Here is an 83,576-nt window from a genome sequence, read left to right as displayed (position 1 = left end):
ATCAGTTAAAAAAATAGAGAATAATAACTACCTATTAACCGATAATAATTATATTCTATGCCATATATAAACTTTATTGGAAAATAATATATATATATATATATATATATATATCATGAACAAATAAATAAAAAACAATGAAAAGAACTTAAAATTAGTAAAACCTGAAAAAAATCCAAAATAAAAATAATAATGATAAATTTTTGAAGTAATTGAAAAAATACAAAATCACATTTAAAAATCTTTTTAAAATACAAATAAATCGCTAAAAACTTTTAATAACGCACCATAATTAAAAATACATAATCATATAAAGTTTTATAAGTGATAAAGCTATGTAAAAAATAAATTATATGAAAATTAATAAAAAGTAAAAAAATAAAAAGATTTTTAAAGATAAAAAATTGTATTTCTAATTATACGAGATTATTAAAAATGCAAATGATGGATAGATTAATTGATATGATGAAAATTAGTTAGCTATTCAATTCCTTTTAATCTCAATGCATCGTGGAGGAGAGAGTTTCCATCACATTTATAGCAGTGGTTTTCTACACCCCATGGAACCTTGTTTTCATAGACTATGTCTGCTGAAAATATTGAATTACATTAATGGACATTTGATTTTCAAAATGATAAAAAAAAGATTATGGGACTGTCTCTTATTTTAAATTTTTTCATAATATTTAAATCCTTTTAATAATATTTATATATCATTTTATAGATATTTATTATATAATAACTGTTAAATACCATCTAATTTTTATTTATATGAATTAAATTAATAAAAATTAATAAATTAGAAATATAATAAGAAATAATATTTATTCTAGTAAATTTTGGCTAATGATGTTAATTACAATTATCATGTAAGTATTTTTAATATTTCACAATATTAAAAAAGTTCACAATATTAAAAACTCTAATAATTGATACTTGCATTAAAGTATTAAAAAAAAATCAGCAACAAGGTTTAATTAATGATATTAATATTCAAGAAAGATTTTATTAATTAACAATAAAAGAAAAAGAAGTTGTTGAGTTATATAGCTAAATTATAAGTAGGATAAAAGAAATACTAAAATAATGATTATTAATTTTGCATAATAAGGAAAGGTAAAAATGAAAGAAAACACCTACAATGACGATGATATTAAAGTATTAAAAGGATTAGAAGCTGTTAGAAAGCGTCCTGGAATGTATATAGGATCAACAAGTAGTCGAGGCCTTCATCATTTAGTATGGGAAATTGTAGATAATTCTATTGATGAAGCATTAGCTGGTTTTTCTGATATTATAAGAGTATTTATAAATAAAAACAACTCAATCACAGTTGTTGATAATGGACGAGGAATACCTACAGGAATACATCCAAAAACTGGAGTTTCAACCATTGAAACTGTCTTCACAGTTCTACATGCAGGAGGTAAATTCGGTGGTGGAGGATATAAAGTTTCTGGTGGATTACATGGTGTTGGGGCTAGTGTTGTCAATGCATTAAGTAGTTTTTTAGAGGTTAAAGTTTGCCAAAATGGCTTCATTTATTCAGTGACTTTTAAAAATGGTGGAAAAGATATTGAAAAATTAAATGTTGTTGGAGAATGTGATGTGGAACAAACTGGTACTTCTGTAACTTTTAAGCCTGATCCAGAAATCTTTACAGAGACCACTGAATTTGATTATGATATTTTAAAAACACGTCTTCGAGAATTGGCATTTTTAAACAAGAACCTCAAAATAATTTTAACTGATGATAGAAAAGAGGAAAAAGTTCAAGAAGAATTTCTATATGAGGGAGGAATAAAAGAATATGTTAAACTGCTAAACAAGAATAAAAAATCCCTTAACAAAGATATTATCCATGTAGAAGGTACTATAGACGATATTATCATTGAAGTAGCATTACAATATAACAAAAGTTATTCAGAATTAATATATTCTTTTGTCAATAATATTAATACACATGAAGGTGGAACTCATGAAGATGGTGTTAAACAAGCATTGACAAAAGAAATAAAAAGATATGCCAAGGATAAAAAAATCCTAAAAGAAAAAGATGAACCTTTTATTGGAGAGGATGTTAGAGAAGGATTGGTCATGATCATATCTTGTAAACATCCTAATCCACAATTTGAGGGTCAAACAAAAACAAAGCTAGGAAATTCTGAAGTGAAAAAAATTGCATCAAATATTTTTTCAGAGGAAATGCAAAAGTTTTTAATAGAAAATCCAAATGATGCTAAAATAATTGTTGATAAGGCAATAGCTACTTCTAAAGCAAGAATAGCTGCTAAAAAAGCTCGTGAATTAACTCGGCGTAAAGGTGGCTTAGAACTCACGACTCAATGGGGAAAATTAACAGATTGTTCATCTAAAGATGTGAAAAAAACTGAACTTTTCATTGTTGAAGGAAATTCTGCTGCAGGACCAGCTAAACAAGGTAGAGATTCTAGAATACAGGCTGTTTTACCGATTCGTGGAAAAATACTCAATGTTGAAAAAGCCCGTCTTGACAAGATTTTAGGTAATGAGGAAATTCGAAGTTTAATAACTGCTTTTGGTACAGGTATTGGGGGAGAATTTGATATTGAAAAACTTAGATATGACAAGATTGTAATCATGACAGATGCAGATGTTGATGGAGCCCACATTAGAACTTTGCTTTTAACATTTTTTTATAGGTATTTTAAACCATTAGTAGAAAATGGTCATATTTACGCTGCTCAACCACCTTTATTTAAAATCAGCCATGGAAAAACCAATAAATATGTTTTAAATCAAGGAGAACTTGATGAATACATTAGTAACTTAGGTGAAAAAACTAAGTATGAAATAAGTAGGATGAAAGGATTAGGTGAAATGGATCCAATTGAGCTTAAAGAAACTACTATGGATCTAAAATCTAGAAATCTTCTTAAAATTGAACTCGATGATACGATTTTAGCTGATGAAACTTTTCAAATATTGATGGGAGAAGAAGTTGCTCCAAGAAGAAAATTCATCGAAGACAATGCATTGAATGTTAGAAATTTAGATGTTTGATATTTTATTAATATATTTTATAAATAAAAATTAGATTCTACTATAATAACTAGTAATATATCATAAATATTTGATATTTTTATTAATATATTTTATAAATAAAAATTAGATTCTACTATAATAACTAGTTAATATATCATGAATGTTTGATATTTTTATTAATATATTTTATAAATAAAAATTAGATTCTACTATAATAACTACTAATATATCATAAATATTTTTTATAAATAAAATTTATAAATAAAAATTAGATTCTACTATAATAACTACTAATATATCATGAATACTTTTTATAAATAAAATTTATAAATATAATTCTATACTTCATCATGATATTATTAATATTTGATAAAATAGTTTTTATTATATATAATCTATACTTCATCATGATATTATTAATATTTGATAAATATGGATTATATTTCACATAATCAGAAGATTATTAATTTATTAGAAGAAATTGAGGAATAAAATGGAGAATGAAAAAGATAAAATAACAAGGGTAAATATCTCTTCTGAAGTAAAAGATTCCTTCTTAGATTATTCTATGAGTGTTATTATTTCACGTGCTATACCTGATGTTAGGGATGGTTTAAAACCTGTTCATAGGCGTATATTATACACTATGTTTGAAGAAGGTATGCTTCCCAACAAAAAACATCAAAAATCTGCTAATGCTGTTGGTGCTATTATGGGTCACTACCATCCTCATGGTGATTCAGCTATTTATGAAGCTATGGTTAGAATGGCTCAAGATTTTACATATAGTAACACTCTAATCGACGGTCATGGAAATTTTGGTTCAATTGATGGGGATGGAGCAGGAGCATACAGATATACTGAAGCTCGTCTTTCAAAAATCTCAATGAAACTATTGAAAGACATTAATAAAAACACAGTTGATTTTACAGATAACTATGATGGTCAAAGGACAGAGCCAACTGTTTTACCTTCAAGATTTCCAAATATTTTAGTCAATGGAAGTATGGGAATAGCTGTGGGTATGGCAACAAACATTCCACCCCATAATTTAGGGGAAGTAATAGATGGATGTGTTGCATTTATTGATAATCCAAATATAAGTACTTTAGAATTGATAGAATACATTAAAGGACCTGATTTTCCAACAGCAGCTTCAATTTTAGGAGACAAAGGGATTAAAAAAGCATATGAAACTGGTAAAGGATCAATTACAATACAATCTAAAATAGACATAGAGGAAAAAAATGGTAAACAAAGATTAATCATAAAAGAAATCCCTTATCAATTAAATAAAACCAGTTTAATTGTTAAAATAGCTGAATTAGTTCGTGATAAGCAAATTCAAGGCATAATTAACTTAAATGATGAATCTACATTAGAAGGAATAAGAATTGCTATTGATGTAAAAAAAGGATACAATATAAATGTTTTATTAAATAATTTATACAAAAAAACGCAACTACAATCAAATTATAGTATTAATCTTTTGATGTTGGTAAATAATAGACCAAAAAGATTGAATCTTCTTGAGATCATAAATCATTATGTTCAATATCAAAAATCAATTGTTATAAGAAGAACCAAATTTGATTTAAACAAATCAGAAAAAAGAGCTCATATTTTAGAGGGTTTAAATACTGCTCTAGATAATATTGATGCTATAATAAAAATTATTAAAGAGACAGAATCTGTAGATGAGATAAAAAAAATCTTTAAAGAGAATTTTAGTTTAAGTGAAAGACAAAGTGTAGCTATTTTAGATATGCAACTTAAACGACTTTCAGGTTTAGAAAGGAAAAAAATTACTGATGAGTTAACTGAAATTTTAAAGTTGATTGAAGAACTTAAAGGAATTTTAGGGTCTGAAGATAAAGTTTTGAATATTATTAAAGAAGAGCTATTGGAAATAAAAGATCAGTTTGCTAGTCCTCGTAAAACCATCATTGATAAATCTACTATTGAATCCATCGAAGATGAATCTTTAATTCCCGTTGAAAACATTATTATAACTTTAACCAACAAAGGTTATACAAAAAGTATTAAACAAGACACTTATAGATCACAGAATCGTGCAGGGGTTGGTGTTAAAGGCATGACAACAAATGAAGGCGATTTTGTTGAAAATATGATCAATATGACCACTCACGATTATTTAATGTTCTTTACAAATAAAGGAAAAGTCTATCGTTTAAAAGGTTATGAAGTTCCTACCTATTCAAGACAATCAAAAGGTTTACCTATTGTGAATTTATTACCTTTGGAAAAGGAAGAAATAGTGACCAGTGTATTAAAAATTGAAAGTGAAGAAAAATCTAAATATTGCTTTTTCACCACAGAAAAAGGTTTGGTTAAAAAAACAAAATTAGAAGAATTTTCTAATATTAGAAAAACAGGTAAAATAGCTATTAAATTAAGAGAAGGTGATTCTTTAATAAGTGTTAAAAAGACTAATGGAAATGATGAAATATTCATAGCATCTTCAAATGGTAAAGCAATTCACTTTGATGAAAAAGAAGTCTCATCTTCTGGAAGAAATGCTTCTGGTTCAATAGGAATAAGAATGGATGATGGAGTTGTTGTTGGCTGTGAAATTACCAGACCTGAACAACAAATCTTAACAGTAACTGAAAATGGGTATGGTAAGAAAACAAACATTGAGGGGTACCGGTTGACTCACAGAGGAGGTAAAGGAGTTAAAACATTGAAAATAACTCCAAAAACGGGGAATCTTGTATCAATTCAAGCAATTGATAGTGATAAAGATTTGATCATAGTGACTGATAATGGTATTGTGATAAGATTACCATTAGAACAAACAGCAACTAGTGATCGTGTTACACAAGGCTCAAGATTAATAAGATTAAAAGATGATCAGAAAGTGAGTGCTGTTACAACAATAGATAAAGAAAAATAGTCCTAAAAACAATAGTAGTTAGAATTACAAGCTTTTTAGTTCTTCTACCAGTATTTTTACCCCTTAATATTTTGTATCAACATTCATATTCTTTCTTTCAAATTATAATATTTATGCAATCATATATAATTTCTATAAAATTTAATATTTTAAATTATAGCTTATATAATTTATTAAATTATAGATTATATAACTTATTAAATTATAGATTATATAACTTATTAAATTATAGATTATATAACTTATTAAATTATAGATTATATAACTTATTAAATTATAGATTATATATAACTTATTAAATTAGATTATATAACTTATTTTAAAATTTAAAAAGAAAATAAGAGATTTAAATGAATTTAAATCATTGATCTTAAAAGTAAAGAAATGACGGTTTTAATTAACCAACCCACTTGTTATTTTCTCAATAATTCATCGGCTAAATCTAAAGCATCCTGAATTTTGTCTGCTTTTGGACCTGCTCCTTGAGCAAGTGTAGGTCTTCCACCTCCACCACCACCTAGAACAATAGCTAATTCGTTAATAATCTCATTAATTCTAATTTTTGAATCAATAGCTAATTGTGAAGCAGCACCAACAATTTTTCCATCTGTGTTTCCAATAATAATAACATCAACTTTGTTTGTATCAGTGAAATCAGTGGCTATTTTCTGTAACTCTTTAATATCACCATTTAAAAGTTGAATTAAAACTTTAAGCCCTTTGATTTCAATTGCATCAGTTTCTAAGCTATTGACTTTAAGATTAGCTATTTCAGATTTTAACTTTGTAATTTCATTTTTATATAATTTCCACTCACTAAAGAATCTATCACAAGTTTTAGGCAGCTGTTCATTGGTAACTTTGAATATTGCACTACTTTTTCTTAAAAAAGAATCATTTGACTGCATTGACTCAAGTGCTGATTCCCCTACAGAAAAATCAATTCTTTCGACTCCATCTTGGATTCGCTCTGTTTTATTTATTTTAATTAATCCAATAGCTCCGGTATTTATAACATGTGTCCCTGCACAAGCTTGTACATCAATATAACTGTTATAATTCACATCTGAATCTACATCTGAATCTATATCTGATTTTGAGTCACATATTTTTATAACACGGATAATTGAACCTGGAACAACTCCACCTTGATAAAGACTGAATCCATAAGCTTTTTCAGCTTCGTTTCGGCTCATAAATTGTGTATCAACTGATAAATTCTCCATTACAAATCCATTAGCTATTTTTTCAATTGAATTTATTTCGTCCTGAGATATAGGTTTATAATGAGAAATATCTAAACGAGAGTGTTTTAATCCTTTTTGAGCACCAGCTTGCCAAATATGATCTCCTAAAACCTCTTTTGCAGCTGCAATAATCAAATGAGTAGCTGTGTGATTTCTTGCTAAAGCTATTCTTCTTCCCCAATCAAGTTCACAATTAACTAACTCACCAACATGGTTTGATAACTCATCTAAATTAATTTTATTTTCTAATTCACTCTTAGAAATAGCTATTTTATGTAAAACGACACCATCAATTTTTTCACAATGAGAAATCTCCAAATCATCTTCTGAATTTTTAAAATTCTCAATTTTGAAATTTTTAATAGTAATTTTACCTACATCTGAAGGCTGACCTCCTCCTTCAGGATAGAAGGCAGTTCTATCTAAAATTAGGTATATATCATTGTTAATCTCTTCAATACCGATTAATTCAGCTTCAAAGCTCTTTAACTTAAAATCATCATAGAAAATAAGCTTAGTTTCACTGTAATTTAAATTTAATACTTCTTTCTCATCAATTTGTTCTACAGTATGAGAATCAGCTATTAAAGTGAAAAAATTATCTGGGATGTTGACTTTGAAGTCGTTTCCAATAGCTATTTCCTTCACATTTTCAGGAGGCATACCATGAGCGTCATAAAGATCCATTAAAACCTCTAAAGGCATTTCATCTTTATTTTCTTTTTTAAGAGATTTAATTGTTCTTTTAACAATTCTATCACCTTTTTCAATGGTTTTAAAGTATCTTTTTTCTTCAAGATTAATGATATTCATTATATGGTCAGTAGATTCATCAATTTCAGGATAAAACTTAGATAAGAATTCTAATTGTATTTTCATGATATCAGATAGATATTCTTTCATTTTAAGCTCTTTCATAAATCTAATTGTTCTTCTAAGAACCAATCTTGCAAGATAACCTTCTTTAACATTAGATGGTATGATTCCATCAGCCAACATAAAAGTTAAACATCTAGTATGATCAGCTATTATATAAATAGCTTCCATTGGTTCAGCAGAAGCCAACAGATCATCAATGGATATATTTAATTTATTAGCTACTTTTTCCCGAAGTGTTCTAATATCTGCAAAAGTTTCAATATCCATCATTCCAGCTATTTGAGCATTTTCAGCCAATATTTCCTCGTTTACTTCTATATTTGTCAAACTTTTGAGTTTAGCTATTACTGGAGCAAAACAAGCATCATATGCTGTTGGAGTTCCTTGAGATATCCAAGCAAATCTTTCAAGACCATATCCTGTATCCACTGTTTTAAGAGGAATTTCCTCCTTTTCCCCATTTGGAAGAATTTTATATTCCATGAAAACAAGTGTTGCTAACTCTACACCCCTAACACAAACTTCATAACATGGCCCAGCGTTTCCTCCACCTTCCCACCATGACTCGATAAAAGTGATTTCTTCTGGATCTATGCCAATACTAGCTATGAAATCATGGCACAACTTTACTGTATTATCCTTCCAGTAAATTTCTTTTTCAGGTTTATTGAAAGCATGGTGCGCTCCCATTGTAAAACAAGTCATGTGCCTTCCAGTTCTTCCCACATTATCAACGTCATTTAAACGTATGGAAGGTTGAGCTATTGTAAGAGGATTGGCTGGAGGCTCAACCATACCTGAAGTTATCCATGGTTGAAAATCATATATTGATGCTCCAACTAAAAATACATCATCACGCCATCTTTTTGCAAGTACCGGATAACGAGGAATTGGTATATGGCCATGATTCTCAAAAAAATCGATGAAAGTTTTTTGAATTTCATAAAGATCATATTTCTTCTCAGTTGCAGGATTTCCAATGAATTCATATTCATCACAAGGTGCATCTCCACAAGTAGATCTTCCATTGATAGACCAAAAGTCATTTCCACATTTTCCACATTTTTTCTTTGTGTATCCTAATTTTTTTAGCATTTCAGACATGTTATCAATTGTAAACTTTTATTTAATTTTTATTTAATAATTAAACACGATAATTAGATTTTTAATTTATTATAATTATGATTTATTACCATATATTAAACATATCTATTTTAGAATAACCATTATAAAGATATATTAATTTTTAAGTTAGATCAGATAATGATTATAATAATCAATATACATAATAATCAATAATAAAATATTTTGTTTATTCATCTTAATAATATTACTTATTACTAATCTTAATTAATATTAGTATATTAATCTTAATAATATTAGTTATTAGTAATCTTAATTAATATTAGTATATTAATCTTAATAATATTAGTTATTAATAATTAAAAAACTAGTAAAAAAGTAAAGTATGAGTATTCTCACTAAATTTGAGGATGTTGTAGTATGAAATCAAAAGTAATATTACTCATTTCTCATAGTTTAAAATTTCTTTTGAATTTAAATTACTATTCTTTTTAAAAAATTAATAATCTTTTTGAATTTAAATTACTATTCTTTCTTACCAATGCTCACACCCCATAATCTAGAACAAAATTCCAGTATCATTTGTACCGTGTTTAGGTTCAAATGAACTATCAGCCGATAATCCATTTTAACTGCATTTTAAACTAATGAATATCCATCATATTTATGGAATAAAATTGATCCAATATTATTAAACCCTGAAATAGCTACACCACTAAAATATTAAACAAAATTTTTAAAAATTATATCTTAGTTAAAATTATAGTTTAGTTGAAATTATATCTTAGTTAAAATTATATTTTAGTTGAAATTATATCTTAGTTAAAAGAAGAATATTAAAATTAATTTTATTATATATTATCTAAAAATAATTTCTTTATGTGCAAATAATTACTTTTGAATAAATTTAATTCCCTTAACTAATATCATCATATATATTCTATAATTTGATAAATAAAATTAACTTCAATGATATGAGACAGCCTAAGAATTCGGAAATTTAAAAAGATTAATGCCTTATTTCCAATTTCTTTCTATTAATATGTCCTTTTTTATTATATTTATTATTCATTCTTTATTTATTCTTTAGTTATCTAGATGGTGAGGGAATATAAATGCTGTTGTTTATTTTTATTTGTTTTCTAAGATTTTATTTTTTAGAGTTACTTTTATATACTATAATTAAGTTAATAATTAATTAGTATCTTATGAGTTTACCAGTGATTGTTTTGTCTGATTAGTTATCTATGAACGATATAAAATCCATAGAATTATTGATTAGAATATGTTTTATATTGCATTTTAATCTTTTTATTACATTACATAAATGTGGTATTTAAAAGGTCATGCATAGATCCCTGTTGCTAGAAAAAGAACTTAAATGTCTTATCTATAAAATTAATCAATCAATAACTTTTAAAAAATATATTCTAATCATATATTGATTTAATGAAATTTAATCAATAATATCTTGATTTAATAAAATTTAATCAATCATATCTTGATTTAATGAAATTTAATCAATAATATCTTGATTTAATAAAATTTAATCAATCATATCTTGATTTAATGAAATTTAATCAATAATATCTTGATTTAATAAAATTTAATCAATAATATCTTGATTTAATTAATAAGAATATTTTAATAGATTATCTATCAAAATATAAGATATAGTTAAGTAGCTCAACTAATTAGATTTAACACATTTCAAACTAATATAATACTTTAAATGTTTAATTACATTAATGATTTATAATAATAGTTATTGTGAATAAGTTAAATAAATGTAATATAACAAATATATCAGAAAATAGAAGGTGAATAAATGGAATATGAAATTAAAGGAGGTAATTTTCCAATTGTTTTATGTAAGTTAAACAAAGGGGAAGTTATGAAAAATGAAAGTGGTTCAATGGCTACTATGACTTCTGAAATTACTATGTCATCTAATACTGGAGGAGGAATTATTAAAGGTCTTGGCAGAGCATTAGCAGGAGATTCATTGTTTTTAAATTTCTTCACAGCTGATGATGATAATCAGGAAATAGGTTTTGCTTCAAGTTTTCCAGGTGAAATAATTCCTTTCGAATTAAGTGATGGAAAAACTATTGTTGCTCAAAAAAGTGCTTTTTTAGCATCTGAAGAAAATGTAGAAATCGATATTTTCTTTAATAAAAAATTAGGTGCAGGTTTATTTGGTGGAGAAGGGTTTATTTTACAAAAATTATCTGGAGAAGGAACAGCTTTCCTTGAAGTAGATGGTGGAGTAATTGAAAAAACTTTAGCTGAAGGAGAAAAATTAGTTATTGATCAAGGCCACCTTGCTGCTATGGATGAAACTGTGGATTTCGATATCCAAAGAGTCAAAGGTTTAAAAAATATTGTTTTTGGTGGAGAAGGGTTGTTTTTAACTACTCTCACTGGTCCAGGTAAAGTTTACTTACAAACAATGCCTTTATCAAACTTTATAAATTTATTAGCCGCTAAAATACCTTCATCAAATTAGTAATTAAATTTCTATAGTTCAACTTTTAAACCTTTATTTTTTTTTATTTTGAGTTTGTCTAATAATTAATTTTTGAATTTTTTTAAACGCTATTTTTCGTGCTATTTTTTACTTAAATTAAAATTTATAGATAAATGGACCATAAACTTTCTATACTACAATTTATAAATATTTATTTGTAAAATTGTGAGTGTTTATAGTAATATTTTTGGTTAATATAGCTATTAGAAAATATTAACCATATCAAGCAAAAATCATTGTATAGAATCCTATTTCAAAGATTTTTAAGCAAGATATTCGCTTGTTAGTCAATGATTTTGGAAAATTTGGATTTATTGAGATACATTAAAATACGGCGTAAACACTGGTAGTCCAACTTATAATCGTGAAATATTACTTAAAATTGATTTAATGGATGTTTTAAATGGATTTTTTCATTCAGGAAGGTTGAAGAACAAAATTGTGTTAATAATATTTACAAATTTTATATTTAAAATTAGATATTTTAAGAAAATAAATGTTTATTCAATTAAGAAAATAAATGTTTATTCAAAAATAAAAAAAAGTTTTCAATAATGACTATAAAATTTAATCAATTAAAAAAAAATAAAGAAAAAAAGAAAAGAAAAGATATCTATCCAAAGAGAGCGCCTAATCCAGCTGCAGCTTCCTCTTCAGAAGCTTCCTCTTCTTCTTCCTCTTCTGGTTCTTCTTCTTCGACTACTGCTTCGGCAGCTGCAGGAGCAGCTGCAGGAGCTGCTGCTATAGCACTAGTTGCAATAGCTTCTTCTATATCAACATCTTCTAAAGCTGCAATCAATGCTTTAATCCTTGAATCATCTGCATCGAGTCCTGCTGCTTCAATTATACTTTTAACATTTGCTTCATTAATATCTTTATCTGCGCTGTGCAAAATCATTGCTGCATATATATATTCCATGTTTTCACCTTAGTTGATTAATTATATTTAAAGTTAAATTCATTTTTTATTATTATAATGAATTTATTTAATTTATTTAAGTTCTTTAAGTTTTGTTGAACTTTATTAAATATCTTTGAATTAAGTAAAAATTTTAAATTTTAATTATTGATTGAATTATCCAAAGAGAGCACCTAATCCAGCTGCAGCTTCCTCTTCAGAAGCTTCCTCTTCTTCTTCCTCTTCATCATCATCTTCTTTTTCTTCAACAACCACTACAGTTTCAGCAGGTACTGGGACATTAGATAATTTTTCAATTAGTTCTTCATCTAAAGCACCTTCACTATCAGATACTGCACTAGCCAATGCTAACATTTCAGATTGTGCTAGAGCTAGTAATGGTTCAGTTGTTTCTGAAGTAAGTATAGATGCATTCATAGCTAAGTTGAATGATTTTGAATTAGCATTTTGGATAATAGCAACTATAGTTTCCTTAGTAGGGACTCCAGCATTAACAGATAAGTTGAATGCGCTGGAAAAAGCATTTTGGATACTAATAAGGGTTTCTTCATCATCAATAGTTAATACATCAGAAGTATAAACAGCTTCATCTTCATAGGCTGCTTTTAAATCAATTCCCACTTCCATAGGATGAATATCTAATCTTGTTAACATTCCAGCAACTTGTTTAGAAACTTCTTCACCAGCTTTAACAACTACATGATCTTTAGAAACTACAATTTTTCCTTTATCAATTTTAGCAGGTATTCCTACTTGCTGTAATTCACCAAGTAATGGACCTGGCTCAAAACCAGTATCTCCTGCAGGAACAACAATATCATCAGTAGCAATATTCCCTGCTTTAGCTGGAGCAGCGGTTTTACTATCTTCTAATATCTTGAACAATCTGAAAGGATTCATATCAGTGAATACCATTGCAGGTTGACCTTCCATAAACTTTGAAAGACCCACAATATTTTCTTTTTTAACATTAGAATCTTCAAATGCCAAATCAATGAGGTTCTTTTTAGACATTCTAATTGTAGCTTTGTCTTTTAAAGTTTGTCTCATTTTTTGAAGTTGTTTTGCAGGTATGTTTAATAAATCAACAATACCAACTACTTCGTGAGAATCTATCAAAGATTTAATGGTTTTAACTTCTTCTTTCTTCCATTCAGCAACGTGAGCCATTTTAAATCACCCTCACTACTGAACCCATTGTTGTTTTAACAAACATGGATTTTATTTGGTTTCTTCCTTTCTCTAAGTTGCGGTCTAGGATTTCGAGAACTGCCTCAATATTTTCAGCTATTTGTTCATCACCCATATCTTGAGTTCCAACTAAAGTTTGAATAGTAGCTTGGTCTTTTACACCTATTTTTACAGTATTTTGCAATCTTGTAATTATTGGCTCTGCTTTTGCACTAGCAGGCACTGGTTTAGGCATCTTTTTCCTAGGTCCGAGAACAGGTCCTAAGAATCTACCAACAAGTGGCATCATATCTGCTTGGGCTACAAAGAAATCAATAGAATTAGCTAATTTTTTAGCTTTTTTCCTATCTTTACCAAGTTCTTCCAAATCTTCTTTAGTTACAACAAGATTTATACCGGCATTTTTAGCTTGAACTGCTAATTCCCCGTCTGCAATGAAGCCTATTTTTACTTCTTTACCACGACCATTAGGGAGAGCAACTTCCTCATCAAACCGGTTTTCTGGTTTTTTGACATCCAAATCCTTGATATTCATAATAATATCAATGGATTGTGTGAAGTTTCTCGGCTTAGACTGTTCTTTTGCCTCCTTCACCGCTTCCATAATCTCTTGTGTCATACAAATCCTCCATGAACTATTTAAAGTCCATTAATGGATATTTATTTGGTTTCATGAGTAATTGATAAACTAATATATGATTAATAAATCAATTGATTAATAAATTAACTATTGAATTTTAATTTTTAACTTCAAATATTAATTAGTCAATTACATGAATGTGAAAAAATATATCAATCAGCCTCTATTTTTAGAGTGATATCATCTATATTATTAATTATCTATGATTATTTGTAATTAGATAGTAAATTATTATTTATTTGAGTAATTATAGATAATAACATTTAATAAATAATAATTATTATATAAATAATAGCTATTTAACTAATAGCTATTTAACTAATAGCTATTTGATTATTCTACTAAAATACTATCATATTCTCCAGCATCAACATCTTTTTGTGCTTCTCTCGGGTCTTTACCATCTACAGTAATTCCCATACTAACACAAGTACCCATTACTTCTTTGGCACCATGTTTATAATCATTAGCTAATATTGAATCAAATTTCATTCTAGCTATTTTTAAAGCTTGTTCAACTGATAAATCAGCTATTTTATCCAAACCAGGATCTTGAGAAGCTTTTTCCAACTTTAGCTCATCCATAATAAGAGCTGTGGTTGGAGGAGTACCTATTTTAATTTCAAAATTTTTAGTATTACTATCAATAATTATTTTAACAGGAACTTTCATTCCTTTAAAGTCTGCACTTTTTTCATTGATTTGTTCAACTACTTGCATCATATTAATTCCGAAAGGGCCTATTGCTGGACCAAGAGGTGGTCCTGGAGTAGCACTTCCGCCTTCAATAAGAATTTCAACTGTATCTTTAGCCATTAGTCAGCCTCCTTTTGTATTATTCTAATTTGGTCACCTTTAACAGTGACAGGGATCGGAACTGCAGCTTCGATCAATTCCAAAACTACTTCTTCACGAGATTCATCTATTCGAACCACTTTAGCTCTTTCTCCTTTGAAAGGACCGGAAATAAGCTCTACAATACTTCCTTTTTGTATAGAAGATATAATAGGCTCAGGGTTTAGGAATTTTTTAACTTCTTCAAAAGTCACAGTATTTTCTTCTTTATCTTCTTTGCCTTTAGTTTTACTTTCAACAATTCCTCTTAAATGAGGTATTTTGAATGCAGGATTTTGCATATCAATTTTAGTTGAAGATTCTACTAAAATATAGCCTTTCAAAGATTCAGGTACAAGAACTGCGCTTACACCAACACCACTATCTTTTGATTTTCTTGCTAACATCCTAGCCACATTTCTCTCTTGACCTGCGGATATCTTAAGAGCATATATGGAATTTTCACTACCTTCCATTTTAAAATACACCTATTCAAATTAAAATTTAATTTTTTATAAAATAATTTTTCTTAAATTAAATCTAACAATATATTTTATATTCCCATTTTTTTATATTCCTATATTGTTTATTTAAGTCTATGTTCTCTGTAATTAAGTTAAAAACTTAATTAGAGTTTAAGATTTGTTTAAATATTTAATATAAGATAAAATAGAAAATTTAAATATATTATAAAATTAGATTTATATATAAATTTATATTATCATAATATTTTTATTTTACAAGTATTTAAACTTTTCAAAAATATTTATATGATAACAATTTAATATGAGTAAATTTATTGAAATTGTTCATATATATTCAGTTAATAACTCACTTTTCAACTATTGAAGATTTAACTAGATTTTGATTACATATTCTAAGCATTTTAATCTAAATACTTCAATATTATTAAACTTTAAGCATTGTTAATTAATGTAATTAATATTAATGATAAAAATTAATAAAAAATTAAATAGCTAAATTAAAAATTTATTACAATTTTAATATATAAACATGTTATAAACTTGTCAACACATATTTAAATTAATCACTTATTCATAATCCAGATAATTGAGCGATTAAAACTATTGCAAAGCCAATGACACCAATAATCACTATTCCTAAAGCAGTTACTTTAGAAAAATTAAAATATTCCTCTCTATCTGGTTTTTTAGCTACTTTTAGTACTCTGTTACATTCTTTAAAAAAACGATTCGTAGATTCTTTAAAACTCATTGAAAATCCCTACTTATACTGTAAAAAATAATATTAAGATTATTAGCTAAATTTTTATTTTAATAGATTATCAATATTTTAATAATCATCAATATAATTATAAGTGAATACACTATTGATAATAATTTAGATTTTCTTTAATCTTAGTTAATTTTATAATCATTTTAATTTATAGTTATTATTATATTATTTGTAATATTCTTTATTTATATTCATTATATTATTTGTAATATTCTTTATTTATATTCTTCTTAATTTATTAAATTTATCATTTTTAATAAATTCTTGCTAGTTAATTATTTATTATAATATTATAATTATAATTTTATATTTATAAACTTTTGCTTAAAATCAATTCTGTCAATTTAAGAAATTTCTTCTACTTTTTATTATAGTATTATGTTTGTTTTTGTATTAAACAATATTTTTTATAATATTTAATAATTATTTTAAAAAAACTCAATTATTTAAGAAATAGTTAATATTATATACTACATAATACAGAGTATATAATACAGATTATTTTAAAAAAATTATAGAGGTGTAAGTAAATGAAAGTTAAAACCAGTATAAATTTAGATACAAAGCTGATTAACACAGTTAAAAGAATAGCTAACAATAGAAATATTACACAAACAGAAGTGATAACAGAATACATAAAGCAAGGAATAGAAAAAGAACCCAAAGAGAATAAAACCAAATTAAAAATACTTGTAGAACAAGACCCCGACGCATCTATTGATGACATAATAGGAGTTATAAAAGCCCCAAAAGGATTTAATTCAGTAAAAGCAGTAGATGAAATAAGAAAAGGGGAATATTAAAATGATATTTTTAGATGTTAATTTTGTAATTGATTTATTTGTTGATACTGAAGATAACCATGAAAAAGCAGTGAAAATATATAATAAAATTAAAGATAAACAATTAATAATATCTAATTCAGTAATTTTAGAAGTAATGACTGTTTTAAATATAAAATTAAAGGTTTCAAAAGAAATATTAGAGAAATCATATATCAGGTTAAATGGTGGAAAATTCAAAATATTTGAAGATGTTCCCCTATATAATGAAACTATGGAAAGAATGTTAGAATATCTACCTCAAAGACTACCTTTTTGGGATTGTTTATATATAGAGCTAATGGAACAATTAGGAATAGAAAAAATAGCTACATCCAACAAACATTTCAAAAATAAAGGAATTGAAGTAATAGGGCAGAAAAACTAAGTAAAAGATTTTTTTTCTCCACACTTTTATAATATTAAAGCCACATATAATAGTACAAATAAACAAATAATTCCAATTAAAATAGTTCCTATACCAGCACCAGCTAATAATCCAGCACCTTTTGCTACATCTGTTGCAGTTGTCTTTTTTACCCAATTTTCTCGTTTATTCTCAAATTTTTTATTTTGAGGAATAATATTTTTACAATTATGGCAAATAACGCCACCAGCAGTAAAATATTCTATTTTATTCAAAACTTCACTTTCAATCCCATATTAGGGCATGACACAATCAGTTGATTATTTTTCTTTTTGAAAGGTTTTTCACAAATATAATCAAGCACGAAATTTTTGGTAATAATTATATTTTTTATTTAGCTACTATGTCTTTATTTTCAACAAAAAAATTCCAACTAACAAATTGACAATCTCAAGACTTTATAATTTATGAAATTAAATAATAAATTTTGTAGAGTTGTTAATATAAGTCAATTTAAGAATACATGTTACCAACATTATAAACCATATTACCACTACTACCAGCAGTGTTACCATTCATAATGTTATTAAAAACAGTCATATTTCCTTGGTTGTAAATTCCACCAACATTAGCACCAGCTTTATTGTTAGTGAACTTAGAATTGGTTATACTTGCATTTTAACTATCTGCAAGTATAGCACCACCAAAAACAGTTGCATTAATGCTAGAAGTTGACAAATTCCTAAAATATTCTTTTTATATTTTTGTTTAAGTCAAAATCCTCATCAAATGATGCTATTTCTTTTATTCCTAGTTCTTCCATTAATGCCATATAAACACAGTCAAAAAATGCTATTCTTTTAGGATAATATAGTTTTAACTGCTTCATACCCTCAATATAATAATCAATATTATATATTATAATTATATTATTAATCATTATTAATCATTTCTAGTGATTAATAGCTATTTAAAATTAAATTAAATAAAAATATTTATTTAATTAAAGATATTAATAAGTATTCAGGTGTTATTTAATATTTGAATCATTTATAGGAAAGTTAAATTTATCAAAATCTTTGAAATAGTGAATTTTGGGACACTCCCAGATTTTTTTAGTTATTTGAGTCGTGGCCAAAAGTCTAAATCATTAAACAAAAACAGTTCTAAATTCATTTGTTTAGGAAATAAAGAAAATTTTTTTCTTGAAAAATGACTTTTGAACCACGACCCTATTTTCAATAACTTAAAGAATCTTCGATTCTCTTTATTTGTGTTTGTAGTTGTTTTCCTGCAAATGCTACAGCAATAGCTATTATTTTCTTATCAGGATATTTTTCATAGTATTTTCTTGTCTTTATTTGTTTTATTGCGTCGATTAACATTTTTTCATAGCTTGTGACTGGTAAATCTGTTTTTGGGTTTATTTTTGAGAATTTAAATTCAGCAAGTACTGTGAAATCTTCTTCTTTTAATATCATATCTGTAAAACCTATGTTTGTTGGCATTTCTCCTTCTGTTTCAAATCCTAAAGCATATAACCAAGCTAAAAATATAGATTGATAATAATGTTCTCTTTCTATATGTATTCTATTTGGTATTCTTGCTAAAAAAGCCCTCATTTCCTTTTGGAAATTTTCATTATCACACTGTTCTATATAAGAGATTATTTTTTCTTTTCTTTCAATGGTTCTCTCTTCAGATATGTTTAAATCTATTAGATGGTCTAATAATGAGCTTTCTACTTCAAAATTAGGAAATTCAAGTTTATAATGAATAATTTCATTGATAATCATTTTCTCAGTGATCGTTAAGTATCCTGTTTGGAAGAATATACTTATAGGGTCTATGTTATCACAGTCAAATGTTTTAAACCTCGATTGTTTCACTGTTATTGGATTTAATACTTCTTTATAGTCATTTGAAGTTTTTAAAACATTTATTAAGAGTTCTGGAGTAGCAGTTTCAAACCAATAATTAGAAAATTCATTTTCTTTAAATAACTTCAATGTTGAAAATGGATTATAAACTTTGTTTTCTCCATCCCAACTATAGCCATCATACCAATGATTGATTTTATCAATTGTTTCTTCCTCAGTTAACGATTCTTCTCCCTTAAGAATACTTAAATAATCTTTAAAATTGTTTCTTAGGTCTTGATGAGTGTATCCACAAATGCAAGCAAAGTTTCTATTTAATGTAATATCATCAAGACTATTTAACGAAGAAAACAGTGACATATTAGCAAATTTAGAAAATCGAAGATTTTCTAACTCAGCAAAATCTCCGATTTTGCCAAGTTTAGAGATACCAGTAATAAAGATAAATTTAATATACTGATCAGCACCTTTTAAAACATTGTAAAAGCTTCTTAAAATTTTTTGATTTCCATTTAAAATTTCCTTTTCAGATATATTATCTATGATAGGTTTGTCATACTCATCTATTAAAACCACAACTCTTTTGTTTGTTTTTTTATATAACTCCTCTATTATTTCTGCAAATCTGAATGAATATAATTCATTATTTGTAAGATTTATTCCATTATCTTTTGCTAACTTAGTAAGAAAAGTGTTAAGTGATTTTTCTAGGTTTTTTGGAGTGTTGAAGTTAAGTTTAGTGAAGTCCAGATGTATTATGGGGTATGTTTCTTCCCAGTCCCATTTATCATAAATATACAACCCTTCAAACAGTTTCTCATTTCCATTAAATAGTTCTTCTATGGTACTGAGAAGTAATGATTTTCCAAACCTACGAGGTCTTGATAAGAAATAGGATTTCCCTTCTGTGGCTAACTTATGTATATATTTAGTTTTATCTATATAAACATAGTTTTCTTCTTGTATTTCCCTAAATGTTTGTATCCCTATTGGCAACTTCTTCATTATAATTACCTTCTTTCCATTTCACATTATCTTTTAATTAATTTATCTTTAATATTGATTATAATTTTAATCTTAATCACTATTTATTTTTAACCTTATAAAATATATAATTTTCTCTTCAAAACTTTTATTGAAAGTGAAAAAATTATATATTCTATCAAATATTGATTATATATAAATTATTCCAATAAATAGGAGCAATATTGTCTTAAAAATGAAAAATAAAAATAAAAATAAAAAATAATAAAAAAATAAATAAAGGAGAAAATAAATAAATCCTCCTAAAAATGTTTAATCTTGTTTTTTTCTAATATTTATTCCAAATATGGTTAACAACACTAATATAATAGCTATTATCGGCATTCCTGTATTTTTCATAGTAGCACTAGTTACTGGATTGTTATTTGTTTTATTAGTATTATTAGTATCATTTTTGTCATTATCGTTGTTTTGGGTTTCAAACTCAACTGAAACTGGATTAACATTGAAATTTTCATCATCAGATGTAACTGTAATCACATGACGACCATCACTGAATTCACTACTTGGTATATGGATTCTTCCAACACCATCGACATCAGTAACGATATCTCCGATGTGTTTACCATCCAATTCAACATTAACTTTATAGTCTGGTATTGGATCGCCGTCTTCATCGGTTACTGTGATAATCACATCAACAGATCCGTCAGAATTTTTAACTACATCAATATCAACGATAGCTTCGCCTTTTACAATATTAAAAGTTGTGGTATTGGTATAGCTAAAGTATTTGTCGTTTCCTGCATAATCCAAAACAGCATTAACATTTCCTATGTGTGTTGGTTTATAAGTAAGACTCCATCGACCATTAGAATCAGTAGTCAAAGTGTAAACTTTACCATCAACAGTAACAGTAATTAGAGCATTAGCTATTACATCACCATTCTCATCAACAAGCACTCCATCAATTGTTATGGTTTTACCCACTTTAACATTAGATGGAATGTTTATAGTTGAATTAACAGCTAATTTAGTAACATTGAAAGTAGTAGAATTAGTAAAAGCATCGTAATTACTATCACCCGCAAAGCTAACAATAACCTCTAAATCAGTACCAGTACGATTAGTAGTGTAATTTAACTCCCAATAACCAGCATTAACAGTAACATTAGTAAATAATGTGCCATCAACAGTAACATTAACAAAAACAACACCTGTATGATTAGCTAAAAAACCACCAACAGTGATATTTTCACCAATATTCACAGGATTAGGATTAACTGTTATAGTAGAATTAGTATTATTCTTAACTGTGAAAGTTGTAATATTATATGCAGCATCTAAACTAGCATCTAAAATATTATTACCTAATTTTAGAACTGTAAATTCATAAACAAAACCATCAGCACGACTAACATTATAAGCTACACCATTTAAAGTACCATTAATAACAAAATCAGGCAAATTCTTAACACCAGTATTATCACGAGTAGTATTCAAGACCAACAGATAAAAACTAACATTATCACCAAAATGAACATTATCCAAACTAGAAGTATTAGTAATATTCAAAATATAATGATTATTGGTATCAATACCAAAAATCTTATTAGCTATATCGTCAACTCCCCACCAATTATAATCAAAACTACTATCAGTAGTATCATAACCAGTGATATTAACACCAACCATTGATATAATACGATTATACTCAACAGTAACATTAACAAGGGAACCAGCAACTAATCCAGTAAAATTCAAACCAGCACCATTCTCAGCATAAATAGTATTACCACGAACAATAAAATCACTAATATCAGTAGGTATACTACTCCCTTGTGAGTCAAAATAGAATCCATCACCATTTGTAGCATTAATAGTATTATTCAAAAACCTAATACCACTAACATTACCATCATAAGAATAAACATACACAGCATAATTACCACCAGTAATATTATTCTCATTAAAGGTTATATTGGTATTGTTGCTACTGTATACCTCCAGATAAACACCATCGGATGTTCCTGTGATGTTGTTGTTAGTAAAGGTAAATTGTAAGTTGTTGTTGTCTTGTGCATCCAGAGAAACACCATAGTCTTGTCCTGTGATGTTGTTGTAGGTGAAGGTAAATTGTAAGTTGTTGCTGCTGGATGCAGACAGATCAACACCATATATTCCTGTGATGTTGTTGTAGGTGAAGGTTATATTGGTATTTTTGGTGCTGTCTCCATACAGCTCAACACCATAGCCTTGTCCTGTGATGTTGTTGTTATTGAAGGTAAATTGCAAGTTGTTGCTGCTGGATGCAGACAGATAAACACAATCGCCTCCTGTGATGTTGTTGTTGGTGAAGGTAAATTGCGAGTTATTGTTGCCGTATGCATTCAGTTCAACACCATAGCCTTGTCCTGTGATGTTGTTGTTATTGAAGGTAAATTGCAAGTTGTTGCTGCTGGATGCAGACAGATAAACACAATCGCCTCCTGTGATGTTGTTGTTGGTGAAGGTAAATTGCGAGTTATTGTTGCCGTATGCATTCAGTTCAACACCATAGCCTTGTCCTGTGATGTTGTTGTTATTGAAGGTAAATTGTAAGTTGTTGCTGTCGGGTGCATCCAGAGAAACACCATGACCATAGTCTGTTCCTGTGATGTTGTTGTTGGTGAAGGTAAATTGCAAGTTTTTGCTGTCGTATGCATTCAGCTTAACACCATAGTATGTTCCTGTGATGTTGTTGTTGGTGAAGGTAAATTGTGAGTTATTGTTGCCGTGTGCACTCAGATAAACACCATAAGTCATCAGAAAAACATCATATGCTATGATGTTGTTGTTGGTGAAGGTAAATTGCGAGTTTTTGCCGTCTTCTGCATACAGCTCAACACCATAGCCTTGTCCTGTGATGTTGTTGTTATTGAAGGTAAATTGTAAGTTGTTGCTGTCGGGTGCAACCAGCAGAACACCCATGCCGGATATTCCTGTGATGTTGTTGTTTTCAAAAATTAAATCAATAGAACAACCAGCAGTATTAAAAATAACACCAGAAGAACTGCTCCCACCATTACCAGTTATATTGTTATTAATAAAAGAAACATCAATAACAGCACCACTATAATCTGTAGAAACATAAACAGCACTATAACCCATCGAAACACTTACTTCAGAAACAATAACATTGTCCTCAATAGTTATACCAGTTAAGTCACCACCAGAACTAGCTAAATTAATACTAATATCTTTAGTTGTAATATTATTACCCATAATTGTTAAATTACTAGAATTTGAACGTATAGCTGTATCATAACCAATAATCGTTAAATTAATAATACGAACATTAGGTGCAGTGATATTAAACAAAAGACCAGACCCAGAACCTGTTATTACAGGATTACTTTTACCCTGAATAGTAACATTACGAGTCACATTAATCTGACCTAAACCAGTGTATGAACCACTAGTAAGATTAATTTCTAACTCATCACCAATATCAGTATCAATAATATTCTGAAAATCCTGAATATTATTAGAATTAGTAAAATCATAAGAACCAGCACTAACACTAGATATACTAAATAAAAGCATTATAGCTAAAACCATTAAACTAAAGGACATAAACCGTTTATTTTTTATAAACATTTTCATTTTCACCTCCTGTTCTAATCAATTATATACAAATATAAAATCTATAAAATTATTTAAAAACATTTATAGAAAGTTAGAAAATATAGGGAGTAATCACTATTATCTAACGAGGATAGTTATATCCTATACCATATATAAACTTTATTGAAAAATAATTGATATATATATATATATATATATATATCATGAATAAGTAAATAAAAAACAATGAAATAAAAGAAAAAACAGATACAAGCAACGATCTTAAAAATACACTGGAACAAAACCAAAGTAATATAAAAGAAATTATAACAGCTCATGAAAAAAAGGATAGAAAATATAAATAAAGAATATTCAGAAAATATAAAAGAAATAAACTTATCAAATAATCAAAACATCAAACAATTAAATAACAGTTATAATAAAGAAACTTGAAAAATTAACAACATTAAACACAGTATTAATAGAAGGGCTTAAACCAGTACAAAAACTATCATTTATAGATTATTAATAGCTATAGATTATAAGCAACAAAAATAAACAAATAGCTACTAAGTTAATAAATGATAATAGTTAAAAAACTACCAGCTAAAGAATTTGAATTAAAAGAAAAAAAGTAAATATTCAAATAATAAATTACATTGAAAAGAATAAAAGTAGGATTATGATAGCAATACCACTATACAAGGTAACAGTAAAAACGCAAAGATAACTGGAACATGATTAAAATAGTGTGGCTATTAAGTGTTTATTATAGATATGAATATTAGAATAATAGGGAGGAGGTGAATCCAAAACCTATATTCTATCATATTCCTCTATTGTAATCTTATAAAAATAGTGATTAATCACTACTTATAAAACTACAATTATTAACTTGTAATTCAACATATAAAAAGTTAACTACAAATCAATATATTATAAAACAAATGAATAAAAAAAGTATAAATAAAATCGTGAATGTGATATTATTTTTCTTTATTTTGAAAGGTATGTAAAGGTTTAAAGCTAAAAATTAGCATATTATAAAACCTCATATTATTCGTTTTTCACTGTTTCCAGCTCATATCTAATCTAATTAAGATGATATTTTTGGATACTGTAAAGGTATAGAAAATTAATTTTGTAAAGGTTGTGAAGGTATGTTTTCTTTTAACTTTTTATTACTTCATTAATTGGCTTTTTTTATGCCCTATATTATATTTTTCTTTTAAATAATGTTTTTCAGGTTTTGGATGTACATGCCAGTATGATACATGATGATTATCTATTATAATGTTATCTGGCATTATAATAACACTCTATTTATTAGGTACTAAATACACTAAATAAACATCTTTATTATATAAAGTAACATTTGTTTGATCTTTTCTATTCATTAACACACCATTTAATATTTCATTAGTGTATTCTTACTATTCCGTTTACTCTATCAAAATCATCGTCAAAACTAGCTATTTCAATTATATTATCTTTTTTCATTAAGTTTACTATTATACTGTCTGTTAATGATAATTTATGATATTTAATTAAGGTGTCCATAGAATCATTATACAATTCCATATCTTCAGTTATAACAGTGAAATTATCTAATATTGCTTTATAAACTCGTTTACTTGCATCAACTCCTGCTTTTTTATTTATTAATGCAATTGTTTCGTTTATAACAGATTGACACATTATTTTTTCTTTTTTATCTATCATTGGAAGTACTTTTTTAGCTTGTTCATGATATTGGTCTTTAGGAACAAATAAAGCAACTATATAAGATGTGTCAATGAAAATTTTACTAGTCATTTATATTATTCCTTGTTTCTTAATTTTCTGACTTCTTCAACACTATTAAACGGCTCATCAACTTCAATCATCCCTATTAAATCTTTTAATGATTTATTTTTTGTGTTAATTTCTGGCTCATTTTTTAATCCTTGTTTTAAGTATTCGTTTATTATTTCTGTCTGTGTTGTATCTTTATTTAAAGCTACTACTTTAATAGCTTTGAGAATATCAGTATCTAAATTTAAAGTTGTTTTAACTTTGCTTTGCATTTTCATTATCTCCTATTTTTTGTAAGTATATATTACTATATGGTTTATAATATATAAATATTACCTTACATAAGATATAAAAATAAATTATTAAATCTTAACTATTTTCTTGAATATTTAACACACATGTAAAGGTTTATCCTATTCTTCCTATATCTTCAAATATATCAAAATCCTTATCAAAACTAATTATTTCTTTTATATCATTGTTTAACATAACTATATAGATTAAGTTATCAAAAAAACCAATAGGATTAACTAAAGTACCATCTAATGCTTGTCTATAGTGAAAAATAGCTAAAATCCATAATATCAAATTTTAATCCTTAAAATTAAGAATGAATAAGAAAGAATTAAAACTAGAAAACTTTCAATATCAATGAAAATTAAATTACTATATATTATTATAAAATAAGAAAAGAAGGAAGTAAATATAATATTATAAAATAAGAAAAGAAGGAATTAAACATACTATTATAAAATAAGAAAAGAAGGAAGTAAATATAATATTATAAAATAAGAAAAGAAGGAAGTAAATATAATATTATAAAATAAGAAAAGATGGAATTAAATATATTATTAGAAAGTTCCATCAATAAAGTCTTCTAAAGGATCAGATTCTACTTCAGAAGGAGCATTAGTTATTTGATTTACATCTACTCTTTCAATACCTCTTTCAGGATACATGTATTGAGATTTAACTCCAGAAACAACAATTGTAGTTCTTACAACGTTTTGTAAATTTTCATCGATTTGAGCTCCCCAAATAATATTAGCTTCTGGATCCAATCTATCTGCAACAATCTGAACGATTTTTTCAGATTCATGTAATGTTAAGTCAGAACTACCAGATATATTAATTAACGCACCTTTAGCATCCGAAATATCTAAGTCAAGTAATGGGCTGTTAAGAGCTTCATGAACTGATTCTAATGCCCTATCTCCAGATTCAGATTCTCCCATACCAATCATAGCCATTCCAGAGCCTTGCATGATGCTTCTAATATCTGCAAAATCAAGAGCAATTAAACCTTGTTTAGTAATTAATTCTGTTATTCCTTTTACTGCCCTTCCTAATATTTCATCTGAAACCATGAAAGCTTTATTTAAAGGAAGATTAGGTGCTACTTCTAGTAATTTATCATTAGGTATTACTATAACAGTATCAGCTGTTTCTTGTAGTTTTTCTAAACCTTTTTCCGCATTTTCTCTTCTTTTGATACCTTCAGCAGAGAATGGCATTGTAGCTACAGCAACAGTTAATGCTCCTGCTTTTTTAGCCAATTTAGAAATAATTGGGGCTGATCCGGTTCCAGTTCCTCCCCCAAGACCACAGGTTACAAATACCATGTCTGCACCATCAAGTTCATCCCTTATTTCATCTTCACTTTCTTCAGCACATTCTTCCCCAACATCAGGATTTCCACCTGCGCCGAGACCACCACATGTCTTTTCACCAAGGAGAAGCTTTTTAGAAGATTGACTGTAGAATAAGTCTTGAGCATCTGTATTGACAGTTACAGTATCTGCCCCTTCAATCCCAATTGCATTTAATCTAGAAACTGTATTATTTCCAGCTCCACCAGCTCCAACTACAAAAATTTTAGCACGACTTTGCTCCATCCAACCTCTTAGATCATCATCAATGTCTGCTGATATCCTTGTTGGATGTTCTTTTTCCATCCTTTTTTCAGATTCTTTTATTGCATCATCTATAAATTTCACTTCATAACCCCACATTATAATATGTTAATTGATTTGTAATAAGTTATATTTAAATGCACTGGTTTAAATCATATAAATTCAGATATTAGATAAAAATTTTATCTGAAATTCTTAAATTCAAATATTCAAATCATGGATATGAACTATATTTTTTAATTATAATCTAATCTTAAAATCTAATAAAAAATTCCAATTAAATTATTATTGTTGCTAAATATGAGTGAAGTTAAGAATATCCATTATTGATAAGAATTTATTTTATAAACTATATAATATTGAATATAAATATTGAATTATAAAATCTAAAACTTATTTAAATATACATTTTAGCATGATTATTGATAATTGTTTAAAAATTACTCCCTAGGCATAGCTATTATTTCATGAATTCTCATATCAAATACATTAGTCATGTTAGCCGGAGTTATAATAGCTGCAGAATCAGATCCAGTAGCTCTACCACCAATAGCTAGTATTTCTTCATCAACTGGAATTAAGCCTGCATCTGCTAACATGATACTAATTTCTGCACATACTTTAATTCCATGAGAAAAGATTCTGAATGTTTCAGCAATAATTTCAACAGGAGTTACACCACCAAATTTATTTGAAATCCCTCTTCCAACCCCACTTAGTGCATGAGATCCTACAAAAGTGATAATTCCTCTTTTTTCAAGTTTTTCTATAGCTTCACTTGAAATTTCTATTTTATTTTTTTCTCTAAATCCTGCGTGATGAGTAACATTCAAAATAACAATATCATCAAACTCACCCTTTAAAGCATCATCTAATTTCAACGCAGTTTCTCCTGAAACAGATGCAATAGCTATATATTTAATATTAGATCCTAATAACCGTTTTTTAACTAATTTAATTAATTCATCCGTATTTTCCTTACCAGGATTCTCAAAATAGTTTATTGATTTTTCCATAAAACCTCTCCTTATAATTCCTAGATGTATAAACCTGCCCCACCATAATTATTAATAGACAAGAATTTTAATAATACTAAAACTGGATTATAGGATGTTATTAGTTTTATTTTCCCCATAAATTCTTTTATAGCTATTAGTGAGTCATATTAGGTTTTTAAAGTTAATTATTTATTAAGGATTTCTAGTAATTATATATACTAAATTATATGTTTATATTTGTTTTGATTTTTTCATTATCTTGAAAAAAATGATTCATTAATTTAAAATTTATGAACAATAAGAAAATTAAAAATAAAATATGAAAATTAAATAAAAATAAAATTAAAATTAAAAATAAAATATAAAAATAAAATAAAATATAAAAATAAAATTAAAAATAAAATTAAAAATAAAATATAAAAATATAATTAAAATCATAATAGCAAGTTAATAGTAAATTATAGCTAATAGTAAGCTATTATTATCTATTATTAACTTAATATTAAGCTATCGTTAAGTTATTATTAATTTATATAATCTAAATAAATATGATTGAATTAAAATGAAAGCAATTACTATTGAATGAATAATCATGAAATAAATGAAGTATATGATCGTAATAAACGAGATATTAATAAATTATAATAAAATTATTAAATACTAAAAAGAATATAAATATAACAATGATGATTTTAAAGGTGATAACTTGAAGTGTTTTGATTTTCTTCTTCCAGAAAGGGGAGATAAACCACGGAAAACTGGAATTACAATGGTATTGGACAAGGGTCTTGGCTATGAAACAGCAAAAAGTTTGATGGAAATTTCTGGAGAATACGTGGATCTGTTGAAATTTGGATGGGGAACCATAATGGTTCAAGATAGAGATGTAGTGAAAAAAAAAATAGAAATGTATAAATCATTTGATATAATTCCTTACACAGGTGGAACATTATTTGAAATAGCTTATATGAAAAATAAAACACAAGAATTTTTCAAAGAAACTAAAGATATGGGCTTTGAAGCTATTGAGATTTCTGATGGTTCAATAGATATACCTCACGAAGAAAAATTAGGATTCATAACTCAAGCAAAGAATGAAGGATTTTATGTTCTATCTGAAGTAGGAAAGAAAGATATTCAAAAAGATGCAGACATTGATCTAGATGAGAGAATTGAGTTAATAAAGGCCGAAATTAGTTCAGGATCAGATAAAGTCATAATTGAAGCTCGAGAAGGTGGAAAAAGCATAGGAATATTTGATGATAAAGGAATAGCTAAGGATAAAGAAGTTGATTCCATTTTAAATAATTTACCCTCTGATAAAATAATATGGGAAGCTCCGAACAAAGATCAGCAAGTTTATTTTGTGCTTAAAGTTGGAAATGATGTTAATCTTGGCAACATATCCTCAGAAGAAATAATATCTCTTGAAACAATTCGCCGTGGACTTAGAGGAGATACTATCGAACTTTTAGAATAAAATTCCTAAACTAATGATATACATGGTTAAAAATTTAAATAAAGAAATAAAAAATCATTTAGATGAATCATCAGATATTAAAGGATGTGATCTAAAGTCTAGATATTTTACTGAAACTGAATCTAAATTTAAATCTAACCCTGAAGGAAAATACAAGTATAAATATATAGAAAAAATGGATTATATTATTATTCCTATTGAAACAGATTATATTGAACCAAATGAAAATTTAGATAAAATACTTCATCCTGTTTTAGATATAGCTGAAGATAATGATTATTTAGTAATATCTGAAACTCCTATAGCTATTTCTCAAGGAAGGGTAGTGGATGAAATGGATTATGAACCTGGATTAAAGGCTAAATTTTTAGCAATAATATGGAGTAAGTATATTTGGGGTTATTTTTTTGGACCCCTTCTTGGAATTAAAAAAAGGACTATTGAAAATTTAAGAAAGCTTCCTGAAGAGTCAAAAAGGCATAAAGAAGTTGTTTTACAATTATATGGATTGAAACATGCATTAAAACCCGCTTCAGAAGCAGGCATAGATTTAAGCAATGCGCCTGGAACTCTTGTTTCATTACTTCCAGAAAATCCTATGAAAGTAGCTAAAAAAATAGCTAAATTTATTCAAGACTCATCCTCTAAAAATGTTAATGTTTTAATAATTGATACTGATGCAACATATAAAAGAGGAGATACATATTTTACTGGACTTCCTACAGCTATTTACCCAATAAAATCTAACAAAGGAGTAATCGCTTATATTTTAGGCCAATTTTTTGAAAATGTAGGATCTACGCCTCTTGGAAGTTCAATGGAAATAAGTATTGAAAAAGCTTTAAAAATAGCTAATATAGTTGAAGACTACCAAAAACAGCTATCAACTAATATGGATACCATACATAGTGTTAGTAAAGTTTTAGGAAGTGATAAAGATAATGTTACAATAGAAGATTTAAACTCTATTAATCATACGCCTGCAGTCATTATAAGAGAAAAAAAAATAAAGCAAAAATCTGAAATAGGAAAAATTAAAAGATCAGAACCATAATAAGATTTAAAAAATTATAATATTCACAATACAAAATTATTTATGTATTATAAGGACCAAACTATAGTACAAAAACAAAAAGTATAAAATTATTTCATATTATAGGTATGAAACTATAATGGTAGAAATACAAAACTATAAATATTATGAGTTACATAATATATGTATTGATAATATAAAAATATTAGTTATCTTATTTAAATTTATTAATTTTTTAGATAGTTATTCTTAAAGTATAGTTTTTGAGATATTTATTTTTAAAGTATGCTTTTAATATTGAATTTATTAAAAATATAGTGAATATGCTATTTTTATTAACGGAACTGAGAACATTGAATTTCTTTAATCATTTTATAACAATGATTAGTTAATATTGAATTACCATTAAACATTATAATAACAAAAATAGTATTACTATAATTAATTTTATATTGTATGAAGAACACACTATTACCATCAAAAAATAATATGGTAGTATCATTAAATATTATTTTATATTGTGATAAATATATCCACAGATGATTCTAGAAGTTTTTTGTGGAATTTATCACCTACTAATATAATATTATAATGACTTTTTAAAGAGAAGAGGATTGAATAAATGTTAAGAAATCCATTAGTCCAAGAATTATTATATGGAATTATCCAAGAAGAAGAAAATATGTGCATAGTTGAGTGTTTGATAAATGGCATTACAACTGATGAAGAAATAGCTGAAAAAACTGAAATAAAGCTAAACATCGTTAGAAAAGTCCTATATAAACTTTATGACTCAGGATTAGCTAGTTACAAACGAAGTAAAGATCCTGAAACTCAATGGTACACATATGCATGGGAATTTGATTCTAGTAATGTAATGAATCAATTAGAAGAAAAAGCAACCAATAGAATTGGTAAATTAAAACAACTTTTAGATGTTGAAGAAGGAAATATGTATTTTGTATGTCCTAGTGGTCATTCAAGGTTTACTTTTGATGAAGCATCCGAAAAAGGATTCGTATGTCCAGATTGTGGGGAAGAAACTAAATTTGAAGAAAACGACAATATAATTAGAAGGATAAAAGAAGAAATTAAAGCATATGAAGAATCTTATTCGTTCATTAAGACAGGAAATGCTAAATAATTCTTCAAACATTATTTTTATAATTCTTTAAAAATTAGTCCATGAATAGATTATTCATCCCAGTGAGTATAATATTCAATCTAGTGACAATGCATATTATTTTTACTATTCTTTCAAATATTTAATTAATTGACTATTCTAACTATATTAAGATTTATTTTAATCTATTGATGCACTTAATCTAAGTCATTTGAATATGCTTAATCTAAGTTGTTTTGAAATATTATAACTGCTTTTAATCAATAATACCTAATTACTAATAAATTATATCCTTAACTAATTTTAATGAATTATTTAAATTTACATAATAGGCAAAGATTATGATAAATAATAACTTTCCCAAAAATTTATTAATAATAGAAGTGTTTTTATGCCAGTTAAAGTTTTAAAAAAAGAAGGGTGTCCAGATTGGGTTATAAATCACTCCATAGCCGTATATAAAAAAGCTATGGAAATATCTAAAAATTTTGAAGATGCTGATATAGATTTAATAAAAGAAGCATCCCTACTACATGACATTGGCCGCAGCAAGACTAATACTATTTGTCATGGCATTATAGGAGCAAAATTAGCTATTGAAAATGGATTTTCAAAAGACGTAGGGAGAATAATCGAAAGACATGTTGGAGCTGGAATAACAGAAGAAGAAGCTGTTGAATTAGGACTTCCAAAAAAAAGCTATTTGCCTGCCACAATTGAAGAAAAAATTGTTTCCCATAGTGATAATCTAATTAATGGCTCAGAAGAAGTAGATATTGACTTCGTGATAAATAAATGGGAAAAAAGAATTCCTAATTCTGATGAAGCAATAGCTCGACTAAAAAAAACACATAAAGAACTTCTGCACTGAGATAATCTAATTAACAAACATCAAAAATAAACAACACCTTCATACTAATACTTCTTATAAATACTATAAATAATTGAAAATTAGCTACATTGATCTATTTATTTATTACTAGGAAAATATCTATAATCATTCTACCACATTTATCTTATTTTATCATATTTATCTTATCATATTTATCCTATTTATCCTATTTTATAATATTTATCTTATTTTATCCTATTTATCCTATAAGTAATTGATATTGTAATTATTATTTTTATTTTATTAGAGTTTAATATTTTCTTAAAGTTTAATAATTAGATTATTTTTAATAGAATATCTTAACTAAACCATTGTTAAAACATATATGTTAATTAAATTTATTATTAAGATTGAAAAGGTCTGATGAAATCATATAAATAACATTACTAGTAATATCAAAAACTTTCTCTTTAGATGTCAAAAATAAAATCTGAAAACTAATAAGAAACTAACAATAGAAAAAGAACTTAAAAAGATTTTAAGTATGAAATAACAATTTTTATCATAATTTTAAATAATAAATAAAGTTTAAATGCTTTACAAGAAATTTAAATAAAATGAAATACATATATTTTATTAGTAGAATTGAATTATTACTTATTATTTAGTAATAGCTCATTAAATTGTTAAAGAACTAATAACAAGGGGATTTGATGTTTAAGTATAGATGTAAAGTATGTAATTATATTTACGATGAAACAGAAGAAAAAGTGGTTTTCGAAGACATTCAAAAGGATTGGAAATGTCCCATCTGTAATGCTTCAAAAAAGCTATTTATAGAAATAGAAGAACTAAAAAGAGAAAAATCAAAGGAGTCTTATAAAACAGTTTCTGATATTATTATAGAACAAATTAGTGCATGGGGAGTTAAATACGTTTTTGGAATTCCTGGAACATCTTCACTAGGAATAGTTGAGGCATTACGAAAAAATAAAGATATTCAATATTTTCAAGTGAGACATGAGCAAACAGCTGCGTTAATGGCATCAGCCTATGGAAAATTAACTGGGAATATAGCTGCATGCTTAACCATTACTGGTCCTGGTGCAACAAATTTAGCTACTGGTCTATATGATGCAAAACAAGACAGATCTCCTGTTTTAGCTATTACTGGTTATGTAACAAGAGAATTAATTGGAACAAAATCATTCCAAGAAATAAATCAGCAAGAATTCTTTGAACCTATATCTGTTTATAATAAAATAATAACCCATCCAGATGAAACCACCAAATTAATCACTTTTGCTATGAGACATGCTTTAATTAAAAAAGGAGTCGCACACATTGCAGTATCTGAAAACATTCAAAAGGAACGATGTGACGATGAAATAATAGATATTGAAGGGAGAATAGCTACATTATCAGGTACAGCCCCTAAAAATGAAATCACAAAAGCAGCTGCTCTTATAAATTCTGCAAAACGCCCGGTTATAATTGCAGGTTTTGGAGCATTAGAAAATAAAAAGGATATTGAAAAATTGGCTAAAAAAATATCTGCACCAATAGCCACAACTTTTAAAGGAAAACCTGTGATTGATGATGCCCATCCCTGTTATGTTGGTTCTCATGGGAAAATTGGATCAAGTTCTGCAATGTATCTAACTGACCATTCTGATTTGCTTATAGTAATAGGGGCATCTTTTTCAGACAATACAGGTATTCCAGAAAAACCAACCATACAAATAGATGTTGATCCTATGGTGATTGGGAAAAGACATCCCATAAAAGTGGGAATAGTTGGAACCAGTGGAGAAGTTGTGCCAGAAATAATAAATGAAGTAGAGGATTCAAATAAAGAAAGTTATCTAGAAGAAATAGCTAATTTAAAAGAAGAATGGAATAAAACCCTATCCAATGAAGCAGACCCAAATAAAACTCCTTTAAAATTCCCATATATAATGAGAGAACTTGCTAACTACATTGATGATGATGCAATCATATCCCTAGATGTTGGTGAAAATGGATGGAGAGTTGGAAGAAATTATCCTATGAAAATTGAACAAAAATTAGTTATGTCAGGTTATTTAGGCACTATGGGCTTTGGACTTCCAGGAGCTTTAATAGCTCAGATCGTCGACCCAAAAAAACAAGTCATCTGTATAACTGGAGATGGAGGATTTGGAATGGTTATGGGAGATTTTTTAACTGCTGTGAAGTATAAATTACCTATAAAAGTCCTTGTTTTCAACAATCATGAACTTGGAATGATAATGCAAGAGCAAAAAGCTGAAAAATATAATAATTGGCAAACTCATCTTCAAGATTGTGACTTTGCAGAATTTGCTAATATCTGTGGAGGGACAGGTTTAACTGCAAATGATTCCAATGGGCTTAAAAAGGCTTTTAAAGAAGCATTTGAACTTGAAGGTCCTGTTATAATTAATATTGAAACAGACCCTAATAGTTATGATTAGAAATACAAGATTAGAATTAGTTAGCCAAGACAATTGATAAATAAAGGTAATTGTTCAATAATTCAATTTAAAGGATATTCAAAGGTCTTTATAAGAAATAATTATTTATTCTCATCAATAATATCATTTAAAGAATTTTGTGAAACTATCTCTTTTCATTACTGATGTACTTTAAAGATTCTTTGAGTTCTTTAATTTCTTCATTAGACTTATTTAAAGAATTTTGTGAAACTATCTCTTTTCATTACTGATGTACTTTAAAGATTCTTTGAGTTCTTTAATTTCTTCATTAGACTTATTTAAAGAATTTTGTGAAACTATCTCTTTTCATTACTGATGTACTTTAAAGATTCTTTGAGTTCTTTAATTTCTTCATTAGACTTATTTAAAGAATTTTTGATGTTTATTAATCCCTCTTCTACTGTATCTTCATAATCACCAGTAACTGTCATACTGCGAATCATATCAAGATTAATTCTATAATTTTTTTTATGTTTTGCCTTATAAATGTCAGTAAATTCAATTGTTACTTCATATGTGGATATATCTGAGTCAAGTTCTTTATTTTCTGTTTTTCCAGAATCTAAAAGTGTAACTATTCGTAATTGCGCAGGCATTATCTGAATTTCCCTATTTAATAAAGATTTAAGTGGTTTATTATTAGTTATTCGATCTGCTTGTTTTGAGTATATTTTCACATTATAAGCTTCACTTGATCCAATATTTTTCACTACTAGATAGATAGCATGCTTATGGTTCATGTAATGAGCTATTACATTAGCACTATTAAGTTTTTGTGAATCCTTTCGAGCGAGATAAAGAGTTGCAAATACAGCTAAAGCTGTCATAAAAGCTGCCGCACTTTCTAAATCTGCAAATGTTACCCCATAATTTGTTAAAAGATGATTTATTATTAAATAGAAATCATATAAAATGTAATACATATTAAAACACCAAGTTGTTATTCATAAATAATATTTAATATCAATCGTCTTCCATCCAACTTGAATCATAAACCTACAACAATCCCAGTGAACAGTTATAACACTATTTTAGATTAAATAAGCTAGATTAAAATAAGAATTTCCAAAAGAATTTCCAAACCTTGGCAACAAATACAATATTCTAAAAATATCCAAAGTCTTAATTTTCAAAACTTAGATCATAGCTATTGATATCTAATAATCGAAAGTTAACCACTTCTCCCATATGTTCTCCTTTGTTTTGTTTCATTTGTTCAAATATCCCTATTCCTTTAAATTTAGTTATATTAGTAAAATAATAATTTGAATCTCAGTCTATTATTTCATCTAATAATTTGTTAATTCCTTTATTATATATTGTAATGCATTTTATTTAAATTTTAGTATTTATTTATTAGCTAATTTAAGTTTTTGAGTTGTTAGGTATTTGATTATGATTACAGGTTCGAATAAAATATAGGAACTTATATTTATAATGTATATGAAAGATACAAATATTGCTTAAAAATTAAAAATAGATTAAAAATAAAGAAAAATTTGTGTGATCCCCTATGAAAGTTATATGTTCGAGTGAAGAATCATTATACCGACCAGAGGTTGTTAGATGGAGAAAAAGAATGGAATTAATGAAACCTCTAGGAGAAGTTGTTATTGTTCTTCCTTGTAGTATGAAAAAACCTTATTCCAATTCAAAAAGCCATCAAAAATTCAAAAGAGGTACGAAAGGATATCAGGAGCTAATTTTAACCTCTCCTTTTGGAATATGTCCTAGAGAAATGGAAAATACTTATCCTATTCAATCATATGATGTTGCAGTATCTGGAGATTGGAGTTATGAAGAGAAAAAAATAGCTGGTGAACTTCTTAAAAATTATGTTGGAGATAAAAAAGTAATAGCTAATGTTTCTGGAGGATATGAAGATGTGTGTAGAGAATACCTTGATGAATGTACTTACGTAGCTGAAGAAGGAAAACCTACATCGGCTGATTCAATTTATAACCTAAGAACAGAACTAAAAAAATATAAGAAAATTAAAAGACGTGAAAAAGTATTAAATGAACTTAGATCAATAGCTATTTACCAATTTGGTCAAGGAGCCGAAGATTTAATTCCCGATGATGTTGTAGCTAAAGGAAAATATCATCGGAAAATATTTTCAGATAGTAAACAATTAGCTCTTTTAAACAGAGATATTGGATTATATTCCCTTAACCTTGAAGGTGGGAAAAAATTAGCTGAAATTGGATTGAAAGTAGTTGAAATAGATTTTGATCTGAAAACAAACACTTTATTTGCCCCAGGAGTTTCAAAAGCAGATCATGATATAATTCCAAAAGATGAAGTTGTAATAACTAGAAATGGGGAAGTGGTTGGAGTTGGAAAAGCTATTTTAAATGGAAAAGAAATGGAAGAACTTAAAAATGGAATAGCTGTTCGAATAAGGCACAGAAAAAAATAATAAGAAAAAATGATGATCATTATAACTAATAATTACCAGTTATTCTTCTAAAAACCCTTTCATAGTTATTATATAATATTAAAAATAAAAAGAAATAGAAGATAATGGAAATAGAAAATAAATATATAATGGAATATAAATAGAAAATAGATAAAAATAGAAAATAAATAGATAATGGAATATAAATAGAAAATAAATTTTCATCTATTTTTAAAAAATAAAATTTTTTATTGAAAATATTTATTTCATAATACAATTTTTAAAAAGTCTAAATGAGTTTTAAATATAATAAATTCCAATTAAATCACTTATTTTTTAAAATAAAATGGTTTAAAATGGTTATTGAAAATTTAAATAATATAAATCTTGAAAATACCTAGTTTATCCTTAAAATATCTAAATGATAAAATAGCTATATATAAATATAATTAAAACAAAATGTGATATGATTATTTTTATATGATATTTAAAAATTTTATCATATATCTTTAATGATAAATAAAATTAGAAAATAAGTTACAAAAACCATACCAATTTAATAAAAATAATACAAATTGACAAAAATAATATAAATGGAATAAACCATATAATTACTATTAAGTTGTGTAAATAATTAAAAAAAATAAATTTAAATATCATTAGTACTTATTTTATAGTAATTATTTAAGCAAATTGTAAAAATAATTAAAAAATAAATTTAAAAAGATCCAAAATTATTATCTTAAAGTGAATATAAAATCAAAAGAAATAAAGTGAGGAATAAAATGTCAGATGATTTAACAAATAAAGTAAAAGAGGCTGTTTCTAAAGTTAAAGATCCACATATGGGAGTAAGCATAGTGGAAATGGGAATTGTGCAAAATATTGATGTTGATGGTAGTACTGCAAAAATTATCATAAAACCTACAAATCCAGGTTGTATGAGTGTGACTCGTATGGCTGCAGATGCTAAAGCCCAAGCTCTATCTGTTGATGGAATTGAAAAAGTGGAAATTATTGTTGAAGGACATACTATGGCAGATTCAATTAATGAAATGATTAATAAATCTTAATTTCCGACTAATAAAAAAAATAATCAATCTATATCAATTTAATTTTAATACACAATATTCTCATAGTCTTAATTAAATAACAAGACTATGAAACTAATTTTTAATATTATATAATAATTATGTCTTAATCATATCAATTATATCAATCGAAAGCATTATATATGATGAAATCCAAATGTTGAATTTAGCTTTAATTTTATCTTATTTTATAATAATTAAATAAAAATTTAATATTAATTACCTGAATAAAGTATGAATAATCTTGTAAAAATAGAGGCCAGTGGCTCAGCTTGGTTAGCGCGCACGGCTGATAACCGTGAGGTCCTGGGTTCGAATCCCAGCTGGCCTATCTCTATTATAGACATTTAATATTTAAATCCTGCTAATTTTTAAATTATAAAAAGTTGATATTTAAATCATCTTATTTTTACATTTTAATCAGTCAACATTTTAGTAATTTTATCTCAAGTAAATTTTATCTTAAGTATTTTTTATTTCTTCAAAAAATCCTGATAGATATTGAACTTAGTCTGTATGACTATTTTTAAATGTTATCAAATTTAAATTCAAGATTATAGTAATATATTAAACACTTTAGAATAAGAATATTAAAAAAAATATATCTTAAACAATTCATTAATACAGCCATTAATTAAAAAAATATATCTTAAACAATTCATTAATACAGCCATTAATTAAAAAAATATATCTTAAACAATTCATTAATATAGCTATTAATCATTTATATTTTAGATATCTCTAAAATTATTATTTTCAAATAAATGTATAGTACTATAATTAGAATAAGAAAGGGCTATGTGATGAAAATAACGAATGAGACAAATATGAATGCTATTTAAATAACGATATTCATCTAATTATTCCACCAAACCCTTTTAAAAAAGTTTCAACATTTTCAAATGCAGAAACATCAAAAGCATCGATTTCAAAGGTTATGCTAATTTTATCATTGGCTACTTGAGGACCATGATATATGTCTGTAATTTTAACATCTGTGATCTCATCTAATTTTGAAATTGCCTGTGCGATAATAGCTTCATTGCAGCTATTTGGAAAAACACAACTTATGGATTGAGTTTTAATTTCTTTATTAATCAACTTCCATTCTTTTAAGTTTTCTTCATCTAAAATTTTGATATTAGCTATTTTTAAGTTTTTTTCACCTTTTTTAGTGTTAAGAGTCACAAATTCAGGATCTAAATCAGTCAATATTCCTATATGAACTTCTTCAGAATAAATATGCTTTAATGCTATTTCTTTTCCCACTGCATTTTTAAGTGAGCTTATTTCATGGTTTAGTGATTCAATAGCTTTATCGCTGCGTCCAAGAGCTGCTTGGATATCATCAAGATTTTTAGTGGCTTCAATAGCTATTTTTACAAATTTTTCTTCATCTTGATTTGTCAAAACATCCTTCAACTCAAGTACTGATTCAGTAAATGTTTCTCTAACATTTTCTCCATTTTCATTTTCAAGTTGTATAGAATAGGTTAGGATTGGATTTTGAGAAACTATTCTTGAAATCATATCTACCATAAGACCATAAATAGGACTAGCAAATTTTCTAGTGTCTTTTATACTAATTCCAAGTTTTTTAATAGCTGATGCTGTTGAAATGTAAGAGAAATGTGTTAAAATTTGGACAATTGACATCATTTTATCATGTTCTGAAGGACTGGCTTCAATTATTCTCATTTTATGCTTTTTTAAGAAATCAATAACTTTAGGATACCACTTTCCTTTTTTGATTGGGGTTAAAACAATCACTTGTCCGTTTAAATTAGTAGTTCTAGGACCAAAAACGGGATGAGTAGGTATAAATTCTACATCATCATCCAGTAATTCATTCATTAAATTACTTGGGCCTTCTTTAACAGACGTAACATCAAGAAGAAGTGAACCTTTTTTCATAGAGTTAGCTATTTCTTTAATAACAGCAGAAGTAGTAGCTATTGGAACAGATACTATTACAATATCGTTGACATTAGCTGTTTTTTTATTGTCATTAGAATAGCTAACTCCCAATTTTTCACTTACAGTTAAGCCAACAGAAGTATCTCGCCCGGTTATGGTTACATCATAACCTTCTTTTTTCAAAAGGATAGCTAAAGTCTTTCCAAGACCCTTTGTTCCCCCAATTATTCCAACTTTCATACTATCTTTATTTTTTAGTATTAAATAATGTGTTTAGTTAATATTTAAGATTTTAATAGTATTTTCTATTTATGTTTCAATATTTTTAAATAATAGTATTTTCTATTTATGTTTCAATATTTTTAAATAATAGTATTTTCTATTTATGTTTCAATATTTTTAAATAATAGTATTTTCTATTTATGTTTCAATATTTTTAAATTCATCAGGATAAATTCGTTTATATGCCTTCTCAGCAACAAATCCCCCGAAAAATCCTAATATTATAGCTATTACACAAGAAACTATAAATCCAATTAAAAAATTTTGAAAATCAAATCCAAGATTTGAAGCTATGTATTCAGGGATTCTAGGAGACATAATCATCCCTATCATGAAATTTAGTATTTCAAAAATTAATGCTGCCATTATTCCAATTAAATAAGTTTTATTCTCTTTTTCAACCATGTATGTAGCTATAAAACCTACAATGGTTATTATGAAAATATTATCAAAAAAAAGTGTTAATATGGCTCCAATAACCAAACTAACAATTATTGAAGTACTTATTCCATATGCCATCTTACAACAGCTCCTTCTCTTTTTAAACAATTTTTATGTATAATTATCATTAAATAGTAATTCATTTCTTAATTATATTTCTATTATTATAAATTTAAATAATAATCATTTTTTTAATTATTATTAAAAATTTAAAAATTGATTCTAGCTATTAATTATATTAATTATACTAATTAAATTATTATTATATTTTAAAAATTCACTCTAATTATTATACTAATTAAATTATTATTATATTTTAAAAATTCACTCTAATTATTATACTAGTTAAATTATTATTATATTTTAAAAATTCACTCTAATTATTAATTATCTTTAATTATATTTTAATCAATTATTTTAATTATTGTATTAAAAATACTTATAGTTTTAAATTAGTTATATTATTATAATCATTATAAAATAGCATTATAAGTTGGATTATGATTATTAAAATTAATCAATAGAAAAATATTCAGATTATTATCATGAATATCCTAATAAATAAGTATATTCTAATATTGAATTAGGATTATTTTAAATATTCAGATATTCTAAACACTGATATTGTTAGTATAATGAATTATTAGGGTGAAGCAATGAAAATAGTTTATCAAGACAGGAAACATGGCATAATGAGGATAATTCCAGAGACATTAGATGATCTTTGGCATTTATCCCATATTATAGAAACTGGAGACATTTTATCCTCTAAAACAACTCGGAGAATTCAAGACACAACAGGGGATAAACTAAGAAGTGATAGAGGTATTAAAAAAACTTTTTTCTTAGGAATTAAAGTAGAAAGTATAAATTTTCATATCTTTACAGGTAAACTAAGAGCTACAGGATCTATTATATCAGGACCTGAAGAATTAATCCCATTAGGATCACACCATACATTAGAAGTAAAACTTAACACACCTCTAAAAATAAAAAAAGAACGTTGGTCAAGATGGATTATTAAAAGAATTGAACAAGCTGTAGCTGCTTCTAAAAAACTTTCGGCCATGATTATAGTATTAGAAGATGATACTGCTGATTTAGGTTTGGTTCGACAATTTGGAATAGAATACTATGGCCCTATTATTGGAAATGTTTCTGGAAAAAGAGTAATTGACAAGAATCGGCAAAAGCATTTAGATGAATTCTACCAAAAGGTAATAAAATCCATATTAAAATTTGAGGATATTGAAAGTATTGTAATAGCTGGACCTGGGTTTACAAAAAATAATTTTTACTCTTTCCTTGAAAACAAGCATCCAGAAATAGCTAAAAAATCTATTATTGAAAGTGCTGGTGCTGGTGGTAGAGCAGGTATTCATGAAATCTTAAAGAAAGGAACAGTAGAAAAACTCACTACAGAAAATAGAATAGCTAAAGAAATTGCATCTATGAATGAAATTCTGGAAACTATGGCTAAATCCCCGTCTAAAGTAGCTTATGGAAAAAAAGAAACAATAAATGCAGCTAATGCAGGCGCTATTGAAAAATTGTTAGTATTAGATACCATTGTCCGAAGCGAAAACCTAGAAAAAACTATGAATCTAGTTGAAAATATGAATGGTGAAGTAATGGTTGTCAGCAGCCAACACGATGGAGGAAAACAGTTAGAATCATTGGGAGGATTAGCTGCTCTTTTAAGATACTCAATTGGTTAATTATTTATTAAACTAGCTATTATTTTTATAATATTCTTAAAAAATCTTGAATTATTAACTTTATATTATCAAACACATGATTGTTAGTTTTTCATTGGAAAATACTTTAATTTATATATTAGAAAAAACTAATTAAAGTTAGGTTATAAGTTATAATCATAAATTTCTAGGAATTAATCAAATGAATTTTCAGTATGTTTTAATAGCATTTCTAATATCATTAGTTGCAACTTTAGCTTTAACAATTATTTTTAGATTTTTTGGAAAGAGAGGATTTTTAGGTAATCTTTATACTTCAGTTAGAGGTGGAACTCCTCGTGCATTAGGATTAATTCCATTCATAATTCTTAGTTTATTCTTTTTACCTGGTTATAATGATCTAATTCTTATAATTGGAAGTTTCGCATTTGTTGATGATTTAATAGGTAGGAAGAAAATTGGGATTCTCCCTATTGAATGGGGACAATTATCTCGAGGAATTGGGATGATAGCTATTATGATAGTAGGTTTCCCCCTTATGGGGTATTCAGCTATTCTTATATCTCTTCTCATCCAACCAATTAATATTTCAGATATGCAACCAGGTTCCACTAGTATGGTTGTGATTATAATGAGCATATTTACTATTTTAGCCATACTACTTATGAATATAGGGCTAGTTCAAGAAATACCTGCTTATTACACTCCTTTAATATTATTAGTTGTTTGTTTAGGTTATTGTCCTTTAGATTTCTCTGGAAATATCATGTTAGGAGAAGTTGGGAATCATTCCTTTGCAGTAGCTTTAGGAATTTGTTTTTACATATTAGGAGGATTTTGGTGGACATTGATCCTATTTATTGCTACCACAATATTAATATCACTCATTAGAAAAAATAATCTAACTATTTTCTTTGCAAGAAAACTTAAAATAACCAATCCTGCCCCAGGTGATTATTTTATGGATGTTTTAACTGGAGGAGGATTAGGAGATGCTTTAAGAAGAGTACTTTTAGGAAAAAGACAAATCATAATTAAAAATCCTTTTTTAATACTTTTAGGATTCAGACGTCTATTATATAATCCTTTTGCCCCAAATAATCGCCAATATATTCCTAATAAGTACCAAGCTACTAGTTTTCTTGATAGAAAATAATTGTATTAAGTATAATAGCTTATTATCTTATTTTAATTTATATAAATCAACATTATCTTAATACATCTTACAATAAACCATATTATCTTAAACTAATCTATATAAATCAACATTATCTTAATACATCTTACAATAAACCATATTATCTTAAACTAATCTATATAAATCAAGATTATCTTAATATACCTTATATTAAGCCACAATATCTTAAGATATGTTATATTGACCCATATTATCTTATAGGTGCCTAATTAATTTTCTATAAAAATTCAGTGAATTTATTCTTATTTCATAAAATCTAGTTAATTTTTAGAATTATACATAAATTTATTAATTTTAATAACGAATAATAATATATAATAAAATAAATAGTAAACATTACTATTTAAGAAGGTAATATAATGGATGTTTTTGAAGCAATAAACAATCGTAGAAGCGTAAGAACCTACAAAGAAGATCAATTGAAAGAGGAAGAAGTCAAAAAGATTTTAAATGCTGGAATAATGGCTCCTACTGCAAGAGGAGAGCAACCTTGGCATTTTACCGTAGTTCAAAATGAAAAATTATTAAAAGAAATTAATGATTCTTCTATTGATATTATGAGTAAATCCGGCGATGAATTTCTTGAAGCTGTAGCTAAAAGTGGGAGAAACATATTACATAATGCACCAACAGTTATTATAGTTTCAGGTAAGGAATCTGCATCTAATATTCAAGCAGATTGTAGTGCTGCCATTGAAAACATTCTTCTTGCAGCTGAAGGATTAGATATTGGTGCTTGTTGGCTTGGTTTAATAGCTGCTTTTTTTAAAGTTGAAAGTAATGTAGCTAAATTGAAGATTCCTTCTGATTACATTCCATTGTATGGCGTTTCTTTAGGATACAAAGTCAATGAAGAAGAAGGAAATCCTAATAGAAATATGGACGTTGTAAATTGGATTAAATAAACATCATCTTAAAGTAAAAAAAACTATTAAGAGCAGAAGATAAATAAGATAAAATGAAAGCATTACTTGTTATAACAGGAAGAGGGATGGGTGGAGATGCAGTTAATGCATTGAACATTGCTCGAGCTTTAGAAAAAAAAGGAGTTCAATGTGAATTAGCTCTCGATCACAATGCTCCTGGTTTACTCTTTAAAAATAATGGATATTCTTGGCACAAAGTAAGTGTTCCCCAAGCAGGAGGCCATGCAGCCACTAAAGTAGCTACTACAAAGGCAGGATTTAAAAGTTTCAAAGCAGCTTTTGAAACAAGAAAGCTGATCAACAAACTAAAAGTGGATGTAGTGATTGGCATTATAGGTGGAGGGGCAGTTATTGGCTGTTTAGCTGCAAAATTAGCAAGAGTTCCTAGTGTTGGTATAATCGATACTCCATTGGATACAAAAATATGCACAAAGCTAAATACTTGTATAGTTCTTCCTGAAGCTAAACTCTTTAAAGAAAAATTACTCCCTAAAAATGTGTATAAATCGTTTTTTCCATTAGCTTCTGAACTTACCAAAGGAAATAAAGAGAATGCTTTAAATAAAATAAAAGAAAGAGATGGAAAACAGCTATTTGATGAAAACAAAGCGAGTATTTTGTTTTCTTCAGGATCTTCCTTATTTGAAATGATGGCAAAGGCCATTTCTAATTATGTAGATTATTCTAAGTTAAAAGAAACCCTTGATAATTATAATTTACTATTGGTAGGGATTCCTTTAGAAGAAGATTATTTAGATTTAATAAACCATGAAAAAGTTATTAACCTTGGATATATTGATTGGATAAAAGATCTCTATGATTTAATTGATTTAGCTGTTTTAACTGATGATGGAGTCATGATTCAAGAAGCTATGGCATGCGAACTTCCAGCTATTGCATTAACAAGAGTGAAGTATGGAAGATATCATAATATGGCAGGAATTTTCCCAGGAGCAGTGATTGAATCTGATCTTGACCACTTAAATAGTGTAATAGAAGATACACTAATTAATTTAGAGGAAATAAAAAAAGAAGCAAAAAAATATAGCAAAGAGGTTATTTCAGCTGGTGAAAAAATAGCAGATATTATAATTGCTGAAGCTAAAAAATGATTAATATGCTAATCAATGAAACTAAAAATAGCTATATACCATTATACTATTGATTTCGTTATTTAAACTAAAACAAAATCCTTTATTAAAAATTATAATATTAATTTCATTAGTTAAAATACAATGCAGATTTATTTATTTTAATATAGCTTCACCAATATACTTTTTATTTGGAGCTGATGGAATTGATTTTGTACTTGTTTTCTTTTTCTTGTAAATAACATTATCTTTCCCTAGATTTTTTGTTTTTGAATACTTTCCATTATCATTACTTACCCAAATTTTAATTTTAGTAAGATTATCAATTCTTTTGACATCATAAATCATGATATTTCTTCGATTAAATCCTGTTTTGTCTTTAGCAGCAATATAAATAGCAGCAGATATGGCATCAGATTTTTTAATTTTATATGAACCTTTTTGATAATATTTTGGATAATTTGGAATGGTTATGTATTCTCCATCTTTCATTTTAAAAACAGTACTCTTTGATTTTTTATTGTTATATATATTAACTCCCACATATCCTTCTGGAGATTTAACTACAAAATGACCAAATCCATATTTTTTAAAAGCATTATTAGACTTTGCCATATCATTTTTAGTTATAGTGCCTTTTTTTATTATATTTCTAGATAATTTTTCAAGATATTTATTTAATTGAGCTTTATTGGATCCACCCGTTCCAACAAACCATCCATCTTTTGAAATTATAGTGTGAAAAAAATACCCATTATTTAATTTGTATTCTTTTATTGCTTTTTTTCCAAAGAATTTTGTATTTTCTATGTATAAATTTGCAGAATAAGATGAATCTCTCCTGTAAGCATAGACAGAAGATGAATTATTAAGTTGTAGAATAATAGAGCAACACCCATATGCTAAAAGCTTATTTTTTGAATTGATAGCTGTTTTTGGAATAGAAAAAGGCCCACTTTTTGATTCAATGTCTAGTTTTGAAGTAAAAAATGGTAAAATAAGTAAAGATTCGTTTTTAAAGATATTAAAATTGATTGAAGCTTCATTCAATAAATAAAGGGGGTTTAAAGTATCTTTAAGAGAATCTGTTTGGATCTCTAAATAATTTTCTTGATTAGAATTTGGAATAATGAAATTATTATTATTTCCATCTAACTCTAGATTAGTACTTGTTAAAATACCAAAAGAAAATACTAATGAGAATAAGGAGATAGAAAAGATTAAGACCTTCAAATATGGAAATTTCATTTTTGAAATTTTATCTTCCTCCCCAATAACAATTTAGTTAGTATTTAAGAGTAATATTTAAGATTAATGATTGTTTATTTTTCTGTTGATGCGAGAAGTTTATCTTCTTCATCTAAAGCTTTTATAAGTTCATCCCATGCTTCTAAAGATTCTTTTGCTGTTTGATCATCTAAGACTTCAATAGCATAACCTGCATGAACGAGAACATATTTACCTTCTTCAATTTCATCAACTAGATCTAATTTTATTTGTTGTTTGACTCCACCAAAATCAACGAATCCTATATTTTCATCTTTTCTTATTTCAACAACTTTAGCTGGTGCTGCAATACACATATTAGTCATTACTCCTTTATTCATTAGAATTATTATAGTATAATTATTATATTTTGCTTAGTATTATTAATCTAATATCTACTATTAAATAGTAAATTTTTAGAAGATTTTAATATAATTTCATCAAATATTATTTAAAATTATGATATTAAACCTATATTATTAAAAATTATTATTAAATCTTTTAAATCATCAAATATTTCTTCTATTAATAAAATTATGATATTAAACCTATAATTATTAAAATTATTATTAAAATTATTATTAAAATGTTTAGATATTTTTAGATATGATTTTTAAATATTATTTAGAAATAATTTGTAATTTAATTTTCAGATTAATAATTATTAAACTTTGAATTATATAAAATTTTGTAAATACTAACATTATAAAAATTATAAAAATTGAATCATTATAAATTAAAAATATAATCAGATTTAAATAATATGGATATATAATAATAAAATAAATATATAAATATGAATGAAAAATATATAAAAATTAAAGAAAAGGGATTGGATTGCAGTGAAAAATATAATAATAGGAGCAGGACCTGCTGGAAGATTAGCAGGATTAGAATTGGGAAAACTAGAGAAAGAAGTTCTATTAATCGAAAAAGAAAAGATAGGGGGAAATTGTTTAAATGAAGGTTGCATGGTCGTGTGTGCATTAACAGATATAGGAAGATTTCTAAATAATAAAAGAAGATATGAAAAATTGGGATTATTAAAAGGAGATATTGAAATATCTTATTCCGAAATTGTTAATAAGATAAGAAAAGTACAAGAAATCATAAGAGAATTTGATCAAAATGAAAATGAGCAGTTGAACAATGATATTCTTTATGGAGAAGCCAAAGTAGATGAAAATAGCCTTTCAATAAATGGAGAAACTTATACTTATGAAAATTTATTAATAGCTACGGGGTCAAAACCTTTTATTCCTGAAGTTCCAGGAAAAGAACATTGTTTAACAAATAAAGACCTTCTTAAAATAAAAAAAATACCTGAAAAATTAACTATTATTGGTGGAGGGGCAATAGCTGCAGAAATTTCAAGTTTATTTGCATCATTTGGAAGTCAAGTCAAAATATTGACTAGAGGAAAGTTTTTAAATGATTTTGATCCTGATTTAAGGGACTACATCATCAAAAAATTACTTAAGAATGTTAAAATATATGAAGATGAAGATATTATTGAAATAAAAAAAGATAAAGTAATCAGTGCTAAAAGAGAACTTGAGGGGACTCCATTTGCTGCTACTGGAAGACTTCCAAACTCAGATATAGCTAAAAATTTTCTTGAATTAAACAATAATGGAGCCATTAAAGTAAATGAAATGATGCAAACAAGTGTTCCAAATGTATATGCTGCTGGAGATGTAATAGGTGGGATAAATTTAACTACAGTTGCAAGAATGGAAGGAATAACTGCTGCAAGAAACATGGCAGGGTATTTAACTAAAATTGATTACAAAACCATCCCACAATCATTAACATTAGATATGGATGTTGGATTTACAATTAAATACCCTTTAAAAGGATATAAAGAGTCTGAAATTGATTCTATTTCTCTACCAGGATCTGCAGGATTTGGTGGTTTTTGGAGAGTATTAACTCAGGACACAGGCCTTACCAAAGTAACATTTGACAAAAATAAGAGAAAATTAGAGTCAGTCAGTGCAATTTCTCCTTCATCATGTAGTGATGTAGCCTATATGTCTTATTTAATGAGAATAGGAGAAAATATGGATGACATAGATGAGTTTATTGAAATTCATCCATCCACTGATGTTTTTCACAAAATTATAAAAGACATGTATTAAAAACCAGAACGATTACTAAAAATCAGAACTCAAATAAACCAAAACCAGAACGATTACTAAAAATCAGAACTCAAATAAACCAAAACCAGAACGATTACTAAAAATCAGAACTCAAATAAACCAGGACCAGAATGATTATTATAAAAAATTACCGATGATAGTCATTCTATCCTTCAAATTGGTTAAGATAGGGATACTTTTGTAACTCCTTTTATTTCTAAGAACTCATTTACAATATTTCCTGGAACAATTTCTTCAGTGATTATAGTTAGAGTTGGAATTTCTTCTAATTCAGTATCAGTAGCATATGCTTGTCTTATCCCTATTCCTTTTTCTGAAATTAACTTACTTGCAGCTGCTAATATTCCTATATTTTCAAAACTAACTTCAATCTCTATAACACCTAAACCTAGATTTTTAGCTATGTTCTTTAGTAGAGTTCCTGCAGGAATTATATTTTCAAAAATATTAGTTAGTTCTGCATCTTCTAAAATAATATCTACAGTAAACTTAATGGTTTTTCTTTCAACACCTGCTGCTTTAGCTAATGCCATATCACTTATTTTTAGATCAGCACAGTAGATTTTACGGTCTTTACCTACACGAAGCCCTAGTTCAACCATTTTCCTAGCAACATTCATACGAGCAGGATATTTATCAAATTTATACTTCAAAGTTTCCCACATAATACACCTTATATCAATTACTTTTAATCTAATCTTAATAGCTAGCCAATCAGATAATCAATCAGATAATCAATTAGATTGAGATAATTAAATGAATTAAATTCAACATTTAATATTATCAAATATCAATTATTATAATATAAAATTAAATAATATTTAATGTAAATTATCTATTAGATATTATCTATCAAAATCAATTTTTCATAAATTTTCATGAATTTATTTTTAATATTAATAGAATTTCTCTTGATTATAATAATCTTGATTATAATAATTGATATAATTTCTATTGATTATAATATTATTTATAATCTATAGTCATTGAAATGGATTTCAATTATAATTCTGAAAAATAAAGGCTAAAAGATTTATTTTTAATAAATAACCTATAAAAATTCATTAAAAAATTATTTTGTAAATATTAAAGTTTTTTTATTAACCTAAACATTTATATACTATAAACTACACATTATATTATAGTAACAAAAACTTACTAAAAGATTTTTAGTGGAAAATCATTCTTATGGAAAGGATCCATTATTGTCTTAAATATTTTTTTTCACTAAATCTAATTAAAAATTTTATAATTTTACTACTTTAATTTATATTCATATATAAAATTTTAATTGAAAGTTTTATTACAACTAATGAATTTATCAAATTTATTTCAATATAATTTAATAGCTAATAATTATGTATTTTATTGCTTATTATTGATTATATCTTTAATTATAATTTAATAGCTAATAATTATGTATTTTATTGCTTATTATTGATTATATCCTAATTAATATTATTTTATAGTTTATTACATAATTTATTATAGCTATCATTTATTTTATCACAATTAATAAAAAAGGGAGTTTTTAAAATGGAAAACGAAATTAATCTAAAAGTTGCAGAATCTATTTCACAAGCTGATGTTGGTAGAGGAATAGCTAGGGTTGATCCGACTTACATGACAAAAATAGATCTTCTAGATGGAGATTTGATTGAAATTAAAGGAAGCAAAACTACAGCAGCTACTGTTGTTTCTTCACAAAGTGATGTTGGTCTTGGAATCATACGAATTGATGGGACAACTCGTAAGAATTCAGGAGCATCAATTGGAGAAGAAGTAACTATTAAGAAAACAGAAGCAAAAGAAGCTAAAAAAGTAGTTTTAGCTCCAGTTGAACATCAAATTAGTATTCGCGGAGATGTTAGATCTGCATTTTTAAATAAAGTCATGGTTCAAGGGAACATCATAATATCTGGAATCAGACAACAAAGAATACCTCAAGGAGGAAGTCTTTTTGATGACATGTTTAGAGGAATGATGGATGTTTCTCCTCTTGGTGAGATAAAATTAGCTGTTGTTTCAACAAGTCCAGCTGGAATTGTTAAAGTTGGGCCAAACACCAATGTAGAAGTTCAAACCGAGCCTGTTGATGTTTCTAAAATAGAAGGAACTAAAAATTTAGTTGATGTTAGTTATGAAGACATTGGTGGTCTTAAAGAAGAAGTTAAAAAAGTCAGAGAAATGATTGAAATTCCTCTTAAAAGACCAGAACTCTTTGATAGACTAGGGATTTCTGCACCAAAAGGTGTGTTAATGCATGGTCCTCCAGGAACTGGTAAAACATTACTTGCAAAAGCAGTAGCTAGTGAAAGTGATGCTCATTTCATATCAATAAATGGTCCAGAGATTATGAGTAAGTATGTTGGTGGATCAGAAGAAAATTTAAGAGAATTCTTTGAAGAAGCTGAAGAAAATGCCCCTTCAATAATCTTTATTGATGAGTTAGATGCTATTGCACCAAAAAGAGAAGAAACACAAGGAGAGGTAGAAAGAAGGACTGTGGCTCAGCTATTGACTCTTATGGATGGTCTTAAATCTAGAGGTCAAGTGGTTGTCATTGGTGCTACTAACAGACCAGATTCATTAGACCCTGCTCTTAGACGACCTGGAAGATTTGACCGTGAAATTGAAATTGGTGTTCCAGACAAAGAAGAAAGAAAAGAAGTCATGGAAATTCATACTAGAGGTATGCCTCTTGCAGAAGATGTCGATTTAGATGAAATCTCTGATACAACCCATGGTTTTGTAGGAGCAGATTTAGAAGCTCTTTGTAAAGAATCAGCTATGAGAGTAGTTAGAAAAGTCTTACCAGATATAAAAACCGATGAAGAAATTCCTAAAGAAACCTTACAAAAATTGATTGTTACAAAAGATGATTTCAAAGAAGCTTTAAAAGAAATCCAACCATCTGCACTTAGAGAAATTCTTGTACAAATTCCTGACATTGGATGGGCAGATATTGGTGGATTAGATAGTGCTAAACAAGAGCTACAAGAAGCTGTAGAATGGCCTCTAAAGTATCCTGAACACTTTGAAAAATTTGGAGTTAAACCACCTAAAGGAACATTGTTACATGGTTCTCCAGGTACAGGAAAAACATTACTTGCAAAAGCAGTAGCCAATGAAAGTGAAGCTAACTTTATTGCAGTCAAAGGACCCGAACTCTTATCTAAATGGGTAGGAGAATCTGAAAAAGGAGTAAGAGAAGTTTTTAGAAAAGCACGACAAACAGCTCCAACTGTTATATTCTTTGATGAAATTGATTCCATAGCTAGTACAAGAGGGGACTCTGGAGGAGATTCTGGAGTGACTCAAAGAGTTGTAAATCAATTACTTACTGAAATTGATGGTATGGAAGAACTACAGGATGTAGCTATTATCGCTGCAACCAACAGACCAGATATAATTGACCCAGGACTTATGAGACCTGGAAGATTTGATAGACATATAAAAGTTGAAAATCCTAATGAAGAAGGAAGATTAGCTATTTTCAAAGTACATACTAAAGATATGCCTCTTGCTAAAAATGTGAATCTTGAAAAATTAGCTAAAGAAGCAGATGACTATGTTGGAGCAGATATTGAGGCAGTGTGTCGTGAAGCTGCTATGTTAACACTAAGAGATAACCTTGAAGCCAATGAGGTTACTATGAAATACTTTAACAAAGCTATGTCTAAGGTCAAACCAGGTTCAGATGAAGGAGACATGGTACAATACCTCTAATCCCATTAGATTACCAATATCTCTCGATGAAATTAACACAGATAAAACTACAAGTTTAAAAACACCCTTTTTAAATCAATCTGTGGGTTAAAAGACCTATAAAATTGTGAGGAAAAATTCCTCACTTTTTTATTAGCTATTGGTATTACTTATTTTATATTTTTTATTATATAAGTATTACTTTTTTATACTTTTTATTAAAACATATATTATTATTTAGAATACAAATTATAAGTCTTTTTATTAAAAAAATTTACTAAATTCAGAATTAGTATAAAAAATACTATAAAAATTATTTTAAAAATTATTTTAATAACAACTCCTTATTGATAAAATTATTAAAGTATAATAAGATATTATTTTCTTATCTATAAAAATATGACTTAAATTTATTATTAATGAAAAAATAATATAATAAAGGTAGTGAGGTTAATTAATTCAAAATTTTAAAAATTAGAATGATTCTAATCATAATAAAATATTATAAAAACTTCACTTAATTCCATTAATTAAATTATAAATGAATGTAATTTTAGATTAAAATGATCTTTATATCAGTTGATACACATTTATTCGAAAAATGGTAAAAAATCATGATATAAATGGAGTTGGGAAATGATGATACCTTTTTATAGTTCATTAATGGAACTAAATATAAATTTGTTTTATTTCATCAATATAAATCTCCAAAATAGTTTTTTTAACTTTCTAATGCCTTTAATTACGGACTTAGGAACCTTACCATTTGTATTGATTCTTTGTCTTATTATATTAGAATATGGATTATTTAAAAAAGATAAAAAGATAATGAAATTAGCTATTTTAGGATTAATAGCTTTATTATTTCCAGTGATTATAACTTACTTGTTAAAAATTTTGGTGGGGGAACCACGGCCATTTGTATCATTAGCAAATGTCCATCTTTTAGTAATTGAAACAGATCCTAATTCATTTCCTTCAGGACACACCTCTAATTCTTTTGCACTAGCTATTGGTATTGGTCTAAACTGGGAAATTAAAATTAAACAACGTTCAATAAAATTAGCCTGGTTTTTAATTCCCATAGCTTCTATAATTGGATTTTCAAGAATTTATATAGGAGTTCACTATCCATTTGATGTTATTACAGGAGCTATAATTGGAATAATAGGAGGACTACTAGCTACAAAAATAGGAAACAGCTATTTGAAAAATTGTGAGTAATTGATTAAAATTGCTAAATCACTAAATACATCCATTAATTTGCTAGAAATAAACAAAATATGAATAATAAGAATAAAAAAAACTGAAACAACGATATAAAATAACAAAAATAAACAAAATATGAATAATAAGAATAAAAAAACTGAAACAATAATTAAAAAAATAGAAATAGTAGAAATAAAATAATATAGCTGAATAATAATAAGAAAAACAAAAAATAGATAGTTACATAACTAATAAATTATAAAAATATTTACATAACCATATCTTATTGTGTCTATATCTAAATATATTGTGCCTATATATAGATATTGTAAGTTAAATATCATCCAATTTGAATAAGACTGGTTATTTGAATATGACACTATATATTATCTGCTACTGCTCGGATTATACAACTTTGAGTGATTAATCCAACTAAAAGTCCATTTTTTACAACAGGTATTCTTTGATAGCCTGTGTTTGCCATGATTTCGCTGATATCTTTAATACCTGTATCTTCATTTACAGTAACTAAATTTTTGCTCATTAAATCCTGGACTTTGAGACCCATAGCTTCATCACCAGCTAATAACACATCACGGTGAGTTATAAGCCCGACTAATTTGTTACCATCCACAATTGGGACTCCTCCGATGTTTGCTCTTAACATTTTAAGCTTAGCAGCAGCAACTAAATCATCTGGTGATGATATGATTATTTCATGCAACATTATATCCTTTGCAGATAAATTTTCAATCATATATTAATATTGTTTAAACTCATATATTAAAATGAGGGATAAAAATTGACTCAAGTAGAAGATGCTAAAAAAGGTCATATTACTGAAGAAGCTAAAAAAATAGCTGAACAAGAAAAAATTAATATTGACAAACTTATTCAAAGAATAGCTGAAGGGAAAATTGTAATACCTAAAAATATTGGTAGAACCACAAAACCATGTGGTATTGGAGAAGGATTAAGCACTAAAATAAATGCCAATATAGGTTCATCATCTAAGATGGAAGATATTGATATTGAGATTAAAAAAGCAAAAGTATGTGAAGAATATGGTGCAGACGCTTTAATGGATTTAAGCACAGGATCAAAACTGAAAGAATTTAGGAAAAGGATAATAGAAAATGTGGATATTCCAATAGGAACGGTTCCAATATATGAAGCAGGAGTAGAAGCCCAAAATAGGGATGGTTCTGTAATTAACATGAGTGAAGATGATATCTTTAAAGCTATTGAAAATCAAGCTAAAGAAGGTGTTGATTTCATGACATTACACTGTGGAATAAATAAAGATGTCGTTGAAAAATTACAAAAATCTAATAGGATGATGGGAATTGTAAGTAGAGGAGGAACATTTTTATCATCTTGGATACTTCATAATGAGAGAGAAAATCCTTTATATAAAAATTACGATTATATTCTAGAATTAGCTTATGAATATGATATTACACTAAGTTTAGGAGATGGATTACGTCCTGGATGTCTTTCTGATGCAACTGATGTTCCACAAATTCAAGAACTTGTTACATTGGGAACTTTAGTCAAAAGGGCACAAGAGTCAAATGTTCAAGTAATGGTAGAAGGTCCCGGACATGTTCCACTTGATCAAATAGCTGCTAACATGAAAATAGAAAAAACACTGTGTAATGGAGCTCCTTTTTATGTATTAGGTCCTATTGTAACTGATTTAGCTCCTGGTTATGACCATATAACTTCAGCTATTGGTGGTGCAATAGCTGCTCATTCTGGTGCTGATTTCTTATGTTATGTAACACCTGCTGAACATTTAGCTATTCCTTCTCTTGAAGATGTGAAAGAAGGAATAATAGCTTCGAAAATAGCTGCTCAATCAGCAGATGTTGCGCTAGGATTACCTAATGCTTGGAAAAAAGAAAAGGCTATGGCAACAGCTCGAAAAAATTTTGATTGGGATAGACAGTTTGAATTAGCTTTTGATAGTGAAAAGCCAAAGAAATATAGAAAAAGTTGTCCAGTTGAGGATGATAAAATGTGTTCAATGTGTGGAGAATATTGTGCAATTAGAATAGCTGAGAATGATTTTACTAAAAAAAACTAAATCAAAAGTTTAATAGCTGAGAATGATTTTAATAAAAAAAACTAAATCAAAAGTTTTAATAAATAAAATCTAAAATCAACCATTATTTTTATTCATAACAATTAGTAGTTATGATTGAGTTTTGTTAATAATATTTTAAAGATAATCATTGTGAAAAAATGTTATAGAGAAGTATGATATAGATAATAATTTGAACTAACTGTTAAACATTTATCATTTTAAAAATAAAGTATTAATTGATAGTTTTAAATTTATAAAAAATTAAATTAACTATTACAATGTAGCATGATAGCATTAATCTTAACTTTATAATAGAGGGTATTTAAATAATATGAAAAACATAATTTTTATATCATATATAAACTTAAAAAGAAGGTTAAAAAATGGAATTACAACATATTGATGGTGAAGATAAAGGAAATGTTCTTTTATTCGCACTAAGCACCTGTCAATGGTGTAGAAAAACCAGAGCATTATTAGAAGAACTTAATGTCAAATATGACTATGTTTATGTTGATCTAACAAGTGGTGAAGAAAGAGAAGAAGTTGTAAAAGAACTTGAAAAATGGAATAAAGACATCTCTTTCCCTACAATTGTTATAAACAATGATAATGTTATCATAGGTTTTGAAGAAGAAAACATCAAAAAGGTATTAGGATAATTTCTTATGAAATTACCTTTTTAATTTTAAAAAAAACAATTAAATCTTAATTACATTTTTTTTTAAAAAAAAAAAAAAACTTAAAGATTTTAATTTTTATTTTCTATCTTTAAATATTATTGGAAGTATTCTAATGAGTGATTTTAGTTCTTATGATAAATTCAAAAAAGAAGCAGAAGACGGAGGATATTATATCAATGATGATACTGAATTTGTTCAATCATTATTAGATAGTATCAATGTTAATATAGATAGATATGGATACGCCTCTTGCCCTTGTAGATTAGCTTCTGGAGAAAGAGAAAAAGATCTTGATATAATATGTCCCTGTGACTATCGAGATCCAGATTTAGTTGATAAGGGAGCATGTTTTTGTGCACTTTATGTGACTGAAGATGTTTTAAAAGGAAAACAACAATTGACTTCCATACCTGACAGACGTGTAAGAGAAAAAGCTAAAAAAGATGCGGAAAACGAATCTTCTAGCGAAAATAAGTCTTCCACAGAGATTTTAGGAAAATTAAAAGTCCCTATATGGAGATGTAAAGTTTGTGGATACCTTTGTGGTAGAGAGAAACCTCCACTAAACTGTCCAATCTGTAAGGCATCCCAAGATAGATTTGAACAAATATTATAATGATATAAAACAATACAATTATTATATTTTATATCAAATTTAAAATGACACTTTTTAATCATTTAGATGATTATTTTACTAATATATAATTTCATCATTAGGATATATTTTTTCTTTTTTGATTGTGCTTATTTAGATGCATTAGAAGGTGCAGGAGCATAAATCTAACTAATCCATCAATCTTCTTTTTTTAAATCTTTGAGAATAAAGATAATAGCTAATAATAAGATTAACTAATACCCTATCTAAAGAATATCCTATCTAAAGTTTAATTTAAAGAAGCTTTTGATGATGTACATATCTATTTGGGCGTAGTATTCAGTCAAAATTGCTTTCACTGACAATATAGATAGGTCTTTTCTTAGTTTCAAGATAAGTTTTAGATAAATATTCCCCTAATATTCCTATTGAGAATAACTGTATTCCACCTACAAGAAGGATTATACAAATAATAGAAGGCCAACCAGGTACAGAATCACCATAAATTAAAGTTCTGAAAACAATCACTACAATCATTATAAATGATATTAATGAAAACAACAAGCCTGAAAGTGTTGATATAGCTAAAAGAGAAGTGGAAAATGCAATAATCCCCTCTAATGAGTATTTGAATAATTGCCAAAATGACCAACTACTTTTTCCATCTTTTCTTTCAATATTATCATACTCTAACCATTTAGTTTTATACCCTACCCATGAAAAAATCCCCTTAGAAAAACGATTATATTCACTCAATTCTAAAATAGAATTTACCATTTGTCTACTCATTAAACGATAATCTCTCGCACCATTAACGATATTTGTCTTAGATATTTTGTTTATTATTTTATAAAATTGATTGGCACAAAATGAGCGAATTTTAGCTTCTCCTTTTCTTGAAACTCTTTTTGTAGCCACTGAATCATAATCATCATATAAAACATAACCAAGCATTTCAGGCAATAGTGAAGGAGGGTCTTGAAGATCAGCATCCATCAATACCACATAATCTCCAGTAGAATTTTCTAATCCAGCATAAATTGCAGCTTCTTTACCAAAATTTCTTGAAAAAGATACAAAATTAACCTTAGAATCGTTATTTGAAAGCTCTTTTATTTTCTCTAAACTCAAATCATTAGACCCCTCATCGATAAAGATTATTTCATGATCTAACATTCCAATATTTTTTAAATATATTGAAAGTTCTCTATAAAGGATGATTCTAGATAATTATTTACTCCTATTTTTATAAAAGATAGATTTAAATGAAGAAATTTGTCAAAAAACTTTAATTTTTAATAAATCAATTTTAAAGTTAGTGGATATAATATTCTATAAGTATAATATTCAATTATTATAATGTTCTAGAATATAGTAAAAAATAAATCTAATAGCATATAAATATTATACAGTAGAATTGTAATAGAATATAAATACTATACAGTATAAATGTAATAGTATATAAAAATAATTTAAAATTATTTATTTGAAATATAATTAGTTAAATATAAAAATTTTAAAAGACAAACTTAATAAGAATAATCTATTAATAATAATTTAGTTAAAATTGTTAAAAATAAAAATTTTAAAATAGAAGTTTAATAATGTTATTCTTTAATAATATTCACCTAAAAAATCAATCCTCAAAGATGAAAAAATGAAATATCAAGAAATTGTAGATGTTTATGAAGCATTAGCTGCAACCACAAAAAGATTAGAAAAAACAGACATTTTAGCTGATTTTTTCTCAAAAGTTGATTCTGAAACACTCCCTAAAGTTGTGTTAATGTCTTTAGGAATCGTTTTTCCTACTTGGAGTGAGGAAGAACAAGGACTTGGAGATAAGCTACTAATGAAAGCAATAGCTGATGTTGTTGGAGTTTCTACAAGTAGTGTAGAAGATCAAGTAAGAGAACAAGGGGACATAGGAGCAGCTGCTGAAAAGCTATATGAAAGCAAATCTCAAACAACTTTCTTTTCAAAACAACTTACCATTGATTTTGTATTTAATAATTTAAGAAAATTAACTAAAATATCAGGAAGTAGATCAACATCACGGAAAATAGCTATTGTTTTAGAGCTATTATCATCAGCAACAGCTACAGAAGCTAAATATATTTCAAGAACCATTATTGAAGAACTTAGAATTGGGGTTGGAGAAGGAATAGTCAGAGATGGTATTTCAAATGCATTTAATATTGACAAACCTGTTACTGAAAGAGCACATATGCTAACTAATGATTTAGGATTAATAGCTGAAGTGGCAAAAAATGAAGGAGAAGATGGATTAAAAAAGCTTTCACTTACTCCAGGAAGACCAGTAAAACCGATGCTTGCCCAATTAGCTGATGGAATAAACAGCAGCATACTTGAAATGGGAGGAGCTATTTGTGAAGTAAAATATGATGGAATCCGTGTCCAAATCCACAAAAAAGGAGAAGAGCTCAAAATTTTCACCAGAAGATTAGATGATATTACATTAGCTATTCCTGAAATGGATCGTTACATCCAAAAAGCATTTCCTGATGAAGATTTCATAGCCGAAGGAGAAATGATTGCTACAAAAGATAATAAGCCAATTTCATTCCAAAATATACTTCAACGTGTTAGAAGAAAATATAACATTGAAAAAGCTATTGAAAATACTCCTCTAAATCTATATCTTTTTGATCTTCTTTATTTCAAAGAACCTATGCTTGATGAACCCTTATCATTCAGAAGAAATAAACTTGAGAGTATATTAACCACTTCTGAAAAGATTCATCTTAGTGAAATGACCAAAGTAGATGAGAGTAATCTCGAAGATGCTACAAATCTATTCAATACAGCTATTGGTGAGGGTAACGAAGGAATAATGATTAAAAACCCAAATGAACCATATATTCCAGGAATTCGTGGCAAAAAGATGCTGAAATTTAAAGCAGAACCTGAAACACTGGATGTTGTAGTTGTAGGTGGAACTTATGGTGTTGGAAAAAGAGCAAATTTCATTGGTTCTTATTTAGTAGCCCTAAGAGATGCTGATGATCAATTAAAAACATTAGTTTATGTAGCCACTGGTTTAGATGATGATACATTAGCTACTCTCACAGAATTAATGCAAAAATATAAAATCAGGGACAAAGGAACCAAAATAGAAGTAGAACCTAAAATAATTTTAGAAATAGCTTACAGTGAAATAGTTAAAAGCCCAGAATATGAAGCAAAGTACTCTTTACGTTTCCCTGTTGTTAAAAGAATTAGAAATGATAAAGGCATAAACGACATTGACACCGTTGAAAGACTAAAATCAATGTACAAAGAATAATATAATAGATATTCTGCTAAAATCATTGTTTTTCTCATCGTACTTTAATACTACACCATAATAATTATCTATTGAATATCTACTAATTAATTATCTAGTGATTGATAATCTAGTAACTACCTATTAATTAATTATGCATTTAATTATTTAAATAACTCATTTTCCTAATCTTATTTCAATATTATTATATAATTTCATTTACTATTACTTATTCAAATAATATTTCTATTTTCAACTAAATTTTATAATATCAACTATATTTACAATTTTAAAATCAAAAATAAACATCAATAATACTTATTCAAATAATATTTCTATTTTCAACTAAATTTTATAATATCAACTATATTTACAATTTTAAAATCAATAATAAAGATCAATAATAATACTATCTTTAAAAATGAGTAATATTTATATATGAATTTCAAAATAAATTAATATAAGTTAATAATGAACTTTAATTGATATTGATAAGAAGTTTGAGATGTAGTAAATGGAAATTACAGATGAGAAAATATTTAAAGTAGCTCTTATTACTTCATTAATTGGAATAGTAGGAATGTTGATCTTTGCAGGAGGAATATCTCCAAAAGAAATAGCTATTGAAAACATTGACAAAGGATCAGTAGATGAAGAAGTAGCTATTTTGGGAGTGATTGATTCGATTAAAGAATCATCAAGTGGAAAGAGCTATTTTTTAACTTTAAATGATGGAACAGGGCGAATTAACATTATTGTTTTTGAATCTACAGTTGTTGAATTTCAAGAAGAAGAGACAGATATCAATAACTTTAAAAACAAAAGAGTTAAAGTCATTGGGACTTTAACACAGTATAATGGTGAAATGGAATTAATATTAGCTAATTCCCAATCTATTAAGATCGAAAATTAAAAATTAGATATCTCAATATATATTACTAACCAATAGAAAGATTTTAAAAAAAATAATTATTTTTCTCCTTAGAAAATTAATTATTTTTAATCATTGAAAATAATTGTTGATAATTATCTATAATTAATTATTTTTAATCCTTGAAAATAATTGTTGATAATTATCTATAATTAATTATTTTTAATCCTTGAAAATAATTGTTGATAATTATCTATAATTAATTATTTTTAATCATTGAAAATAATTGTTGATAATTATTTATAATTAATTATTTATTTATAATTAATTATTTTTAATCCTTGAAAATAATTGTTGATAATTATATATTTATTATAACATAACAAATAATAATATAAATATTGAAACTAATTTAATAATAATTAGTCCTAATTTTAATAATATTATATTGTAAAAAAAACTTATCTTATAAAGGGAAGGAAATTTATGAGCATTGATAAAAGATTATTCGGGACATTTGGTGTGAGAAGAACTGCTAACGACATTTTAACTCCGGAGTTTGCTTCAAGACTAGCTGCGAGTTATGGAACTTTAATTCAGGGAAAAATAGCTATTGGTGGAGATACAAGAACCACCACCCCTATGATAAAATATGCCATAATTGCAGGACTGTTATCCTCTGGGTGTGAAGTTGTAGATCTAGGAATTCTCCCAACCCCTACAGTCCAATATGCAGTTAGAAAATATTATGATGGCGGCATCATAGTAACAGCTTCCCACAACCCTCCAAAATACAATGGAATAAAATTTGTAGATTCTCAAGGGATTGGAATTAATGATGAAGATGATATAGCTATTGAGAAATTATACTTTGATAGTCAACCAAAACGTGCATCTTGGGAAAATATTGGAAATTTATATACTAATGATAAAATAATTGATGAATACATAGAAGAAGTGTTATTTAGAGTTGATGTTACAGCCATAAAAGATGCAAAACTAAAAGTTGTTCTTGATTGTGGTTCTGGAGCTGGTTGTTTCACTGCTCCTTATATCCTACAAAAATTAGGATGTGATGTAATAACCTTAAATTGTCAAGCGGATGGATTCTTCCCTGGGCGTGATCCTGAACCAATTGAAGCTAATCTCGGTGATTTAATAGCTACTGTAAAAGATCTTGGTGCTGATATTGGAATAGCTCATGATGGAGATGCCGATAGAACAATTTGCATCGATGAAAAAGGAAATTTCATTCTTGGAGATAAAACATTCACTTTAGTTGAAAAACACATGCTAAAAGAAAACAATGGTGGCCTAATTGTTACAACAGTAGCTACATCTTCAGCTATTTATGATATAGCAAATGAGTATAATGGAAAAGTAATAGCTACAGCTGTTGGAGATCTTTTGGTTGCAAGAAAGTTAATGGAGGAAAACGGTCTTTTTGGTGGAGAAGAAAATGGAGGCCTTATTTTCCCAGATTTTGTATATGGGAGGGATGCTGGCTTAACTGTAGCTAAAATTTTAGAAATAATGGCTAAAGAAAAAAGGCCAATCTCTGAACTTGTAGCTGAATTACCTGTTTATTATTCTGAAAAGATGAAAATAGAATGTGCAGATAACATAAAACAAGAAGTTATGGATAAAATAGCTGATGAAGTTTCTACTCTAGGATACGATATTGACACCACAGATGGTGTGAAAATATTCAAAGAAGACGGTTGGGTAATAATACGTCCATCTGGAACAGAACCAATATTTCGATGTTTTTCAGAATCTGATTCTCAAGAAAAAGCTACTGAAATGGCCAAATGGGGAATATTTTTAATTGAAAAATACAAAAATGAAAAATAAATTATTATTTTTATATTTATAAAAGTATTGGACAAAACTTCTCAAAATTATAATATTTTTAAATATTCATTTTAATCATTATTTTTATAAATAGAATAATTTAAATAGAATAATTTTAACGATTATTTTTATAAATAGAATACTTTTAACGATTATTTTTATAAATAGAATAATTTAAATAGAATAATTTTAACGATTAAAAATTTAATATTATTTTTAAATCAAATGTCCAAAAATATAAATAAGTTTATAGAATTACTTTAATAATAAAATAAACAATAAAATCTTAAATTATTATTTTTATAAATAAATAAGTTTATAATTACTTTAATTAGAACTAATTTAATAATAAATCCGATTATATAGCTAAGAAATTAGTTTTACCTATAAATTTTCTAAACATTCATCTCTTAAAACTCTAGCATCGTCATTCTTAGGGTCAATAGCTAATACCTGAGTAAATGCTTCCATAGCTTCTTGAAATCTGTTTAATTCCATTAAAACTACTCCCTTATTAAGAATGAAATAGCTAGGGTCTTCTAAATTATTTTTAGATATCTCAATAGCTTTATCATAAGAATCTAATGCTTCAGCGAATCTTCCAAGATCCAAAAGAGCATTGCCTTTTCTATTTTGTGCTTCAGCATCAATATCTTCTTCATCAAAACATAACTCTAATGCCTTATCATAAGATTCTAAAGCTTCTTCTGGTTCTTCCATTTCAGAAAGTAAATTTCCCCGTGCATTCCAAACTTCAGGGTTTTTATTATCAATTTCCAACAATTTATCATAAACAGATAAAGCTTCATCAAACTTACCTAAAACTTCTAAAATGAAGCCTCTCCAATATAAAACAACTGGATTTTTAGGATTTGATTCAACTGCTTTATCATTAGCTAGTAAAGCTTCTTCTGTTTTTCCATAATTTAAAAGAGCTATAGCTTTATTATTCCAAATATATTCATTTTTGGGTTCTATTTCCAATGCATTATTATAACATTCAAGAGCTTCATCGAATCTTCCTAAACGAGTTAGATTATCTCCTTTTTTATTTAGAAGATAAGCATCTTTTGGATCAAATTTTAACGCTGCTGTATAACACATAGCTGATTTATCATATTTACCACTATCAAATAATATATCAGCTCTTTGGGTCACCATAGCCTTTTCATCAATCTTTTCTCCTTCCCAATCCTCAATTTTTAGCTTTTCAAAATGGATAATTTGAAACTTATCTTCATCTTCTATGTCTTGGACATACATTTTTTTAAATTCTTTAATCATGTCATTAGCATCAGTATATCCTTCTTCTTTAGCAAGTTCATTATTCTTTTTTAGCTCTTTAAATGATATTAAATCAACGTCAGTAACTTTAGCTTCGAATATTTTCTTTTTTTCCTTAGAAACTAAGTTCCAATAACAATGAAGTCTATCACCAACTTTAAGAGGGTTTTTCCATAACTTTCTAATGGTCATTGTTTTTTTACCAGTGATTAACCCTATATCTTGGCTCCCAAATGATATGATTGGCATGGCATTCCCTCCTAAATTAACTATTCCATTAATAATTCTTAATGATAATAATTATCTACATCAAATAATTTAACCTTAAGTCAATATAAAGATATGATTTTTTATATTGAAAATATAGTATTTCTTAATTAAAAAAATTTCATATTAAATCTTGTGATTATTAATTTTATTAAAAATATAGTATTTCTTAATTAAAAAAATTTCATATTAAATCTTGTGATTATTAATTTTATTAAAAATATAGTATTTCTCTAATTAAAAAATTTCATATTAAATCTTGTGATTATTAATTAAATATAGTATTTCTCTAATTAAAAATTTCATATTAAATCTTGTGATTATTAATTTTATTAAAAATATAGTATTTCTTAATTAAAAATTTGGCTCTGTAGAAATCATATTAAGTATGATTGAATCACATATTAGTATTAACTAAAATAATAGTGTGATTCCATGTTTAGTTTATGTGAAAACACAACATTTTTTGTTGTTTTTAGTAATACATTTTTGTGATTTTCATTAAAAATTAAAATAAAAAAGAAAATATGAAAATTTTATATACTATAGCCAAGCACGAAATTTTTGGTAATAATTATATTTTTTATTTAGCTAATATGTCTTTATCTTCGATATAAAGAATAAAATAAGCTATTTGGAATTTATTAATATTGCCAAAAAATCGGTTTTCGACTATGATTTACTTCTTAGAATCTCTTTTTTAAATTTATCAATTCTGTCTAGAAATTATTTTTAATCTTATTTCCACACTTTCCACAGAATTTAACATTAGCTGATAAAGGATTTCCACAATTTCCACAAAAATTCGGATTTTTATTAGAAACAACATCATTCTTAATTAAACTTTGTGCTTTTAAATTCATGTTTTTTACATTATTTTTAGATATTTGAGTAAAACTTGGAATATTATTGGAAATTTTTTGATTAGATACTTCTGATAAAGCTGAAATAATGCCTGAATTTTTTTGATTATGATTTTCTGATAAAATAGGGGAACCATTGGAAATTTTTTGATTAGAAAGTTCTAAGACTATTTTATTCATTTGGTCAATTCGTTTTTTATCTGATGGATGAGTTGAAAAAAAGTCATGTTTATTTGAATTAATTTCGCTCATTTTTTGCCAAAAATTAGGTATTTCACTAATATCATATCCTGCTAATTTAACTATCATCATTCCTAATTTGTCTGCTTCCATTTCTTGATTTCTACCCCACGGTTTCATTAAAAAATATTCAGATCCAATATCAGATACATTTGTAGCAGTTCTTACAACAGAAGCTATCTCACTAAAACCTAGCAAATCAAGACCAATACTACCTAATCTTGCTGTAGTTGTTGCAGTATTTTTAGCAGTTTGTGCACTTACTTGAGTTCTACCATGGTCTAGTAATGCATGAGCCATTTCATGAGCTAAAATAAACGCTAATGATTTTTCATTGTTTGCAATTGATAATATTCCTGAATAGACAAGAATTTTCCCTCCAGGTATACAGAAAGCATTTGGTGTATCATTTGAAACTAAATGAAATTCCCAATCATAGTAATTATTTGTGTAATCTGATCTATTAATTTCTAATAAATAATTTTCAACAGCATTAATCAAATTTAAAGAAATTTTTGCTACTAATTTCCCATCTGTATGTTCATCTAACAATTCGTGTTGGTTAGTAATTTGGTAATATTCATTATAACATTGATTTAAAAACTTATCATCATTTAAAATATCGAAATGTTTTTTTCCTGTAAAAGGATTGATACTACTTCTATCATTTTTTTTAATACAAAGCACCCTCATTTATAAACTGAAAATTTTTATTTATTAATTTTCATTTATCAGTAGTTCTGTTCCGCAGCTTTCACAAAATTTTACTCCTTTTTCTAACTTATTTCCGCAAGATGTGCAAAAATTTAAATTATTATCCTCATCTGAAATAGGAGTATTAATGCTTGAGCTATTTATTTTTTCTAATTCTTTTTTCCTATTCAAAATGTAAAATTCCATTTGATCATTGAATTCCTTTTGATCTTTATAACTAGTATATATTAGATATAGCGAATAAATCCCAAATGTTATAGCACCAACAATCCATCCAAGGATCATTTTACCTACTTTACCATTTAATCCATAAAATAATCCAGTTATTAGTATGCTTGTCCACCAATATTTTTTCTCATTTGTTCTTCTTAGATAATCTAAGTCATTGATACTTTCTGCTTTTTCTATTCTTTCTTTTAGATACATTAACTCAGTTTCAAAATTCATGATATACCTCTCCATACTTAGATGCAAATATTTGACACCTAATATTATTCTTTGCTTATTTTTTATTATAAATTTATCTATTTCGTTTTAACATTACTTTTTTTCCATGATAATTTTATGATTAATGAAACTCATATATTATCTAATTATTATTTTTTATTATTTTTCATTATAAATTTTCTTATTTGATTCTCCCATTTTTCTTTGATTATTTTAATTGTTTAAATTTTGTTATATATAAATTTATTCCTCAGTAATATCTTATTAATTTTATAAAGTATTATTAACATGTTACAATAAAAAATAAAGATAAATAATCGTAGAATAGATTAATAAGTGAATTTTGAAAATGAAAAAAAGTTAAAATATGAATTTTATTATTAATTATAAATTAAATTTAATAAAATAACAGCCTAGTTAAAATTAATATAAATGATTTATAAAAAATGCAGCTGCAAAAAATAATTGTTAAAAAATAAATCTAAGATAAAATTTAATTATTTTTTTATTTGCTTACACCAGATATTGAATTAGATTTTATAAATTTTATTGAGTCATGGACAAAAGTCTAAATCATTAAACCCAAAAATGCCTTAAATTCATTTGTTTATGAAATGAAGAAATTTTTCTCTTGAAAAACAACTTTTGACCACGGCTCTTATTATTAAAAAAAATTTATATGACTTGAAATATCATTATTAGATATGGAAATAAAGTCACTGTATGAGGATTTTAAAATATATGAAAAAATTGTAAATAATCATGATTTTACTCTTGATTATTTAGATTTGAAAAATATCTATTTTATTAAACCAACAACATTATTACCTGCTTTCAATTTTATGAATGAATATAATATTGAAAAATATGATCCTAATTTTAATACAAGGACTTATTTAAGAGGAGTTTTCAGAGCTATTAAAAATAAAAATACTACTCTACCCATAAAACCATTACCTCAAGTTTTAACAGATTTAGACAAATTTAATATACTTGAAAATATTAGGTCTCTTTTAAAAAAAAATTATGTTGAAGAGCAATCATTTGAATATTTGGCTATTGAAATAATGAACAATATTTCAGAGCATTCTAAATATAATAATGCTTATATATTCGCTCAACAATATCCTAACATTGATTTTACTGACATTTGCTTCTTAGACGATGGGATAACGATACCTGAAAGCTTAAGACGTGCTGGTAATTATTATGATAATGATAATGATTATATTATAGCTGCTTTAAATGGAAAAAGTAGTGATATTAATAATTTTCGTATGCGAGGCAGTGGTTTAAATTCTTCACATAGAATAATATCTGAAGGATTTGGAGGAGAAATGTTAATCGTGTCTGGTAAAGGTCTATGTCACATTACTCCTGAAGGAGTATTCTTAGGAATTAATGATAACTATTTCAAAGGGACAATAGTTTCTTTAAGAATAAATGAAAAAGTATTAGGTAATGAAATTCATAATTATACCTCTCACAAAGAAATTCAAAATATAGCAAATTATATATTATAAAAAATAAAAATAATAGGATAGTAACTTAAAAGAGGTGACATCATGAAAGTTAAAGAAATTAAAATAGAAAAAGAGATTTATAAAAAATTAGGTATGAGAGAATCTGCAGAATCTTTTTTTAAAAATTTAGACAATGATGTACCAACGATAATTATAGATTTTGATAATGTTGAGTTTATGAGCAGATCTTTTGCTCAAGAATACATTTATCAAAAAACTCAAAGAAAAAATAAAATAGAAGAAACAAACATGTCCAAATTTGTTAAAAGTATGTATGATGTTGTTTGTAATGATTATAAAAAACACTTAACTAATTTATAATTTTTTAAACATTACTTAATACCTTTTTTATTAATTAATTATAATAATATTTAGATATAATAATATTTAGATCCATTTTTTTATAACTATCAATAAAAGATTAAGAATTGATAAAGAATTTTTTCACATAAGTAACCCAGATGTTGCGAAAAAATATTATTGTTTTCATTTTTAAGCTTTCAACTACTTCTAAATCTTCTTTAACATCGTCCCATGTTGGTAATTCATTTGTTCTAACCCTATAATTGTTACTTGTAAGTACTGTTGATTTAGGTAAGTCTATTTCAAATTCTCTGTAAAAAGTTCTTAATACATTATCTTATTTTTTATTGTACCATTATTATTTTTATTAATACTTTTTAAATAATGATAATATCTTTCGAAATAATAGGATATTCTTATATCTTCCATTGCAAGAAAAGATTTTTTCCCAGTCTGGTAATTGATCTTCCATACCTTCTTCAATTAGATCAGATGGTGTTTTATTGAATAAATCATAAATCTTTATTGAAAACAATTTTATAACTTTTAATTCGACCCTCTGATAAGTTTTTTCGAGTGATTGTTGAAATGATTCTATTATCTTCTAAAACATTCATATATCATATGTATTTTTTTAATAATATTTATATTTTATGTAAATATACACGAATCTAAATAGATTCTTCTCCAAATTCTGCAGTTTTGACCTTAACTTGACTTAAAAACTGTTTTATTTCATTAGCTAATGTTTTAAGTTCTAAAGGATTAGGAGTTTCAACATTTTCCAATGATTCGTCTAAAACATTTTTATTTCTAAATTGTTGCAATGTGTATAAATCACATTTAATTTCATGAGATATCTGCTTAATATCCTCATGATCCAATAATCCTGGTACATATGTAGTTCTACACTCTAAAAATGTATTGGAATCTTGATTAGCTATTTCCATAGATTTTTTGACTTTTTTTCCAATAGCTGCACCAATTACTTCTTCATATCTATCAAAAGGAGCTTTGATATCAATAGCTAAATAATCAATATATTTTAAAATTTTATTCAATCTTTGAGGATAACAAGCACTAGTATCAACTTTAGTTTTAAGCCCTAATGATTTAGAATATTTTAATATCTCAAGTAGGTCATCTATCTGTACTAGAGGTTCTCCACCAGATACTACAACGGCATCAATGTAATCTAAAGAATCATCGATGATCTTAAAAATTTTTTTTAATGTTGTTTCATCCCCACCTTCTAATATTTCAGCATTATGACAGTAAGGACATCTTAAAGGGCATTTAGCCATGAATATAACTAAAGAAATTTTTCCTGAATATTCTAACGATGATACAATCGTTCCTCCTATTTCCATATAATCCACTTAATCCTACTTAATAATCTTTAATTATGTTTATTGATCCTTATTAATCCAATATCATTAATTCTATTTCTAATAACTTTATTATTAAAGAAATTTATTATTATTTTAATTTTTTATTTAATCTTGATAAATTATTCAAGAACCTATTACTTTAATCGTTTAAGATGTTTAATATTGATAAACTTATTAATAATTTTCTTAATGAAAAAATCTATCATATTTAAGATGTTTAATATTGATAAACTTATTAATAATTTTCTTAATGAAAAAATCTATCATATTTAAGATGTTTAATATTGATAAACTTATTAATAATTTTCTTAATGAAAAAATCTATCATTATTTTGATTTTTGTGTTTAATAATGATAAATTTATGGTTTAATTAAATCACTGCAATATGGACTTTATGATACTTATAAACTTTTTATTTTCTTCCATTGTTCCAATACTTACCCTAATCCAATATTCATCTAAACCTTTAAAAGAAGTGCAATCTCTAACAATGACCCCTTTTTTTAAAAGTTCTCTAGATAAAGATGATGCTGTAAACTCAGTTTCTTTCACACCAATTAAAATATAGTTAGAATAAGATTTAAGAACATTTAAAGACTTTATATTGCATAACTCTTCAAATAAAAAATCTCTACTTTTAATTCCCTTTTCAATAGATCCTTCAATATATTCCTTGTCTTTGAAGGTATTAAGTGCTCCAATGTATGAAAGCTTTGTAAGGGAGAAAACAGGTTTTATTCTGTGCATGTACTCTATCATTTCTGCATTAGCTAAACCATAACCAATTCTCATACCAGCTAATCCAAGAACTTTAGACATTGTTCTCATGATGAAAACATTAGGATAATCATTAATTAAATTTACATTATTGACCCTAGAATACTCAAAATAAGCTTCATCAACCACCACAATAGCATCAGTTGTTTCTAAAATTTTTATAATATATTTTTGTGGGATTAAAGCTCCTGTAGGATTATTAGGACTGCATAAAAATATCATTTTAGTTTTTTCAGTGATAGAATCCAAAACAGAATCAATATCGAGTGTATTACTATCTAAATCCCATTGAGCATAAATGGGAATTGCTCCATATGGTTTAAATAAAAATTCATAATACATATATGATGGAATGGGAACAATAAATTCATCTTCGGGATTCATGAAAACCTTTGCAAGAACATCTATGAGCTCATCAGCCCCATCTCCACCAACAATAACTTGATCACTAGTTACTCCAGAATATTTAGCTATTTCTTCTTTCAAATCAGTTAAATCAGACTCAGGATAACGATTTATAGTATTTAAATCTCTTTTAATAGCTTCAATGGCTTTTTTTGATGGACCCCATGGATTTTCATTAGAACCTAATTTTATAATATCTTTCTTTTTCAAATTAAACTCTTCAGCTATTTCATCCTGTGATCTTCCTGGAACATATGGATCCAATTCCATTACTTCTTTTCTTATTTTCATAATATACCTACATAAAAAGATAATTATCTAAATTTATTCATTATTACAACTCTAGAACATTAAACAATCAATTCCATGAGCTGGATAAATAAATTAAAATAGATTAATAAACAAACATCCTTAAATAATTAAAATACTGGTTTAAAATATACTTAAATAATTAACATAAGCTGTTTAACAAATATACTTAAATAATCAAAACAACTTGCTTAACAAATATACTTAAATAATCAAAACAACTTGCTTAACAAACATCCTTAAATAATTAAAATAAATTAATAAAAAATATACTTAAATTAAAATAATTAGATAAAATAATCAAAGTAATCAATTTTAAATTTATTTTAATGATTTTCTTGTAATGAGTACTAATGTTTTTTAGCTAAATCAACATATTTTTCAGCGTTAGTTTTATTTTCCACTATTTCTTCAGGAGTTAATTCTCTAATAACTTTGGCAGGAAGTCCCAGAATTAAGCTTCCTTCTGGAAATTCTTTATCTTCTGTTACCAATGCTCCAGCACCAACAAGAGAATTCTTACCAATTTTTGCCCTATTTAAAATAGTTGCATTCATTCCAATAGTAACATTATCTCCTATTTCACATCCATGAACAATTGCTCCATGACCAATAGAAACATGATCACCGATTAATGTTGTTCCTACAGGAGGAGCATGGATAACACAATTATCTTGAACATTAGAATTTTTACCAACTTTAATATCTCCATGATCTCCTCTTAAAACAGCATTATACCATATTGAAGAATTTTCATCAATTTTTACATCTCCAATTACATGAGCTCCTGGAAATATCTTTACAGTTTCGTGAATTTTCATTAAAATCTCCTTAATAAGTTATATAATAATTTATACTATTAAACATCTTGAATGATTAAATTAAATAAGTTATGTAATAGTTTATAATATTAAACACCTTAAATAATTAAATTAAATAAGTTATATAATAATTTATAATATTAAACACCTTAAATAATTAAATTAAATAAGTTATATAATAATTTATAATATTAAATATAATTAAATGATGAAATAATTAAATAAAACATGAATAATCCATCAAATTAATATTTTAAAGAATTCATTTTATAATTCTTTATAATTTAATCTATCTCATGGCTTATGAATATTCTAAAGTAATTAAAGTAAAATAATGAATTTATTTTTCCTCTTTATCGAAAATTATATGTTTTTGTTTCACTAAAACTACTTTATTATGATCAACATCATTATAAAGTAAAACATCTGATCCTATGGAAGAATTATGGCCTACTTTCACTCCTGGACTGAAACTTGAGTTTATTCCAGTTTGCACAGAATCTCCAAGAATAGTTCCAAATTTACGCCTTCCACTATCAATTTTTTGATTCTTTATTGTGGTTTTGACAGTATCATTATCAAATCTTAAATTAGCTACATTCGTTCCAGCAGCTATATTACAGTTTGAACCGATTACAGAATCCCCCACATAACTTAAATGATTAATATTAGTATTTTCCATAATCAAAGAATTTTTAATTTCAACAGCATTTCCTACATTAACATTATCACCAAAATAGCTATTTCCCCTAATATAACAATTAGGACCAATATCACAATTTTTACCTATATAAACTGAACCTTCAATATAGACTCCGGACCTTATGATGCTCCCTTCATCTAAGAATATTTCTCCATGAATATGTGCCCCATTTTCAATTTTACCTTTTATATTAGTCTTAATCCTACTCAAAAGAAGCTCATTGATTTCAATTAATTCCCATGGCCTACCAACATCAATCCATTTTTTGTCTGTTTTAAATCCCCTAACAACTTTATTATCTTGAATTTGCATAGATAATGAATCAGTAATTTCATATTCCCCTCTTGAAGATTTATTTGTTTTAGCTATTTTGCTGAAAATATCTCTATTGAATATATAAATTCCTGTGTTGACTAAATTACTAGGTGCCTCACCTTTTTTTGGCTTTTCTACTATGTTTTTAATCAAATCATTTTCAATTTCTACTACACCAAAGTTACTTGGATTTTCAACCTCAGTTAAAACCATTAAAGTATCTACTTTGAATTTAGAATATTCTTTAATTATGTCAGTAAGGAGTTCATTATCTAAAATTATATCCCCATTAAGAACTATGAATGTATCATCAACAAAATCTTGACCATAACCAATAGCATTAGCTGTCCCTACTAATTCTTCTTGAGTTTTATAGCTAATATTTACTCCAAAGTCATTTCCATCTTTGAAATAATCCTTAACCATTTCTTCTTTATATTTAACTATTAAAAGGATATCAGTGATCCCACTATCTTTTAATGCTTCTATATTGTATTGAATAATAGGCTTTCCAGCTACTGGAAGCATTGTTTTTGGTTTTGTCAATGTAAGTGGCCTCATTCTTGTTCCTTCACCTGCACTTAATATTATAGCTTTCAATAGAATTCCTCCCATATTTAATTTAGTACTAATCCCTAGTAAATTTAGATAAATTTAATCATGATACTGTTATGAAGATTCTCCTACTTTATGTTAAATCAAGATATCGATATTCAATTTAAATTGTCTGTAATTATCTGAACACATGTATCTCTTATAAATTCTGCTCTTTCTTGAGTTTTTCCCTCTAAAGTAATTCTAATATAATCTTCAGTGCCAGAAGGCCTAATTAATAGCCAACTGCCATCATTTAAAGTTAATCTGACCCCATCAATTGTATTCACATCAATTATATCATCAAAAGCATTTTTTAAAAGATGATCCATATTTCCCATTATTTTTAACTTTAGTTCCTTTGAGCAAATTATTTTTTCTCGGATATTGGGATAATCATGAATCTCATCTAATAGTTTAGACAATGCCCCCTCTTTTGAAACTATTTCAGCTATTCTAAGGCCTGAAAGGATACCATCAGGACACATACAAAAATCAGGGTGAATCCAAGTCCCAGAAGGTTCCCCTCCAAAAGTAGCATTTTCTTCAATAATGGCTTCTGCTACATTTACATCTCCAACTTTAGTTCTTACGACTTCTCCACCTACCTTGGATAATGCATCATCAATACATAATCCCGCATCAACAGTTGTTATTATTTTTCCACCAAAGTTTTTTGAGATAAGGGCTAATAATTTGTCAAATTCACTTACTCTTCCTTTTTCATCTACAGTAATCATTCTATCTGCATCACCATCATGAGCTATTCCAATATCTGCATTTGTAGCTAAGACCACTTTTTGCAAGTTTTTTAAATTAGCTTCATTAGGTTCTGGATTCCTTCCTGGGAAAAATCCATCAGATTGAGAGTTTAAAGTTATAACATCACAACCGGCTTTTCTAAATATTATTGGAGATAGTTCACTACCCGCTCCAGAAGCAGAATCTACAACTACTTTTAATGTTGATTTTATATCTACAATAGCTATTATTTCATCAATATAATCTCCTATAACTTCTTCAATATGATAAATATTCCCAACATTTTCCCATCCAGTATTATTGAATTTCTTTGAATGAAATATAATTTCAATTTTTTCTTCTTGAGATGGAGTATAAGCCATTCCATTGTTATTCCAAAGTTTAATTCCATTGTACTCAGAAGGATTATGAGAAGCTGTAATCATTACTCCAGCGTCTGCATTTAGTTTATTTGTTGCATACCCAACTAAAGGAGTAGGGACCATTCCAAGTTTTAGTACATTACAACCAGATTCAAGTAAACCAGAGCATATTGCATTTTCAAGCATTAGATTGGTTGTCCTAGTATCATATCCAACAACAACATTTCCTTTTCCACCTAAATAAGTAGATAATGCTTTTCCAACATTTAAAGCTAAAGCTGCTGTAACTTCCCCTTCTACTTTTCCCCTAATTCCAGAAGTTCCAAAAAGTTTCTTATTCTCATTTGACATATTTAAACTCCAATAAAGTCGAAATATCAAACCTAATTGATCCATTAAACTTTAATAATGATTTTACATTGATAAATTTATTACTGAATTTAGATTTATTTAAATTTTAACTAAGTTCTAAATAAGATCTAATTAAGCTCTAGCTAAATTTTAACTAAATTCTAAACAAGATCTAATTAAGCTCTAGCTAAATTTTAACTAAATTCTAAACAAGATTTAATTAAGCTCTAGCTAAATTTTAACTAAATTCTAAGCAAGATCTAATTAAGCTCTAGCTAAATTTTAACTAAGTTCTAAATAAGATCTAATTAAGCTCTAGCTAAATTTTAACTAAATTCTAAATAAGATCTAATTAAGCTCCAAATTTTGTAGAGTTGTTCATTAAATCCATTAAAATATCCATTACATTGGATCCTTGGATTCTACAAAGTCCACCTTTGTGGGCTTCAATTTCACTAAATTGTTTTACAAAATCAACCCTAACTTCAGGACCATTAATCACCATTGGCACAGGATCTGCAGTATGATCCATTACAGAGATAGGGGTAGAATGATCTGCAGTTAATATTATATAACAATCTTCAATATCTAATAGTTTTTTGATAACTATTTCATCAACTTTTTCTATGAATTCTACTTTTTCTTTTGAATTTCCATCATGTCCTGCTTCATCAGCACCATCAATATTTATTAAAAAGAAATTGTAGTCCACACCTTTAAGATGATTAACAATAGTATCAGATATATTATCTAAATTAGTATCAGTTCCACCAGTAGCTCCGTCCACTTCAATAATATCCATACCTGCAAACCTAGCTATTCCCATGATAAGACCTGTTTCAGCGATACATGCAGATTTAATATTATATTTTTCATTCAATGGTTCAACTTCAGGTACAGCACCAGCTCCTCTTGGTATGATGATATTGGCAGGAGGTTGATTATTTTCTATTCTTTTTTTATTAATTGGGTGATCTTTAATCATTTCATAAGACTTTATTATGAGTTTATTTAAAATATCTGCAGTTTTTTTTGCTTCTGGAGAATCATCGGTTGGAACTACTTTTTTAGGAGCATTACCTTCTTTTTTAGGATCAGCATCAGATACTGCATCAGATAGTCCATTACCTCTTAAAACTAAAACTGCTCTATGGCCTGTTGACTCTTTAAATATAATTTTCACATCATCATATCCTTCAATAACCATATGATTTAGTGAATCAATTATATCTTTAGTACCTTCTCTTATTCTCCCAGCACGACGATCAGTAATGATTTGATTCTCATCAGCAGTTGAAAAATTGCATCTAAAAGCTATATCTCCAGGGAAAATTTCTAAACCAACACCAGATGCTTCAAAAGGCCCTCTTCCAGTATAAACCTCATAAGGATCATAACCAAGAATAGATATATGCGCAGTATCACTTCCTGGAATTATTCCTGGTTTAATAGAATCCATCAATCCATTTATACCTTGTTCTGCCATTTTATCCATATTTGGTGTCTTAGCTGCTTGTAATGGAGTTTTATTCCCAAGACTCTTTAAAGGACGATCCCCTAGTCCATCCATTATTAGAATTATACCTTTCATAGTAATCACAATGATTTATAAGTTAATTTGATATAAAAAATTGACAATAAGTATTAATAATGATTATCTCTATCAATATCTTACTTAATATATTATTTATTACCACATATATATTTTTAAAAAAATTATCACATAAATTGAAAATTCAATAAGACCTTATTTTAAAAAATAAATTCTGTATATATTAAAAATAACTTATACTCAATAAAAATAACCTTTATAATTAATATTAAAAATAACTTATACTCAATAAAAATAACCTTTATAATTAATATTAAAAATAACTTACTCAATAAAAATAACCTTTATAATTAATATTAAAAATAACTTACTCAATAAAAATAACCTTTATAATTAATATTAAAAATTTACTATTAAAAGAAAAATATTAGCTATTGAAAGAATATGAAATATATACTTAATTGCAAGGTAGCATTTATTAAAAAGTTATATTCTATTAAAAATAGCTAATAGTAAAAAATTCAGATGTTTTATTAAAAAATAGCTAAATAGTAGAAAGAATGCCAATTATAGCTCCAGTAACTGTGGCTAAAAGATTAACATGCTCATTATTTATAAAGTCCCTGCGTTCAAGTACAGCCCCTAAAAAACTATCCATGAAACAACCAATTGTCCCTGAAATTACAGCTATTCTAAGTGATAATAGAGGATCATGTATAATACCAAGTAAAAAAGCAGCAAATCCTATTAATCCTGCTCCAACTATACCAAAAGCAGTTCCTAAAACAGAAATAGCACCATCAGTTCCTGGAGCAACTTTTTTCATAGAAGATATCAATCGTGGCTCTTGTATTACACCAATTTCACTTGCCATAGTATCTGCAGTAGCTGTTGCAACAGCTCCAATAAAACCCCCTACGAAGGGCAAATAATATCCTCCAAATGCAGCCATTATAAAAGCAACAATACCATTAGAAATAACATTTTTAGCTGTTCTTCGACCTTCATAAATTCCTAAGCTATGTTTATATTGCTTTTTCCAACGTGTGGATATCAAGCTTAAGATTAAGAATAGTAGTATTAAAAGTAGCCAACTTACACCAGCAGAAAAAACAATGATAACACCCATGAAAATCATGAATAGTGACCCTAGTAAATCTAAGGCTTTTCTATGGTATGTAATAGCCCCAACTACAAAAAGTAGAATAACATATCCCCAATTTATCACCAAAGCTTCTTCCATATCATCACAACATAATTATATATAGAAAAGTAATTATATAAACTTTCCTAAAAAATATTCAATAATACCCCTTTACTTAAAAATTGTCAAAAATTAAAACTTTAGGATCTTTCTAAAAATCATGCCATAAAATTAAAAAATTAATAATGCAGAAGCAAAAATGTAAAAATAAAAAAATGGAAGATGAATAAATAAATTCTTCCAAAAAATAATAATTGATCATTCTTTTCTAGAAACAACATCCCATGTGGTTAAAAAACTAAAATTATTAGTGTCATTGTTGTTTTGGGTTTCAAATTCAACTAAGACTGGATTAACAATATAGTTTAAATCATCAGATGAAACTGTGATGGTGTGTTTTGCCATTTGTGAGTTTAGTTTTTCATGTATTATATTTTCTAATACCATTCATTTAGTGTTTGTATATCCGATGTGTTTACCATCTGATTCAAGACTAATTTTATAGTTTAGTACTAGGATTATCATTTTCATCACTCATAATGACAATCACATCAACAGAATCATCATGATTCTCTTTAACCATCATATCCTGTGAAAGTTTCACTTTTTTAGCATTAAATGCTGTATTTGTAGATTTTGGATAATTGATTCCGTTAGAGTGAAATTATTTTTTTTATCTTCTTGTTGGTTTGTAGAATTTTAGTTTGACTTTTACGATTTGTCCGGCTTTTAGGTTTTTGACGAATGTTTTTAGTAGTTTAGTTTTTTTGTTGTAGTTGAAGTAGACTAGACCTTTTTTAGCAGCACTTTTTAGTTGTGCTTTGAAGTATTTTTTGAATTGTCTTGATCCTGTTAAATCGCCGTAGTTCTTGATTGTGTAAAGTCTATAGTAAATTTTGTAAGACTTTTTATTAACAGTCTTTCCTTGAACTTTAGCTACTCTTATTTTTGCTGGAGTTAATGCTTTATTAACATTTAAGGATTTTGTTACAGTTGTTGATTCTTTGAATAAGTATTTTCCAGTTGAATTGGTTATTGTTGTTTGTTGGGTTTTTGCATATACATTGTAGTTAGCTGTTTTTGGTACTTTGTAAATGAATCTTGCTTCGCCGTATTTATCGGTTGTTGCTGAGCCTACTTGTTTACCGTTAACATAGAAATAAACTTTTTCACCTGTTAATTTTTCTCCAGTGATTTTGTTTGTTAGTGTTGCTATTATTGTGATTTGTCCATTACCTGAAACAACAGATAAATCGGTGTTAGTTTCATAAGTTACATCGACGGTTATATTACTGTTGTTCTCTGATTCAGTGTTATTATTGCCTGTGTTATAGACGATATCACCGGTGTTATTGGTTGCATTGGTATTGTTGATAGTTACATTGTTGTTATTGCCTTCATTGGTGATTAATCCGTCTTTTGCTGTGTTGTTGGTTATAGTGGAATTGTCGACTGTGATTTTGTTATCATCGCCTTCACTGCTTAATATTCCATCTTTATTACCTGATAATTCACTGTTATCTATAGCTATTGCATTTTCATCACCAGTACTACTGATCGCTCCACCTTTTGATGCAGTGTTGTTATTTGCTGTTGAATTATCCAAAACAATAACATTATTATCACCATTATTGTTGATTGCCCCACCTTTATTTGTGGCGTTATTATTGTTGAAATCAGTGATATTAATTGCTAAATTATTATCATCACCATTGCTGTTGATTGCTCCACCGTTTTTAGCAGAGTTATTATTGAATGTAGAGTTGTTAATATTAGTCTCATGGGATTCGCCATTGATATCTATTGCTCCACCATTAGAGGTAGCAGAGTTATTTTCAAACAATGAATTATCTATATTGACTTTACCTTCTTCGCCATTAATATCTAATGCTCCACCAGTCTTAGCACCATTATTCGCCAAAGTACTATCTTCTATATTGATAGTCTTATTTTCACCAGTAGAATATAATGCCCCACCTTCTCTAACAGCAGTATTATCACTTATAATACTATCTTTAATAGTAAGCACATTATTATCACCAGTAAATCCTATTCCACCACCATTAATACCAGCAGAATTATTAACTACAGTAACATTATCCAAAACAGAATTACTACCAGTACCACCAACAAGAATAGCACCATAATTATCTGCAGTATTATTTTCAAACACAGAATCACGAACAGTATTATCATTAGCAATAGCAATAATACCTAAAGCACCGGTATTTAGAGCAGAATTATCCACGAAAGTACAATTATCAACTAAATTAGTACTATTAGTTCCACCTATAGCTACAGCGCCATACTCACTTCTTGCTTTGTTGTCTTTGAATACTGAATTTTTTAAAGTATTATTGGAACCTGTTATAGCTAACGCACCATAATTAATTGCAGTATTGTTTTCAAAAGTACAATTATCAACCAAATTAGTACTATTAGCTCCACCTAGAAGTCCAACACCATATTGACTATTTGCTTTGTTGTCTTTGAATACTGAATTTTTTAAAGTATTATTAGAACCAACTCCGTACATATAAACAGCACCATACTGAGAACTTGCAGTATTGTTTTCAAAAGTACAATTATCAACCAAATTAGTACTATTAGCTCCATCTATATTTACAGAAGTATATTGACCACTTGCAGTGTTTTTGAATACTGAATTTTTGACAATATTATTAGAGCCAGCTCCACCCATATATACAGAACTATATTGAGAAGCTGTGTTGTTTTCAAAAGTACAATTATCAATCAAACGAGTACTATTAGATCCAGCTAGAATTACAGCACCATATTGACTTCTTGCTTTGTTGTCTTTGAATACTGAATTTTTGATAGTAGTGTTGGCACCATTTCCATATATATAAATAGCTCCACCCTCATTACCTGCTGTGTTGTTTTCGAATGTACAATCAGTTATGGTTAATGTGATGTTAGTTCCAGTTGATAAGATTACACCACCATTTTCACCTGTGTTGTTTCCGTTTATGAAGGTTATGTTTATCAGTGTTAGGTTGATTCCTGTGTTTATTGCGAATGCTCGTGCATTATTTCCCATGTCGATTATTGCCCCACCTTTGTTCACGGCAGCTATTGTCATATTTTTGTTGACTGTTATAGCTTTATTACCTGTTCCTGAGTATACACCATCTTCTAAGTACAGCGTATCACCAGCATTAAAGCTACCATTGCCGATTGATGCATCTCGTATATTACCAGTAGTGTTACTAATAGTAACGTCTGCTGCGTTTGCTGTGCCAATTAAACAAAAAGCACCCATAGCTATTATTACAGAAATTATCAAAAAAGTCGACAATTTCTTAAATTCATTTTTATACATTATTCACCTCTAATATTTTTATTTAATTAAATTAGTTATTCACGACCCATTATGATAGAGTAATCAGTTTTCTATAATGATTTTAGAATAATCAACACTCCATTATGATTATGAATCGTGAAAAAACATAAAATATGTTGATTCTATACTCTTATTTTATAATATACATAGAATATATCAACCATATTTTTTATTTAAATATATAATTCATGTACTGCCAGCTATTATTTAAAAACTAAAAAATGTTTAACAATCATTCTACTAACTATATCATTAACAATAAATAAAAAAAAACTTGTTAGTCATCTAAAGAACAGTTAGTATCCTATTAAACTATTAACTTTTAATTACTGGACAAACATAGTTATAGTAATTACCCATATATAAAGATATCACTTCTACACACTTCAATACCAAAACAAGAAGAAACT

Annotated in this window: 65 protein-coding genes and 1 tRNA gene; 29 read left to right on the top strand and 37 right to left on the bottom strand. The window is 26.9% G+C overall.

Going from position 1 to position 83,576, the window contains the following annotated elements; all coding sequences use genetic code 11:
• The first annotated feature begins 1,122 nt into the window (after positions 1 to 1,122).
• Together gyrB and gyrA are read left to right on the top strand one after the other, a co-directional pair.
• Complete coding sequence (gene gyrB / locus MBCUT_RS06620) at positions 1,123 to 3,042, top strand: DNA topoisomerase (ATP-hydrolyzing) subunit B (RefSeq protein ID WP_067259898.1); 1,920 nt, start codon at positions 1,123 to 1,125, stop codon at positions 3,040 to 3,042.
• Between the two features lie 475 nt (positions 3,043 to 3,517).
• A complete protein-coding gene (gene gyrA / locus MBCUT_RS06615) occupies positions 3,518 to 5,941 on the top strand; it encodes a DNA gyrase subunit A (RefSeq protein ID WP_067259897.1) in 2,424 nt (807 codons plus the stop codon).
• A gap of 413 nt (positions 5,942 to 6,354) precedes the next feature.
• On the opposite strand, the gene alaS is transcribed toward gyrA, so the two are convergent.
• The gene (alaS, locus tag MBCUT_RS06610) at positions 6,355 to 9,171 is read right to left on the bottom strand and encodes an alanine--tRNA ligase (RefSeq protein ID WP_067259896.1); all 2,817 of its coding nucleotides are present in this window, start codon (positions 9,169 to 9,171) and stop codon (positions 6,355 to 6,357) included.
• Between the two features lie 1,807 nt (positions 9,172 to 10,978).
• On the opposite strand from alaS, the gene MBCUT_RS06605 reads away from it, so the two are divergent.
• On the top strand, positions 10,979 to 11,659 hold the full coding sequence (locus MBCUT_RS06605) for a TIGR00266 family protein (RefSeq protein WP_067259895.1): 681 nt from the start codon (positions 10,979 to 10,981) through the stop codon (positions 11,657 to 11,659).
• A gap of 634 nt (positions 11,660 to 12,293) precedes the next feature.
• On the opposite strand, the gene rpl12p is transcribed toward MBCUT_RS06605, so the two are convergent.
• The 6 genes from rpl12p to MBCUT_RS06575 form a co-directional block, all read right to left on the bottom strand.
• Entirely contained in the window at positions 12,294 to 12,599 is a 306-nt protein-coding gene (gene rpl12p / locus MBCUT_RS06600; protein WP_067259894.1) for a 50S ribosomal protein P1, read from the bottom strand.
• 156 nt (positions 12,600 to 12,755) lie between these two features.
• Positions 12,756 to 13,769 (bottom strand): 50S ribosomal protein L10, encoded by a 1,014-nt coding sequence (locus MBCUT_RS06595; protein WP_067259893.1) that lies wholly within the window; start codon positions 13,767 to 13,769, stop codon positions 12,756 to 12,758.
• A 1-nt stretch (position 13,770) separates the two neighbouring features.
• The gene (locus MBCUT_RS06590) at positions 13,771 to 14,409 is read right to left on the bottom strand and encodes a 50S ribosomal protein L1 (RefSeq protein ID WP_067259892.1); all 639 of its coding nucleotides are present in this window, start codon (positions 14,407 to 14,409) and stop codon (positions 13,771 to 13,773) included.
• A 354-nt stretch (positions 14,410 to 14,763) separates the two neighbouring features.
• On the bottom strand, positions 14,764 to 15,246 hold the full coding sequence (locus MBCUT_RS06585) for a 50S ribosomal protein L11 (protein WP_067259891.1): 483 nt from the start codon (positions 15,244 to 15,246) through the stop codon (positions 14,764 to 14,766).
• On the bottom strand, positions 15,246 to 15,740 hold the full coding sequence (locus MBCUT_RS06580; protein ID WP_067259890.1) for a transcription elongation factor Spt5: 495 nt from the start codon (positions 15,738 to 15,740) through the stop codon (positions 15,246 to 15,248). Before MBCUT_RS06580 ends, MBCUT_RS06585 begins: the two co-directional genes overlap by 1 nt.
• 580 nt (positions 15,741 to 16,320) lie before the next feature.
• Positions 16,321 to 16,500 carry a protein translocase SEC61 complex subunit gamma gene (locus MBCUT_RS06575; protein WP_067259889.1) on the bottom strand — a complete coding sequence of 60 codons (180 nt, stop codon included), beginning with the start codon at positions 16,498 to 16,500 and terminating at the stop codon, positions 16,321 to 16,323.
• A 551-nt stretch (positions 16,501 to 17,051) separates the two neighbouring features.
• Here MBCUT_RS06575 and MBCUT_RS06570 point away from each other — a divergent pair.
• On the top strand, positions 17,052 to 17,324 hold the full coding sequence (locus MBCUT_RS06570) for a DUF6364 family protein (RefSeq protein WP_067259888.1): 273 nt from the start codon (positions 17,052 to 17,054) through the stop codon (positions 17,322 to 17,324).
• A 1-nt stretch (position 17,325) separates the two neighbouring features.
• A complete protein-coding gene (locus tag MBCUT_RS06565) occupies positions 17,326 to 17,730 on the top strand; it encodes a type II toxin-antitoxin system VapC family toxin (protein ID WP_067259887.1) in 405 nt (134 codons plus the stop codon).
• A gap of 26 nt (positions 17,731 to 17,756) precedes the next feature.
• On the opposite strand, the gene MBCUT_RS06560 is transcribed toward MBCUT_RS06565, so the two are convergent.
• The gene (locus MBCUT_RS06560) at positions 17,757 to 17,984 is read right to left on the bottom strand and encodes a hypothetical protein (RefSeq protein ID WP_067259886.1); all 228 of its coding nucleotides are present in this window, start codon (positions 17,982 to 17,984) and stop codon (positions 17,757 to 17,759) included.
• Positions 17,985 to 18,315: 331 nt separating this feature from the next.
• Here MBCUT_RS06560 and MBCUT_RS11755 point away from each other — a divergent pair, with 331 nt between their 5' ends.
• Positions 18,316 to 18,444 carry a hypothetical protein gene (locus MBCUT_RS11755; RefSeq protein ID WP_281177951.1) on the top strand — a complete coding sequence of 43 codons (129 nt, stop codon included), beginning with the start codon at positions 18,316 to 18,318 and terminating at the stop codon, positions 18,442 to 18,444.
• 7 nt (positions 18,445 to 18,451) lie between these two features.
• Here the strand turns inward: MBCUT_RS11755 and MBCUT_RS06555 are convergent, their stop codons facing one another.
• The 9 genes from MBCUT_RS06555 to MBCUT_RS06520 all read right to left on the bottom strand — a co-directional run bounded on the left by MBCUT_RS06555 (position 18,452) and on the right by MBCUT_RS06520 (position 28,902).
• On the bottom strand, positions 18,452 to 18,598 hold the full coding sequence (locus MBCUT_RS06555; RefSeq protein ID WP_157082521.1) for a PIN domain-containing protein: 147 nt from the start codon (positions 18,596 to 18,598) through the stop codon (positions 18,452 to 18,454).
• 349 nt (positions 18,599 to 18,947) lie between these two features.
• Entirely contained in the window at positions 18,948 to 20,594 is a 1,647-nt protein-coding gene (locus MBCUT_RS06550; protein WP_067259884.1) for an ATP-binding protein, read from the bottom strand.
• A gap of 291 nt (positions 20,595 to 20,885) precedes the next feature.
• The gene (locus MBCUT_RS06545) at positions 20,886 to 24,212 is read right to left on the bottom strand and encodes a beta strand repeat-containing protein (RefSeq protein WP_169805415.1); all 3,327 of its coding nucleotides are present in this window, start codon (positions 24,210 to 24,212) and stop codon (positions 20,886 to 20,888) included.
• 1,148 nt (positions 24,213 to 25,360) lie between these two features.
• Entirely contained in the window at positions 25,361 to 25,486 is a 126-nt protein-coding gene (locus tag MBCUT_RS11750; protein WP_281177950.1) for a hypothetical protein, read from the bottom strand.
• Between the two features lie 112 nt (positions 25,487 to 25,598).
• Positions 25,599 to 25,994 (bottom strand): type II toxin-antitoxin system VapC family toxin, encoded by a 396-nt coding sequence (locus tag MBCUT_RS06540; protein ID WP_067259882.1) that lies wholly within the window; start codon positions 25,992 to 25,994, stop codon positions 25,599 to 25,601.
• Between the two features lie 5 nt (positions 25,995 to 25,999).
• A complete protein-coding gene (locus MBCUT_RS06535; protein ID WP_067259881.1) occupies positions 26,000 to 26,245 on the bottom strand; it encodes a DUF6364 family protein in 246 nt (81 codons plus the stop codon).
• Positions 26,246 to 26,381: 136 nt separating this feature from the next.
• Positions 26,382 to 26,561 carry a hypothetical protein gene (locus MBCUT_RS06530; RefSeq protein ID WP_067259880.1) on the bottom strand — a complete coding sequence of 60 codons (180 nt, stop codon included), beginning with the start codon at positions 26,559 to 26,561 and terminating at the stop codon, positions 26,382 to 26,384.
• A gap of 263 nt (positions 26,562 to 26,824) precedes the next feature.
• Entirely contained in the window at positions 26,825 to 27,970 is a 1,146-nt protein-coding gene (gene ftsZ, locus MBCUT_RS06525) for a cell division protein FtsZ (RefSeq protein ID WP_067259879.1), read from the bottom strand.
• A gap of 356 nt (positions 27,971 to 28,326) precedes the next feature.
• Positions 28,327 to 28,902 (bottom strand): pyruvate kinase alpha/beta domain-containing protein, encoded by a 576-nt coding sequence (locus MBCUT_RS06520; protein ID WP_067259878.1) that lies wholly within the window; start codon positions 28,900 to 28,902, stop codon positions 28,327 to 28,329.
• A gap of 688 nt (positions 28,903 to 29,590) precedes the next feature.
• Here MBCUT_RS06520 and comA point away from each other — a divergent pair.
• From comA to MBCUT_RS06495, 5 genes are all read left to right on the top strand, one after another.
• Entirely contained in the window at positions 29,591 to 30,364 is a 774-nt protein-coding gene (gene comA / locus MBCUT_RS06515; RefSeq protein ID WP_067259877.1) for a phosphosulfolactate synthase, read from the top strand.
• A gap of 175 nt (positions 30,365 to 30,539) precedes the next feature.
• A complete protein-coding gene (locus MBCUT_RS06510) occupies positions 30,540 to 31,418 on the top strand; it encodes a coenzyme F420-0:L-glutamate ligase (RefSeq protein ID WP_067259901.1) in 879 nt (292 codons plus the stop codon).
• 601 nt (positions 31,419 to 32,019) lie between these two features.
• On the top strand, positions 32,020 to 32,541 hold the full coding sequence (tfe, locus tag MBCUT_RS06505; protein WP_067259876.1) for a transcription factor E: 522 nt from the start codon (positions 32,020 to 32,022) through the stop codon (positions 32,539 to 32,541).
• A gap of 370 nt (positions 32,542 to 32,911) precedes the next feature.
• A complete protein-coding gene (locus MBCUT_RS06500) occupies positions 32,912 to 33,391 on the top strand; it encodes a TIGR00295 family protein (RefSeq protein ID WP_067259875.1) in 480 nt (159 codons plus the stop codon).
• A gap of 674 nt (positions 33,392 to 34,065) precedes the next feature.
• The gene (locus MBCUT_RS06495; RefSeq protein WP_067259874.1) at positions 34,066 to 35,826 is read left to right on the top strand and encodes a thiamine pyrophosphate-dependent enzyme; all 1,761 of its coding nucleotides are present in this window, start codon (positions 34,066 to 34,068) and stop codon (positions 35,824 to 35,826) included.
• Between the two features lie 317 nt (positions 35,827 to 36,143).
• Here MBCUT_RS06495 and MBCUT_RS06490 read toward each other — a convergent pair whose 3' ends face one another.
• Positions 36,144 to 36,770, bottom strand: coding sequence for a hypothetical protein (locus MBCUT_RS06490; RefSeq protein ID WP_067259873.1), 627 nt, complete (start codon positions 36,768 to 36,770; stop codon positions 36,144 to 36,146).
• A gap of 590 nt (positions 36,771 to 37,360) precedes the next feature.
• Here MBCUT_RS06490 and MBCUT_RS06485 point away from each other — a divergent pair.
• The 3 genes from MBCUT_RS06485 to MBCUT_RS06475 all read left to right on the top strand — a co-directional run bounded on the left by MBCUT_RS06485 (position 37,361) and on the right by MBCUT_RS06475 (position 39,670).
• A complete protein-coding gene (locus MBCUT_RS06485; protein ID WP_067259872.1) occupies positions 37,361 to 38,269 on the top strand; it encodes a DUF5591 domain-containing protein in 909 nt (302 codons plus the stop codon).
• A gap of 764 nt (positions 38,270 to 39,033) precedes the next feature.
• Positions 39,034 to 39,321 (top strand): iron-sulfur cluster assembly protein, encoded by a 288-nt coding sequence (locus tag MBCUT_RS06480; RefSeq protein ID WP_067259871.1) that lies wholly within the window; start codon positions 39,034 to 39,036, stop codon positions 39,319 to 39,321.
• A gap of 274 nt (positions 39,322 to 39,595) precedes the next feature.
• A tRNA-Ile gene (locus MBCUT_RS06475) sits at positions 39,596 to 39,670 on the top strand.
• Positions 39,671 to 40,191: 521 nt separating this feature from the next.
• Here MBCUT_RS06475 and MBCUT_RS06470 read toward each other — a convergent pair.
• Positions 40,192 to 41,496, bottom strand: coding sequence for a prephenate dehydrogenase (locus MBCUT_RS06470; protein WP_067259870.1), 1,305 nt, complete (start codon positions 41,494 to 41,496; stop codon positions 40,192 to 40,194).
• A gap of 180 nt (positions 41,497 to 41,676) precedes the next feature.
• On the bottom strand, positions 41,677 to 42,057 hold the full coding sequence (locus tag MBCUT_RS06465; RefSeq protein WP_067259869.1) for a hypothetical protein: 381 nt from the start codon (positions 42,055 to 42,057) through the stop codon (positions 41,677 to 41,679).
• Positions 42,058 to 42,635: 578 nt separating this feature from the next.
• Here MBCUT_RS06465 and MBCUT_RS06460 point away from each other — a divergent pair.
• The 4 genes from MBCUT_RS06460 (at position 42,636) to MBCUT_RS06445 (ending at position 46,912) form a co-directional block, all read left to right on the top strand.
• Complete coding sequence (locus MBCUT_RS06460) at positions 42,636 to 43,697, top strand: mRNA surveillance protein pelota (protein ID WP_067259868.1); 1,062 nt, start codon at positions 42,636 to 42,638, stop codon at positions 43,695 to 43,697.
• A 181-nt stretch (positions 43,698 to 43,878) separates the two neighbouring features.
• Positions 43,879 to 44,832, top strand: a complete 954-nt coding sequence (locus MBCUT_RS06455; protein ID WP_067259867.1) for a cell wall biosynthesis protein — start codon at positions 43,879 to 43,881, stop codon at positions 44,830 to 44,832.
• 401 nt (positions 44,833 to 45,233) lie between these two features.
• On the top strand, positions 45,234 to 45,779 hold the full coding sequence (locus MBCUT_RS06450; RefSeq protein WP_067259866.1) for a nitroreductase family protein: 546 nt from the start codon (positions 45,234 to 45,236) through the stop codon (positions 45,777 to 45,779).
• A 53-nt stretch (positions 45,780 to 45,832) separates the two neighbouring features.
• Positions 45,833 to 46,912 (top strand): glycosyltransferase, encoded by a 1,080-nt coding sequence (locus MBCUT_RS06445; RefSeq protein ID WP_067259865.1) that lies wholly within the window; start codon positions 45,833 to 45,835, stop codon positions 46,910 to 46,912.
• Between the two features lie 135 nt (positions 46,913 to 47,047).
• On the opposite strand, the gene MBCUT_RS06440 is transcribed toward MBCUT_RS06445, so the two are convergent.
• Together MBCUT_RS06440 and MBCUT_RS06435 are read right to left on the bottom strand one after the other, a co-directional pair.
• The gene (locus MBCUT_RS06440; RefSeq protein WP_067259864.1) at positions 47,048 to 48,139 is read right to left on the bottom strand and encodes a hypothetical protein; all 1,092 of its coding nucleotides are present in this window, start codon (positions 48,137 to 48,139) and stop codon (positions 47,048 to 47,050) included.
• Between the two features lie 74 nt (positions 48,140 to 48,213).
• Positions 48,214 to 48,474: a HypC/HybG/HupF family hydrogenase formation chaperone gene (locus MBCUT_RS06435; protein ID WP_067259863.1), complete on the bottom strand. Its 261-nt coding sequence runs from the start codon at positions 48,472 to 48,474 to the stop codon at positions 48,214 to 48,216.
• Between the two features lie 525 nt (positions 48,475 to 48,999).
• On the opposite strand from MBCUT_RS06435, the gene MBCUT_RS06430 reads away from it, so the two are divergent.
• Positions 49,000 to 50,298, top strand: a complete 1,299-nt coding sequence (locus MBCUT_RS06430) for an FAD-dependent oxidoreductase (RefSeq protein WP_067259862.1) — start codon at positions 49,000 to 49,002, stop codon at positions 50,296 to 50,298.
• 182 nt (positions 50,299 to 50,480) lie between these two features.
• Here MBCUT_RS06430 and MBCUT_RS06425 read toward each other — a convergent pair whose 3' ends face one another.
• On the bottom strand, positions 50,481 to 50,984 hold the full coding sequence (locus tag MBCUT_RS06425; RefSeq protein ID WP_067259861.1) for an amino acid-binding protein: 504 nt from the start codon (positions 50,982 to 50,984) through the stop codon (positions 50,481 to 50,483).
• 871 nt (positions 50,985 to 51,855) lie between these two features.
• Between MBCUT_RS06425 and MBCUT_RS06420 the strand changes: the two genes are divergently transcribed.
• Both MBCUT_RS06420 and MBCUT_RS06415 read left to right on the top strand, forming a co-directional pair.
• The gene (locus MBCUT_RS06420) at positions 51,856 to 54,048 is read left to right on the top strand and encodes a CDC48 family AAA ATPase (RefSeq protein ID WP_067259860.1); all 2,193 of its coding nucleotides are present in this window, start codon (positions 51,856 to 51,858) and stop codon (positions 54,046 to 54,048) included.
• A 711-nt stretch (positions 54,049 to 54,759) separates the two neighbouring features.
• Complete coding sequence (locus MBCUT_RS06415; protein WP_245634963.1) at positions 54,760 to 55,251, top strand: phosphatase PAP2 family protein; 492 nt, start codon at positions 54,760 to 54,762, stop codon at positions 55,249 to 55,251.
• A gap of 364 nt (positions 55,252 to 55,615) precedes the next feature.
• On the opposite strand, the gene MBCUT_RS06410 is transcribed toward MBCUT_RS06415, so the two are convergent.
• Positions 55,616 to 55,993, bottom strand: a complete 378-nt coding sequence (locus tag MBCUT_RS06410; RefSeq protein WP_067259858.1) for a CBS domain-containing protein — start codon at positions 55,991 to 55,993, stop codon at positions 55,616 to 55,618.
• 45 nt (positions 55,994 to 56,038) lie between these two features.
• On the opposite strand from MBCUT_RS06410, the gene thiC reads away from it, so the two are divergent.
• From thiC to MBCUT_RS06395, 3 genes are all read left to right on the top strand, one after another.
• On the top strand, positions 56,039 to 57,325 hold the full coding sequence (thiC, locus tag MBCUT_RS06405) for a phosphomethylpyrimidine synthase (RefSeq protein WP_067259857.1): 1,287 nt from the start codon (positions 56,039 to 56,041) through the stop codon (positions 57,323 to 57,325).
• 383 nt (positions 57,326 to 57,708) lie between these two features.
• A complete protein-coding gene (locus MBCUT_RS06400; RefSeq protein ID WP_067259856.1) occupies positions 57,709 to 57,987 on the top strand; it encodes a glutaredoxin family protein in 279 nt (92 codons plus the stop codon).
• A 133-nt stretch (positions 57,988 to 58,120) separates the two neighbouring features.
• Entirely contained in the window at positions 58,121 to 58,624 is a 504-nt protein-coding gene (locus MBCUT_RS06395; RefSeq protein ID WP_067259855.1) for a ferredoxin-thioredoxin reductase catalytic domain-containing protein, read from the top strand.
• A 318-nt stretch (positions 58,625 to 58,942) separates the two neighbouring features.
• On the opposite strand, the gene MBCUT_RS06390 is transcribed toward MBCUT_RS06395, so the two are convergent.
• Positions 58,943 to 59,821, bottom strand: a complete 879-nt coding sequence (locus MBCUT_RS06390; RefSeq protein WP_281177953.1) for a glycosyltransferase family 2 protein — start codon at positions 59,819 to 59,821, stop codon at positions 58,943 to 58,945.
• A gap of 439 nt (positions 59,822 to 60,260) precedes the next feature.
• On the opposite strand from MBCUT_RS06390, the gene MBCUT_RS06385 reads away from it, so the two are divergent.
• From MBCUT_RS06385 to glmM (MBCUT_RS06375), 3 genes are all read left to right on the top strand, one after another.
• Positions 60,261 to 61,910 (top strand): ATP-dependent DNA ligase, encoded by a 1,650-nt coding sequence (locus tag MBCUT_RS06385; protein ID WP_067259853.1) that lies wholly within the window; start codon positions 60,261 to 60,263, stop codon positions 61,908 to 61,910.
• 493 nt (positions 61,911 to 62,403) lie between these two features.
• Positions 62,404 to 62,802, top strand: a complete 399-nt coding sequence (locus tag MBCUT_RS06380) for an OB-fold nucleic acid binding domain-containing protein (RefSeq protein ID WP_067259852.1) — start codon at positions 62,404 to 62,406, stop codon at positions 62,800 to 62,802.
• 444 nt (positions 62,803 to 63,246) lie between these two features.
• On the top strand, positions 63,247 to 64,614 hold the full coding sequence (glmM, locus tag MBCUT_RS06375; protein ID WP_067259851.1) for a phosphoglucosamine mutase: 1,368 nt from the start codon (positions 63,247 to 63,249) through the stop codon (positions 64,612 to 64,614).
• Between the two features lie 384 nt (positions 64,615 to 64,998).
• Here the strand turns inward: glmM (MBCUT_RS06375) and MBCUT_RS06370 are convergent, their stop codons facing one another.
• The 3 genes from MBCUT_RS06370 to MBCUT_RS06360 form a co-directional block, all read right to left on the bottom strand.
• Positions 64,999 to 66,147: a tetratricopeptide repeat protein gene (locus tag MBCUT_RS06370; protein ID WP_067259850.1), complete on the bottom strand. Its 1,149-nt coding sequence runs from the start codon at positions 66,145 to 66,147 to the stop codon at positions 64,999 to 65,001.
• Positions 66,148 to 66,884: 737 nt separating this feature from the next.
• Complete coding sequence (locus MBCUT_RS06365; protein ID WP_245634961.1) at positions 66,885 to 67,955, bottom strand: M48 family metalloprotease; 1,071 nt, start codon at positions 67,953 to 67,955, stop codon at positions 66,885 to 66,887.
• 30 nt (positions 67,956 to 67,985) lie between these two features.
• Positions 67,986 to 68,429, bottom strand: coding sequence for a zinc ribbon domain-containing protein (locus tag MBCUT_RS06360; RefSeq protein ID WP_067259849.1), 444 nt, complete (start codon positions 68,427 to 68,429; stop codon positions 67,986 to 67,988).
• Positions 68,430 to 69,133: 704 nt separating this feature from the next.
• Between MBCUT_RS06360 and MBCUT_RS06355 the strand changes: the two genes are divergently transcribed.
• Together MBCUT_RS06355 and MBCUT_RS06350 are read left to right on the top strand one after the other, a co-directional pair.
• Positions 69,134 to 69,952, top strand: coding sequence for a hypothetical protein (locus MBCUT_RS06355; RefSeq protein ID WP_067259848.1), 819 nt, complete (start codon positions 69,134 to 69,136; stop codon positions 69,950 to 69,952).
• Positions 69,953 to 69,994: 42 nt separating this feature from the next.
• Positions 69,995 to 70,273: an STAS-like domain-containing protein gene (locus MBCUT_RS06350; protein ID WP_067259847.1), complete on the top strand. Its 279-nt coding sequence runs from the start codon at positions 69,995 to 69,997 to the stop codon at positions 70,271 to 70,273.
• Between the two features lie 653 nt (positions 70,274 to 70,926).
• Here the strand turns inward: MBCUT_RS06350 and MBCUT_RS06345 are convergent.
• The 9 genes from MBCUT_RS06345 to MBCUT_RS06305 form a co-directional block, all read right to left on the bottom strand.
• On the bottom strand, positions 70,927 to 71,625 hold the full coding sequence (locus MBCUT_RS06345; RefSeq protein ID WP_067259846.1) for an anaerobic ribonucleoside-triphosphate reductase activating protein: 699 nt from the start codon (positions 71,623 to 71,625) through the stop codon (positions 70,927 to 70,929).
• A gap of 397 nt (positions 71,626 to 72,022) precedes the next feature.
• Complete coding sequence (gene hisC / locus MBCUT_RS06340; RefSeq protein WP_067259845.1) at positions 72,023 to 73,120, bottom strand: histidinol-phosphate transaminase; 1,098 nt, start codon at positions 73,118 to 73,120, stop codon at positions 72,023 to 72,025.
• 368 nt (positions 73,121 to 73,488) lie between these two features.
• Complete coding sequence (locus MBCUT_RS06335; RefSeq protein WP_067259844.1) at positions 73,489 to 73,959, bottom strand: gamma carbonic anhydrase family protein; 471 nt, start codon at positions 73,957 to 73,959, stop codon at positions 73,489 to 73,491.
• 340 nt (positions 73,960 to 74,299) lie between these two features.
• Positions 74,300 to 75,583 carry a bifunctional sugar-1-phosphate nucleotidylyltransferase/acetyltransferase gene (gene glmU / locus MBCUT_RS06330; RefSeq protein ID WP_084270746.1) on the bottom strand — a complete coding sequence of 428 codons (1,284 nt, stop codon included), beginning with the start codon at positions 75,581 to 75,583 and terminating at the stop codon, positions 74,300 to 74,302.
• Positions 75,584 to 75,690: 107 nt separating this feature from the next.
• On the bottom strand, positions 75,691 to 77,046 hold the full coding sequence (gene glmM, locus MBCUT_RS06325; protein ID WP_067259842.1) for a phosphoglucosamine mutase: 1,356 nt from the start codon (positions 77,044 to 77,046) through the stop codon (positions 75,691 to 75,693).
• Between the two features lie 352 nt (positions 77,047 to 77,398).
• A complete protein-coding gene (locus MBCUT_RS06320) occupies positions 77,399 to 78,637 on the bottom strand; it encodes a 2,3-bisphosphoglycerate-independent phosphoglycerate mutase (protein WP_067259841.1) in 1,239 nt (412 codons plus the stop codon).
• Between the two features lie 505 nt (positions 78,638 to 79,142).
• Positions 79,143 to 79,841 (bottom strand): TIGR00297 family protein, encoded by a 699-nt coding sequence (locus MBCUT_RS06315; RefSeq protein ID WP_211263782.1) that lies wholly within the window; start codon positions 79,839 to 79,841, stop codon positions 79,143 to 79,145.
• Between the two features lie 219 nt (positions 79,842 to 80,060).
• Positions 80,061 to 80,249, bottom strand: a complete 189-nt coding sequence (locus MBCUT_RS06310; RefSeq protein ID WP_067259840.1) for a hypothetical protein — start codon at positions 80,247 to 80,249, stop codon at positions 80,061 to 80,063.
• Between the two features lie 226 nt (positions 80,250 to 80,475).
• Positions 80,476 to 83,145 carry a beta strand repeat-containing protein gene (locus MBCUT_RS06305; protein WP_067259839.1) on the bottom strand — a complete coding sequence of 890 codons (2,670 nt, stop codon included), beginning with the start codon at positions 83,143 to 83,145 and terminating at the stop codon, positions 80,476 to 80,478.
• Between the last annotated feature and the right edge of the window lie 431 nt (positions 83,146 to 83,576).

The organism is Methanobrevibacter cuticularis (assembly GCF_001639285.1).
Taxonomy (GTDB): Archaea; Methanobacteriota; Methanobacteria; order Methanobacteriales; family Methanobacteriaceae; genus Methanobaculum; species Methanobaculum cuticulare.
This window is presented reverse-complemented; position numbering and strand designations above follow the sequence as displayed.

What these genes read in the sequence shown, in the direction of transcription:
- MBCUT_RS06500 (WP_067259875.1), top strand. Translation starts at nt 32,912, where the DNA reads ATGCCAGTTAAAGTTTTAAAAAAAGAAGGGTGTCCAGATTGGGTTATA.
- gyrB (WP_067259898.1), top strand. Translation starts at nt 1,123, where the DNA reads ATGAAAGAAAACACCTACAATGACGATGATATTAAAGTATTAAAAGGA.
- MBCUT_RS06400 (WP_067259856.1), top strand. Translation starts at nt 57,709, where the DNA reads ATGGAATTACAACATATTGATGGTGAAGATAAAGGAAATGTTCTTTTA.
- MBCUT_RS06440 (WP_067259864.1), bottom strand. Translation starts at nt 48,139, where the DNA reads ATGAAATTTCCATATTTGAAGGTCTTAATCTTTTCTATCTCCTTATTC.
- MBCUT_RS06580 (WP_067259890.1), bottom strand. Translation starts at nt 15,740, where the DNA reads ATGGAAGGTAGTGAAAATTCCATATATGCTCTTAAGATATCCGCAGGT.
- MBCUT_RS06415 (WP_245634963.1), top strand. Translation starts at nt 54,760, where the DNA reads ATGCCTTTAATTACGGACTTAGGAACCTTACCATTTGTATTGATTCTT.
- tfe (WP_067259876.1), top strand. Translation starts at nt 32,020, where the DNA reads ATGTTAAGAAATCCATTAGTCCAAGAATTATTATATGGAATTATCCAA.
- MBCUT_RS06320 (WP_067259841.1), bottom strand. Translation starts at nt 78,637, where the DNA reads ATGAAAGGTATAATTCTAATAATGGATGGACTAGGGGATCGTCCTTTA.
- MBCUT_RS06470 (WP_067259870.1), bottom strand. Translation starts at nt 41,496, where the DNA reads ATGAAAGTTGGAATAATTGGGGGAACAAAGGGTCTTGGAAAGACTTTA.
- MBCUT_RS06605 (WP_067259895.1), top strand. Translation starts at nt 10,979, where the DNA reads ATGGAATATGAAATTAAAGGAGGTAATTTTCCAATTGTTTTATGTAAG.
- MBCUT_RS06555 (WP_157082521.1), bottom strand. Translation starts at nt 18,598, where the DNA reads ATGAAGCAGTTAAAACTATATTATCCTAAAAGAATAGCATTTTTTGAC.
- MBCUT_RS06455 (WP_067259867.1), top strand. Translation starts at nt 43,879, where the DNA reads ATGAATTTTCAGTATGTTTTAATAGCATTTCTAATATCATTAGTTGCA.
- MBCUT_RS06370 (WP_067259850.1), bottom strand. Translation starts at nt 66,147, where the DNA reads ATGCCAATCATATCATTTGGGAGCCAAGATATAGGGTTAATCACTGGT.
- MBCUT_RS06350 (WP_067259847.1), top strand. Translation starts at nt 69,995, where the DNA reads ATGAAAGTTAAAGAAATTAAAATAGAAAAAGAGATTTATAAAAAATTA.
- MBCUT_RS06310 (WP_067259840.1), bottom strand. Translation starts at nt 80,249, where the DNA reads ATGGTATTAGAAAATATAATACATGAAAAACTAAACTCACAAATGGCA.
- glmM (WP_067259842.1), bottom strand. Translation starts at nt 77,046, where the DNA reads ATGTCAAATGAGAATAAGAAACTTTTTGGAACTTCTGGAATTAGGGGA.
- MBCUT_RS06570 (WP_067259888.1), top strand. Translation starts at nt 17,052, where the DNA reads ATGAAAGTTAAAACCAGTATAAATTTAGATACAAAGCTGATTAACACA.
- MBCUT_RS06535 (WP_067259881.1), bottom strand. Translation starts at nt 26,245, where the DNA reads ATGCAAAGCAAAGTTAAAACAACTTTAAATTTAGATACTGATATTCTC.
- MBCUT_RS06480 (WP_067259871.1), top strand. Translation starts at nt 39,034, where the DNA reads ATGTCAGATGATTTAACAAATAAAGTAAAAGAGGCTGTTTCTAAAGTT.
- MBCUT_RS06450 (WP_067259866.1), top strand. Translation starts at nt 45,234, where the DNA reads ATGGATGTTTTTGAAGCAATAAACAATCGTAGAAGCGTAAGAACCTAC.
- MBCUT_RS06550 (WP_067259884.1), bottom strand. Translation starts at nt 20,594, where the DNA reads ATGAAGAAGTTGCCAATAGGGATACAAACATTTAGGGAAATACAAGAA.
- MBCUT_RS06380 (WP_067259852.1), top strand. Translation starts at nt 62,404, where the DNA reads ATGGAAATTACAGATGAGAAAATATTTAAAGTAGCTCTTATTACTTCA.
- MBCUT_RS06420 (WP_067259860.1), top strand. Translation starts at nt 51,856, where the DNA reads ATGGAAAACGAAATTAATCTAAAAGTTGCAGAATCTATTTCACAAGCT.
- MBCUT_RS06595 (WP_067259893.1), bottom strand. Translation starts at nt 13,769, where the DNA reads ATGGCTCACGTTGCTGAATGGAAGAAAGAAGAAGTTAAAACCATTAAA.
- rpl12p (WP_067259894.1), bottom strand. Translation starts at nt 12,599, where the DNA reads ATGGAATATATATATGCAGCAATGATTTTGCACAGCGCAGATAAAGAT.
- MBCUT_RS06435 (WP_067259863.1), bottom strand. Translation starts at nt 48,474, where the DNA reads ATGTGTATTGCAGCACCAGCTAAAGTTGTTGAAATAAGAAAAGATGAA.
- hisC (WP_067259845.1), bottom strand. Translation starts at nt 73,120, where the DNA reads ATGAAAATAAGAAAAGAAGTAATGGAATTGGATCCATATGTTCCAGGA.
- MBCUT_RS06395 (WP_067259855.1), top strand. Translation starts at nt 58,121, where the DNA reads ATGAGTGATTTTAGTTCTTATGATAAATTCAAAAAAGAAGCAGAAGAC.
- MBCUT_RS06385 (WP_067259853.1), top strand. Translation starts at nt 60,261, where the DNA reads ATGAAATATCAAGAAATTGTAGATGTTTATGAAGCATTAGCTGCAACC.
- MBCUT_RS06575 (WP_067259889.1), bottom strand. Translation starts at nt 16,500, where the DNA reads ATGAGTTTTAAAGAATCTACGAATCGTTTTTTTAAAGAATGTAACAGA.
- alaS (WP_067259896.1), bottom strand. Translation starts at nt 9,171, where the DNA reads ATGTCTGAAATGCTAAAAAAATTAGGATACACAAAGAAAAAATGTGGA.
- MBCUT_RS06495 (WP_067259874.1), top strand. Translation starts at nt 34,066, where the DNA reads ATGTTTAAGTATAGATGTAAAGTATGTAATTATATTTACGATGAAACA.
- MBCUT_RS06585 (WP_067259891.1), bottom strand. Translation starts at nt 15,246, where the DNA reads ATGGCTAAAGATACAGTTGAAATTCTTATTGAAGGCGGAAGTGCTACT.
- MBCUT_RS06520 (WP_067259878.1), bottom strand. Translation starts at nt 28,902, where the DNA reads ATGGAAAAATCAATAAACTATTTTGAGAATCCTGGTAAGGAAAATACG.
- MBCUT_RS06355 (WP_067259848.1), top strand. Translation starts at nt 69,134, where the DNA reads ATGGAAATAAAGTCACTGTATGAGGATTTTAAAATATATGAAAAAATT.
- MBCUT_RS06460 (WP_067259868.1), top strand. Translation starts at nt 42,636, where the DNA reads ATGAAAATAGTTTATCAAGACAGGAAACATGGCATAATGAGGATAATT.
- MBCUT_RS06590 (WP_067259892.1), bottom strand. Translation starts at nt 14,409, where the DNA reads ATGACACAAGAGATTATGGAAGCGGTGAAGGAGGCAAAAGAACAGTCT.
- MBCUT_RS06445 (WP_067259865.1), top strand. Translation starts at nt 45,833, where the DNA reads ATGAAAGCATTACTTGTTATAACAGGAAGAGGGATGGGTGGAGATGCA.
- MBCUT_RS06540 (WP_067259882.1), bottom strand. Translation starts at nt 25,994, where the DNA reads ATGACTAGTAAAATTTTCATTGACACATCTTATATAGTTGCTTTATTT.
- gyrA (WP_067259897.1), top strand. Translation starts at nt 3,518, where the DNA reads ATGGAGAATGAAAAAGATAAAATAACAAGGGTAAATATCTCTTCTGAA.
- MBCUT_RS11750 (WP_281177950.1), bottom strand. Translation starts at nt 25,486, where the DNA reads ATGCCAGATAACATTATAATAGATAATCATCATGTATCATACTGGCAT.
- MBCUT_RS06510 (WP_067259901.1), top strand. Translation starts at nt 30,540, where the DNA reads ATGGATTATATTATTATTCCTATTGAAACAGATTATATTGAACCAAAT.
- MBCUT_RS06315 (WP_211263782.1), bottom strand. Translation starts at nt 79,841, where the DNA reads ATGGAAGAAGCTTTGGTGATAAATTGGGGATATGTTATTCTACTTTTT.
- MBCUT_RS06485 (WP_067259872.1), top strand. Translation starts at nt 37,361, where the DNA reads ATGAAAGTTATATGTTCGAGTGAAGAATCATTATACCGACCAGAGGTT.
- MBCUT_RS06465 (WP_067259869.1), bottom strand. Translation starts at nt 42,057, where the DNA reads ATGGCATATGGAATAAGTACTTCAATAATTGTTAGTTTGGTTATTGGA.
- MBCUT_RS06425 (WP_067259861.1), bottom strand. Translation starts at nt 50,984, where the DNA reads ATGTGGGAAACTTTGAAGTATAAATTTGATAAATATCCTGCTCGTATG.
- MBCUT_RS06490 (WP_067259873.1), bottom strand. Translation starts at nt 36,770, where the DNA reads ATGTATTACATTTTATATGATTTCTATTTAATAATAAATCATCTTTTA.
- glmM (WP_067259851.1), top strand. Translation starts at nt 63,247, where the DNA reads ATGAGCATTGATAAAAGATTATTCGGGACATTTGGTGTGAGAAGAACT.
- MBCUT_RS06565 (WP_067259887.1), top strand. Translation starts at nt 17,326, where the DNA reads ATGATATTTTTAGATGTTAATTTTGTAATTGATTTATTTGTTGATACT.
- MBCUT_RS06335 (WP_067259844.1), bottom strand. Translation starts at nt 73,959, where the DNA reads ATGAAAATTCACGAAACTGTAAAGATATTTCCAGGAGCTCATGTAATT.
- MBCUT_RS06410 (WP_067259858.1), bottom strand. Translation starts at nt 55,993, where the DNA reads ATGATTGAAAATTTATCTGCAAAGGATATAATGTTGCATGAAATAATC.
- MBCUT_RS06360 (WP_067259849.1), bottom strand. Translation starts at nt 68,429, where the DNA reads ATGAATTTTGAAACTGAGTTAATGTATCTAAAAGAAAGAATAGAAAAA.
- MBCUT_RS06305 (WP_067259839.1), bottom strand. Translation starts at nt 83,145, where the DNA reads ATGTATAAAAATGAATTTAAGAAATTGTCGACTTTTTTGATAATTTCT.
- MBCUT_RS06545 (WP_169805415.1), bottom strand. Translation starts at nt 24,212, where the DNA reads ATGTTTATAAAAAATAAACGGTTTATGTCCTTTAGTTTAATGGTTTTA.
- MBCUT_RS06345 (WP_067259846.1), bottom strand. Translation starts at nt 71,625, where the DNA reads ATGGAAATAGGAGGAACGATTGTATCATCGTTAGAATATTCAGGAAAA.